Source organism: Desulfobacula sp., assembly GCF_030145145.1.
Lineage (GTDB): Bacteria > Desulfobacterota > Desulfobacteria > Desulfobacterales > Desulfobacteraceae > Desulfobacula.
Window position 1 is genome coordinate 1 of the sequence record NZ_JAQYWD010000023.1, and the last position, 103,002, is coordinate 103,002.

Genomic DNA, 103,002 nt, shown 5'->3' on the forward strand with positions numbered 1-103,002 from the left:
TCATCAACAATGTTACCATCACCCTTCATGGCCAGTGAATAAATGTTGGTGTCTATCAATACCTTTTTCATTCCCAGAGATCCTGGTCGATTTTGCGTTGCCTGGTTATTGAATCATTTATTTTTTTGAACTCATCATCGCTCCATCTACCAAACAGGTTATCCAAATCGTCATATCGGCGTGAAAATTTCTTTTCTTTATTAAATCCAAGACTTATTTTGATAAACTCAAGAATAAGATTATTAACACTCTTGCCTTGCTTTCTTGCAACTATTTTTAATTTTTCAGCTACTTCAGGTTCAACACCTCTAATGGAAACAGTCTTCATAAACGCCCCCCTAAAACAATGTCATTTTATGATTTCATATTAATGCTATCATATGCCATCATATCGATTTTGTCAAAAAAGCCAACAGCTCCGCTTAAAACTTCCTCATGTCGTTAAGTGTTCTTTTGGTGTGGTTCGGGGTTGACCAGGGACTCATTGGATACAGCGAATCCGGCTGCCGCACCATGGCGCCGGGGTCACGGGTAAAACTGTTTATGGAATAGCTCAAATGACCGGGTTTGTCATTGGGTTTAAAGATAGAGAGGGGAAACCGGATATAGACCCCTTTTTGATCGGTACCCCTGTTTTTAGGGGATTGAAAAATATCTGTATCTGTTTTTGTGTACCAAGCACCAATAGTAAAATATTTGAAGGATCGTCTCAGATCTATTTGAAATCCTAAATCTCCAGCCAGGAACCGACCGATGGTCAGTCCTGCTTCAATTCCCTGGGAGGGTAAAATCTGAGAATAAAGATTAAAAAATGCTGTAGAATACCATTTGTCCGGGTCGTCTCTTAATTTAAAATTATTGTCCGGGTCCCTTTTGCGGACAAATTCAGACTCAAATCCTGCCCCCCAGAGTCCATCGTTAAAATACCGGAAGACCTCTGCACCAAATCCTGCATAGGCGGATTCAAATATCCCTGCGGCAAATCTTCCCTGGACAGACAACGGAAGGTTGACTTTCTGCTCCAGGGCCAGCTGGGATATCCTGATGGTTGATTGGGCTTCATAGTCCAGCAGATCGGTCCTAACCGCGTTTTCCTTTTCCAGGGGAACATAATCCAATTCGTCATATTGATTGAACAGGGTCCATTGAAGCTCACCAAGGATATCACCGCCGTACCAGGGTTTGTATCCGGCTTTAGCCCTGAGAAACCCCTTATGTTTGAAAAAGCCTGTTTTATTATTCACAAATGTCTGTATTTTGGGGGTGATGCTATAATTAAACCTGTCATCCGGTTCATACACCATTTTTGACGGGGTAGAGTCTTGTTGAAAATCTTTCCAGTTTTTGCCTTTGTAAAGATTAAGGTCAGAAAATGTGAGCAGTCCGTCTTTGTCAAGAGTGCTGTCCATAAAAGAATTAAAAGCACTTCTTGAAGTTTTAAAACTTTGCAACACGGTGATACCATCTTTTATATTCAGATAAAATTTTTCAATACGAAGGGGTAAGATTTTATCACAGACCATGGCCACATGACCAAAAGATCTTGCATTAGAAAGGTGAAGCGTGTTTTCATACTCAACCCACACAGCATCTGCGGTGCAGGATGCAGAGACATTTCCAAATCCCTGTTCACCCAATTGCTTTGCAATGAGGGCGGCGAGTCTTTCATTATCAGAAGTTTCGGCCTCCCATTTAAGTTTCTCTCCCGGGGTGTAGGGTTTGGTTTTTTCCCATGCCAGCATGCCTTCTGGTTTTAAGGGGAACTCAAAGTCAATACTGCCAGCAAAGGTATCTCCCCTTAAAAAAGCGGCTGTTGCATGGATATGGTCTGTCAGTTTATATTTAATGCCAACATTAATCGGAATAGATGAATCATCCTCTTTGAGGATGTTACCTGCGCTATCCCTGTATCCATAAGTGTTTGCTCTATCAATGCTGGAATATTCAGCTGCCAGGGTAAGTTTAGGGCTAACATACCACTCGATCCCTCCAAAAACACTTGTCGCTCTGAAAGGATCAGATGTCAAAAATGATTCTGCTGAATCAAGACCGCCTGTTCTAAATTCACCAGCAAGGATTCCCTGGCCTAAGCCTATTGTCACATCGACATTACCGAACATTTTTGATGCGACCACATAACGTGATGGAAACAGGCCTGTTCCCAAAGCATCATAAAAGCCTGCTGAAATCTGGGGGAAAAATTCATTCTCTTCGAGTAAAACCACCCGCATCCCTGCACTTCTGTCTTTATTAGCACCATAACTGTAGCCGGGAAAAGCTTGAATGGTATCTACTCGGGTAAACTGCCCATGGAATTCGAACCGGTCAAAAATTCCTATCGCCCCACCATAATAACGCCAGGGGTCTGCAGTACCCATTTTAAGCCGCACTGTCCAGTCGGGTTTAACCCGGGCTGTTGGCATTTGAAAGATGCCGGTATACGACTGCAGCGAACCCAGTGCCTGGGCATTTGATTCCCAGGCCATCACAGTTGTGGAAGAGAGACAAACAGCGAGAGAAACAAAACCGACTATGAGACTTTTGTTACAGCGAAAGGGCAACAGCGACTCCGGCTGTGGTGGCAATCTTAAATATAATATCTGCGATTTCTGATATCATTTTGAGATAGGGGACTCGTTCAAGGTCTTCAGGAACAACAATGGTGTCACCCGGCATCAAAACCGTGCTGCCGAAGCTTGAAAAAAATCCGTTATTCTGGGACATGGAAAGGATTTCACCATTTGCCTTTAACAGATACATGTAATCTTCATCCGCTGTTTTGGCAATCCCGCCGCTTTTTGCCAGGTAAAAATCCAGATCCCGGTTGGGTTCATAAAGAAAAGACCCTGGAGAATAGACACTGCCAACCACGGAAACAAAAGAGGGTTTTGAAGGAATATCAAGGATATCTCCATTCTTTAACCTGAAATCATAGAGACTGTTTTTAAAAGACGCTAAATCTGCCAGTTTAATGGCGATCCGGCCTTCCGCCTTAATGGAGGAGAGCTGCTGTAACAAATTTTTGGCTGTCTCTCCTGTCACTTCTGCGGCAGTTACATCTTCTGCCGATACCGCGGTCTGTGCCATGTTAGAGGAGGCCTTTGTGACGGACAATTGCAATCTTTCGATCATTTGATCAATGCTTTTTTGCTGGATAATCCGGGCTTTTTCTGACGTGTATTTCGCCCCGTAAAAATAGGCATATTCAGAAAAACCACCGGCTCGTTGGATCAAATCAGAAACCTTTTCACCTTCTCTAATGCTGTAGGTTCCAGGATAGGCCACCTCACCTGTGATGGCGACCTTTTCTACCAGGGTCGCATTCTTGATATTGGGAACCAGGATTGAATCCCAGGGCTCTAAAAGGAAGTCACCATCCTGGTCATTGTTCAGCATAATATAGTCTGTCTGGACCCTGTCACCGTCAATGAACTGTCTGGCAATTTCAATTTTTTCTGTTCGCGCACCAAATTTAAGCCCCCCGGCCAGGGCCAGGGCATCTTTCAGGCGAAGTCCGGGCTGATACGTAAACTCGCCTGTTTTCCAGACCGCCCCTTCCAAAGAAAATGTTTCAGCAATACCCAGTTCCAATCTGGACAGTATTTTAATTTTATCAAAGGGCTGAAGTTCAGCATCATACTCCCCTTTGAATACCTCTGCCAGAGGGAATCGAATCGAAGTGGTCCGGGTGGTTTTAGGATCATACCGTTCAATCAGTCCAAACGCCATCATTGCATCGGGTTTTAAAATATCTTCCGGTTTTGGCAGATCCCTGGAAATAAGGATTTCAGATAATGTCATGCCGGAATAATACTTCATTCGTTCAGGAAACCAGACATGCCCTTCAAGGCTGATAAAATAATCTTCGAGCTTGGGAACCCCTATTCTGTCTTCCGACTCCAGCACAAAATCAGCACTGTCTGTCAGATTCAGTTGAATATACTCGGTTTCAAATTTTGTACCGGTTTTGATCTTTCTTTTTATTTCTATGCGATCTGTCCTTGCATCGGTCATTAAACCACCGGCCAGGGCCAGGGCATCTTTTAACTTCAGCCCAGATTTATACTCATATTCCCCCGGTTTCCATACCGCGCCGGTGATGGCAAAATTTTCACGGATACCAATGGCAGCTCGTGAAAGAATTTTTATCCTGTCAAAGGGATGAAGCGCTTCGTCATATTCCCCTGTAAAGACTTTTGACAGGGGAAATTGCCGGGGGGTCACCCGTGTTGTTTCCAGATCATATCGATAAATTAAGGCAAACGCCATGACGGCATCCGGCATTAACAGCTTTGGTGCCGTAAGAACATCTGAAAGCTTCATCCCGTCTTTAAATTGGAAAATATCCGGTATCCAGACATGGCCTTCTAAATTGACCACATTGGGCAGCTGTGATAATGAAAATGTGAGTTCCAGCAGATCTCCATTTTGAATGGCAATTTTTTTCCACTCATTGATCGATTTGCTGTTGATATCGTTTACGACAAAACTTTGATTGTTTTCAAACCGGCGCAAATAGATGCGCGAGCCAAAGGCCTGGGGTAAAACATTGCCGGCCAGGCGCACAAGGTCTTGAACATTTTTTTCGCTGGTTATTTCAAAGATCCCTTCATTGTTCACCGCCCCGGCAACGGCAGCCGTTTTTCCGATACCGGGCACAAAAATGACATCTTTATTTTGAAGAATTTCATCTGCCCCCCTGTTGCCCTTCAGGAGCAGATCATAAACATCCAACACCTTTATTACTTTTTTGGCCCTGTTCAATTTGATCTGTCGTAAAGTTCCGGATTTCTTCACCCCACCGGCAGCCAGCAGACCGTTAAAAATGGTTGAAAAAGACGGAACGATGTGCAATCCCGGATTTTCTACAGCCCCCACCACATAAATTTCAAGGCTTCTCAATTTCGTCAGCGTAACACTGACATTGATCCCCTGTATATATTTCTGGGCTTCTCGTCGAATGATGGATTCGACATCCCCATATTTCACCCCTGCCAGTTGGACAATGCCGATTTTGGGAACATTTATCGTGCCTTCCCTATCCACTGTGACCGAGTATTCTGCATCACTGCCGCTGCCCCACAATCGGATAAACAGTTGATCTCCTGTTCCGAGAAGATATGCCGGATCCGGCACAGCCAGGCTTGACGGCTGCATTGTGGCAGACCTGAAAATATCATAACCAAATTGATTTAAATGACCACTGAGGGTGGATGAATAGCCTTTCCGATACTGCTGTTCAATAATGGAAACATTGCCTGAAACTATATCTTTCGAGCCGTTCAGATCGGGTTTATCCTCGTTTGTTTTTTCCGTTCCTGATGCATCGGTTGTTTCCGTGTCACTGCCCAGTTTGTTAGCAATATTCTCAGCATCCGATGGGGCATTTTTTTTCTGTGATGGCTCCTGGACAGACGTGGCGTTTTTCAGCTGCTCCATGTCCTCGGGGGACAAATTTTCAATAATACCGGGCGGCAGATTTTTCATATCTTGTGCAGTTACGGTCTGGCCTTGATATTCCATTGCCAGGCAAGTCGTAACAACGGTGAACATACCCAAAAACAGAATGATCCATATTTTTTTAATCATAAGCGTACCATTTAAAACAAAAGGATTGATTAGGAAGGAAAAATCCACAAAAACCAGTATCAGCGAGATACGATTTTTGTGGATTTATTTAATTTTGGAATTTTGGGAAGTTTTCTTTAATGACCGGTATGACCGGTATGACCGGTATGACCCGCATCATCATTATCATCAGTGATGGTGGAAACAACAACACCAGCAACAACAGCACCGGCAACAACAGCACCGATAGTTGCAGCAGTAGACAACCCCAAACCAGCACCAGCAGCACCAGCAGCGCCACCTGCGCCTGCAGCACCACCTGCAGCACCACCGGCACCTGCACCTGCACCTGCACCTGCATCAGCACCAGCAGCAGCGCCACCAGCAGCAGCATCGGCAGCCATGGCCGATGGCGCACCAATACAGAATACCAACAAACAACTTAACAAAATAACAATCAGCTTTTTCATTGTTTCCTCCCTACATGATTTGATTTTTCTATGTATATGTATATGTATATGCAAAATATTTTTTAATATTTATGAAAGTATTAACTGTTAGACTTACATAGCAGTCTCTTGGATAAAAATCCATATTTTTTTATTTTTTTATGTCAAAAAATCGCCAATGGATAAATTTTAAAAATAGCTCCGCCCTTTCAACTACATTGATCATGTAACTTAACTTACTGTTATGATTGATATTTTATTTAATTTTGCAAATAAGCGTTACTTCATATTCGTTTATGGTTGCGCCTTCCCTGGAACACTTCAAGGATATCTCTATTCCAGTAAGATCTTATATTCAAAAAACCCGTGGGGGTCAAGAGAAAATGATTTTCTAAAAAAAGTTTAAATTATGTGCTTACCCGCCACCATTTATGGTATATCACAGCAAATGAAACGTTTGAAAATATGGAAAAAATACAAAAATAATGAACAAAAATATTTATAAACCGATTGTCTTAACCACGCTGGCAATAACAGGATTGGCGCTGATATATTTAATGGTTACATCCAGAACCCCACCGGATACTAAGACAGAAACACCTGCCCATCAAAACAAAAAAACCTATCGGTATGCAAAACCGTCCCAGCGCATTCGAGGGTTTCAATACGATGGGTACGAAGCGTCTCACCATTTATTATCCATCCGCAGCAGCCAGGTTACGATTCGCAGAAAAAAAATGGGGTTTGTACGATTTGCCCTGATCAAAGAAGCCCTGTTTGAGGAGGGACACATTAAACTTTACATGCCTGTTGACCCCCAAACGGCCATTAATCCCGATACGGATGGGATAGCTGACCCAGCCGGTCTTCAGCGAGCACTGGGGTTGATGACATCAAAAGACAGCAAACTGTTATCCAATTTTAAAAATGTTTCTTCGATCCTGATCCGTCCGGTGATCATTGAGATGTATAACGATAACCGCCTGGCCACCTCGATCTCCGGAGGATCCTGCGCCATCAGTTTAACCCGGCGCAACATTATTTTTACCGGATCTGTCATTGTTATTTCCGGGAACCGCAAATTGATGCTTGACAGGCTGGCGTTAAACCCGGAAAATACCCTGCTGACGGGGACCGATTATGTTCTTTATACCCCAAAAGGGAAAACCGCAGGCAAGCAGATCACAACGGATTTGAGCCTGCAAAAGGGGTTTGAGTAATGCCTGTTTATGAGTACAAAGCCTTAAACCGGAAGGGAAAACATATTGCCGGCTTAATTGATGCCGACTCCACCAAAACCGCCACCTTGAAATTGCGGCGGACAAAAATATTTCCCATCTCCATGACCGAGGTCACCACCCGGTCCGGAAATCCTAAAAAAACCCTTTCATTTGCTTTCTCATCCATCCGGACCTCAGAAATTTCCATGATGACCCGGCAGCTGGCCACCCTTATTGCAGCGGGTTTTCCCCTGACTACCGCTCTGCACACCCTGCTGCCCCAGACCAAAAAGGAATCATTTAAACGCATCTTGTCTCAAATCAAAGATTCCATTGAGGAAGGCAGCAGTTTTGCCGGTGCCCTGGCACAATACCCCGGCATTTTTACCGCCGTTTATATCAACATGGTCCGGGCCGGGGAAGCCTCGGGTACCTTGGAGATTGTTTTAGACCGGCTGGCGGATATTTATGAAAAACAACATCGATTGAACCGGAAAATCAAATCTGCCATGGCTTACCCCCTGTTGATGACCCTTGTGGGAACCGGCGTTCTTTTCTTTCTGTTAACGGTTATTGTCCCCAATATCACCTCCATCTTCGAAGAAATGAACCAGTCGCTTCCCATGACGACCCAACTGCTCATCAATACCAGCCACTCGTTAAAACAATGGTGGTGGTTGATTCTGGGGGTCATTGGCGGGGTGATTTTTTCCTACCGTATGATCATCAAAAACCCCGTGGTTCAAACGGCTGTGGATCAATTCATTTTAAAACTGCCCCTGCTTGGCGAACTGGTTCGAAAGATATCAGTGGCCAGACTGACCCGAACCCTGGGGTCGTTGCTGGAAAACGGGGTGTCGTTGCTGGATGCCCTTGACATTGTACAGAATGTGACAGGCAACACCATCATTGCAAATGCCATCATGGAGGCAAAAAAAGAGGTGGAGCGGGGCCGGGAGTTGGGGGATGTCTTGAGCCAAAACCCGAATTTTCCTTATCTGGCAGTGCAGATGATAAAAGTCGGAGAACAGACCGGCAATCTTGAATCCATGTTGAAAAAGACCGCCCAGGTATATGATGATGAGATCGAAACCACAATTATCGGCATGACCTCCCTGCTCGAACCGGTGATTATCCTGGTAATGGCGGTTGTCGTGGGGTTTATTGTGCTGTCCATCTGTCTGCCCATTTTTGAAATGAACCAGTTGGTAAAATAAATGAAAAAACCGGTGGGCATTTTTTTAGCCAGTCTGGCCGGTTGTGAACTCCTGGCCTTTTCGTTTGTTTATCACTCCAACCTGGACCTGTATCAGACCCTGACCGATTTAGCCCAGGCCGGACACCGGGTGGTGCCCACAGGATCAGTGCGGTCATCCCTGGCACAGGTGATGCCTGCGGTCTACGGCAGCCTGTTTGTTTTATTCACTGCCGGTATCCTTATCTCGTTGATCCTTACCGGTTTGGCCATGATGAGGAAAAAATCAGATGTTAAACCGTCGGGAACGGGCTTCATCTATTTTCTCCCCTTCCTGACGGCATTACTGGTGTCAGGGCTGCTCCTGGTCACCCTTACCGACCGCTCCATCTTCCTGCGAACAAGGGATTACCTGCTGCTGTCCAACACGCCGGGCACGGCCCTGAACACGTTTTATTATACCTATACCCCCTATGCGTCCCAGGCCATCAATCCGCCGGTTAAACGACCGGTAAAGTCCTGCTGGATTGATCCTGAAATTCCCCATCAAAACCGTCTGGCTTCACAATTGTCCCGGTTTGGCTGGTTCACCACGCTTAAAAAAAACCACACAGCGTTTCGCATTGAACCGGCGCAAGACCATACCCTGATCTTTTGGCGTCACCAGAAAAAAATCTTGTCAGTATCTGTTGATGATTTCCATCAAGATCCGGGCCAGTATCTAAAACAATATTCTCAGCAAACCGATGCTGCTCTGTTTGTTCGATTTCTCTGTGCAGCCGGTCTTTTTACGGGATTGCCCCTGTTTTTTTTTCTGGTGCTGTTCTGGTTTTTTTCCCGGGTCTGCTGCAGATTTATATCAAAAAAACCGGCCATGTGGATATCCGGCAGTATGGTGGCCGGGGTCACCTTGATCATTCTTTTGTATTTAGCCCCGGGTAAAGTGCCCAACGACACAGAAGGCATCCAACAATGGCTTTTGTCCCCCAACACCCGGACAAGGATTGAAGCCCTCCGGGCGATCTATTATCAAAGCCGGGACATCTGGCAGTTCCCGGCGTATGTTAACCACCCGGGCAGTAACAGGTCCCGTGCAGAAAAATACTGGCTGGCCAAAGCGTTTTCAAGATCTGCATCGACAAAAAGCATCCCTCATCTTAAACAGCTGATCCAGGCAGATACCATCAATGTTCAATCTGCTGCCACCAAAGCCTTGTCAACATTCGAATGTGATCGGGCATCTGCAACAATTTTCATGGATTTAATGGATACCAGCCCCCACTGGTATGTACAGCAGGCAGCCTACACTGGGTTAAAAGGATGTCCATGACAACAGATTCTTTAAAGATTCTTAAACTCGCCTGCAGGGCTGTCTTGATCCTGTGTGCTTGTGAGGCAGGCGCTCTTGTACTAAGCCCTTTCCTGCCGCCCCTGGCAGCCCTTGCGATAACACGGTCCACCCAGATCATTGGTTTGCTGTTACTTTTATGGCGCACCCCCGGCGGACTTGCATTTGCCGGACTATCTCAAAAAAAAGGGATCTCAGGACTCAAAGCAGGCATTGTCTGGTCTCTTGGGTTTGCCCTGGCAGCGGGGATCACCGGTTTTCTGCTCAATTTGACCGGCATCAACCCGTTGTCAATGGCCCATTCACCCGTCCCCCCGGACAACCAATGGCTTTTTTTTCTCACTGGTGGATTGATCAGCCCCGTGGCAGAAGAAATTTTTTTCCGGGGGATTTTATATTCTGTTTTAAGACGGCTGGGGGTGGCAGTGGCCGTTGTTCTATCCACCCTGGTGTTTGCCTTTGTTCACGGTCCCCAGGGGGGACTGCCCGTGTTTCAATTGGTGGGGGGCCTGGTGTTTGCCCTCTCGTTTGAGGTTTCCAAAAGTCTTGTCACCCCCATGGTCATCCATGTCCTGGGAAATCTGGCCCTGTTTTCCATGGCTTTGATCCCATCCCTTTAATCCCCATCCCAGAACAACGCCTCTTCAATTCCGATCCGGCCATCCCCATTGGCATCATCTGTACGGTCAAAGGCGGGTGTATCACCAAGGCAGGTAATGATTTTTAACGCCAACAGTTTATCTTCAAGGCTCACCTGTCCATCATTATTGATATCCCCGGCAGCGAACAGATGTATTTGTGTCAAATCAATTCCCATGAGGTCGGCAACCTGTTCAATGTCGGCATCGGCCTGGGGAGCGGTTACCTTTATGACATATGCATCGTGGCTTCCCTGGGTATACGAGTAAGAACTGTACCCTGACCGCAGGGAGGCGGAGAGGGTATACCGGCCAAAGGGAAAAGAATGTTCAATGGCCGGAGACAAAGGGGTATCCGGGCCATCGGTATCGGGAATGACAATAGTGCCCTGGCTGTCCCGGACACTGATATAAAATGCCTGGTTGCTGTATCCCCGATCCCCGGTGATGGCACAATCGCCTTCAAGTATGGCGGTATGGGTATTGATATCTTCCTGATTTTCAAACAATCCCTTTATGGTCTGCGCTCGGCCAAAGGTCACATCCTGATCCGCCACCATGACCCGGAAATCGGCTGTAACTGATTTACCACCGGCCTGGGCCGTGATCCGGACCGTTGCAGCTTTATTTTGGCTGCCCGGAACCGGCTGGATTGTCAGGATATCATTGGTGATATCAGTGGTAATCGTTTCGGTATTACTTAAAATGGTGGAAAAAGTGACGGCATCGCCATTCTCATCCCTTGCGTCCAGGCGTATCAAATGAGGGGTGGGTTCATCGGCCGGGAGAAAAATATCCTTGAAAACCGTGTTGAGCTGGGGTGCAATATCCGTGGAAGGAGGCTGTGGGGTGACACAATCCGGGCCGGAACAGGGTTTGATATTGTATATCATCTCCAGGTCGGGTTGAAAAATATAGGACGAGGTGGTTACGGCTTGATCCAGAAAATAATAGTCATCATCCAACCCGCCCCACCCCATGTTCACATGGAATTTTCGGCCGGTGGGATCAGATGCATACCCGTCCACCACCACCATATGGCCGGGAAAGGACAGCAGGACAGGCAATTCTGCATCAATCTGGCCTTTCAGTGTGGCAAAAAAGGTTTCCCCATTGGTGTTGTCCATGGAAGACAAAGCATTGGCATATCCAAAAAACCGGACAAAGTCGTCCTTGTGCAGATAAGCGCTGGAGTAGGTCAGGCCGAATGTCGTGTGGTTGACAATGGCCAGGTCTCTTATGAGGATGGCCACCTCATCCTGCAGGTGGTCGGCCATGGCCATGCCCGAGTCATCGGGCATGTTCGCCCAGTAATAAGGGTGCTGTAAAACAGCTGATAAGGATTCATTGTTCCATGCATAGGTTGTGGCACCGGCACCTTGATCCGGATATCCATGGTATTTCATCACCTGGGCCACTGCAATGTTCACACAGCCTGCCAGGACAGACTGGCCATCAATTTTCGGCAAAAACTTGTTATACGGATACCCCTGGTTCCAGGTGGTGGTCAACAAATGGGTGTCCGGCGCATAGGACAGGGTCCTGCGATCTGCAGGATCGGTATTCAACAAAAACGCCCAGGCAGTTTCGGCCCTGGTTTTTTCCGGAAGGCCCAGGCTCGTGCGTTGAGTGGATTGGGTTTCGGTTTCCAGGCGCGCGTAAAGCTCTAATTCCTGTTCAAGAAATTGCCTGTAGGCAACTGGAAGGGAGGTATACGCATTCTTAAGGGAATAAGCCTTTACCGGAGAAAATGACGGGGAGGAAGAGATCAACAGGTATCCCCCATCATTCAGGTCCATTACCCAGCCTGCGAGAACAGCGGATTGTGACGAGTCCAAACGGTTGCTGTTCAGGGCAGATGTTGCAACAATGGTTTTTGCGCTGCCCAGAAACCCCAGTAAGTTCTTAGCCGCAAGCGTTGCCTGGTCTTGACTGGTGAGTGCCAGGGCGGTTGAAAAAACACCCGCCATCCAGTAAAAAACCAGTCCCAGAAAACACTGCCGTGATCTTAAAACAATTGACATGCCGCTCCTTGGATAAAATTGTCCTTATTTGTATTGAACCAGTGTCTGTATCGGAAGAAATAATAACAGCGGCTTTCCGCTGAGGGAGATAAATCCGTATAGTTCATAATATTCTCTGGTATGATTATCCTTCACGTCGACAAAGAGCCCTATTATTCCAACATTTTCTGAAATAAGAATGACTTTTTCAACAACACTGCCGATCAAATGATTTCCATATCCTTTGTGCTGTTGATTTTTTGAAACAGCAAGTCTTGCCAATGTTAACCCAGGGACTTGATCCGGATATTTTTTAGCGATAGTCGGCGGCAAGTAATCCGTTTCAACTTCACAGATTGACAGGGTGTAAAACCCAAGAATTCCTTTCGGGATTTTATCATTAATTAATACAAAGGTGCGGGACATACCTTTGGAAATGTGCTGCCGGGCTGTCTTTTGCAAAAAAGTGTTCAAGGGGGTGTTTCCACAATCAAACTGTTTTCTGTTATGCGATTTATCCAAAAGTTCGATCTTCAGCATTTCAGATCCTGTTTGTATTGTTTCATTGTTTGAGCCAGTTTTGGATTAACCTTTGGCGGATTCTCAATCAATTCAAACAGGTGTTCCGCAGATTGTTGACGTAACCTGATTTTATTATCCTGTTCAATAATGGCCTGGGCTTTTTCAAGGGCTGCCTGTACCAGAAATTGATTTAATGTCGATCCCGCGATTTCCGATGCCTCGATTAATGTATTATAAACGCTTGGTGATATCCGCGCTGAGACACGAGCGGTTTTAGTTTTAGTTTCATTTTTCATTTTCTAATCCTCTACTGATCATTTGTATTTGACTCAACTTTCGGTCTTCAGCTTTAATGGACGGGGTCAGGCTTTTTTTATTGTGCTTTTTATCATTATTTCATGACTATACGGGTAAAAAGTGCCATAAAGAAAGCCTGACCCCAGGCAGAAATGGCCAACCCCGAAAGTTGAGTATTTGATAGTCCATTTCACACCTGTATTGCACATTATATGTGTTTGGCGCCATTTTGGCAACAAAGACTTTGTTTGCATGGTATCAACCAGGTTTTAAATTGCAAAAATGATCCGAATCATTACAGCTGCTATAAGAAAGCCTGACTCCATGTAAAATAAAAAAGGGGCGGCATGGTCATCCATGCCGCCCCCCGGGTTTTAAAATAGAGTCTTTCCTATTTGTTTAGTTTGTGTGTTGTTTCCGGTTCACTGCAATCAACATACCGGCTGCAAGTATGGCCATCATGGAAATCCATGCCATCATATGGTGACCGGTTCCAGTGGACGTCAGCGAGCCGATGAAACAATTGTCGGAATCACCACCTGTACCCAAGACAGCAGACGCGTTTCCAATCCCCACAATATTGGCAGACCAGTCACAGATTTTTGCTTTGACCGAACTGTTAACACCGTTGTAATTGATTTCCTGGATATCAGCCCTTGGCACTTCCGTCCACTTGGCCAAACCATCGTTATAATACCACACGGCTTTTCCACCCTTGTCGATGGCAATGGCATCGTCCAGGGAACAAGGAACCTCAATGACGGCACATCCCTCGTCGGTCATTCCGATAAGGTCCCATTTGATGCCGGATGTGATGGGACTGGCACTATCTGTTACAACCGTAAGGGCTGATGCATCAGACGCTGCTATGCCGGTGACTTTCCCTGCCCCGGATGACGGTAAAATTTTCAGTTCCAGCGTTTTGGTGCCAACGGTAACCGTCTTTGTGCCGCCGGATACCGGAATTTCATCCGCCGCTAACGCTGTGCCCATGGTCACCGACACGGTCGTGTACGGAAAACTGTCGGCCGTTATGGCGGTGGCGCCATACAGGGTCGCGGTGGATGCGGTGATGGTATAATCTCCAGGTGCCGGGGCTGTGGCAAAGTCAAATTTAAAATCACCATTTGCCGCGGAATCAATCGGTCCTTTTGCCAGTCCTGATTCGTCAAACAACGACACGGAAGACACGACACCATTGGTCACATTCCCCGAGATGGAGGTCGCAGATTTAGACAATTGAATCTGGCTGGACCCGTCTGAGGCAAGGTCATCAGATGTAAAGTCTTCGGTGACGTATGTGTCTTTTTCAGCCTTAAAGACGATTTTTGTATTTTCAATGACCGCCTGGGAAAAAGAGAAGACCCCGTCAGCCCCTGTGGTATCGGTCAATCCTTTGAATCCGGCAGGGCTGGTAATGGTCACAATGGCATTATTTAATGCAAACCCGTCAGTATCTGTAACAATGCCTGCAAACGTGGTTTGCGTCACCGGGACAATGGTGATATCCACCATGGGCGGATCCGTCAGGTCCTGAACCTCAAACTCCAGGCTGTAGTCTTTATCGCCCGTATCTGCGGTCACCGTGTAATCACTGGGATCAAAGGCATAAATGGCGGTATTTGATGCATTAAACAGCGCCGTAACCGGTGTGTAGGTTTCTGCATCATCCAGGCTGTCAACGGTCACGGTATAGGGAACCGCATTGGCGGCACCGGTGATGGTGAACGCGAACGGTGCTGCATCAGACATGATGGATATCTTTGTGTCATCCGGTTCAATCACCAGCGGCACATAAATCTTGAAAGATTCGGCGTTTGTGCTGATGCTGTCTGTCACCGTTATCGTATAGTCACCGGCAAAATTACCGGTTGACGGTGCGGTAAATGTATAGGTCGACAATGCCCCGTCAACGACACTGGCCCCTGCCGGGTTGATATATGTCCAGGTATACGTGCCGTCACCACCGGTGACTGCAAATTCTGCCGACGCATCCCCCGGATCAACTGTCACGGTATCGGTGGGCAGATCAGTGATGGCCACATCATCATGGGCAGCAATCGTTGCCGTTGAGGTTTTTGTGCCTTCGGTTACGGTGATGGTGGCATCCCCGGCCGCGGCCACGGTAAATACCGCCACGCTGTCATTGGTGCCACTGGGTGTTCCCAGGGACCCCACACCCGCATCTCCGCCGACTGCCCAGGTAACGGTTCCCTGGGCGCCTTCAACCGTTAAGGTGATTGTATCACCAATACGGGCATTGGACGCTGCAGGGGATACAGAAAAGTTCACTATGTTCAATGTCACTGGGGCGGATGTAAGCGTTCCATCCCCTGCAATAACAGACACCGTTGTTGGCGCAGGCACCGTCCCGGCTTTTGTTGTAAAATCAGCCGCAGCTTTTCCGGCAGCGATTGCTTTTGTCATCGTTGTCCAGGCGGCATATGCCACGCCGGCACCGCTGACCGTATAGTCTATATTGCCGGCAGCCGCAGTCACGACATTATCATATGTATCCACAATGGTGGCGGTCAGGGTTGATGTTCCCTTTCCATCACTGGCCACCGTGTTTTTGCTGGCAGTAAGATCGATCTTGGTTGCGGCGGCAGCAATAACGGTACCATCAACTGTACCGGTGACACTACCTGTGGTTGCCGTAATCTTATGGGCACCAGCGGTTGTTAATGTAACATTCAATTTTTTCACGCCGGCATCACCAGGACCAAATGCAACGGGTACCGGCAGGACGGCATTCGGATCTGTCGCCGTGATGGTCACTTCACCGTCATGCGTAAGCATTGTACTACCGTCTGCATCTTTGGCCGTTATGGTTATGCCATTCACGGCACCTGCAGCAGGATCAAACGCATCAAACACGACCGTATAGCTGTCTAAGGGGCCGGTGGCGGTAATCGTGGCGGTTGCATCAATCCCCCCTTCACTGGCCTTGATGGTGGCTGTTCCGGATTTTGCCACGGTAAAGACAACATCCGTATCATTGGTTCCGGTGGGTGTTCCCAGGCTGCCAACGTCTCCGCCGGCAGTGATGGACCAGGTAACAGGTCCCTGTGCACCCACAACCGTCAGGTTAACGGTATCACCAATGCCTGCGTCTGTGGCTGCTGGAGATATGGAAAAATTCACAATATTCAATGTCACTGGGGCGGATGTAAGCGTTCCATCGCCTGCAACAACAGACACCGTTGTTGGCGCAGGAACCGTCCCGGCTTTTGTTGTAAAATCAGCCGCAGCTTTTCCGGCAGCTATTGCTTTTGTCATCGTGGTCCAGGCGGCATATGCCACGCCGGCACCGCTGACCGTATAGTCTATATTGCCGGCAGCCGCAGTCACGATATTATCATATGGATCCAGAAGGGTGGCGGTCAGGGTTGATGTTCCCTTTCCATCACTGGCCACCGTGTCTTTGCTGGCCGATAGATCGATCTTGCTTGCGGCGGCAGCAACCACGGTACCATTAACCGTACCGGTTACACTGCCTGTAGTTGCCGTAATGGTGTGAGCACCGGCAGTTTCCAGGGTAACCGCCACCGTTTTCACACCATTCTCACCAGCGGTAAATGCAGATGCTGCAGGTAATGTGGCTGAACTGTCTGTGGCGGTTATGGTAACCGTTCCATCGTGATTTGTGATTATATTTCCACCGACATCTTTCGCCGTAACCGTAATATTATTGCTTGCACCCGCAGTAGAATCAAATGCGGTAAATGCCACATCATAGCTGGCCAGCGGTCCGGTTGTAGCAGTTGCCGTAAACACGGCATTGGGAAATCCTGCCAGGGACACGGTCATGGTTTGCGCCCCCACGGCAGGTCCAAGGGTCCATGTGGCCGTTGCCTTACCATTTGCATCTGTGGCGGAAAAAGCGGTAATCGTTCCATCGCCCACAGCGGTCGGTGTTTGGCCAACAACTGCATCCCCCAGATCATCAACAACCGTCACTTCCAGATCTTTTGCCAGCACAGTGCTGTAAACCTGGGATTGTGCATCACCATCTGTTTTTGTCATGTTGCGCTGGCTGGCGGTCAGCGTAAACAAAGGAATCGCCTGAAAAGGTCCGGCATCCAGTGTGGCTGTTGCATCACCGAATTCAAAGGACTGGGTACCGGCGGTACCGGATGTCACCTCTATTTTTATAGTATCTCCATCTGCCCATTGAGCAGTGAAGTTACCCATATTGATGTTGACGACACCCACACCCTCGGCATAGGCAATTTCACCAATATCAGCACCACTGTACGTCGCCACCTGGCCACTGTTATCAGTGACCTTGATAACCGTATCTGCTGCGGATGGAAAAGTCACTGTGTCTGATTTAACAATTGGCCATAACACTGTTTTGGCTGAATTCAATGCAAATGCAGTTCCCATTGCAAAATACAAGGATAGCAACAATATGAGCACTACCTGTATTTTCAACTGTTTAACGTTCATTCATCAATCTCCTTTTTCAAAAATAAATATAAAATAATATCACCTAGGGTGTATAAGTTCCGTTGCCTGATAATTGAACGAAATAGCCTTGTGCACCAATATCCAGACTAAAATCAAACAAACCCGTTCCATTAAACACAACATACGCCGTCCCGTATCTTTGATTGACCGCATCCCAACCAAATATCTGTGAAATGTCAAGGCCCGTATCCGTATTAAGTTCTGAATCAAAATCGGCTGCCATTACCAGGGTATTCAATTTGCTGTAGGGTGCAGATAATAGATTGAGACCAGTGGCCACGGAGATGGAAACATACTCACTACCTTGAATATTTAATGTGCCGGCACCATCGGTTTGAACAAAATAAGACGCGCCTTCAACCAGTTGGAAATCAAACAATCCTGTCCCGTTGAAAACAACAAATGCTGTCTGATACCGCTGGTTTGCAGCGTCCCACCCAAAAATCTGGGATACAGACACACCTGGGTTTGCGCTCTCAATGGCCCCTCTCAAATCAGATGCCATGCTCAGCCCGGTTCCACTCAAAGAAAACGGAACAAGATTCAATCCGGCTTTGTATGAATGTGTTATCGTATATCCTAATTGTTCAACGGTGATGATGCCACTGTAAATGGGAGAAGCTCCGGCGGTTTCCGCTTTGACCTTAATCGTCCCGTCGGATACACCGGTGACAACAGCCGTATATGCGCCGGCTTCAACCGTAGCAGCCGCTGAAGGGGTAGTACCATCTGCTGCATCCACAATGGTCCAGGTGTAGGATTCAGCACCGGCACCGGCGATTTCAAAGGGTCGGGTATTGCCAATTCCCAGCGTCAGGTCCTCTGGCGGGTCCATGAATTTACCGGCGATAACCGTAAAGGTCACACTGGCGGCATCGGAAATATTACCGGCGGCATCTTCAAACCAGGCATACAGGGTCTTGGACCCCGTCCCTGCCAAGGGATAGGTGAGTGTTTTTGTAGATGGATCTGTAAAATCATAGGCGGTTGCCGTGTTAAACGACCCAGACGTATTGACAAAAACGGCAGTGATATCGGACCAGTCCCCGGTTACCGCAATGGTGACCGGGCTGACAGATGTGGTGTCGGCCGTCTGGCCGTCAACCGTTTCATCAAGGGAGATGGTTGCACTGGGGGGAACATTGTCAAAGGTATAGGGCCCGGCAATGGTATCCTCACTCAAGGCGATCCCGGGAGCAGCCGGCAAGGTACTGTAAACGGTCTTCACATGAAGATACCAGGCAAGCCCGTCACTGGTGCCGAACTGGGCATCTGCATCGGTTGAGATCACAATTTTAGCGGTATGGGGAACACTGGTATCCCCTGCCCCCAGGTCATTGTCACTCAGGGCAAGCTTGGAATTGTTCCAGGTATACACATACCGTAACAGATCATATCCGGTTGTATCTGCCGTTGTAGGCGTAATGACGGCATCAAGATTACCCTCCGGGATCAGTTGCGGGGTTTCACCCGTGCTGGCATCGTCTATGGTGATAGACGGTTCGAATTGAGCGTACAATACACCGGGCATTAACATCAACACCAGTGTAAAAACAACAACTAGGTTTGAAATATTTTTTTTAATCATAATGATTTTCCTGAATGTGTTTCATTAATATTAATATCAAATTGAAAAACAAATCATAGTTTCAGTTGAATTACCTGCTTTTATGTGTGGTTTGACTGCGGTAACCCGTACCGCAGTCAAACGACTTGATTAATTTTTGGTTAATGTAATGTCCACATTCGCTGTTGTAGTGTTAACCGTCGTGGCATCCGCATATACGCCGGATGCAGCACCGGAAACATAGTATTGCAACGGGAATGTTCCCATAAGATCCTGGGCAAACACTTTATAATCCACACCAGAGGTGATCTTAATGGTGTAGTTAAACGTTTTGCTGTCCCCGGAATCCGCGGCCTTTACCTCATGCACCAGATCTGTTGCCGGATCATATGCACCGGCAATAACGATGGCCGTGGCATCGGCTTGAGACAGGGTGATGGTTCCTGTAATGGTGGCAATGGTCGACACCGTCACTGCGTAATCGGTCTTGTCCGCAGTGATGGAAATGGGGCCTTCCAGAATTTCAGGTTTCCCGTCTCCCGGCAGCACCAGGAGGGAATAGTCTGTGCCGTCGGTAACATGGGTGAAGGTAAACGTACCGGTGGCAGAGGTCTGAACCACTTTCTGATACTTGGTGTTGCTGCTGAACAGCAGGGCATATGCACCGACCACCGGCGTGCCCGTGACATCTTCTTTGACCGTACCGCTGAATGTCCAGGCAGTGACCGGAATCGTCAACAGCATGTCATGGGGCAATGTTGAACCTGCAAGGCCGGTGGTCACCACTTCCGCCACGTAGGGCGCATAAAGGGTTCCTTTTGCGACCTTTATGATATGATCACTGCTGGGTTTAAGCCCCCTGAACTGGTATTTGCCCAGTTTATCGGTCTTTACGGATTTCACGTATCCATCACCGGCAAGGGTCACGGTGGCTCCTGCCACAATGCCATTGGCATCAGACACCTCACCGTCGATGATGGCACCCTTTGTCATCTGTATTGTGGTGGCAGTCAGATCCGCCAGCACGGTTTCTTCCTGGGATTTCGGAAAATAATCCTTGTGGGAGGCGATCAAGGTATACACCCCTGACGGGATATCTACCAAGGTATACGCCCCTGAAGCATTCGTGTAGCTGGCAGATCGTAATTTGCCGCCATTGGTTTTCACAATATCCACCCGGGCGCTGGCAACCGGTGTATCGACCACATCTGCATCCATGACAAATCCGGTGATCTCATAATTCTGGTCCACGATGAAATCTGCCGCCGCAGTCGTGTCTTTGGCCAGTACCACGTTTTTCACAAACTGTCGTGCATACGGTGGTGGCGGCAGGAGTCCGACATTGTAAGTTCCCGGGGTCATTTTTTCAAACAGATAGGCACCGTCACTGCCCGTCCGGGTCACAAACGGCAGCGGGACATTGGCGGTTGTGTAGAGGCTCACCAGATAATGGCCAAGGGGTATCCCCCCTTTATCCAGGGAACGATTCAGTGTCACATGTCCTGACACTTTGGCCGTATCCAGAACGGGAATGGCCACCGGAATATCGATATCCGTGACACTTGCACCGGACACATCAACCCGGGTGGCGGATGCGCGCACGCTGACTGCGACTGGGCCTGCATCCCCCGTACTGTAATAATAAGTTTTGTTCTGATGTTTAAAGAAAACATAATAGTCATCAGACTTGGCCACGGGTATTTTAAATTTGCCGTCAGCATCCGTCACTGCAGAACCGAATTTATAATTGGTAAAATTAAAGTTATTGGCACTGACGGTCACACCGTTCACGGGCGTATCATCCACTGTCACAGTACCGGAAATCGTCACCAGGTCACCGCAGTTAAAGGTAAAATCCTTACCGCCCGTATCCTGATCAGCCGTGACACTCACCGTTGTTGCACTGTCATAGTCTTCTGTACTGTCATAATAGACCGGTCCGACACCATCTCCCACCATGGACAGGATATAATCCGTTCCGGGCAGCAGGTTGGTCACGGTATAGGCATCGGCTCCAGCAGCCCCGGTCACCATGACGGACTTCTGCAGTTTGGTTGTTTCTGAACGAACAAACACTTCAACAACCTGATCAGGACAAAGAGCATCAATTACGCCGGATACACTTCCCAGAGCAAGCGTCCAGTTGTATGTCGCACCCTGCCCAGTGATATCAAAGGCTTCATTTCCGTAAACAGCCCATATGGTATAGGTGTTCACAGTTGGCAGCGGCGGGGTTACATAATTGCCGTTTGCATCCACAGAAGCGGTTCCGATGACGGTGCTGCCGTCCCTGATTTCAATTCTCAGGCCGGAGGGATTCCCGTTATTAATGGTCACTGTGCCGGATTTTGCTGCATATTTGGCAAGGGTTATGGGATCAACTGTTTTGTTTGCACCGGCCACAGCAAATTCCGTGGTAACAAAGCGTTTCTGGTATCCGGGTGTTGTGGACATCACTTCAACTTTATAGGTTCCATTCGGTGCCTTGGCAAATTTATAGCTGCCTTCCGTCACCACCTGGGTTGCCACTTTGAACTCGCCAGTGGTCATGACCTGGATGAGATTGACAACCGCACCGTTTGCAGGCGCTGGCGGCGTGCTGCCCTCGTAGCCAACCGTCCCTGTCACATCATACCCACCGGTAACTGAAATCTGGCCGGGCACAAAGTCAACCGCATAGGTTTGTGCCGCAGTGGGCTCTGCAGCCGGATCAAGACCCGCTGCCACAGCCAGTTCGGTATATTCGGTATAGCCGGCATTGGCAGCCGTATCCGGCCCGATAATGGTTTTTTGAATCCCGATGCCATAGGTACCGCTCCCGATACCGGGTTTGACTTTAAATTTTGCTTTAAAAGCGACAAACGGATCACTGAAAAAATTAGCCGCTGCGGCAGCGACCATGACGATCCCATCAGCGGGCTTGTTATTGAATTGATAATACAGTGTATTGGCAATGGTTTCCGCTGTCGGCGGGTTATCCGGATCATAGGTTGAACCGTCATCAATGTCCATGCCGCCTTTTTCCAGTCCTTCAAAGGTAAAGACAGCCGGGTTATAATTCAGTGTAAACACCAGGCCGTTCACATCACTGCCACCTGCCAGGGTGATATCCAATGTGGCCGTTCTGGCAGCATCGTCTCCTGTATTGCTGACACTGGCATTGCTGCTGAGACTCAAGGTCTTGCCTGGCAGCAGTGCCGCATGACTGAAACTCATGGTCATCAGCAATATTAAACAGATGATAAAAATTTGATTTAACTTCTTCATTTAAAATTCCTCAATCTTGTTGTTGTTTATCCAGGGTTGCTTTGCTCTGGTTAAAATGTTCCACTCGATGCAGGTTTTCCAATAGGTTGATATGATGTTTCTGCAGCGCGTCAAATGCTTGATATTTATCGAGCAAAGCCATAGACAGGACATTATTTTTCGTTTCATCCGGTTCATTGTTGAGTTGTTGTTTGAGCACCTGGATCGCTTCCCAGGCATCGGTCTCTTTTTGTTCAAATTCAAGTGCGGTTGGCACAAGCGAATCATACTCAACGGTGCGAACATATTCCCCGGGATTCAGGATGTCGGTGCTGTCCTTTTCATATCTTGTTTCCCTTTTTACAGCCGCCTCAGTCTCAGGAACACTGCTCTCAATGACCACATTCATGGGACCGGAAAAATTACCCTTGGGGTAGATTTTAACCGCGGTCACCCGGGTGATGCCCTGTTCCTCGTGATAGACCATGGCCACGCTGAACCCTTTCAAAATCCGGTTTAATGCTCTTTCCAGCGGAAGGTTGTTTACGTGGGCGCTGACATTTCCCGGGTCAAATCCCTGGGCGATAAAAATAACCACCTGGGTTGCTTTTGCAATCTCTTCCAGCAGGGGAATGAGCGGTTCATTTTCGGCAAAAAGGGTCAGCCGGTCATTTGAGAAGGCAATCCTGCCGGCTGCACTGCACATCAGCGCGCCTGAAAAAAGGATGCCAGCAACGATCAGAGCAGAAAAAACGGCTCTGAACTGAATTCGAAATAAAAGGGTCATATAGATATAACTCATCCAACTATAAAAATAATGTCGTTCTAATCGTAAAAATTACACGAATGTTGATGGGACAAACACATGTTCAGGAGGGGGGAGATCCGGTGGGAATGGATCGATTTTATAAACGTTTTTTTTATTGAACATCAGAACAAAAAAATCCGGATAGGCACTGAACATCAGCCGCATTCCGGGTACGGGAAAATCCGGAACGATTTCCGTTAAACTCACAGCTGATTTTTTATGGGTTTCATGGCGTTTTAATTGACCGGTGGCAATCTTCAATTCCTTGAAAATGGATTGCATGGACCGGTCCAGGTCTTTTGGGGATGATACCTGAAACACGTGTTTCTTGACCATGATGGCGGAAACAATCAGCCGTGTCAGGTCCGAGCGACCATTCATGGACAGATACCATGTACCGGTCACCGGCAGGTAGGCAACACTAAAACAGACCAGCATTGCTGCGGCGATCATGTGTTTTTTATTCAATATCAATGATTCTGCCATCCCGATATTCTTTGTTCAGTCAATGGATCATGAATATCCTTATATTTAGCATGCGGCCCTGTTTTAATGCAATGGAAAAAACAGGGCCGCACATTTTTTGTCCAGACAAATTCCTTATTTCTGGGTGTTATGCAAAATCGGTATCGCATCTTCCAGGTTCAATTGTTTATCCTTGTTGACATCTGCTTCCATGGACAAAATAGCAGGGGTGCCCCCCGAGATCACGCCCAGGACCTTTAAGGCATCTTCCAGGTCGAGCACGGGGGGACCTGCCATGGTCGTAAAATGGTTCTGTCGGGCAAAAAACAATTCATTGACTGAAACATTGTCAAGATCTGTTGTGCGGGGATCCGTACCATAGGCATAAATTCGGTACCCGTAAATTTCACCGGGTTTAAGGATGTTGACAGGAACAATATAACTGCTGGCATCCAGGATACCGGATTGATGGATTATCTGATTCCAGTGCTGATAGATTCTCACCCGATAAAAATAGGGTCCCCCTGCAGGGTCGGTCCAGTCTATCACCGGTCTGTCCGAAGAGACTACAGCACCATTGGCCGGAATCATATACGAGACAAGGGGAACCGGTTGTTTGACAAGGGTATCGGTTGCCGTGGCCGTATTGCCGTCCTCATCCTCAACCGTAAAGGTATACAGGCCTTCCGGTACATCCCCATAGGCCCCATATCTCAGTTCATTCCAGTACTCTGCGGTATGGTCGTCGCCGGGGGAGTCATAATTGAGCTGCAGGGTGCCAATAATGCCTGGGCCCTGCACAGTCACGGATTTGATATTACCCGGCACCCCATCCGCGTCCGTCACCTTTACGGAAAATTGAATCCAATGGGAGGGGTCCCCTGTAACCGGGTGCTGAAGATAGGTGACAGCAGCGCCAAAATGATCCGTGTCAATCCCGGGCTGATGTGACCCTGAAGTTACAGCGGGTTCTGTCTTGAAATTAACGGCCCGATAACCGCTCCAGGGAGAAGAGGATCCATTATCGGTATTTTGATCCCAGAACCGGTCCCGGGTGGTGACACGAAACCCGTAGAGCTCGCCCTTTTTAAGGAATCCTGGTGCCAGGGAATACTGGCTTTGGGTGGTCACAAAATACAGAATACCGTCATGGTGTTTATTATAAATCTCCAGACGGTAAAAGGCAGGGTCTGTTTCATCCGCTGCCGTGACATCTGCCCAGTCAAACTCGGCACCAGTACCATTTACCACAACACTTAGCGAGGATTCGGCCGGGTAACCCATGGGGTTCACGGTCAAATCTTCTGTTGTGGAATTTTGATTTCCGTCTTTATCCACCACCACAAAGGTATACGTTCCGTTTTGCGGTGCTACATGGGCATCGTTTGAATAAATGGCACAGATGTCTGATTCATTGTATTCATAATACAGGTCTGTTTGCGTTGTTCCATCCGAATGTGTGACCTTGACACTTTGGATATTGCCCGGCGCACCCTGGGCATCATATACCCGGATCCAGAAACTGGTCAGGGTGCCAATGTAATCGTTAGACCAGGTAGCAACCCCGTTAGTCTCAGCTTCAATATACGGTTTATCTGTCCTGGTGGTGGTGGTAAACTTGGGATAGTTATTTGAGGCATCCCTGGGGGGAAACGCTATATTTTCATCTGTATCAAACCCTCGATGACCATCCCGGGCTTCCAACCGGTACTGGTAGATTGTTCCTGGATTCAACACACCTGGCGGCACTGTGTAAGTGGTCACATTGTTCACATTCCCTTTCCATATGGTGCTGGTCCTGTTTTCATCATATATCCGGACCCGATATTTATCAGCCCCAGACACGGCATTCCAGGTAAAAGTCGGTGTGGTGCCGCTAACAACGCAGGTCAGCCCAATCTCCTGGGGTGGGGTAATATTGGTCCCTTCCAACATATCAGTGACCGATCCTTCACTCCCATCCGGATCAACGGCAAAAAACCTGACCCCGGCAAAATTTGACGGCAGCATGCCGGAATCTATCCATCCGGTATAATACCCCAGGGTGCCATTTTCAGGATAATCAAAGCTCAAATCAAGCTGGTCCTCACCGATCAGGGTGCCGTTCTCGTCCACAGGTCTTGCCACTACATGGTGAGAACTGCCATTATATGCCACCCCGTCATGGTCAATGACCTTGACCGACATATCAATACCCGGTGTCGATCCGACATGGGACCATTTTACAGCCCCCCACCCGTCAAGATCCACTGCCGGAACCGCATCATGGGTTAAGGCAGCGTCCATGGTAAAGGGTACCCATTGCGTATGGGACCGGTTGTCCACCTGTATCCAGTCCGAGTGGTCCACGGCCCGGATGCGGTATTGATATTGTTTGCCGGGTTGCAGTTCAGGAAGGGCACAGGCGGTCAGGTCATAGTTTCGTCCTGTCTGGAAGAAAAACTCAGTGTCCATGCCATTTACCTCAAGGCGATAGGCAATACGGGTTCCCGATGCACTGACCGGATCCCAGGTGACAATCGGGGTTTTTGAACCGGTATTGATTTTGACGCTGTTGACATCCACAATGGGGATGGTGATCAAATCTTTTTGGGTATCACTTTTAACTCCGATGGAGCCGTCTTTGCCGGTGACCGTGAACGTATACTCGCCAATCAGGGGAGAGCCCTGTTCTTCTCCCCAAAATTCATTATACGTAGGATCATATTGCAGGATGCCGTCAGGATATACCTGCCGGACCGTTCCGTTGGGATCGGTAAGGGTGATGGTGTCGATATCCCAGGGAACATTTCCGGTAAATCCACTGTCAATCCCCACCGAATAGAACGTCCGCATAGTGGCGTTCCCCGAGTGAACGCTTTTCAGTTCTACATAATTGATGGGTAAATCGGCGACCAGCTCCAGATCGACATTGAGACCGGAGACATTGCCGGTGACCGGGAAGTTTATTTTTCCGCGATAATCACCGGAATTCAGTATGCCGTTGCCATCAATATCCAAAAATGCATAAAGATACAGATCTGCTGAGGAATACGGGACATCTGCCAGGGTAAAGCCGGTGGTGTTCTCAACATAGGCGCCCAGATCGGCCTCGTCACCACTGGACAAAAAGTCATTGTCGGACAGATAAAGGTAGATCTTCTCTCCTGCATACCCACCGGGAACGGCTATAGTTCCCGAAACCGTGTAAACCGGTGCAAGTTTGGTGTTGTTCTCCACCCAGTCGCCGTCATTTATATCTGATGACCAGGTGCCATAGGTGATCCAGCTGCCGCCAAAGGTCTCCAGGGCTTCACCAAGGAGCGCCAGCGGCACTTTCCATTCAAGATAAGACCCTTCCGCAGAAATAAAATTGTCATCCAGGATCCCAAGATGCTGGTAATTCCCATCCCCATCCGTCTGGCTGACATAGACATTCCATTGGTCAGGTCCCGGATTATAAAAGGCATTGAAGCGCAGGGTATTTCTACCCCAGTCCTCCTGGTCTTTCCTGAATTCAAACTGGTAATTCACTGGGGAAATTCCCTGGGGTAACTGGGTAATCGGGCTGGCTGACAATTCCATTGCCACATACAAATGCTGACCCTCTGTATCCGTTGCCAGATAGGTGTTGACAATATTCATTCCCTGAACCTCAGCCCAGCCCGGGAAAAAATCATCCGTTGGATCTGTATTGACCAGAAATTCTGCCGGCCAGGCTGATGGTAGACCCTCAATCACAGTCGTGGAGGCTTTTGGAATCGTGAACACCCTGTACGGCGGATCAAGCTCCAGCTCTTCTGTCACTTTTACGTTGGTGACATAGTCCGGAAAAAGACCATTAAACACCGGTGTGGGAAAGGTGCCGGACAGGGGTTCGCCGAACGTATCAAACTGGGGCAGAAAATTTCGGATATCCAGCGGGGATTTACCGGTATTTCCGAATACGGCATTTAAATCAAACCTGTCCGTATCGAACCTATAGTGAGACATTCTCTCGGCGGTAAATGTGCCGCCTGCTGTTTGAACATATCCTGTTCCGTCATCGTCCAGGAGCGCATAGCTGCCGCTGATGCTCAGGCCGTCAGGGGCCAGGGTACCTGTCAATTCTATGCGTTTGTTTCCCCAATAGCGTAATATCATATTGACATTCGTGCCGGTAATTTTCCAATAGGGAACCCATCCCCGGATGTCAAACCCATCAATGGAAGCCCAGAAATCAGATTCATCCCGGCCCATGGACCCATTCCCGAACAGATCGCCCTCCAGAAGTACCCGAAGGGTATCCCCACTGTTATCACCGCTATTGAAAGTGACGTCCCAGGTTTCATTAAAATCCTGGGCCGTGACCGGTCGATTGCCCGCCAGAGAATCCAGCAGTTCGGCAAAAATAGTTAACACATTCTCAAATTCCTGCTCATCCCCTTCAGATTCAAGGGCAAACAGGTCATTGTCCTGATTTTCATGGTTGTCCAGTTCCTGTTTCAACGACAGGTAAGCGTCATTCAGGCTTACGGATGAGGCTTGAAGCGCTGTTTTTGCAGTGGCCAGAAGGGCTGCCCCGTTGTCGGCAAGATGTAAAAAGCCAGGGTATTTTTCAAGCAGTTCTGTCATCATATCCGGGTGAAGGTCCATCATGCCTGCGTTGGCAAGGGCCATAAGTTCCCGGATATCCGCGGCATTTAAGTCATAGGCGGTGACAATCAACACCGCCGTTTTTACGGCATTGAGGATTGCTTTGGCAAGCAGGACATCTGTGTAATCCACTTCCGTGGCCATCAGTTCATCCGTTTCCTGTGCTGTCAACACGACATTGATCGTGGCATCAACCGCATCAAGGTCTGCCAGGGCCAGATCAATAACCCCCACCAGCCCCTGGCTCAGGACCGTTCTCACATGATCCCCGTTGGGCATGGTTTCCGGCGGGTTATAGTCACCGGCCAGCTCCGGTGCCTCACCAAAGGGTGAATCGTCATCAAGGAATGTATCCAGTTGAATCGGTATTCCCATGGCCTGAACCAGGTCTGCGATTGTTGAAAAGCTGTTATCCTCACTTGTTGTCAGGACAAAGGAAGCCAATCGGGTAACCCCCCGAAACACATGCGCCACTGGATCGGAGCCATCGGCATCCACCGCGGCTTCAAATTTCTCATCCGCATTAAGAATGCCCTGGTAAGTCGGGTTCCCGTCGTTAAACAACAGCTGTCTTCCCTGTTCCACAAGGGCTTCTGATTGTGGAGAAGCCAATGCCAACGCCGGTAAAAGAGCCATAAAAAAGATGATCAATGAACACTTAACTTTACGATACATTCCCCCTCCTAATTCACAATTTCATATGTGCCAGACAAAGCCTGACCCCATCCATTAAAACAAAAGATTCAAACTTGAGCTAAAAACACGCATGCCGTATTTAATACAGCAAATTTCATACCATAACCAAGGACAATGAGCAAACAAAGAAAAGAGGATATTTTGTTGATTTGCCTTTCCCAATCAATCTCATTTATCCGACAATTTTTGTTTGGCGTTTGACAAAAAGGGGCCGACTGCATTGCCAGTCATGGTTTAACGATGGCGCTGTATCCGGAGAAACATCTCTTTACGCTGTCATTCTGGATCTTTCCTGATTTTTATGGTTTTAAAAATCATATTTAAACATGAGGGCCACCCCATTGTTCACAAAACCGGGCTGGAATGACACGGCATCATGGTTGACACGATAGTCCTGTTTTAATCGATCAATAAACCCCTTTTTCTGCCCTTTATTGAATTTATGCGCACTGGCCACTGATCCATAAACATTCCCCGCATAAAACCCGGCTTCAACAAAAGAGATGACCCCCCCTAAAAATTCATTATCATTTTCAAATGATTGATAGGCCGCAAACATGAGGGATGTGTTTAACAGGAAGGACACCAGGGCATCCCGATATCTTTCACAATAAAAAAACCCGCCCCCGGGAATGAGAGACAATCCCCCGGCCACGGCCGGACGTTTCTGCTTTAATTGGTCAATGGTGTTCAGCGATGTCATCGTGTCGGCCATCCGGTATTTTTTTTCGCCTTCCGGACTGATCATGGAAAAATATTTTTTTGCTTCCCGGACCGGATATACGGCATAATCGCTTCGGGATTTCAAGTCATCCGCATTGTCCAGGAGCAACCATCCGATGATAAAACAGGCCCTGTCACGGACCTCACCATTACGGGACAGTGTGATTAAATTTCTGAGAACCGATACGGCCAGGCCGGGGTTGTCCATGGCCATGTGTACTTCACTGAGTTTGAACATGGCATCGGTTGCCAATCCAGCATCAGAAAAACGGGCCGCCATTCGTTGGAGATGCCGCCGGGCATCTTCAAGCTGGCCGGCATAAAAGAAAGCAACCCCCGTGTTATACCGGGCCATGGCCACTCGTTCATGACGGGGGAACAAGTGAACGAACCGGATATACTCATGGGCGGCAGCAGAAAACTCTTTTTCTTCAAACAAGGTCTGGGCCAGTTGATATTGCCGCTGGGCATCCACGATCACCACGTCTGCTGGAAACCCGTTCACCGGAACGACCAACAGCAGTCCAAGAAGTATCCCCCCCAACGCCCGGTTCATTTGTCTGACCACCAGAAATCATTGTTTTCAACGGGATCAAATGTATATTTTTTCCCCTTTATCCAGACCTGGGAAGCGGTTTTTACTTCATCCCTGCCACACCGGACCCATCGGTCAAGCCCCATTATCCAGCCGATCAACAGACCATGTTTTTGGATGCAGCGGTTGGCATATGTTGAACAGGACGGCGCCATGGGGCATCTGTGGCCGTCCACCGGCGAGATATAGTCCTGATACAACCGAATAAGGCCCGGAAAAGGTGCGGATACGTCTGTTTCCCCGGCACGGACCGGTGATGCAAAGATCAGCCCGACAACAAGAACGGTCCAAACAACAGAAAACCGGTTACACCTGGGTAACACGTAACACCTCCTCAATGGTTGTGGTGCCTTGAAATATTTTTTCAATGCCATCTTGGCGCAGGGTTGTCATCTTCTGCTCAACTGCAAGGTCCCTCATTTCGGTTGAATCAGAGGACTGTAAAATAAGGGCTTTATGACGGTGGTCCAGAACAAGGATCTCAAATATCGGCATCCGTCCCTTATACCCGGTATAAAAACACTTGCTGCACCCCTTTGCCTGGAAAATCTGCCGTTGCTCCCCGGCATCCGCCGCAAGGCCGATGCTTTTCAGGGCCAGGGCATCCGGTATATAACGCGCCTTGCAGTCATTGCACAACACCCGTATCAACCGCTGGGCAATCACGGCCCGCACAGCCGAGGTAATCAGAAACGGTTCTATCCCCATATCCACCAGACGGGTAATGGCGCTGGCCGCGTCATTGGTATGGAGGGTTGACAATACCAGGTGGCCGGTGAGGGCCGACTGTACGGCAATGGAAGCGGTCTCATGGTCCCGGATCTCTCCGATGAGGATAACATCCGGGTCCTGCCTGACAATGGATCTGAGGCTTTTGGCAAAGGTCAGGCCTATTTTGGGATTTACCTGGATCTGGTTGATCCCTTCCAGTTTATATTCAACCGGATCTTCCACGGTAATGATATTAATATCCGGTTGGTTGATTTCCGACAGCATGGCATACAGCGTGGTTGTTTTTCCGCTGCCGGTGGGACCGGTCATCAGGATAATCCCATTGGGCAGCGAGGAAAGCTGGCGGATCAGCCCCAGCCGGCCAGGGTCAATCCCAAACTCCGACAGGGTCAGCAGGGAACTGGATTTGTCCAGCAGCCGCATGACAATCCGTTCACCAAGGGTGGTGGGAATGGTTGAAATCCTGATATCAACATTTTTATTGCCGATACGCACTTCAATGCGGCTGTCCTGGGGGAGCCGTTTTTCAGCAATATCCATATCGGCCATGACTTTAATCCGGGTCACCAGGGAGGCCTGGATCCATTTGGGCGGTTCCAGCAAATCGTAAAGGATGCCGTCAACCCTGTACCGGACCTTTAAACTGTCCTGGCCGGGTTCAATGTGGATATCACTTGCTTTTGCTTTTACTGACTGGGAAATCATGTGATTCACCAGTTTGATGATGGGAGCGTCACTGGTATCATCAAGGAGATCCGAGGTCTGTTGGATCTCACTCATGATACCGTCATCATCTTCCATATCATCCACTATTTTCTGGGCACTGTCACTCTTCTGATCATAAAAATTATTAATGGTGGACAAAATCTCGCCCCGGGTGGACAGCACCAGTTGATATTTTTTAATTTTCAGCAGGATCACTAGATCATCCACCGCCTGCAGGGCGCTGGGGTCATTGACCGCAATGACAGATGTCGGAACCGCCAATGTGCTGTCTTGTTCTTTTTTGACCAGGGGAACCATGTAATAATTTTTTAAAAAATGGATGGGGATGAGGTTGGTAAAGTCAGAACGGATATCCGTAACTGCCAGGTGCGCCTGGAAAGGAATGCCATACAACGCTTCAAACGCCTTGAGAATTAATTTTTCCGTGACAATCTTTTTGCGTATCAGCGCATCCTTCAGGGACTCCCCCTGCTTTTCGGCAGACTCCCGGGCTGCTGTCACCATATCTGCTGATATGCCGAACCGATTTTGCAGGATGCTGGAAAGCGTTTCGATTTTCATGTCCCCTTCCTGCTGCTATTTTTTTTCACGGTCTTTGTATAATTTAATGGTGTGCTCCTTGATGTCTAAAATCTCGCTGTGTTTTCGCTGATAAATTTTGTCTGCCTCGGCGGGATTTTCAATAATATGGGGGGTCAAAAAGATATACAGGTTTGTCTTCACCCCGCTCCGGCTGGTGGATTTAAAAAGGTTTCCCATCAAGGGGATATCCCCCAGACAGGGCACCTGGTAATCCGTTGAATTTAAGTCTTCCCCGATCAATCCACCAATGACCACGGTGGCGGCATCTTTGACCACCACCGTGGTTTCGGCCGTCCGTTTCAAGGTGGTGGGCGTGTTTTCTCCGGTGGATGACACTTTTTCAACCTTTTGATAAATATTCAAGCGGACAAACCGCCCCTGGCTGATCTGGGGGGTTATTTTCAGGGTCACCCCCACATCTTTGTATTCAAAATTTTCATAGTTCTGGTCACCGGTGCCACTGGTTGTTTTATACGGGATATTCTCCCCCACCGTTATTTCGGCTTCCTCATTATCCGTGGTCATGATCTGGGGGGTGGCAATAATCTGTACTTTTTCATTCTTTTTCATGGCCCGGATGGCCGCTCCCAGATTTGGAAATGTAATCCCGCCGATGGTGATGGCTTCGGCCATGATGCCCATGGCAAACCCGCCGGGAAGACTCAGCGAACCCGTACCGGAGTCAAGCGTCGGCAGAACGGCAGCATCCGAGGTAAATCCCCCATAGGCACCGGCAGGTTGTCCATCAATGGTACCGGCAGAGGTTGCCGCCGTCCATTCAACCCCCAGTGAGAAGTCCTCGGTATCCCGGACTTCCATGACCAAGGCTTCAATATACACCATGGGCCGGGGGATATCGAGTTTTTTGATAACGGTTTCCAAAACCTGGTAATCATCCTTTTCAGCCATGATAATCAGGCTGTTGGTGGCTTTATCCGCCGTGATTTTCACTTTATCAGACACCACCGGGGCAATTTGTTTGCCTTTTTCCGTTGTGGTAACTTTGCCGGACAAAGACTGGATAACCGTTGCCAGCTCTTCTGCCTTGGCATTTTCAAGATAATAGACCCGGATTTTTGCATCGCTTTTCGGCACCTGCTGATCCATAATGGCGACCAGGTCTTTGACCTTGGCCGTATCAAACTCGTTGGCCAGGAGAATAATGGTATTGGTCCTCTCATCTGCCACAAACTTTGTCAACTCATCCTGGGATATATTTTTCCCTTTTGCCAGTCTTGCCTGGAACAGCGTACTCAGGGTTTTCACAAGCTTAACCGCATCTGCATATTCCACGGGTATGACCGATATCTGGCGGCCGACATCCTTTACATCAATGGCGGTAATGATTTTAATCAATCGGTTGATGTTTGAATACACATCCGTGATAATCAGGGTATTGGTCGGCGTGTAGGACAACACCACACTGCCCTTGGACACAAGGGGTAAAAACAGTTTTTTAATTTCATTGGTATCGGCATATGTCAGCGGAATCAATTGGGTCACAATTTTATCCTCCGACACCCCGGGACCCATTTTGAGCCTGGTTTCCACATTTTTTGAATTGGCCAGGGGGCCGGGAATAATTTTGGATATTTCTCCGGCCCTTACCGCCGTAAACCCATGAACTTCAAGCACCGATTCAAACACTTTATAGGCTTCTTCTATGGTAATCTTGCCCGGAGAAATAATATTCACATTCCCTTTGACCCGGCTGTCAATAATAAAATTTTCATTGGTCAATTCACTGATAAATTTTATAAACACCCGTATATCCACATCATTAAAATCAATGGACACATATTTCTGCTGAACGATGTCTGGTTTGTTCTCTTCAGCAGAGATTGAACTTAAATGAATCAATATCCAGCAGATCGCCAAAATGACAACCAAGGGTGTGTTCTTCGTGTGTACCGTTTTCATAATCCCGCATACCTTACTCAATTGAATATCTTATTTTTCCTGCCAGACCATTGCGTTTTATATCAACATCCGTGGCAACACTTCCCTCTAATTGCTTGAATCCAGTATAAAACGTGGTAACATCATTGATAGATTTCATGGCTTCCCCGTTGACCCCTGCCACAATATCGCCATTTCTCAATCCCAGTTTTTCATAAAAAACCGAATTTTTTCGGATACCGGTTATCCGAAAGCCATCCATTTTACCTTTATAAAAATGGGGCCGGACCCTGACCTGTCGCCTCAAATTTTTTAAATCATCATTCAATGTATTGATATCAGCCCATTTTAGCTTGACCTCATCAACGAATCCGTCTGCACTGGCCTGGGCCGGGACTGAGGCGATCTGACCCAGCCTTTTTTTATCAGTTTTTTTGTCGGCGGTATCTTTTTTCATGAGCAGGGTTTCTTCTTTGCCATCCACCAGCAGGATAACCCGTTCTCTGAATATCGCCTTTATCACAGCCCGATCAACCGTATCCCCTATTGCATAGAGCATCTCATTTTTTTCACCCGTTTTCTTGATAACGGCAAATGGCTCTGATGCAGTACCGGTGATGGTCCCTTTCAGGTCAAGTTTCAAAGCGGTCAGCTGCATTTTCGGGGCCGGCGGGGGGACCGGTTTGACAGCGGATTTCTTTTCAGGTGCGTCGTTTGTTTCTGTTTCAAACAAATCCCGCCGGGCAATGCCCTGATAATAGGCTTTGTCCTGATAACTTTTCTTTTCAACCGGTTGTTGCTGCAGATAGGATGCCTTGGCATATTCATTGGTTTCAAATCCTGCTGTGAAATACGCATAAAGGCCGGAAATAAAAAAATCAATGATAAAAAAAATCAAGATCAAGTGCAGGACAGTAAACACGTTCTTCATTTTTCCCCCGGGTCCATGGCAATTGTCGGTTGTTCAATCGTTCCGCCAATCCGCAGGTGAAGGATGGCGTTATCCACATCTGTTTTAGATACGTCAACCGGCACGGAATCCCCGGCATCCATAAAAAACAAGGGGTGCAGCACGACCCTGGCGGTAAGGTTTAACCGGCTGTTTTGAAATATCTCAGCCACACGGATGTCACCGGATGAATGCAGATCCAGTTGCCGGCCTGTGACACTGAAGTCATCTATCCGGATGGTTTGATCCCGGGGCATGGAAAATTTCAGGGTACCGGAAGAGAAAGAATAGGTTTCAATGGAGAACAGCGGGTCCTGAAATTGTAACACGATATTTGAAACGATCATATCACCCTCATTTTTCAGGAGCTTACGGTGTTTAAAGCCTGTGGTCAGGGTGCCGTTCAATATCCCTGACAATGTGCTGTCTGACAAGAATTTACCCAGAGGAATTTTGTTTAATTTCAGATCTTTCAGCTCGGCTTTAACGCTTGCATCCCGGGGAGTTTCCCGTGATACGTGCATCACACCGGACAGGATACCATCAAAGACACGGGTTTTAAACGACCCTGTCACGGGGGTACCGAAAAGAGAGGTCACATCAACCGCAGACGTGAGCCGGTTCAGGGTGACAACGGGCGAACCGGCATAATACACGTTAACCTCATCTGCCGTTATGCCGGGGGGAAAGGACGGGTGAACCGTATCAATTTCCAGGGTGACATTCGACTGCAGCTGGGACAGCGTTTGCTCAAGATATCTGGCTGCCGTCTCACCGGGGAAACGGACATACAGGGAGAAAAGAATGCAGGCGGCAATAAACAGGGTATACCCCAAAAATTTAAGTTTCATTCAACATGCTTCTCTTTTCAGGTTTTTACGGTCTCTACATGCAGCACGGCACTGATGGATCGTTTGTTCGTCCCATCCATGGAGATCGCAAGCCGTTTGACAAAAACCACATTTTCAGACGTCTCCACAAGATAGAGGTAGGACATTAACTGGGACAATTTTATCCCCTTTAACTTCATTTCAACCAGGGATAATTCTATCTTTGACACCTTATCCAAAGTGGACGATGGTTTCATATAATCAATGTTCCCGTTAACACCTGCTTGAACCGCAAGCTTTTCAAGGAATGCAAACAAGGTAAAGGTCTTTTCTCTCTGGGAATAAATGATTTTTAAATTTTCATTCTTGTTTAATATACTCTCATATTCTGACTTTAAGCGGGTCACTTGTTCGAGCACCGCGGTCTTTGCTGTCAGTTGTCGCTCATACACGTGTTTTTTTTCTAAAAACGGGGATATGCCAAACTGATACAGGACAACGACAAGGATGAGACCGCCCGCAAAAAAAACAGCATACGTTTCCCTCCTGTTCATTCTTAAAGCCAAATTATACTATTCTCCTCACATTCAAATTTACAGGACAATTTTCAAATTAAACGTCACGCGTTTGTCCTTTTTATCCATTGAAGCCGAATGTATATCAACTTCTTTAAAAAGTGCAATATTTTTAAAATGATTTTTCATTTTATCAATGGTGTTAAATTGTGCCGCACTCCCGGTCACGATCAAATTATTCTCGGCCCGGACAAATCTTGAAAAAACAATATCAAGGGATGGGGGTAATGAGTTACTGATCTCATTTAACACATCAATACACAGCGGATAGCCATCAAACACCGCCAGATTTTTCTTTTCAGTTAATGCCGCCACTTTCAGCTGCATTTGATGCACCGGATCCACAATGGTCGTCACATCCGGAAAACAGGATTTAAAGACGCGAACAATCCGGGTGTCCAATTGTTCTATTTGTCTTTCCATCCGGTTCATCTGTACCATGGGGTTAAGGGTCCATGCCAGGAAAAGAAAAAAAGACAAGACCGCTGACACGAGTATGCTGGATTTATTTTCCTGATAAAATAAGGCAAGGTCTGATACCTGCCGGCTGAAATTAAATGTTTCAACACCCTTTATCTCATTAACGCCCATGGCAATGGCATTCCAAATGACATCGGGAGGGTCCTCGGAAACGGATTCAGGTATTGGCAGGCGCTGCGCCCCTATTAACATATCAAACACACGCACCGGCATTGCCAGTTCTTTTTCCGTCTCAGCCACCAGCGTCGGCAGAAAAGAAACCGTTCCGGATAGGACAATCTCTTTTAGTTCCAAAGGATTGGTGAACATTTCATTGACGGATAAGACCGTATGAATCAAATTTTTTGTTATTGACGGGACCGGATGATCCGCATCAAATGACACGGTCCTGGTAAAAACAAGCTCACCCCATCTCACCGCATAAACGGATGCCAGTAATGGCTCCACATGGGCAAAAAGACAAAAAGCATCCGGGTCTGCGGTCCCGGCATAAACGAGAGCGGACCCATAACCGCTCCCCGCTGTAATCACATCCGGATGAACACCGCACTCGGAAAAAATCGTCTTGAATTGTTCCAGATGACCGGTCTGTATGCTGGCAACCCCTGCCATGGTGGTTTCAAACGCGTCTTTTGAGTTTTTCGGCAGCAGACAAAAATCGGATATCACGTCTTCAACCGGCCAGGGAAGATACCGTTCCAGCTCAAGAGAAAGAATCTGACTGATTTTTTTTCTATTTTTAAATGGCAGATCCAGGGTCCTGAAAAAAAAACAAGACAAAGGAAGGCTGATAACACATCGATCATACCCCTGCCCCAGTTTCTCCAGCAGCGGGATGAGGGTCTTTTTCACTGCCTGAAAAGGGACGTCCGCTTCAGCCATTTCAACCATCGGGCTGCAAGCAGTTTCAACAATACGGATCCCCTTAAGCCCCTGGCTTAATATAGCCGATGAAATCTGATCCTGCTGAATATCAATTGTTAATACGCTAGTGCTCATATGCTTTTCCACAAAAGAGGCAAAAGAAAACAAGACAAATTTATATCCTCTCACGTGCTTTTATGCAAGCGATTCATTGCCCTGAAAAAATATCAAAAAAAAGTTGACTTTTATCGGCTACTCCTATCTTAATTACCTCAAGTTCTGGCGTTGACCATTTGACAGGAGGTTCATAATGACCCGTTTTATGCTATTTTTCCTGATGGTGCTTATCACTGCATATCCCGGCCAGGGGGTCTGCATGGCCCGGCAGGTGGTGGTTTACACCTCTGTTGACCAGGTTTTCAGTGAACCGATCCTGAAGGCCTTTGAAAAGAAAACCGGGATAACGGTCCGTTCCCTTTATGATGTGGAAGCCGCCAAAACCGTTGGCCTGGTCAATCGTCTGATGGCAGAAAAAAAACGGCCCAAGGCGGATGTCTTCTGGAATTCCGAAGTCACCCGGACCCTCCGGCTTAAGGAAGAAGGGGTGCTGACCCCCTATCAATCCCCCCAATGGCAGTCTTTCCCGGCACCGTTTAAAGACAGTGATTACTACTGGACAGGCTTCAGCGCCCGGGCCAGGGTGCTCATCTGGCACACGGGACTGCTCAAGGAGAGTGATTTACCCGAATCCATTTTTGAACTGACCCAACCGAAATGGCAAAAAAAGGTCGCCCTGGCCTACCCCCTTTTCGGTACGACCTCTATGCATGTGGCAGCCCTGTATTCGATCATCGGCCCGGAAAAAACAGAGGCGTATTTAAAAGGGCTGGCAGCAAATCAGGTGATTGTCGTCAATGGGAATTCCGTCACCCGTGACCTGGTGGTGGAAGGCAAAATCCCGATAGGGTTTACCGATACGGATGACGTCAATGTGGCCATCCTGAAGGGGGCGCCGGTCCGGATGTATTTTCCGGATAAAAAGGGTGTTGGTACGCTGCTCATCCCCAATACCGTTGCATTGATAAAGAACGGACCCAATCCGGAAACCGGAAAACAGCTCATCGACTACCTTCTGTCCCGGGAAACCGAGAGCCGGCTGGCCTTTAGCCAAGCCGCCCAGATGCCGGTGCGCACCGGGGTGAAAAAACCGGAAAATATGGTGGATTTTTCCCAGATACGGGCCATGGCAGTGGATTATCACAAAGCAGCCCAATATCTTGAAAGGGCTTCCAGATTCTGCCAGGAACTATTTGTCCGATAGATGGGAAAGACACCCCACCATCCGGTGAATACCAGACACCTCCTGTTGATCATCCTGCCCTTTGTCCTGTTCATCCTGTCACCCCTCTTGTTTCTACTGACAACAAGCGTTGTGGATGATACCGGGCAGTTGACCCTTGAGCATTTGAAGATACTGGCGGTCACGTCACGGCAACTGGGATTGATAAAAAACAGCCTGCTGCTGGCCGGTTCGACCAGCCTGGCCACTGTACTGATCGGGGTTCCCCTGGCCTTTTTCATCCATCGGACAGATATCTGGTGTAAGAAATGTCTCGCGGCTGTCTGCCTGGTCCCCCTGCTGCTCCCGCCTTATATCCAGGCCCTTTTGTGGACAGGTGTCTCTGTTCCCTACATACACACCCTGGCCGGGGGGGTCTTCATTTTTACCCTGTCCTTTTTCCCCTTTGTCACGATCATCACCGGGTCCGGACTTCAGGCCACCGAGGGTTTGGTCGAAGAAGCCGCCCTGATGGCCCGGGGGCGACTGGCAACCATCTGGAACGTCACCCTTCCCCTGGTCGCCCCCCATATCACGGCCGGTGCCATCATTGTATTTGTTTTCACGATTATCAATTTTGAAGTCCCGGACATCCTGAGGATAACGGTCTATCCAGTGGAAATATTCATCCACTTCAGCGCCTATTATGATGAAAAAACCGCCACCCTGCTGTCCCTCCCCCTGATAGGGCTGACCATGGCCCTGATCTGGTGGCAGATGATGGTTATGCGCAACAAGTCTTATATTGCCCTGGGTTTCTCCCGTACCGGTCAACCGATTTTTTCCCTGGGACGGTTGCGCATGCCTTGTTTTATCGGCCTGTTGAGTATGGTCACCCTCTGTGTTATCCTCCCCCTGGGGGTGCTGATCAAGGGAGCCGGCGGCATGGAAACCTATATCAAGGCGTTTCAAAGCAGCCGGGATCACATTTACTACAGTGTGGCGGTGGCCGGCGCAAGTGCCTTGATCATGACGGGATTTTCATTTATCGTCTCCTATTATCTGGTGAGAACCCGGGGATGGATCAGCACTGGGCTGGACTACCTGATCCAGTTATCCCTGGGGATTCCTTCCATTGTATTGGGAATCGGCATGATCCATGTATGGAACCGGGAATGGACTGATTCTGTCTATACATCCACGTGGATATTGATTTTTGCCTTTGTATCCGGATACAGCCCGTTTGTGGTCAAGGTTGTCTCGGCAAAGATCAGCCAGATTCATCCGGAATGGGAAGAAGTCGCTATTATGGGAACCGGCAGCCGCATCCGGACCCTCTTGGGGATTGTGCTGCCCCTGGCCACACCCGGACTGATGGCGGGGTTTTTCATCGGGTTTATCCTTTCCCTGTTTAACCTGGGAACAGCCCTGCTGGTGGTGCCGCCGGGCAAAGGGACATTGCCCATCAGCATCTACAATTTCATGCATTACGGGGCCATGGAAACCGTCTACGCCCAGAGCCTCATACTGATTGCCATCGCCGTTACCTGCGGGGGTATTCTTTACCTGGTATACCGGCTTGGATTTGGAGGAAAAATAAGGACATGATCGACATTACCCATCTATCCGTCATGACCGGTCATCAAACCGTGTTACAGGACATTACCCTGTCGGTGGAAAAAGGATCAGTGCTGGGCCTGTTAGGCCCTTCAGGGGCCGGAAAAACCACTCTGCTCAGAACGATTGCCGGACTGAACAGGCCCTGTTCCGGTGACATACGGCTATCCGGGCAGACCGTCACGAGTCCGCACCGACTGGTGCCGCCGCATCAGCGCAAAACAGCCATGGTTTTTCAATCCCTGGCTCTCTGGCCCCACATGACGGCCAGAAAACACCTGGAATTTGTTACGGGAAACCATCTGTTCAGCCATAAAACCAAGAGAAATGACCATATCCAGTCTCTTCTGGATATGATGCATCTGAACGGGTATCAAGACCGGTATCCGGCTGAACTGTCCGGCGGTGAACAGCAGCGCCTGGCCATTGCCCGGGCCCTGGCATCCCGTCCGGCATATTTATTAATGGACGAGCCGTTCAGCAGTCTGGATGATATATTAAAGCGTGAACTCCTGGACCTGACCCGGTCACTCAAACAAACCAGCGGCATGACCATTCTCTATGTGACCCATGATATTCAAGAAACCTTGTATCTTGCCGATAAAATTATCATCATGAAAAAGGGAAAAATTGTGCATCGAATCGACAACACAGCCGGGTTAACCAAAGAGACTCTCCTCAAACACCTGGGGGAACCGTCATGAAAAAAGCCCTGTTTGCCATGATGTTTCTTTTGGTTTACCCTGTGGGAAATGTCCGTCCGGAGACATACGTCACATGGGACGGATTAGAAGCGGATAAGCTGGCGTCCATCTGGCTCATACAACGGTTCATATCGCCGGATGCGAAAATACGCCTCTACCCGAAAGGACAGACCCCGGGTACCGGCATCCAGTTCGACACCCCCTATTCCCCGATCAGACGAAGATTCAACCAGTCCACATTTGAATCCCTTCTGGCACATTACCACCTGTCCGATCCGAAGCTCCACAGCATTGCCAGGCTGATCCATGATATTGAAATCAATGTATGGGAAAAAAAGGTATTCCAAAAAACCCGGGAAATGGAATTTTTTTTTATGGATCTCCTGAGCAGTTCCCTGGAGGACAAAACGATCATACAGAAGGCGGGTGACTATTTTGACCGGTTGTATCAGGCAGTGCCGGATACGATGATACAGCAACCGAAGACGAAATGATGACAAGGGTTTGCTCATCGGAATCCCAACAAATCCGGATGAAAAAACAGCCGGATGAACAGGATCGCCGAAAAACTTGACAACCGACTAGAACTATCTTTATACTACAAAAATTATAGCAATCTCGATGGATAAAAACCGGGGGGAAAGTATGATGGATATGCGCTGGAATAAATTTTTAGCTAACCTGACGGCTATTGTAGTAGCCATTCTGTTACTTCCCATGGCAGCATATGGACTGCCGGGAGACTTGAATGGTTCAGGACGGGTGGACGGATTTGACCTGATTCTGTTCGGACGGGCAAATGGGTCCGTTGCCACGGATACCGCCTGGAATCCGGATGCAGACATGAACCAGGACAGGACCGTGGACCATAAGGACCTGGATATCCTGTCCGCCCATTTCGGGAAAAACGGCATCTCCTTTGGCCTTTGGGTGGGCGCTGAATACGACACGGAACGGGTATTCAAACTGTCAGCCACCGGAAACCGCCTGCAGCACATCGACGGGTTTAATGATCCGGTTTCCATTGCCGGCGATATCCAAGATAACACGGTTTGGGTGGCTGATTCAGCGGATGATCAGGTGACAAAGCTGTCCGGGTTTGATGGCACACAACTCCTTTCTGTAAGCGGTATGGATCCGTATTCAATTGCCACAGATCCCCGGGATGGTTCGGTCTGGATAGCGGATTATGCCAACAACCGGGTGGTCAAATTGCTGCCCTCGGTGACAGACGGCTATGCCGTGGGAACCGATACCGGGAGCCATATCGTGATCAGTGGATTCAGCAGTCCCCGGTGGGTGTCCGTCAATTCAGACCGCGGCGAGGTCTGGGTGGCAGATACAGGACATCATACAGTGGTCCGGTTATCCCCGGACGTCCCGGATGGGTATGACATCCAAACGGATATTGGCCATCATTCCACCAAAACCGGTTTCAATTCTCCCTATTGCGTGTCGGTGAACAGCGCGGATGGCACCGCATGGGTTGCGGATTATGGCAACAACCAGGTGGTAAAATTGTCTGCCACGGCCACGACGGAAATCGTTCGGGTCAGCGGGTTCAATCAGCCCCGATCCCTGGATACCAGTACCACAGACGGTTCTGTCTGGGTAGCCGATTATAACAATGACCAGGTGGTCCGGCTTTCAGCGGACGGGTCTCTGATTTGCCGGGTGGGCGGATTTATTGATCCCTATGCCGTGGGGGTCAATCCCCTGGACGGATCCGCCTGGGTGGCGGATTACAGCAACAACCAGATTGTCAATCTTACTCCCAACGGAACGGAACGGATGCGGATCAGTGGGATCACCCGGCCCATGACCATCTCTGTTATTTCAGATGAGGTATCAAGCAACCGGTATCCCGGGGCAACAACAGCCCTCAATGTAACAACCGCTGCCGCCGGAGAGGCCATCACCTTCACCGGAACGGGAAAGGACCCCGACGGTTCAATTACACGGTATGAATGGGATTTTGACGGGGACGGCAACACAGACTTCAGCTCATCCACAACGGGTGTGACAACCCATACCTACACGGCCGAAGGAATTTATAATCCTGTATTCAGGGTGACAGACAATGACTGGCTCACGGCAACGGATTATTCCCAGATTGTCCGGATCGGGGCACTAAAGGCGGTTGCCCAATCCGATGTTACCGTGGGGAATGCCCCTTTGGAAGTGAGTTTTACCGGCCAATTTATTGATCCTGTTGATGGGTTTGTGGACAGTTTTCAATGGGATTTTGACGGCGATAATATCTATGATTATTTTTCAGAAACCACTCCTGATACCACCTACACCTACATTGAACCCGGCCATTATGTTGCAACGCTTAAGGTGACGGACGGTTCCTATACAGCAACAGATCAGATCGCAATTAACGTGGACGTCTCTTTGCCGGTGGCCACAGTCAGCGCATCACCACAAGCAGGTGTCTCTCCTTTGATGGTTACTTTTTCCGGCTCGGGAACAGACCCGGACGGTGTTGTTATGTTGTATGAATGGGATTTTGAAGATGACGGCATCTATGACTGGTTTTCCATATCCAGCCCTGACACCTCTTTTGTTTACGGCAGTGACGGATCCTACACGGCCCGGCTCAGGGTAACGGATAATGATGGCCTCACGGGTACGACCACGGCTTCCATTGACGTTGGAACCGCAGTGGTTTCCCTGACAGGGGTTGCCAATGCAGACAAAACATCCGGACGGGCACCATTTACCGTGAATTTCAACGCAATGGGCAGTTCCACAGAAAATATCACCACATATGAATGGCATTTCGGGGACTGTTCCTTATTTTCAGACAGCATGGACAGTGTATCCGACAAGTGGCAGGCCGATAGCCCCTGGGGACTTGTCACCTCTGATTTTCACAGTAAAGATACCGCCTGGACCGACAGTCCGGGGGGGGCATATGCCGAGAATGCAGACCAGTCGTTAACAACCATTGCCTTGGATCTATCCGCCGTATCCACGGCAGCCCTGAGTTTCTGGCACCGGTATGAGACCGAGCGATATTATGATTACTGCAGGGTTGAAATCTCCGTTGATGGGGGAAATAACTGGAACCAGCTCACCTATTTTTATGGTACCCAGGCCCAGTGGACCGAAGTGACCACCGATATCAGTTCGTATCTGCCCAACCCTGATGTCCGGATCCGGTTCCGGCTGACATCCAATGGCAGCACAAATTATGATGGCTGGTATATTGATGATGTCAGGATATGTTCTGCAGAGGTTGACTGGAAGGAAACTGATGATGGCGCCATCAGCCATACCTATCTTCAATCCGGTCAGTTTACGGCCACACTCCGGGTAACCGATAATGATGACAATCAAACAACAGATACGGTAAATATCAGCATTGACCCGGCCACTTTTCCGGAGGCCACCGCAGATGTCACCCCTAAAACAGGTGAAACCCCTCTAAGCGTTGCCTTTACAGCAACCGCATCAGACGCGGACGGGACCATTGAAACCTTTCACTGGAACTTTGGGGAGGAATATGTCTGGGTAGCAGATTATTCGAATGATCAGGTGGTGCGGGTCTGCCAGGATGGCGCCTGCGAAATGGCCAGGGTCGACGGGTTTAATAATCCGTATTCAATATCGATTAATCCGCTTGATGGAACGGTCTGGATTGCAGACTATTACCATCATGAGGTGGTCAGGCTCTCTGCCGACGGGCACACAGAACTGGTTCGGGTTGGCGGATTCTATTATCCGAGATGCGTATCGGTTAATCCGTCTGACGGAACCGTCTGGGTGGCCGATTCTTCCCACAACCAGGTGGTTAAGCTATCCCCGGACGGAACAGAACTGTCCCGGACAGGCGGATTTTCCACTCCCTATGGCGTATCGGTCAACCCCACTGATGGCAGCGTCTGGGTAGCGGATTATGGCAATCATCAGGTGGTTCAGCTGGCCCCGGACGGGACCGGACTGGTTAGAATCAGCGGGTTTTCCTCCCCCATCTCTTTGGATGTCAATCGTGCAGACGGAACGGTCTGGGTAGCCAATACCGGGAGCGATACCGTGACGCGTCTGAACGCCGGGATTAGGGATGGGTACCATATTGGCCAGGATACGGGAAGCCATCTGGTAATTGAAGGGTTCAGCGACCCTTACAGCATTGCGGTAAATCCAACGGACAATACGGCTTGGGTGGCAGATTATTACCATAACCAGGTGGTCAAACTGGCCTCGGACGGGTCGGAAGTGCTGCGGCTGAACGGATTTTCTTATCCCACCGGTGTGGCAGTGAATGCCGGCAACGGTATGGTTTGGGTAGCAGATTACAGTCACAATCAGATCGTCAAACTATCCCCGGCGGGTAAAGAACTGGCCAGGTTAGACGGATTCAGCCTCCCCAGAGCTGTTGCTGTCAGGGATACCGGGTCTCAAAACACCTACACCTCTTCCACCAGTGGTAATACCACTCACACCTATACCATGCCGGGTATCTATCATACGGTATTTACGGCAACAGATAATGATGACCATGCGATCAGCCGATCCATGGACATTTCTGTTTTCAGTTCCCCGGACGTGGTGGCAGGCTCAAATATCATCAGCGGTCCTGCCCCGCTTGAGGTGTTTTTGACAGCCATGGTAACGGAATTGAGCGGAACCATCACCCAGTATGAATGGGATTTTGATGGAGACGGCACCTATGATGCCATTTCAGACATCAGTCCCAACGCCCTTCATGTTTTCCAGACAGCAGGAACCTATACGGCAACCGTTCGGGTAAGCACGGACCTTGGGCATAGCAATACCGATTCTGTCACGATTACGGTCACCCAAACCCCTCCCCAGGCATATGCATCTGCCGTGCCTGCACAGGGAAATGCCCCCCTTGCCGTGACATTTAACGGATCCGGAATGGATCCGGACGGCACCATTGCCACATATGAATGGGATTTCGACAATGACGGCACATTTGACTTCACGTCAACAGACACGGGAGAGACCACCCACACCTACACCACGGCAAACACTTATACGGCAGCCCTGCGGGTGACCGACAATGATGGATTGACCGCTATCCACCAGGTAACGGTCCGGGTAAAGGCGGCTACAGATCCTTCAGCACTTATCTATAGCCCCGACAGCCAAGGATTTTCACCCCATGGGGCCCGATTTTATGTCCATGGCATGGATCCGGACGGCACCATTGCCACCTATGAAATCGATTTTGATGGAGACGGTACGTTTGAGACCATTTCACCGACTGCCTTCGGTGATACCATGGAAAACGGCGCCGCTTACTGGACGCCGGGCGGGTCATGGGCCAGGGTGGCAACCCAGGCACATTCTTTGTCCTATTGCTGGACAGACAGCCCGGATGGAGAGTATCCGGACAGCACAGATACGTCCCTGACCTCTTCCACCATAGACCTTTCATCCGCCACTGCGCCACGACTGATTTTCTGGCATAAATACAATTTTAAATATGGCGATTATGGCCAGGTTGAAATCTCCGGTAATGATGGTGCAACATGGAGTCAACTCAAATCTTTTTCAAATGCAACCCTGACCCAATGGACACAGGAGGAACTGGACCTGTCCGCCTATGCCGGAAATGCCACGGTTAAACTGCGGTTCCGGTTGACCAGCAATACCGCCGATACAGCGGATGGCTGGTATATTGACGATGTATGGGCCGGGGATTTTATTGACCATACCTATACGGCCCATGGGGATTACACCGTGGCCCTTCGCGTGACGGATGATGCGGGAAATGCCACTGTCACAACCCAGACCGTATCCATTGTGGCCGGTGAAAATACAACCAATGTCTGGGTCGCGGATTATGCCAACAACCGGGTAGTCAAACTTTCAGACATGGGAGATATTCTGGCCACCGTGAATGGATTTAACCGCCCCCGGGTGGTTGAAGCAAATCCTATGACCGGAAATGTCTGGGTGTCTGATACGACCAATGACCGGGTGGTGAAATTATCAAAGGATGTGCCGGACGGATACAATGTGGCAGTGTCCTATGCCGCCGATGGCACTGCCAACAGCAACCGGGGAGTCCTATATGGAAATACAAGCGTTTCCGAAACCGGGCAGTTGAACAAGGGTTTTTATTTTGACGGCAGCGGTGATTATGTACAGATCCCGGATGCCCCGATTTACCGGATGGCCTCGTGGACCCTTGAAGCATGGATCCAGCCGGATAACCTGAGCGGCAACCGGACCATTATCGGAAAAGTCAGCCAGGGCAAGGATTTTGCTCTGATGATGACCGGCGACAAAATCAGTGTACTGGCATATGACGGGGGCAGGCAGTTCCTGGCAACAACAGACCCGGTGACCATGGGACAATGGTATCATGTGGCCGCCAGCTATGATGGAACCGCCGGGATGCTTCGACTCTATGTGGATGGGGCGTTTATTGCAGAAAAAGCCGTAACACCGGACACCTCAAATACAGATCCCCTGATGATCGGCAGATCAAATTGCTGCAGCGAATATTTTTTCGGAACCATTGATGATGTCCGGGTCTGGAATGTGGCCCGGACACAAGCCCAGATTTCAGCGGGTCGTCAAAGTGAACTCACCGGCAGTGAAACCGGTCTTGTGGGGTATTGGAAACTGGATACCATTGAGTTGCCCCATCATCAAATCGTTACCGGGTTTAATGATCCCTGGGGACTGTCCGTAAATACGGCTGACAACAGCGTCTGGGTGGCGGATCGAACCCATCACCAGGTGGTCAAACTGGATTCAAACGGAACCGAAATAAAGCGAATCAATGGATTTTACAACCCGTCCGATATTGTGGTGAATTCAGGGGACGGTACGGTTTGGGTATCTGATACGTCTAACGACAGAATCGTAAAACTTTTGTCGGATGTGCCCAATGGATTTGTGGCCTCTGCGTCGGGGATTACGCCGGACAGCACCTCAAACCAGAATATGGGGATGCTCATAGGAGATATTTCTCCGGATACCGGAACCCTTTCCGGCAGCCTGTGGTTTGACGGCAGCAGTGATTATGTCGTGATCCCACCCGATTCCGCCCTGGATGTCCAGAATTTTACCCTGGAAGCATGGGTGAAAGGCAGTTATGTAACGGACAGATGCCTGTTCATGCGGGGGAATGCATCCGGAGGGAATGAACTCTATTTCGGTTTTGAAAATGCCACAACCCTCCAGGCCATACTGGATAATGGTAATTCCGTATACTACAGCGGTGACATTGATTTTACAGACGGAGAATGGCACCACGTGGCCCTGGTGTATGACACCACCCAACTGCTATGCTTTGTGGATGGGGCCGCTTATGGCGATCCTGCGGCAATGGCCGTCACCCTGGATTTTGGCAACAGCCAGGCCCTTATCGGGGCTGATTTTGACGGATTTAACAGTTATCCGGGCAATTACTACAAAGGCCATATCGATGATGTCCGTCTATGGAATGTGGCCCGCACCCCGGCACAGATTATGGCCGGCAAAGATGCCGAGATCAGCAGCAGTTCCCCGGGACTTGCGGGATACTGGATGTTGAATTCAGTGTCGGATTCCTATTCTCAAATCATCACCGGCTTTAATGACCCCTATGGTCTATCCCTTGATCTGTCAGACAATGGGGTCTGGGTGGCAGACTACTACAACAACCAGGTGGTGAAACTGGCGGCCGACGGATCTGAACTGTATCGAAAAAGCGGTTATAACCGTCCTTACAGCCTGTCTTTGAATCCCAGTGACCAGATGGTATGGGTGGCTGATCATGAAAACGACCGCGTGGTGAAACTGCGGCCCGATGGGGTAGAAACCGCCTGGGTCCAAGGACTTGACAACCCCCATGACGTGGCCGTAAATTCAGACGATGCCACGGTATGGGTGGCTGACTATCTCCACGATCAAGTGGTCAAACTAGCCCCTGACGGAACAGAACTCCTGCGGATTGGTGGATTTAATGATCCGCTGTCCGTTTCCCTGGACACGGCTAAACGGAACCAGGTTCAACCCCCCATGGCAATGATAACTGCAACCCCCACAAGCGGGTCTGTTCCCCTGGCGGTGACCTTTACCGGAAGCGGCAGTGATAACGGCAGTATTGCCCAGTATGCGTGGGACTTTGACGGGGACGGCATCTATGACGACACCTCTGCCACCACCGGCAATACGACCCATACGTATACCCTGCCGAACAATTACACTCCCATGTTCCGGGTGACCGATAATACCGGTCTGATGACCTATGCAACCCCCGGCAGCATTTATGCCGGCCCGGTGACGGTTTTTCCATCTGCCGCTCCCCAATCCGGGGAAGCCCCTTTGACGGTAACCCTGGGAGGTCATGTCCGGGGTCTTGCCGAAGATATCAGCATTACAACCTATGAATGGGATTACGATGGCGACGGCGTGTTTGATTACAGCAGCCAGGCAACTGCCGGCAGCAGTTATACCTATTCTCCCGGCGGCACCTACACTGCCATCCTCAGGGTGACGGACACGCTGGGAAACCAGGCCTATGCCAGCATACCCATACAGGTAGCACAGCAGGCCCCCACCGTCTCCAATTTAGCCACCCCCACGACGGGGAAAGCGCCCCTCAGCGTATCCCTCAACGGCAGTGGCAGCGACCAGGACGGGTCCCTGATCCGGTATGAATGGGATTATGATGGAGATGGCACCTATGACTGGTTTTCAACCGCCACTGGCGTCACATATTTTACCTATAAAACAGCAGGAACCTACGATGCGGTTATCCGGGTGACCGATAATGATGGCTTAACCGCCACAGCCACCCGAACCATAACGGTGGAGGAAACTCAAAATCCACCCATGGCAACTGCATCCGCCTCTATTTCCAAAGGATCTGTCCCATTGACGGTAACACTTACCGGTACCGGCATAGATGTTGACGGGCAAATTCAATTGTATGAATGGGATTTTGAGGGGGATGGCACCTATGATTACAGTTCCGCCGATACCGGGAATACGTCTCATACCTATGCGCTTCCCGGTCCTTTCCATCCCCTGTTCCGGGTGACGGATGCCGACGGCCTGACAGCCACGGCAGACCTGTTAATTACAGCCCAGGAAGCCGGTGCTCCCATTGCCATGGCCAATGCCACCCCGAAAACCGGTGCCACCCCATTAACCGTCAACTTTGATGCCATTGGGTCATCTGATCCGGACGGGAACATCGTTCGGTATGACTGGTCATTTGGCAGTGATGTGGCCTGGGTGGCAGATTATTATAATCACACGGTACACCGGTTGAATGGATATCAGACACAAACCCTTGTGGAAGGATTTAACAACCCCTACCGGTTGTCCATGAACCCGGATGGCACCGTATGGCTCAGCGATCACAGCAATAATCAGATCGTTAAACTCAGTGCGAATGGAAAGGAAGAACTCTCCAGGACCGATGGATTTAACCGGCCCTATGGCGTGTCAACTGACCCGGCAGACGGAAGTGTCTGGGTAGCCGATTACTACAACAACCAGGTGGTTAAACTGGATACCAACGGCACTGAAACCCTTCGGATTGATGGGTTTTATTATCCCACTTCTGTGGCGGTATCTTTGGATGACAGCAGTGTCTGGGTGTCCGATTATTATCATAATCAGGTGGTCAAACTGGATTCGGATGGCAACCAATTGGCCCGGATAGATGGGTTTAACCGGCCTTTCTGGGTATCGGTAAATCAGGAGGATGGATCTGCCTGGATCGCAGACCGGTATAACAACCGAGTGGTAAAACTGGCCGCCGATACACCGTCCGGCTACAACACATCCGTACAATCCGTTACCCCGGAGGCTCGGTCCGGTTTATCTGCCATGCTGTTCGGGAATACGGTCGCCGATACGGGTAACCTTTCCGGTGCAATGACCATGGATGGCAGCGGTGACTATGTACTGATACCGGAAAATGCGTTCCCGGATATGGACAGCTTTACCGTTGAAGCATGGGTCAAATCCACCTCCGTCAATGGTCGTACCATTTTCATGAGAGGCAATGGATCGGGTGAAAATGAACTGTATTTTGGTTTTTATAACAATTCAACCATTGAAGCCATTGTGGATAATGGGTCCACGAAACAATTCAGCGGTTCCCTTAATTTTGCCGATGGGAACTGGCATCATGTGGCCCTCACTTATGATGCAGCAAATGAGACCTTGAGCTGCTATGCAGACGGGGTATCCTATGGTTCACCCGCCGTGTCGGTTCCAGCCGATATAAAATTTGAAGGTTCCCACGCCCTTATCGGGGCTGACTTTGACAGCTTTAACGGCTCCCTGGGAAATTATTTTATCGGTCAGATTGATGACGTACGGGTTTGGAATAAACCCCGCACGATGATTGAACTGGCAGATCATAAAGAGAGTGAACTCACTGGTTCAGAAGTCGGACTGGTGGGCTACTGGAAGTTAAATAGTGTTCAAGACACCCCGTATCATCAACTGCTCACCGGATTTTATGAACCCGTTCACATTGCCATCAGTCCTATGGATGGCAGTGCCTGGGTATGTGATTACAATAATGATCAAATGGTCAGGATATCTTCAGACTGCACCCGTGAGATCGTTCGGGTTGACGGGTTCAACCAGCCCCATGAGGCAGTGGTCAGTGCTGCTGACGGCACGGTATGGGTGGCGGATTACTACAATAATCAACTCGTTGTCATCACCGATACGGGAAAAGAACTCCGCCGCATCAGCGGATTTAACCGACCCACATCGGTTGTGCTCGCACCGCGGTCTGGAAATCTGGTCAGCCTGACAGCAGATCAGATGGTTCCCTATGTTTATCCGCAAATCGGTGAGTATATGGCCTCACTGACCGTTACGGACAATGATGGCAACACTGATACAGATACGGTTATCATTAATGCAGGCACCTATCCTGAAGCCATTGCCATTGCCTATCCCACCTCCGGAACAGCCCCTTTAACGGTGCGCTTTGCCGCAAACGGGAACAGTCCCAGTGGGACCATAGAATATTTTAGATGGGATTTTGACGGGAACGGGTCAACGGACTGGGAAACCCGGATCAGTGAGAATAAAGAATATACCTTCAACCAGCCGGGAATCTATCCGGCAACCCTTACGGTTACAGACAATAGAGGGTTTAGCGATATCAAACAGGTCACCATTACGGTTCAGATATCGGATGATGCCCCGGTGGTTTCAGTCCTTGCAGATCCAACAGAGGGGAATGCGCCATTAGACGTTACCCTCACCGGGCTTGCAAAAGATTCTGATGGCACCATTGTCAACCATGAATGGGATTTTGACGGGGACGGCACCTATGATTATACCTCGACGATCTCCGGCATCACTTCCCACCAATACACCGATACAGGGGTGTATACGGCCACACTGAGAGTGACGGACAATGACGGCAACCAGGGAACAGGGACATCCCGGATTGAAGTCAAAGCCGAGGGTGCGCCCACGGCAAAAGCCGAAGCATCTGTCACCCATGGCGCTGCAGCACTGGGCGTTCAATTCACCGGCACGGGTTCCCCGGGGGATACCATTGTAACCTACGAATGGGATTTTGACGGAGACGGCACCTATGACGTCAGTTCCACTGATACGGGGAATGCCGGATATGTTTACACCCTTCCCGGATCATTCACTGCCGTTCTCCGAGTGACGAATGATGCCGGTCTGACAGATACAGCGTCGGTGAATATTCTTGTCACCGCCGGGATCACGGCTTACCTGGGTCAGGAGAGTTTCGATCCCTCGGTGGGTGAAACCATTGATATCAACTCGGTTCTCACTGCCACAGCAACGGTAACGGTTCTGGTAACCGATCGGACAGGAAACACGATCAAAACATTGGTAAAAGATGCGTCCCGGGCACCGGGATACTATTCCGACACCTGGGATGGTAAGAATGAGGCCGGTCAGGTCCTGGCATCCGGCGCCTATCTGTACGTAATAGAATATGAAACCGGCGGTCAGACCTACCGATATGATCTGACCAATACCATCAGCCCGGATATTGCCAAGATAACCCCAACCTATCCGACCACGTTTAATCCCCTGAATGCCGAGACCAATTTTTTCCGGTATGAACTGGAGACCAAATCCGAGGTGACCGTGTATATTTCTCCGTTCAGAGGCGGGGCCATGGATCGTATCAAAACCCTTGTGCTGAGACAGCCGCAAAAGGCGGGTAATTATGTATTAACATGGGATGGAACCGATGATTCCGGTAATCTGGTAGCATCAGAAAGCTACGTGCTGGCGGTTTTCAGATGGTATCTGCCTGAAAATGCCATTATCATCAATAACCGGCCGATGATATCAGATCCCCTGGTCAATCCGGCCTATTTTAATCCGGATGCCCTTCCCTACAGTGATGAGAATCAAACCATCATGTCTTATACCCTTTCAAAGCAGGCAGACGTCTCCTTAACCATCTATGACGGGTTGAACTATATTGTCAAACAGATAACAACGAAAGATGTGTCAGCCGGCCCGGGCAATATCATTACATGGGATGGTAAAAACACCCAGGGGAAAAATGTGACTCCCGGGGTGTATCGTACTAAATTGATTGCAACAGATGCGAACGGTAACAAGTCTTATGATGCCAATGCGCTGTTAATTATTTTTTATTAAAAGGAGCGTAAAAATGCAACTTATCCGGAACATCCTATTCAAGAGAAAAACGGTTTTACCCGTTGTCTTAATTTTGCTGGCATTGATGTATTGTTTCAAACCCGGCCATGCGTTAGCGTTTGACAAGGATTGGGATGCCGGTCACACCACCACCGATGTCGAAGATCCTGATCCCACAGACCTGCCGGACGATGATACCGGCGGAGATGGGGATGATGATGACGGGGATGATGAAGATGACGGGGATGACGGGGATGACGACGAGGATGATGATGAAGACCCCGAAGAACCGGATGAGGATGAAGACGAGGATGACGAGGAAGATAAGGATGATGATTGTAAAGAGGATTGTAATAATGAATGCAAGCCGGATGCCAAAAAATCTCCGGTCTATGTCAAGTCCGGCAACCTTGAACTGAAATATACCGATTTCGAAATTGCCGGGATCGGTCCTGCGTTAGGGGTTGTGCGGTCTTACAACAGCCATGACAAGTACAACGGGCCCTTTGGCCATGGATGGGCCTTTAACCTGATCGTGCGCCTCATCCGGGTGTCGGATCACAATAATGATTATATTATTATCCGCAAGCCTTCGGGCAAACGGCTTAAGTTCATTAAAACTATGGATGGCACCTATTTCCCGACAGCCGCAAGCGTAACAGACACCCTTGTTGAAAATCAGGACGGGTCGTTTACATTAAATTGTAAAACCTGTTCCAGAACCTATCTCAGGCCAACCTATCATTTCAATATCCAGGGCAACCTGGCGTATATGTCGGATAATCAGGATAACCGGATCAATTTCACCTATGACACATCGGGCAGACTGATCTCTGCGTCCAGCAGCGTCACCAAGCGGAGCCTGACCATTGCCTATGGCGAAAATGATAAAATTTCCCAGATTACCAATTCCCTGGGCCGATCATGGCGGTATGCCTATGATGCACAGGATAATCTGATAACGGTTACCGATCCACTCAACTATTCCCTGAATTATGAATACAGCCCCAAGCACAAGCTGCTGTCGGTCACGGATAAAAACGGCAATCAAAGTCCGGTGATTACCTATGATGAAAAATCCCGGGTAAAGACCTATGGCCGGGGCAAGGAGATTTATACCTACGCATATTTTTCAGGGTACACCACCAAAACAGATCCCCTGGGGAATGTGTTCACGTTTTATTATGATCAGAACGGAAACGTCATTAAAACCATCCTCCCGGACGGATCTGAGGTTCTGGCCTATATTGATGCAAATGTTCACCCCACCAAACGGGTGGATGCCAATGGCAATGAATGGCAGTATACCTACAATGAATCCGGCCAGATCCTCACAGAGACCGATCCTTTAGGACATACCACCACCTATACCTATGATCCGGAATTCCAGAAAATAAAAACAAAGACAGACCCCCGGGGGGCCAAATGGACCTATACCTACGATACGGACGGGAATCTGATCAAAGTGGTTGATCCCCTCCTGTGTGAAACCCTTTTTACCCGTAACGCCAGGGGGCAGGTACTCACAAAAACCGATGGGGCGGGCAATACATTTACCTATGCCTATGACGCGGCCGGCAATTTAATCCAGGTCACAGATCCCCTGGGGAATGTGGAAACCTCAAGTTATGACGGCCTGGGCCGACTGATAAGCGAAACCGATGCCCGGGGGAATACACGGACCTATACCTACGATATCCTGGGCAGATTAACCGATGCCAAAGACCCGGCCGGAAACCACCGGTACCTCACCTATGATGGAAACGGCAATAAAACCAGTGTAACGGATGAAAACGGAAATACCACCACCTATGGATATGACATCTCCAACCGGATGATCACAAAAACCGACGCCCTGGGAAACCTGACATCCTATGTCTATGACGTGGCAGGCCACCTGAATTTTGTGACAGATGCCCGGGGCAATACAACAGGCAAAACCCGTGATAAGCGGTATAACATCACGTCTGAAACAGATCAGGACGGCAATGTCACCACCTACACCTATGATGCCTCCGGGAATCGGCTCACCAAAACCGATGCCCGGGGCAATACCTGGACCTATACCTATGATGCCATGGATCGCCTGCTGACGGAAACAGATCCCCTTGATAGCATTACTGCATATGAATATGATGAAACCGGAAACAAGGTAAAGATCATTGACCCGGAAGGCAAAATCACCTATTTCACCTATAACCTGGTGGGAAGCCTGACCCGGTCCCTGGTTAAAATCGGCGACACCCTGCCCGAACCGGATGCCGATGATATTGTCACCACCTATACCTACGACTGCCTGGGAAGAAAACTAGCCGAAACCAATGCGTTAGGCCAGACCACGACCTGGACATATGATTTCGCAGGACATATCCTCACGGAAACCAATAGCCTGGGGGAGGTAAAGGCCTATACCTATGACGCAAACGGCAACAAGCTGACCTATACCACCATATCCGGAAACGTCCTCGCCTTCACCTATGACACATTAAACCGGATGATCACGGCCGGTGATACAACCGGGCTGTTCGAGTCCTATACGTATGACGGGGTTGGCAACAAAATAAAAACCCTGAAAGCCAATGGGGATGTCACGTCAACCACGTTTACCGCCTTCAACAAGCCCGCTAAAATCACGGATGCCCTGGGCAATGAGGCCCGCTATACCTATGATAAAAACTACAACCTCATCCGGGTGGAAGACCGCTTGGGAAAGGTAACCGTCAATACCTATGACAAGCTGAACCGACTGAACAAGGTAACGGATGCCCTGGGCAACATGTCTCTTTTAGCCTTTGACAAAGTTGGAAACATGGTGAAGATGACCGATGCAAAGGGCAATGAAACCGTTTATGCCTATGATACGGCAAACCGCATGGTGTCGGTAACATATGCGGATGGTACATCCAAAGCCGTTGCCTATAGTGCCGCGGGGAAAATTATCCAAAAGACCGATCAGAATGGTACCGTCATCACCTATGGCAGAGACGACCTGTACCGAATCACCCAGAGAGGGTATCCGGATACGTCATCCAACACCTATACCTATGACAAACTGGGCCGGATGAAAACAGCCACCAATGCATATGGCACCGTCTCTTTTACCTATGATGCTGCCGGACGTATTACCGTCATTGACCAGAACGGCACCCAGGTCACCTATGTCCATGACGTTTCCAAGCGAACCCGGACCCTTAATTATCCATCGGGCAAACAATTTGTTGAAACCTATACCCTGAGAGATAAAATTCATAAAATTGACAATGCCGTTAATTCAACCAATGTGGTGACCTATACCTATGATGCCTTGAGCAGATCGTTAACCAAGACCCTTGGCAATGGGGTGGTAACAGGCTACACCTACAGCAAAAACAGCCGGATCACGGGAATATCCTATACCGACGATAATGGGGTGAATCTCCTGGGGTTTCAATACACCTATGACAAAAACGGAAATCGATTGAGCAGCCGGAATACGGCCCATTCAGATCGATCCGAACAATATGACTATGATGATATTCAGAGACTGACAAGCTTCAAGCAGGGCCAGGCAGACGCATCCAACCTGATACCAGCGCCGCAGTTTACATCTGAATATGAACTGGATCCCCTTGGTAACTTTCTCACGGTGACCCGGGACGGTACCGCACAATCCCGTTCGGTCAATGCCATGAACCAGTATACCAGCGTCAAAAGTGTACCCCTTGTGTACGATGCCAACGGGAACCTCGTTGATGATGGCCAGAAAATCTATCAATATGATTATGAAAACCAGCTGATAAAGATTACCCGCAAATCAGATTCAACCGTTATTGCCGCTTTCACCATTGATGCCTTAAACAGACGGGTAAAAAAATCAGCCGGCGGAACCACAACCGAGTATATCTATGATGACAGCCGGATCATTGAAGAGCAGGTCAATAAGGCGACGATTGCCACGTATGTCTATGGCAACAAGCTGGATGAAGTCCTCCTGATGAACCGGGGGGGGACGGATGCCTATTTCCTCACCGATGTCATCGGTTCTGTCATGGCACTGACAGACAATGGCGGCAGTGTGACGGAAACCTACCAGTATGATGCCTATGGTCAGGTCACCTTTTTCAACGCCGGGGGGACTCAGGTCTTTGCCTCGGCCCGGGAGAACCCCTATCTTTTTACCGGCAGACGATATGATGCCGGGGCCCAGATCTATTATTACCGTGCCCGGTGTTATCACCCTGCCCTGGGACGGTTCCTGAATCCGGATCCCAAAGGCTTTATTGATGGCATGAATCTGTACGAATATGCCATGTCCAACCCCCTCCGGTATGTCGATCCCAGGGGAACCGCTGTAAAAACCTGTGATTCCCATTCCTTTTCCTATGATGTGGACAACGTTAAAAAAATACTGCCAAAATTTCTGTCAAAATACATGAGCAGCGGCAGTGTCAGCGTTGCCTACCAGAAATGCAGGGAATGCTGCGGTGAAGGCACAAAAAATGGCGGGGAATATGCGGTCAGCAAGGAGTTAAGTGTTTCCGTCGGCTGGAGCGGGGATACCGGATACATTAATACGCCCTGGGGGATCTCCTGGGATATCGACTGGTATGCGTTTCAATCAAAGGGATTCCTGGGGCTTGTGGCAAAGGTTTCCTGGGGAATTTCCGGAAGTCTTGCCGGCGGATATGACGGGTGTGAAGAAAAGCGCTATGGTAAAGGATGTATCAAGGGGTCCATCACCCTGGAAGCCCTTTATGGTGTTGCGGATGAAAACAAAGAGTCTTCCTTGATCAAGGCGTATATATCCGGCGGCGTAACCGGATATGTCGACCTCTGCCTCAAAATTCAAAGTATGAAGTCCTCCTTGTTTACGTTAGAAGCCAGCGCTGGACTTTCCGGTGCGATTAAGGGTACGGTGGGGGTATGGAAATTCACCTATGAACGAACCTTCTATGAAGTGACGGGGTATGTCGGCCCATGGGTAATCTTTTCGCTATAAAAATGAAAGGGACAAGGGCAACACATGAATAAAAATGATCCCCCTAGAAAATTGACCCGGCTGTTTATGGGCATTGGCTTAATTTTCGGTATCATCGTCGTCAGCATTTTTTTTCAAACCCTGACATTATGGAAAATCAGCCAGACCTGGCCTGTGACCACCGGTATTGTCACCCGAACGGCCTCAAAAGGATGGTGGGATGAAGAAAGGGAGCGCCGTTACTATCTGGAATATGAGTATACCGTGGGAGAAAAGACCTATACCAATGTCCAGTTTCATTTTAAAGAAAGAAGCATAAAAAAATATAAGTACCTGATCAGGAAGTATAAAAAGGGAGATCCCATACCGGTATGGGTTAATCCGGAGTCTCCCGACCAGGCGGTCATTAACACAGCCTACCCGAGAGATGGGTTTGCTCTCCTTGTTGTGTTGACCGGTTTTCTAATGATGATGGGAACCATGATCCTCAAAGAAACCCGATGGCAGCGCCAGACACAGGCGTTAACCGCTGCCCTGCCCAAGGATTATCAAGGGGATCAACCATTGCCGGCATCCGGCATCCTCACCGACAGCGGCGGGGTTGTCCGTCTCAATACAGGTATGTCAATTTTCTGGAGTTTCGGGATCCCGTTTGTCTGTTTCTCCTTCTTGAGTCTTTTGTTCATGATGATCTTTCTAAATGAATTAAATCCCGGGTGGTCATTATTGGATTACTCAAGCATCATGGCCGGATCCTGGGGGGCAAGCCTGGTGGGTGGGTTTTTGATAAAAATCGGTTTCAGGAAAACACTTGAGATCAATGCCGATCAAAAAATGATAACGGAAACATCGGCCACTTTTTTCAAACAAACGTCAAGGAAGTATGCGTTTTCAGATATCCAGGAACTGCTATTGGAAAGGGAGACATGGCGCAAGACCAATACCCTTAAAAACTGGATACTTTATTTACACACCCAATCACGGCAATCCATTTTTGTTTCTTTTCGGCACAGGGACATCCAGCCTTCAGATGAGGCGTATCTGGGCTGTGTCAAACAACGGTTGGAAACCCTTATTTTCGGAGCCCACCCATGAACCGCATGGCTCGCTTGATATCCGTCATTCTCATGGGCTGCCTGTTTTTACCCCAGCACATACCAGCGGCAGAACCGTCTCTGTCCGGAAACATCCTTTTCTCATCAAACCATTCCGGCAACTGGGACCTGTGGACGGTTCGCCCGGATGGAAAGAAACTTGTACAGGTCACCCATACAGATGGAGATGACCTGTTTCCCAGCGTGTCTCCGGACGGAAAAAAAATTCTCTATGCAGATGGCAGACGGAATCTCTGGACCATGCGAGGGGACGGGACGGATCGGGCGATGATACCACTTCCGCCCGGGATTTATGCCCATCCCACCTGGCGCCGGGATGGAAAAAAAATCGCATTTGTTAAATATACGGTACTCCCGTCAGACAAAGGGGAGTTGTGGCAAATTGAACGGCACACAGGGGGATGGAAAGAACCGGAACGGCTCTGCGCCTATCCGCCCATGAGAAGTTATCCGTCTTATTCACCGGATGGCCTGGAACTGGCCTATGCCGAGTTCAGGCGGGACAAGATCCTGGGCGTGGTGGAGGAAGTCGGTATCATGGACCTGAAAACGGGGGGCTTTCGGCTGATGACTGCGGACCTGGCCGACACCTACCACCCGGTCTGGTCTCCAAAAGGAGATCAGATTGCCTATGTATCCAATAAGGCGGGGAATTATGATATATGGATCTTGAATTTAAAAGACAAAACCCACCATTCATTAACCCGGGACCCGTCCTTTGACGGGGATCCTGTATGGTCTCCCACCGGACAGGAAATCGCATTTGTTTCTGCAAGATCCGGAAACAGGGAAATATGGGTGATATCGTTGATCGGTGACCGGCTCCGGCAGATTACCGACATGAAAAAAACAAGTAGCAATCCGTTCTGGGTAAAATAACCCGTATCCGGATAAAAGGGGGAGGATAATGAACGTTAGAAACTGGTTGATAAAAAAAACCCGGCCAATGCCGTTTATTCCGGCATTCCTGGCCCTGTTCCTTTGGCTGAATGCGGCAGGCAGTATGGCTTCAGGGCTGGCCATTCAAAATGTACAGGTGGATCCGGGCACGCTCAGGCCCGGAGAGTCGGTTGGCCTATCCTTTTATCTTAACACAGCAGCAAGGGTGACGATCCGGGTATACACCCCTGACTATAATGTCATCCGGCATCTGATCACTGACCAGACCAGACCCGCCGGTATCAACACGGTTTCCTGGGACGGACGCGACGATTCAGGCCAAATGGTCCCCAATGAGGCCTACCTTTTTGGGATTGCAGCCAGTGGTGCAGATGGCACCCGGGTGGTCTACGACCCGACAGCCCATTCCGGCGGGGAGATCAGTGACGTCCGGATTCAGAACATTGACGGTACAGCCGGCAAATACAACATCTCCTATACGGTCCCGCATCCATCCCGCATCAGTCTCCAGGCCGGCGTCCATAATGGCCCGCTGCTGAAAACCCTCATCGACTGGCAGCCCATGCCGGCAGGCGAATATGATTACCCATGGGATGGCATGGATGAGACCGGTCAGATACAGGTAATGGCGGAATCCGGAACTCACCTGTATCTCGAAGGATTTCTCCTTCCGGAAAACGGGGTCATTGTCCAGGGAAGCGATCCAGATTATCTTGAATACCAAAAACGTCTTCCCGAACCTGAAAGGGAGGATATCCTCTCCCATCAGACCACGCGGCGATCCACCATGGCCCGGATTAACGAGGGGGTGTCTGCCCAGTATTTAGTCGAGCGGTCCAGGAATGTTGCCCCGGTGTTTACCGTATACCTTGAAGGCGATACCACCACAGGGCTTGGGGAAAAGCCCGTAACGACCGTTTCCGGTGACACCCGCCTGAAGGTTGTGGTGGCGCCGGAGAGTATGGCTGCTTTCAATGAATCCCGGTATGAAATCATCATTTTTGTTGACAACAATCGCTTTGACGAAGAAGAACATGCCCATACGCCATATACCTATACCCTTGACACCCGAAAGCTGTCAAACGGGGAACACCTGATAACGATCAATCAGGCTTGCCTGACCGGTCAGGTGGGAGCATATTCGTTCAAAATAAACGTGAATAATTAAGCAAGAGGGGACAAAGAGATGAGAGGATTAAAATCAGCCATAACCGATAACAGCCTGTTTCGCAGGGTGATATGGCATGCACGGCTTATGCTGTTTCTGATACTGGTTTATCCCATATCTTTGTATGCAGCAGCCGATATCCGGATAGAGGCCGCATCTATCCAGTATGTGGGGGGCGAATTCCGTGTGGATATCATGATTGAAGGGGTAAGTGACCTTTATGGCATGGCCTTTGACCTGGTGTATGATCCAACCTCCCTTGAAGTAATGGATGCGGAACCGACAAAGGACGGAATTCAACCGAAAGTCACGGAAGGAACGCTGCTCAACAGCAATGGAACGGATACCACGCTGCTCAAGGCATCACTGGAGGATAATCTTCCGGGTAACCTGGTCATCGGCCTCACCCGGTCCGGAGATGTGAGCGGGGTTGCCTCCCCGGCGGAGACCGTGTTTTTGTCTGTTTATTTTCGACCGAAAAAAATCGGGACCGACCAACTGGCCCTTCGCAACACGGGCGTAATCGGGGCTCAGAATCAGGATATTCTTGTCAGTTCATGGGGTGTACTTGATGTGACAATTCAAGACCAGAACTGGATCGGAGATGTCAATCACACCTTTTCCATTGATCTGGCAGATGTGATTCTGGTGTTGAAAGCGCTCTCCCAAAATACGGATGCACCTGTTTACCGTGATGCCGATGTGAACAAGGATGGAAAAATCGGGCTTGAAGAGGCTGCCAATGCATTGCAGCACCCCTCTGAATAAACCGCTGAAATGGGGAATGGTTGTTTTTTTCATTTATGGTCAATAATCTTTTTTATCTGGTCTCTGTTCTGAACATTGGGGTTCTGTTCCAGGGCTTTTTTGAAATGAAGAACACTCTGTTTTTTTTTATTTAAATACTGGTAATACAAAATTGCCAGGTTCAATTGGGCATTGGGCCAGGCAGGATTTATGGCCACTGTTCTTTCAAGTATCCGGGCGGCTTGTTCGTATTGTTTCAAATACACCTGGCAAAGACCCATATTATACAGGATCATGGCATTGTCAGGTTCTGTTACAGCCGCCGTTTGAAAAGATGCCACGGCTTTGTCATATTGTTTTTGACCCATGTAAATCCCGGCTATATTCATGTGGGCTTTTGAAAAATCCGGTTTTATGTCAAGGACTTTTTGATAATACCCCATTGCGGTGTCATGCTGGTTCAGGCCGCTGTAGGCGACCCCAAGATTTAAAAGCGCATTCATGTGGTAGGGATATGCTTTTATAACGGTTTGCAGGGCATCAATCCCCTTTTGATAATCTCCTGTTTCAATATATCCCCTGGCAGCGTAAGATAAAATTTTTTTTCTGTTCGGGTTTAACGCATATGCGGCGTTTGCAGCGGCAATAACGGATGTCCACTCTCGTCTTGTTTCAAAGGTCTTTGCCTGCAGATAATTTCGGTCACACGTGATATCCCGATCATAATATCTTACCGAATACCACAGCAGGGGGACACATAAAACAATCAGCACGGCAAGCCCTTTTTCAGGCACCTTTATTCCAGGATATCCTGTCGGTTGTGACACACACAAAACAATGGCAAAATAGATCATGACGATCAAAGGCGGAATGGGCATCTCAAAAGGAAAGCTAAAACATGAATTAACAAGGATTCCTGCAACCGATACCCCCACCCCCATTACGGCAAAAAAGACGGAATCCGTTCGGGTGCACAGTGTTTTTGCGGTCAATTTAAAAAATGACAAAAAAACAAAGACGACCACAAGTCCCCCGATGAGTCCGGTTTCAGAAAAAAATTGAAGAAAATCATTATGAACATTGGACAATTGATGGGTTTCACTGAATTGTTCCTCTTTAACGGCTGTGGCATGGAATAATGGATAATATATTTTATGGTTGCCCAGTCCAACCCCTGTCACCGGCTTTTTTTTGATCATTTCCAAGGTATTTTTCCATATGGCAAGCCTTACCGACCCTGAATCTTTGTCCGTGTTCCGGAAGTCTTTTGTGTTTGACGGCAACGCCTCGGATGGCGGGATGACGGGCAAATTCGGTCGATGATCAAACACCGAAACCACCCGGTTGAACAGTGAAGGAAACTGCCACTTGACACCATCCGGTCCGATATTGACACATAAAAGAATCAGAAAAATTCCGACCAGGGTAGCAATGGTTTTATCCTTATCCCAGAATCGTGCGGTTTTATTGTTCAAAAACAGCAGCGTTAGCCCGGCAAAGATCAGGATGATTTCAAAAAAAACAGCCACCCATGCCGCCCGGGTTTGGGTATAGACCAAAAAAACCATCATGATGCCGGAACTTATGGCGGCAAACCAGACGTCTGTTTTCTGCTTTGCCCAGCACAACAATGACATTCCCAGGGGTAAGGTTAAAACAATAAACTGGGCAGCCATATTTTTATTGGCAAAGGTTGCCGACGGTGGTGCGGACTGGGGGATGATGTCAATGCCAAAAAGATACTGACCAATGCCAATAATGGCAGTGAGCAGCCCCGCGGCATAGATGGCGGCCAGCATCTTGAAAACGCGATGATCAGATGACAGGACCTGCTGGGACAGAAAAAAAACCCCGATGCAGGCGGCCCAGTTGACCCATTGATTAAAGGCCTCATAATGATTGTGGGCATATACAGATGAAACAAATGTCCATCCGATAAAACAGAATACCGCAATATTTAAGGGGTGTTGTTTCACTTCCAGGGGGTGTTTAAAAACCGCACGGGTTAAAAAAACCACCAAACCGAATAAGATGGAAAAGGTCTGAACAAGGGCAGATTGGGGAAGTCTCACATAATTATAAAGGCCTTTGAGATAAACAAACGGACAAAGGAAAACAAAGAGGACCAGCAGAAAAAAAACAAGGGTTTCCACGTTTGACTGCGGTGATGGTTTTTTAGTATGGTGTATCATTTTTATATCCCGAGGTTTTCAATAATTTAATTATCTGATACAAGCTATGAATTAAACTTGCAAGGTTTGATTTCCAGCGATAAAATAATTTCTAACTTACAGGACAGATCAATAGATGACAAAAAACCGGATACACAAAAGGGAACACAGAGGAACAAAGAAATGATAAAAAAAACAATAACCGATATCAGGGGATTTTCCTTGATCGAGTTAATGGTTGTAATTGTTATCCTTGGCATTCTTGCCGGAATGATCATGCCCAAACTGATGGGAAGAACCGATGATGCAAAGATCGTAAAAGCAGAGGTTGATATCGCCGCCCTGACGACAGCATTGCAACTTTACAAACTGGACAATGGTGACTATCCCACAACCGAGCAGGGACTCAAAGCCCTTATTGAGCCACCGGAAAAAGAAGGGGGCACGGGTAACTGGAAAAAAGGAGGCTACCTTGAAAAACGGACCCTGCCCAAAGATCCCTGGGGGAGAGAATTTATTTATCTGAGCCCTGGTATTAACGGAGAATTTGATATCATCTCCTATGGTGCGGATGGTGTGCCGGGTGGAGAAGACAAAAACAAAGACATTAAAAGCTGGGAAATTGAGTAGCCGATCCGCCGATGCCGGTTTCACGCTCATGGAACTGATTGTGGTTCTATTTCTCCTGAGTATCATGCTGACATTTGCCATGCCTGAATTCAGCGGGAACATCATTCGGGATGATACAGAGACCACCTTAAACTGGATTATTTTCAATGTCAGCAAATTAAAAAAGGAGGCCCGGCATCAGGGAAAAGATATGTTTATGTGTATCTCTACGGACACAAACACCATCAGCATAAAGGGAACGCCATCTGATCCGGACATATCAGACACGGATATCCGTTCTGAATTTACGTTACCGGAAGATGTCCGCCTTGACGGGGTAGAATTCAACAGCCCCGGACAGGAAGCCGATACAGATGGTTGCATTCAATTTTATAAAAAGGGATATTCAGATCACGCAATTATCCATCTTTCAGACAATGATGGGCGAACGTTTTCCTGCTTAATCCAGCCGTTTCTTCACAAAGTCACCCTTCATGAAGACGATATCCGATTTGAATAACCCGGATCAAAAAGGGTTCACCCTTCTTGAAATCATGGTGGCGATTGCCATTATCGCCATTGCATTCACAAGTGTGTTAAAACTGCATACCCGGACCGTGGCCATGAACATTGCCTCAAACTTCTATGCAAAAGCACCGCTTCTTGTCCAGAAAATCATCTCAGAATGGGAAACCGGCAGAACAACGGATGACTTTATCCCGACGTCCCTGGGCGATTCTCTGGAGGAATTCCCGGGGTTCACCGTTGACATCACCCATGAAACGCTCGCGTCCGATGCCTTTTCTTCTGAAACCCAGGGTGACAATGACCGGGTCCTTGTTGAAATTGTGTGCACAATTCTTTACCACCAGGGAGAGTATCAGTACACCACTAAAACCTTAAGATTCATTTCCCCATGACAAGGCCCTATGGACATAAGGGATTCACCCTGGTGGAGGTCCTGGTGGCCATCACCATCTTTGCGATAGCCGTTTCAACGCTGTTTGCTTCATTTAATATGGTCATTTCCAATATTGATCCCATTAACGCCGGCCTGGATGATTACGAAATGGCCCAAAATGCCATGGACAGAATACAAAAGGATCTCATGTCCCTTTGCCTGACCCATGATCCGGCATACACACCACCTGAAATGGAAGGGTCTGATGAACCGGACCGATTCAGGTTTGTATCGAAAACTGTTTCCCTTAACGGAAATACGTATACCCAGCTCAGGTTTGCATCCTTTGAACATATCGGGTTTAAACGGGGTCAAAAAAGCAGGATTGGCATTATTCACTATTATGTGGAACCATCTGAAAATGAAACCATGGTTCTGAAACGCGCTGATATTGGATCTGTTTTTTTTGAGGAGACCCGGGAAAATAAAACCCGGAATGATCCACTGCTATGTGAACGGGTAAACGCCTTTGAGCTGACGTTTATCGATCAGGAGGGGAAATCCCATGAAGAATGGGATTCTGACGACGCGAATGTTGATTTTGCCACCCCGTATGCCATACAGATACGGCTGGTGATTAAAAATCGAGAGCGATCAAATAATTTTGCCACCACCATTGTACTGCCGTCACACAGAGAAAAAAATGAATCATAACTGCCTGGGGAGCATACTTGGAAATGACCGAGGCGTGGCATTGCTGATAACGCTTTCCATTATTGCGATTCTGCTTACGGTTTCACTGGAACTGAACCGCCGGGTGAGAATCGGCATCCTTGCAGCAGAAACCGGTAAAACCGACTACCAGTTGATGGAAATAGCCACATCCGGTCTCAATGTCGCCATGGCACTGCTTGTAAAAGATGCAGAGCAGAATCAAATTGATACGGTCCAGGAGGAATGGTCAGATCCTGAGGCCCTGGACAAGATCATTGCATCCCTTGGCTTTGATGCGGGCAATATGACCGTAAAAATCACAGATGAAATGGGTAAAATCCAGGTAAATGCCTTGATCAATGAATATCCCGGCCATGAGGTCAATCCGGATCAACGGCAGATCTGGGAAAACCTTTTGTCTTTTTTTATCAGTAGTGACAAGTCTGAAGACCAAAGAGACCCCCAGGAGATCATAAACTGCCTCATTGATTGGTTAGATGATAAAGATGGAGAGACGATCACGGGAATTTCCGGTGCTGAATCCCCCTACTATAACGCTTTAAAAATACCTTACAAATGTGCCAACAGGCAATTTTTTGATTTAAATGAATTGTTGTTTGTCAAAGGCATATCAGATACATTGTTGGTAACAGCAGACAATTTTGATACCCTGTTCGCCGACGTTGAAAATCAGGAAAACCAGAACAAAGAATTACAGTTGAAAGATATATTTACCGTTTTTGGTGCCGAGAAAAACACGTCCGGGGCCGAAAAAAAATATCGATTTTCCGGAAAAATCAATATGAATACCGCCCCTGTCCAGGTGATTGCAGCGCTGCTTCCGTTTGGCAAGCAGGATCTTGCCGAAAGTATCAGCGACTATCGTCGCATGAAACCGGATGGAGACAGCGGGTTTACCAATGACCTGTCCATTAAAGACTGGTACGCGGGGATTGCGGGGTTAACAAAAAAAGAGACCGCAGCCCTGGCGAAACGCATCACCTACTCGAGTGATCTTTTTTCCATGGAATCCCATGCCCGTTTAAATGGAAGGTCCCTTGTTTTAACCCGGGTTGTCAAAAGGCAACAAGACAAAACCGGCAAATGGTTTTGCAAAACCCTCAGACAGCAAATAGAATAATCCTGCTTTTTTGTATATGAAACAGACCGTTCACATATTGATTTTAATAGCCGCAATCCTTTGTCCGGCACCCCGGGGATATGCATCACCCTGCCCGGATATGAACATTCAGGTAAAGGATCATCGCATTTCCATAAACATCAAAGAACAACCCCTGAACTGCGTTCTGGATCAACTCAGCCGGCAGACCGGTATCCGGATTAAACTTTGGCAGGACATTAAAAAGCCATTGACACTGAACCTGACCCAACTCCCCATGACAGATTTTTTTCACACCCTGGGGGAGGGGAACGCACTTGTTTATACCTATTTGCCTGAAAAAAAAGAATATCGACTCATTGGGGTCAATATGGCAGCATCTGCACCGGGGACATCACTTGAAAACCCACAACAAAAGAACAGCACGCCGATTCAACCCCATATAAAAACCAGTGTCAGGCCCGGAGAACTGTTGATCCGATTCAAAGCCCATGTTTCCGAAAATCAGATAAACCGGCTGCATCACTTTCTGGGTTCCAAAATACTAAAGCAGGTTCCCCCTCTGCACTTGTACCGGGTCCGGATTGATTCTCACCTCAGCATGGACACGGCTATCCAGATGTATATGGCCACAGGTCTTGTCCGGACAGCAGAACACCATGCTGTCCGAACCCTTCATCAACAGATCCCCAACGATCCAAAATTTTCACAACAATGGGGATTAACCGCCATAAAAGCCCCGGATGCATGGGACATCAGCCAGGGCAGTGAAGACATCATTATTGCGGTCATCGATACGGGTGTTGACTTTCTCCATCCGGACCTTCAAAAAAATATCTGGATTAATCAAACAGAGGCCACGGGTCAGGAGGGTGTGGACGACGACAATAACGGATATACAGATGATATTTACGGATGGGATTTTGCCGACAATGATCATACTCCCTTTGACGCGGATGGCCATGGGACACACATTGCCGGCATCATTGGCGCTGTTACAGATAATGCAACCGGCATTGCCGGGGTCTGTCCCCGGGTTAAAATCATGGTGCTCAAAGTCCAGGGGGATGACAGCGATGACATGGATACCACGGACATTATTGAAGCCGTTGACTATGCCAGACACCAGGGGGCACATATCATTAACTGCAGTTTTGGGGGAACGCTTTTTCAGACCGAAGAACTCATCGCCTTTGAAAGATTTCAGAATGAAAACAATGGACTGGTGATCTGCTCGGCCGGAAATGATGCCATAAACATTGATATCAACCCCCTCTACCCGGCCTGTTATGACTTGCCCGGCATCCTCTCGGTTGCCGCAAGTGAACAAAAATTACCGGGTCAATATGTCCTTGCCGAATTTTCCAATTTTGGTGCTGCCAACGCGGATGTGATGGCACCGGGAAAGGATATTCTTTCCACATTACCCGAAACCGTTATCACGCAAGCCTATCTAACCATGGGAACGCCCCTGACATCCTTTCCGGCACAAGGGCTTACCTTTGCCGCAACAACAGATGATGATGGGATTACCCGATCCCTGGTTGACTGCGGATATGGCTATCCCGATGAAATCCCCGGGATCATTAACAATGCCATCGCCCTTATTAAAAGAGGCAACAGGGACGGTATCCCTTTTTACTTTTATCAAAAAATAGCCCATGTCCAACAGCAAGGTGCTGTGGGGGCAGTTATCTATAACAATGCGCCCGGAGCGTTTGCTGGAACCCTTGTGACACCCCAAGACTGGATCCCAGCCATTTCTGTGTCCCAGGAAACGGGAATTCTCCTGAAATCTTCTCTCCCCGCGCCTGTCACCCTTGTCAACCGGGTGGACGACAGCACAGACCCCTATGGTCAAAAAAGCGGCACCTCCATGGCAACCGGTTTTGTCAGCGGTGCAGCCGGTCTTTTGAGCGCCAGGATGTTAAAAGAGCCGTTCGCACGCCTAAAGGCGCTTCTGCTCAACCGGGTGGATATCATTGATGCAACAGACGGTACCCTTCTGTCAAAAGGCCAGATCAATATATTAAAGGCCCTGGCTGAACTCCCCCTGCCCGGCGATGTCGACAACGACCTGAAACAAACCCCTGAAGACACCCTGGTGGGGTTAAAAATTTTATCCGGCACTTCATCTGACGCTGTTTCCCAGGACATTCCCCATTGGGATGCAAACAATGACGGCAGGCTGGACTTTTCTGAACCCATCCATGTCCTGCAAAAAAAGACCGACTGATTCACCCTTGTAACCCATTACAAAATGCGGGCTTGATCGTCGTTTCGACCAATACCTAGGAGGGGTCAGGCCCCAAATGCCCTTCGTCAACCCGGGCTTTTCCGGGAATGCTTCACCCACCGAAACACTTGTGAGTCGATCATTAGCTTGTAAAAATAACCGTCACTTCAGCCCGCCGTTCAAAGGATTTTTGTTTTGACATTTCTTCTGCGGCAAATCGATACTCACCTGCAGACTCTATTTTAAATATGGCGGGTTTTAATCCGGAACGGACAAGCTGGTGAACAATATTTGCCGCCCGTGTTGCGCCAAGTTCAAAATTAGACGGATATGTTTTGCTTTTAATGGGAACCGTATCTGCATATCCACTTACAATGACGTTTACATCATAGGGTTTTAAAAAGACGGCCAGGTTGTTTAAAAACAATTTATATTCCTTGGCAACCGTGGCACTGCCGCTGGAAAAGAGAATCGGCAATGTTGTTTCCATTCTGAGACAGGGCCCTGTTTCCACAACTTCCAACCAGTCACCCAGGCCTGAACCCTTTATTGCCGCTTGAAGTTCTGATTTCGTCACCTGATTATCCGTATCCGATTTTTTTTCCCCGTCCGCATCTGTTGATCGTTTCATCGGAGCCGGTATTTTCGGTACAATTGTTTTTACCGTCGCGCCTTTGTGTTGGATTTTCCGTTCCAGGACAGTATCCTCTATCCTCTGATCCTTGTCGCTGGAACCTTTTTCAGAATAATATTGAACCAGGTATTCAAGCCTGTTTTTGGTTTTCTGCAGTATTTCTATCTTTTTTTCTTTTTTTGTAACGGCTTGTTTGAGCGCAGATGACCCGGTTCGCCCGGAGTCCTGGATTTGATTTATTTTCAGCACCAACCAGTCCAGATCGATTTCCAGGGCCTTTATCTGATGGGCGATGTCTTGAAGGTCCTTTTTGTGAGTCTCAACTTTTTGACGTAACTCTCCGGTTGAATAAAAATTTCCATCAAATAATTTTTCTTCCTGAAACCCTTCTCCCCACATCAAAGCCGGTATGAACAGGAAAAAAATAAAGACCGGCACGCTTATTTTGAACGTGTTCTTCATCAAAAGAACGTCCATGAGACCCCCTCCAGCAAATAGATCAGTTACGGCTGATCCATCGAATTTTGTTGTGCTGTTTATCTTTCAGAAGATCCACTTGCCAATGACTTCCCTGAAGAAGACGTCATATTGCCCCCAATACCGACCGGCCACCACACCATGCCATCCTTATCAAAATTAATTCTTAACCGTAATCTTGCATGGGTGATCCCATGGTCACCCGGATAGATTTCCATGATTTCAGTGCCCCTGAGCCATGACTGGGTGTGAACCTGAATGGTATCATAATTGATTGTTCCCCGCCCGGCTCTCATGAATGCATCCACATAAACACCACGAACTTTTTCCACGAGCTGCCGATACCCATCGGCAACAGCCGCTCTTTCAGCCATTAAAACAGCTTCGCCTTTTGACAGTGCATTTTCAGGTTCAAGCCCTTTGCCAACGACCATAAATGAAACCACTTTTTGATCCTCCACCTCACCGCTGGGAGGCCCCAATACGTTTCCCGGGCCACCGGCTTTAGAAGACAGGTTAACGCCGCTGCATCCGGAAAAAACCACTCCCAGGGCCAATACTCCGCATACTATCATACTTAATTTTTTCATTTTTCCTTCCCCATGTTGCAGACGATACACAACCATTAATTCGGTATCAAACACCATTTAACATTGATCCCTGACAAATTTTTATGATACTGATAGGCATCGTCAGGAGTTGCTGTTAACTTTAATCTAAAGTGATCACTTACAAAAATTATGCCTGAAACTCACACCCCCCTGTTGCCCTTTACCATCCTTTTGGCCCAACTCATCCTGTTCATCCCACCTATCGCTACGCTACATGCCGATGAAGGCATCACAACATACTATATTCGATATGATGTTAAGTCATCAAAAAACAAAATCATAGATGATAATTTATTGATGGTTCCGGCAAAAAATGATTTCAGAGCGGAAAAATTTTCTCATTTTTCCACAGCAGGCGTCATATCTGCCGCCCGTGGAGAATCAAAGGCAGTCATTGAAAAACAAATCAGAGAAAATGCATTAAAGACCGTTTTGGTCAACCAGGGGCTTAAATCCGTAAAAACAAAAGACCATGACACGGTGATCAGCTATGAAGGGCTCATTATGACCCCTTTAAATATCCTGAAAAATACTTATGATGAAGGGAACAACCAATATGTATATGACGTTCAGATTGAGTTCAGTCCCATTGCCTTTCCTGACAATTGGAAAACGCTCAATGGATACCATAACATCAAACAGGTGTTTGATGAATTTTTCCAATGGTTTAAATAATGAACGGGTACATCAACTTATCGCACCGATACTTGAGGATGCCATCAAATGAATAAAACCCAGTTAAAAAAAATAAAAGAAACCGTTTTAAAACAAGAAAACCTGGTTTTTGATCAATTGAATAAAAGCCAGAAAGCAGACATTTTTAAATTTAATGACACCTATAAACAATTTCTCGATCAGTCCAAAACCGAGAGGGAAGCTGCCCGACAAATCATTAAGGCGGCAGAGGCCAAAGGATTTGTGAATATCGATACCCTGCCGGCAAAAAAACCACCGTCAACAAAAAAGGTCTATAAGATTTTTCAAGGACGGTGTGTGGCCCTGGCCGTTTTGGGAAAAGCACCGCTTGTGGCAGGTGCGAATATCATTGCCTCCCATATTGATTCGCCCAGACTTGATTTAAAGCAGAATCCCCTGTATGAAGATTTGAGTATGGGGCTGATGAAAACGCATTATTACGGTGGTATCCGGAAGTATCACTGGCTGGCCCTCCCCCTGGCCCTCCATGGCACCATCATCACCTCCACTGGCAACACCATTGATGTCACTATTGGTGAACACCCTGATGATCCGGTTTTCACTGTGACCGATCTGCTGCCGCATCTGGCCGGAAAAATTCAGGCAAGCAAAAAATTATCCGAAGCATTTGAGGGGGAAAAATTAAATCTTATTGCCGGCAGCCTGCCGTTGGGCAATGATCGAGAAAAAAACCGGTTTAAACTGGGGGTGCTAAACCTTTTATTTGAAACATACGGAATCGCTGAAGAAGATTTTGTCAGTGCGGAAATTGAAGCGGTTCCAGCGGAAAAGGCAAGGGATGTCGGATTTGACCGATCCATGGTCGGATCCTATGGACAGGATGACAGGGTATGTGCCTATACCAGTCTTGAAGCCATACTGGATTTGACCTCTCCGGATAAAACAGCCATTGCCCTGTTCTTTGACAAAGAAGAGATCGGTAGTGAGGGAAGCAGCGGAGCAAAATCAAGCTTTCTTGAAGACCTGGTGTCTGATCTGCTGTTTATCAGTGGCCAAAAGACAGACAACCGCTCTCTGAGAAAAACCTTGATCCACTCCTCCTGTCTCTCGGCTGATGTGAATGCCGCCATGGACCCTGATTTCAAAGAAGTTCACGAGGCGTTGAATGCCGCAAAACTAGGATTTGGAATCTGTATGACAAAATTTACCGGTGTGGCAGGAAAATCCGGATCAAGTGATGCCAGCGCAGAGTTTGTGGGTAAAATCAGGCGCATCTTCAATAAAAATAAAATCGTCTGGCAAACCGGAGAACTGGGAAAAATTGACCAGGGCGGCGGCGGTACAGTGGCAAAATTCCTTGCCAAATACGGTATGAATGTACTTGACTGCGGGCCTGCGATTCTTTCCATGCATTCACCGTTTGAAGTATCCAGCAAGGCGGATGTATACATGACATACCTGGGGTATAAAGCCTTTTATGAGGATAGTGAGTAACCCAAAAATACGGCTGCGGGTTATCGTTATCTTGATCCTGTTCAGTGCCGGACGATTCATCTCGATCTGCAGTGCAGACGAACAAGTCGGCACCGGCATTGTTTTAGCGGATGATCAGGGGAAAATAGTGTATGGCCAAAACAGGGAAAAACCGTTTATACCCGCCTCTATTTTAAAACTCCTGACCAGTTTGGCTGCCATTGAAATCCTTGGACAAGACTATCATTTTACAACGCTCTATTCGTTTGATCAAGCGTCTAAAAACCTTTATATCAAAGGCCTTGGAGACCCCTTATTTGTTTCCGAAGTGATTGAGACGCTGTGCCGGGAAATCGTTTTAAAAACAGGCCCCACCCAGATTCATCATATCCTTCTTGATTCGACCTATTTTTCCGGACACATCCGGATTCCGGGTAACGGCTCCTCTTTAAACCCCTATGATGCCAGTGTTGGGGCTTTATGTGCGAATTTCAACACCCTTGCATTTAAATGGCAATCAAAAGAGGGCAGGTTCATCAGCGATGAACCGCAGACGCCATTGCTGCCTGTCTTTCATGACGACATTCAAAAAACCGGCCTCAAGCAGGGCAGAATCGTTCTTTCACAGCAGCAAAGTCTTTTGTATCCCGGGCTTTTGATCAAACATGGTCTTGAAAAACACCATATCAGCATCACCGGATCTGTTTTGCAGGGAACACTTGATATTCAAAAACAGGGGGTACACACGTTTGTATCCCCCTTTGATCTTAAAGCGGTTGTTCAAAAACTGTTAAAATTCTCCAATAATTTTATGGCCAATCAGTTGTTGCTAACCATTGGGGCTGTAACATATGGACCACCGGCCACACTTGAAAAAGGCATTAAAGCCATCCAGATTTTTTCTGAGCAGCAGTTAAACCTCCCTCTTCTGACCCTTTCGGAAGGATCAGGCCTCTCCAGAAAAACCTTGATATCTCCGGACCAGATGCTGAAAGTGCTGATGGGCTTTATGCCATTTTATGCAGTATTGAATAACAAGGGGAATGATTTTTTTAAAACCGGTACACTTACGGACGTCAGAACCCGTGCCGGTTATATCCTGGGTCAGGATAACAGGCTTTATCCCTATGTCATCATGATGAACGGGAAAACCATCGATTACACATTTATTCGAAAAAGCCTTCTCAATCGGGTGTCCCAAATAACAACCCAGTAAAGATGGCTTAAACACAGCAATTTTCATTATGTCTATAACTAAGGAGAATTGCTGGCTTAGGCAACAGACCCTTTTTCAATATATGCGTAGGCGCTATGGTTGTGGATGGACTCAAAATTTTCTGCACTGACGGAAAACCAGGTAATATTGTCATCCTCCATCAGGGCTTGGGCCACGTCTCTGGCAATATCTTCCACAAATTTGGGATTCTCATAGGCCTTTTCCGTGACAAATTTTTCATCTTCTCTTTTGAGTACTGAAAAAATATCACAAGATGCAGAATTCTCAACAAGTCTGACAATATCTTCGATCCAGATCAATCCTTTAAACCGGGTACTGACCAGTACTTCTCCCCGTTGATTATGAGCGCCGTAGTCACTGATTTCCTTTGAACACGGACATACGGATGTCACCGGAACTGCAACGGTGAGCACAATATCCGTATTGATTTTTCCATTTGAAGACCCGATGATGGAACACGTATAATCCATAAGGCCTTTTGAAGCGGTTTGAGGCGATTGTTTCTCAATAAAATAGGGAAATGTAATCTCAAGATGGGAAGATTGGGCGCCGAGAATCTTTTTCATATCCTCAAGGATATTGGTAATAGATGCCAGCGACACTTTTGTTCTGATCTGATGTAAAATTTCAACAAACCGGCTCATGTGGGTCCCCTTGCACTGGTGGGGCAGATCCACATACATACTGATCTGGGCGACAGTAGATTGCAGCCCTTTGGTTTTATCCAAAACGTTAACCGGGTATTTCAATCCTTTTATCCCGACCTTATCAATGGGGATATTCCTGTAATCAGGTTGATTTTGAATGTCTATCATGTTTCACTTCTAAAAGATAATCAACAGCAACATTGTGCATTGACCTGAATAGATTCCCTTTTATATGTTTATTATGTTTATACAGTGTTTCCAGCAACCCTCTTATTTCACTGCGTTTTGTCTTGTTTGCACTGGGGCAGTTATTCTTAAACTCCGGCAAATCATTCAATTGACCAAATCGTACAATATCTTTTTTCTCAACATATGACAAGGGTCTTATGATATCAAGGTCTCCGTTAAAGAAAGATTGCATAGGCTTCATTGTGCCGATCTTACCGGCATAACACATGTTAATGAACAGCGTTTCAATGATATCATCTTTATTATGACCCAGAGCAATCTTTTTGCAGTGGGTTTCCTGTGCAATTTCAAAAAGCCTTTTCCGCCGCAACCGGGAACACAGAAAGCAGGGGTTTTCCCTGTTTTCAGAGGAATGGGCAAGGACCCCGTAATCTTTATAATCAATTTTCAGACCACCATATGCCATCTCGACATAGTGTTTCAACTCTTTTGCAAAGGACCCTTCAAATCCAGCATCAATATACACGGGTAGAATATCAAATGCTATCGGTGCTTTTTTTTGGAGACCCGATAGTATATTTAACATCACCTGACTATCCATACCCCCGGATAATCCCACAAGAATCCGGTCATTTTCATGGATCATGCCCCATTCATGGATGGCTTTTCCCACGGCATGATACACTCTTTTTTTCAGTCCGGTTTTCACCCCTCGCATACCTTAATCGGTATCGGGTTCTTTCTTCTTTTTTGCAACAATCCGGTTCGCAGCAATCTCCCTTAAAACAGTCACAACATCACCGTTCTTGGAGGATTTTACCAACAGATCTGCGCCTTCCCTGATCTGTCTGACCCTTTTTGCAGCCAGGTGAACAAGTTCGAATCTATTGTCCACATTTTTCAAACAATCTTCAATGGTAACTCTTGCCAAAATGTATCCCTCCAATATCTTTAAAGAATATCCAGTATTTCATATAGTCTTTTGCCGCCGGGAGCCTGAACAATTGCTTCATCTCCGGGTTTTTTCCCTATCAGGGCACTGGCCAATGGGGATGACACGGAAATTTTCCCCAATTTAATATCTGCCTCATCAGGACCGACAATCATGTATTCCACTCGCTCTTCCGAATCCACATTTTCAACAAGGACGCGGCATGCAAACCGCACGGCATCCTTGGGGACGGTTTCCGGATCAATTATTTTCGCAGTGCCAAGCTTATAGCCGATTTCACCGATTCTGCCCTCCAGAAAAGACTGTCTTTCTTTGGCTGCGTGATATTCAGCATTCTCAGACAGGTCTCCATGGGCTCTGGCCACTTCTATTGATTTAATATTTTCAGGCCTTTCGATGGTTTTCAGTCTTTCAAGTTCTTTTTTTAAGGCTTCATAGCCCTGTTTTGTGATCGGTAGTTGCTCCAACTTTCAATTTACTCCATATGATGATTATTAAATTAAATCCGTTTATCGATCCGGGCCGGTTTTTCAGTTTCCGACGTGTAATGCCATACCACCGACAAAATCGGTCCTGACACAACATATGCTGAAAAAACAACAAACAGGAGGATATAAGGTTCAGTGGCAATGGCAACAAAAACTAAAACAAGCATGACCAGCTTGTTAAATGTCATGGTTTTAAAAAAAGATACTTTCTTTAAACTTTTATACTTGAATGAACTCACCATGCAGAATGAAAGCCAGAACATCAGTACCAGAAATATCAAATTATAGGGTTCAGGACTTATTTCCAGCCGGGAAAAAAAAAGGACCACTGAAACAGTCATTGCCGCTGCAGCCGGGATGGGCAATCCCTCAAAATCACTGCTGGATGAGGTGCTGATATTGAATCTGGCAAGCCTTAACGCACCACAAATGGTAAACAGGAATGCCGCTGACCAACCCGGTCTGCCCATCGTATCAAGCCCCCATAGAAACATCAGCAGGGCCGGTGCCAGTCCAAAAGTCATCAGATCAGCCAAAGAATCATATTCAATACCGAATTTACTGGTGGTATGCGTTGCCCGGGCAATTTTCCCGTCCAACACATCAAACACAGCACCAATCAATATGACAATGGCAGCATCAACAAATCTTAACTGAACCGATGCGGTAATTGAATAGTATCCACAAAATAAATTCATGGATGTAAATAAATTAGGGAGAATATAGATACTTTTTTTAAAATCCTGCTTGTGCATACCGCCTCTTTCCCTTATTTCAGGTATCCGATGATTGTAGACCCCGCAGCTGTTTTCTGCCCCATACGGACCGTAATGTCCATATCAGGCGGCAGGTACAAATCAAGACGGGAACCGAACTGTATCATCCCATACCGATCACCCTTTTTAAGGGTTTCCCCCTCTTTGGCACAATTAACAATCCGCCGGGCAATAAGGCCGGCTATCTGGACCACTGCAAAATTCACATCATCCGGTGTCTTAATAATCAGGGCATTTCTCTCATTGTGAACAGATGCCTTGTCAAAAGAGGCATTCATAAACTTTCCAGGATGATATACAACTTTTTGTACCACCCCATCAAACGGCACCCGATTGACATGAACGTTAAACACATTCATAAAGATACTGACCTTGATACAGGGATCGGACAAATAATCACATGTGGCAAGGTTTTCTATACAGATAACCTTGCCGTCAGCCGGAGAGACAAGGCTATGCTTATCTTGAGGAGGATGCCGTTCAGGATCTCTGAAAAACCAGCAGACAAACAGTGTTACTGCCAGGGAAATCCAGGCAAATATCCCCCACCCCAAATAAAAAAGCATCCCCGTAATGAGGATGGTTATCATAACAAACTTCAAACCGGGTTGTGCAACGGGTAAAACCGATTGCGCCGGCCATTTTGAATTATTCATAATTTAACTTTCTATAACACTAACCTTTTAAGGATACCAGACAATCTATCCCCATGTCAATATCCTTGTTTTTCATCCAGCAGGTCTAATTATAAAATCCAACCGTCTCCGGACAATGGGTCAGGATGGCTGTTTTTCAGCAAATTGTAATTGGGCATCTGACTGCCGGATATAACTCGGGACAAGACAATTTTCAGCGGAATTTAAAAAATCTGCTTTTGAAACCCAGGATCGGATCAATGCTGCGGCACTCACCGAATCTAGAAAATTATGCGCAATGACGGGATGGTCCGCCGTTTTTTCAATGACATCCTGATATGCTTTTGATCCCGAACCGGCAAACACAGTAGCCCCTTTTGTCATCCCAATCGCCGCTTCGGGACTGAGAACCCTTTCCTTGCTTTTTGACACCAACCTGCCACCATCGAAACAATAAACCGCACAATACACTTCATTTCTTCTGGCATCCATCATGGCACAAACCGGAAGGCAGGCGTGACTAAACCGAAAGGCAATACCATCAAGGCTTGAAACACCGGCTGCAGGTTTTGTCATGGCATAGCCCAATCCTTTGATCACACTGATCCCGATTCGAAGCCCGGTAAAACTGCCCGGACCCCTGGCAGCAATAAATGCATCAATTTGCCCCAGTTCCATCCCTGCCCGATTTTCAAGCATATGCTCAATCATTTTTATCAATCGTTTGGAATGCGTCACGGGTGCCTGCCAGAACTCTTCACAAACAAGAATAGTTTTATCAACGATTGCCAGGCTGCACCCCTGCTCTGCAGTGCTCAGACAAAGAAATTTCAACGATCGGCCTTTTTTGGATCTGATTTTTTTTCAAGGGCAATTTCAAGGACTTCTTGAATATCCCTCACGCAGGTAAACTTCATTTTCTTTTTAATCACCTTTGGCATATCATATAGATCGTACTTGTTTTTCTCAGGAATGATAATATGCTCAATCCCTGCCCTTAAAGCGCCAAGGGCTTTTTCTTTTAATCCGCCAATGGGCAACACCCTTCCTCTCAAGGAAATCTCACCTGTCATGCCGACTTTATTATTTACTTTACGCCCGGTAAACGCTGAAATCAATGCGGTTGCCATGGCAATGCCCGCTGAAGGGCCATCCTTTGGAATAGCGCCGGCCGGTACGTGAATATGAATATCGTTGTTATCAATATCATCTTTGAGAATATCCAATCTAGTGGCATTGGCTTTTGTATAGGTAAGGGCTGCCCTGGCGGATTCCTGCATTACATCACCGATCTGACCTGTGACCAACAGCTCGCCTTTCCCCTGATAAAGTGAGACTTCAATATACAGCTGTTCTCCCCCCACTTCAGTCCATGCAAGACCTGTTGCCAACCCCACCTGGCTTTCTTCCTGATCCAGCTCAGAAAGATATTTGGGCGGTCCCAGATATTTTGTAAGATTTTGTCGGGTGATTAAAAATTTTCCTTTTTTGCCCTCTGCAATTTTCCGTGCAATTTTTCTGCAAATGGCATCCAGTTTCCTTTCCAAACCCCTTACCCCGGCTTCCAGGGTATAGTCGGCAATAATCGACTCTATCGCGCCGGAACTAATATGGATGGACCGTCTGATCAGCCCGTTATCTTTGAGTTTTCTCAGCAACAGATGTTGTTGGGCAATCACTTTTTTCTCTTGCCGGGTATACCCGGGAATTCTGATCACCTCCATTCTGTCCAACAGGGCTGACGGAATGGTGTCAGACATATTGGCGGTTAAAATAAACAACACATTGGACAGATCAAACGGCATGTTCAGATAATGGTCTGAAAATTCAAAATTCTGTTCAGGATCAAGCGCCTCTAATAAGGCAGATGATGGATCTCCCCTGAAATCATTTCCCAGTTTGTCAATTTCATCCAACATGAATACGGGATTATTTGTACCGCATTGCCTTAATCCCTGCAAAATTCTTCCGGGCATGGAACCAATATAGGTTCTTCGGTGACCTCTGATTTCAGCTTCATCCCGGATGCCCCCCAAAGACAATCGATGAAACTTTCGCTTCATTGCCTTGGCAATAGCCTTCCCAAGAGATGTCTTCCCAACACCCGGAGGTCCCACAAAACAAATGATCTGTCCTTTTTTTTGGGGATTTAATTTTCGAACACTTAAATACTCGAGAATTCTTTCTTTGACTTTATCCAGACCAAAGTGATTTGTATTCAGCACCTCTTCTGATTTTGCGATATCAAGGAAATCTTTTGTTGACTTCCGCCATGGTAAATCAACAATGCAGTCAAGATAGGTCCTTACAACGGAAGCTTCAGAAGAATCCGAATGCATCTGTTCAAGACGCTTGAGCTGTTTTTCTGCCTCTCGTTCACAGTCTTGGGGCATTTTACACTTTTTGATTTTTGCTTTAAAGTCCTCTATCTCAGCAAGTTTGTCATCACTCTCCCCAAGCTCTCTGTGAATCGCCTTCACCTGTTCTCTAAGATAATAATCCCTTTGATTTTTAGAAATCTCATCCTTGACATCAATTTGAATTTTAGCTTGAACGGTTGACAGGTCCAGCTCTCTTGCCAAAAGATCGTTCACTTTTTTTAATCGTTCGGTTGCCTGGGTAATTTCAAGTAAACTCTGGGCATCCTCAACCTTTAAATTTAAATTGGAAGCAACAAGATCAGCCAGTTTACCCGGAGACTCAATATGGGACAACAAATCCCCCACATCCCCGGAGAGCTCTCCTTTCAACGCCAGTAATTTCTCACTGGCCTCTTTAACATTCCGCATCAATGCTTCATCTTCGATATTCAGGGCCACAGGATCGGTATCGGTTAACAGCTCAATATGAACTTTAAAAAAAGATCTCTTCTTAACATAGTCCAGTATTTTTGCTTTGGCTATGCCTTGAACCAGCGCCTTAATCCGGCCATCCGGCAGCTTGATCATTTTTTGAATTCTGCCCACCGTACCCACAGTATATACATCTTCAGCTGTGGGTTTTTCCAGTTCAGAATCTTTCTGGGCGGCCAAAAACATATAACGATCATATTCCACACTTTCTTCAACTGCTTTTATGGATTTCTTACGTCCCACAAATAATGGCAGCAACATATCGGTAAACACAACAACATCTCTCACCGGCATCATGGGAAGAATTGTCGGAATATCTTCCAGGTTGCTCTCTTTTTCTATAATTTCAATTAGATCATCGATATCTGCTTCAGCCATCTTTACTCCTTTATTCCTATAAGAACACTGAATGGAAAATTTTTTTTTAATTATATTCACATTCAGTGATTGACATTCACTTTTTACACCTTCATATTTGAAACTTTAAAATAAAGCATATTTTAATGTTTACAATAAGCGGTTAAAAATATTTTTAACCCCTGACAAAAATAACACGCAAATCCAAAAAAGCGGGGCAAATAATGACAGCATACTCTTTTTATTCCGGACTGATTGTTTTTATCTTTGGCACTTGTATTGGCAGTTTTTTAAATGTCTGCATTTACCGGATACCCGAAAACCGATCCATCGTCACTCCGGGTTCATTCTGCCCCAATTGTAAAAACAGCCTTCCCTTTTATTGCAATATTCCCATCTTCAGCTACTTGTTTTTGATGGGCCGATGCAAATTCTGCCACACCCCGATTTCCATTCGTTATCCATTTGTAGAAGCGCTGACCGGGCTATTTTCCTTACTGCTGTTTCTTAAGTTTGGTCTCACCCCTGCCATGATCTATTGGTTTGCATTTATCAGTGTTTTGATTACCATTTCCTTTATTGACCTGGATCATCAGATTATCCCAGACAACATCTCTCTTCCCGGAATCCTTATCTTTGCGTCATCTTTTTATTTTTTGCCTGAAATGACACTAAAAAACGTTCTGTTGGGCATCCTGACGGGAGGGGGTAGTTTATATGCCATTGCGCTTGTTTATTATTTAGTGAAGAAACAAGAGGGTATGGGCGGCGGGGATATCAAACTTCTGGCCATGATTGGAGCAGCAACCGGCATTAAAGGTGTTGCTTTTACTATTTTTACAGGCTCATTATTTGGCACCATCTCGGGACTGTTGATCATGCTGTCCACTAGAACGGCAGACACCCGATTAAGAATCCCTTTTGGGCCGTTTCTATCGTTGGGCGCGATTCTCTATATTTTCTTCGGAGAACGCCTCATCCAATGGTATATGACCTGTTTTGTGCCTTGATACATCCTCTGTCCGGGCTACCATGGCCTCACCCCTTCAGATAGCAGACCTCTATCACCACCTTCCCCTTTGTCGTCCTGAAGGGAATCACAAGAACCTGCTGAGCCCCCTCTATATGCGCTATCAAGACATCCCGGCCCATTTGGGTCTCCACAAACCGGACGGTTACCTTTTTATTCATTTCAGCCATCTTTGTCATCACATGGCCGGCGACCATATTACTGATTTCACCCACCGCATCAATGATATCTTCGTTGATGCGGGTCATTGTCTCGCCAAACATGGCTGAAACAATCCCAAGTATGCTTTTTGCTGAAAAGCTGATGGCGGCCGAGCCGGAAAGATCGCCGGATATTTGCAAAAGTCCTGAAATATCTCCCAGTGCTTTTCGATCTTTTTTCAAAAACAACGGTTCCGGTTTTGATTTTACCAATGCCGTTGTCTCAAGAATATGTAAAGTCCCCTCAATGAAGGGATTCACAAGAGCTGCCTCCATATTTACCTCCTATTTTTATTGATTTTAGGAATTTTATTTCTGCCTGGCAACAAATTTAGTCCAAAATATGAATAAATACTTGACACGCACTTCTCAACGACGTAACTTACCCAGAAAAGCTGATTCAATCTAACTTTAGAAAAATGTTTTAATGACGTATTTTGGTCCTTAGAAATTTCTAAAACCTAAAAAAAGGAGTGATTAACATGAACAAAGGCGATTTAATCAACAAGGTTTCAGAAGTACTTAGCAGTAAGAAAGAAGCTCAGGCTGCCGTTGACTGCACGATCAAAGCAATTACAGATGCGCTTTCTAGTAACGATTCTGTCACGTTGGTTGGCTTTGGGACATTCAAAACCGCTGAAAGAAAAGCCAGAAAAGGAAGAAATCCACAGACTGGCAAAGAAATTGATATCCCCGCTAGAAACGTCCCAAAATTTGTTCCCGGAAAAGCATTAAAAGATGCTGTAAAATAAATCGATTTCATTCAGGCAGTATATCATCACTTCAATACTGCCTGAATAATAATCATACCATTTCAAAAGACATCGTCATTACATCTGGTTTAACGATTTATTCCGTCTGAGGGGACATAATTGATTGGTTTTCTATGTATGTTTTTAGCCAGTTAAGCGTGTTTATTTGATCCTGATTCGGATTTATAATTGACCGTTCCAGTTCTTCTAACTCTTGCAACCCGCGTTGGCAATTAAATTTTACATCATTTTTATACCCGATAATCTGATCTTCTTTCAGAGAAGATCTTAGCCGGTTTAAAAACAGAGGATCTTCAGTCTCTTTTGTCTGATCGGCGTTACACTCAAAATTTCTTGCCAGAATACGCTGGGCAAGAATCCGTATCCTTGGGGATGTCATCTGGGTTAAGAGGTCTTGCTTTTGACCGTCCCGGGTCTTGTGAAATAGATTAATCTGCTTTTTCTCCCCGGCGGAAAAAAAACCCTCCTGATACAGGGCTGCATCCGGGTCTATATTGGGCACAAACGGGTATTTGTAGGCACGGTGATACTGTATAACGCCAAAAAATTTTTCCCAGTGACGACAAATTTTCTCGATGTTGTCATTGGCAGATTGCCGTGAGGTTTCAGGCAGTTTATGCCAGAATCTTTCCAGGGGCGGCAATACAATCAATGCATCCCCGGGCCGCTTTCTTATCACAAAGGTCTCTTTTACATCCACATCCCGACCCAGAATATCGTCAGAATCAATTCGTAACCACAAGGTCTGGTTTTTATATGGCAACGAATGCCCCAGAAGGACAACCGGTGCCATGAAATTTACTTGTGACCCAAAAGAAGTAGACATCATCAAACCCACTTTAAATCCCTGGGATTGGATATGAAATCCATTTTCAATACGGTTTATTCTGACGTCATCCCGGGTTTTATTAAAAAAATCAAGACAGTAATTCCAGATATCCGTTTGCTGAGCCAATTTTTTGCTGAGCCCAAGCACCGCTTCAACATCATTCATGGCTTCATGTGCCCTGCCGGATGTTACAAACTGATTTTCCCTGGTGATCAAATCAAGCTTCAAACTTGGTTTACCATCAACGTGAGGCCAGGTTAACCCCGTGGGATGAAAGACCCTGAAAACAACAGCGATGGGTAGAATATCCATCCGGCAGCAACCATTGCCGTATTGGTGCAGATAGGGGTCTAAAAGGTTGCGATAAAACAGAAACCGTAAAAACACATCGTCAAACCCAAGTGAATTATACCCCAGACTTATGGTACCCGGCGTATTTACCAGGGCATGAATATGGCGTGCCGCTGCATACTCACTGACCCCAAGCGCTAATTCTTCATAGGTTAATCCATGGGTCAAAAAAGCGCCTGGCGATGGCACGATATCTTTACGCAACTGAATGGTGATCGTTTGCCTGTTGATTTCGTTGAAGTCAAGGTCCGTTCGGATGCAGGCAAAGGTTAAAACCTGATCAAATGCAGGGTTTAAACCGCTGGTTTCAATATCATAAAACAGATAGGTTTTCATCTTTTATTCCCAACACAAAAAGGGACAAAAAAAATTTGTCCCTGATGAACTTGTGTAAGACGGATAAATTGTATAAAAAAAGACTATCTTTTCGAAAACTGAAAGCTTGCTCTTGCGCCTTTTTTACCGTATTTTTTACGCTCTTTGCTTCTGGAATCCCTGGTAAGAAATCCCGCACTTTTCAAAACCCCTCTAAGATCAGGATCTGAAAGTTCAAGCGCTTTGGAGACACCCAGGCGAATGGCACCGGCTTGCCCGGATTTTCCGCCTCCCATGACCGTAACCTTAATGTCAAAAGCATCGCTTTTTTCAGTAAGTTCCAAAGGAGATAAAAGCAAATCTCTTGTTACATTCAATTCAAAGTATTCGTTCAGACCTTTATTATTGATAATAATCTTACCATTACCAGGCGTTAACCAGACCTTGGCCACAGAATCTTTTCTTTTCCCCGTCGCGTAAAATACGTTTCCACTTTCCATTGATAATTATCGCGTCCTTTATTCCTTAAATTTCGACAACTTCAGGTTTTTGAGCAGCATGCGGATGCTGATCCCCTGTATAAACAAATAATTTTTTGCCAAGTTTTCTACCGAGTCGATTTTTAGGAAGCATCCCTTTAACAGCACGCCTTATCAACTCTTCCGGCCTTTTCTCCATCAATTCTTTTGCTGTGGTGGATTTAATACCGCCCACATACCCTGAATGACGATAATATTTTTTTTGTTCCAGCTTATTTCCGGTCATAAGGATTTTGTCAGCATTGATGACAATAATCCAGTCACCGGTATCCACATGGGGCGTAAAAAGGGGATTATGTTTCCCACGGATTCTGTATGCCACCTGGGATGCAAGCCTGCCAAGAATTTTATCCTTTGCGTCAACAATGCACCAATTTTCTTTGTTGTCTGATCTTTTTGCACTATATGTATATTTTTTCAATTTCCTCAACGCTCCTCTTCATAAACACAATCAGGTGAAACTACATAATTTTTATACCCATGTCAAGCTAAATTTACAATTCTATTTGTTTTTCCGTTTGCAATTTACGATTGCCAGACCCTTTTGCCTCTTTCCCGGTGGATAGTTTGCTTGAGGTCTTGCACGTCACTTCAGCATTTAATATACCGCCGTTTTCAACAATAAGGTCTTTGCACTCTACTTTGCCGGCGCAGGTCCCCGTGGCCAGTATAATCAACTCCTTAGATGCGATAACGTCCCCTTGAAAATTTCCGCCAATGGTCATACTCGATACGGTTGTCGCACTGGACGTTACCTGGCCGTCCTCGGCAATAATCACTGTGTTCCCTTCAATCGTACCAAACACCTGACCTTTGATGATCAATTTCCCGCTGCTGAATATTGCCCCTTCAATCTTCAATTCTTTATCAATAATTGAAAGGTTTTCATTCTTTTTCTTTCCCACTTCATATCTCCCTTTATATGAATACCCAGAACTCTTTTCTAGCGTGTCATTGTTTGGCACACCACCATACATCACCGCGGTTACTTTATCCCGCTCAGCTTGTTTCATCTGCGGTCCTTATTCAGCGCCGGTAATATTGATCAATTTATCGCATATCAAATCACCCTGGTTATTAAAAATAAAAATAGATGCCTGTTTAAAACCCTCGGGGTCCACTTTATGTTTAACCCTGAATTCAACCGGTTTAAAATGAGAAATCGAAAAGTACTGCCCTTTTTTGTAGTCTGAAGGCATCCCATTTTTAACGATTGCCGAAGGGATGACAAGCCACTGATCTTCAAGTCCAGTCTCGGGTTTTAACAGGGCAAATATTCTTCCTGAAACCTCTCCACGCGTTTTGGATACATTCCGGATGTCAAATCGAACCAGCACATGGCCAGTTGTGCCATCACTTGTTACGGTGAATTTCTCTATGGAAATTATTTTTTGACGTGTCTTAGCGGCTTCAATCGTTGCAGATGCGCCAGGCGGTTGCCCCTCCAGTCCTGATGGTAACCGGCCTTTTTGCTGTTCAACCGTTGAGGGTGAATTCGGTTGCCCCCCATCTTCAAACACCACCGGGGAAGGCATATTGTGTTTCTTTAAAACCAATGGGAGGGGGGGGGGAATCGGTTCGACAACGGCCTCCGGGTCTTTTCCGGAAATCACAAGCCTTGCCATCAGCACTTCTTTTTCCCGGATCAGCGCATCCACATTTCTTTCAGCCGCAACAAGTCTATTTCTAAGCTGATTGCCGCCCCGGGATTCCTTTGTATAAAGAGAATAAAACACGACCGCGGCCACACAACACCCCATAGTGGCAACAGACAACATCCATACAAGAACTTTTAAATAGTCCCCGGAGTTCATCTCTCCGAAATCATCAATCACTATAATTCTTGTCTTTCGTTCCTTCTTATAGGGTTTGGGTTTGGATCGTGCTATTTCTCTTTCCAACTCCCTTGATATATCATCCATAATCCGCCTTGATTAACCCTTCTTCACCATTTGGTTTCCTGGACCGCCAATCACTGAGTGTGCACGTTTAAAAAAACCTCTGCCCTGGCAATGGACCGGACATTACCGTGACGTCTCAAGGGGAAACACGTGCGCTTCTGCCATTGGTTCTTTTTTCCCCCTAAGTCGAATGAGCGTTCGTGCCGCGGCAATCAGAGGTGTTTTAGCCGATTCAAATTTTTTTGAAACGGTTTGAAACATCTCACCGATAATTTTATACTGATCGTTTTGGTTTTCCAGAAATAATTTTTTTTCCCCTATCCATAGGGTGTTGTTTTTATGCGTTAAAAAATAATCAAAGACAACAACGAAAACCCGGTTGTGATAATAAATCCCGGTTGTGTCCATTTTTACCCTCAGATGGGGAACCGGTTTGTTTGCCTGCTTTCTTATGCTGAGCCACTGGTCCCACCAGTGGATATCCGGCAGGTCTTCAGGGGAATAAAAGGATACATAGTCATGATGACTTCCGTTTTCAGTGGCAGCCGTCCACTGGGTCAATATGCGTCCAATGTCCTGGGCCTGTTTGATCCGGGCCGGGCTTTCCACCCGCTTTATTTCCTGAACAATAATCACCGGCGTTTTATCAAGGCTTACATAGCCTGAAAGCTTTAGGATATCAGAATTTTCCAGGGCAATGCATCCATTCGAATCCCTGGGTTTGAGGGGTTTATTTGTACCATGTATCCAGATTGCCGAACCACTTTTCCCTGCTCTTTTATCTAGAAAATTGGGATAATCGGTGGGAAATGCTTTTTTTCCATATATTGGGGACAAGTATTTATCTTCATATTCATTTTTCAAAAAATAAATACCCTCGGGTGTTCGCTTGTCCCCGGCCTTTAATTTATCCCCATATGCCTCGCCGGTTGAGCAGGGGGCCTGAAACAGAACAAACAATGCATTGGTCTTACCCCCATAAACAAAAAGGGTTTGGCTCTTTTTCTCCACCAAAATAACCGGTTCATTTTCAGGCAATTGAATAATGGTAGAAGGAAATGGCTGCCCAGCACAAAAAGCAATCGGTGCCATCGTAAAAAAAAGGATCCCTGCAAAGAATATAACCAAAATATTACACGTATTGAACCGTATAGTTTGTTTCATATCCATTAACAACACTGTCTCAGTCTAGGGGTTAAGTTTAAGATGGCGATGGGCGGTTTCCGATGTTTTTCTACCACTGGATGTTCGAAGGACAAAACCGATTTTCAAAAGAAAGGGCTCCACCACATCCACAAGTGTGTCGGTTTCTTCCTGCAGTGTTGCAGAGATGGCTTCAATCCCCACAGGCCCCCCCTTATAAAAGGTAACGATTGTTTTCAGATAATTCCGGTCAAGGGATGTCAACCCCAGTGAATCAATCCCCTCAAGTTCAAGTGCCGCCCTTACACTGGCTTTGGTCACCTTTCCATCCAATTTCACCTGGGAATAATCCCTGACTCTTTTTAACAGCCTATTGGCAATCCTCGGGGTCCCCCTGGACCTTTCAGCGAGTTCAAGGGCCCCATCATTGGAGATGAGAGTATTCAAAAGCACAGCAGACCGCAGAATAATCACAACCAGTTGTTCCTTTGAATAAAAATCCAAGGTACGGAAAATACCAAACCGATCCCTTAACGGAGAGGATAAAAGCCCCACTCGGGTAGTTGCACCAATCAGGACAAATTGTTTCAGACGGTATCGATGGCTTCTGGCATGAATGCCCTTGTCAAATATAAAATCCACGGCATAATCTTCCATGGCAGGGTATAAAAACTCTTCAACCACCTTTGGGATTCGATGAATTTCGTCTATGAAAAGAATATCCCCTTCACCCAGGTTGGTCAATATTCCGATGAGGTCTCCCCCTTTCTCCAAAGTGGGACCAGACGTGATGGTTAGCTCTTTTTCCATTTCATAGGCAATAATATGGGAAATGGTTGTTTTGCCCAAACCGGGGGGTCCATGCAGCAAAATGTGTTCTAACGGCTCATTCCTCATTTTAGCTGCCTGTATGGCGATTTTCAATGTTTCTACGGCATCCTTCTGTCCCACGTATTCTTTAAAACTGGTGGGTCTTAACGATACGATATCAGAGGATAAATCATAGGAAGTACTGTTGGACGTAACAATTCCCTTTTTCTCAGAAGAATAGGAAATAATATCATCAGTCATGTTTTATCTATTCTCTCCCAAATATCTCATCAAATAGTTCTTCGGGTGTTGAAATCGATCCATTCCTTTCAAACGCTTCCCTGACCATTCTTTTGGCAGATGCAGAAGAATGCCCCAACTGTTCAACAAGAACATCTTCAACCTGCTGACCGATATCCGGTATCTCAGCCACCGAAGAATCGGTATCACTCGCCTTTGCTTCGCCTGCAAGGCTCACAAACTTTTCAACTTTTCCATGAAGGGTGGCGATAATTTTTTCAGCCGTTCGTTTACCGATCCCACTTAACCCCGTCAAAAATGAGACATCTTTCTTTTCAATGGCCCTTGCAATCTCATTGGCCGGCCGTGTCATCGCTTTCACCGCTTTCATGGGGCCAATGGCATCCACGGTAATAAATGTTTGGAAGAATGCTTTGTCCCCAGGGGTTTCAAAGCCAATAAGAACGGGTTTGGGTTGTCTCTCTGTCTGATGATAATACACATATAAAGCGATGGGGTTTTCTTTGGAATCCTGAGACCTCAGTTTTTCAACCATTTGAGGATTCAACAACACCTCATATCCGATATGACCCGCAAGCAGCAAAATACCATCGGATTCAAACTGCAGAATGGTCCCTTCAAGATACCCGATCATCACATCCTTTTATATCTGTAATATCCTGCCAAAGCCAGCCCCAGCGCATCGGACGCATGAAAGGGCCGAATCGGTTCAGCATGTGCCAATATGTTTCGAACAGCCCGTTCCACTTGATATTTGTCTGCACTCCCATTTCCTGACACAATTTTTTTAACTTCCCTCACAGAAATTTCTTCCACATCAAGCCCTGCTTTAAAGGCGGCCACAAGCAGAACACCAGACACTTTACCCAGCATAATACCAGATCCAGGGTATTTTTCCAAAGAGTAGATATCTTCTATCACAACATGATCAGGTTGTTGCTGACAAAGAAAGTCTAGGATTTTAGAATAAATCGTGTGAAGTCTGAAATGAATCGGGTCTTTTGCCTCAGTGGATATGCTGCCAAAAGAATACCCAAGAATTTTTTGGCTGTTCCCCTCTATAACACCAATACCGGTGCCAGCCAGCCCCGGGTCAATACCGACTACTTTTACCATAAAATTTGGATAGAATTAATTTAAAGTTTTTAATTTCTTTTGGGCAAATTTCGCTTCATTTGAGTTGGGATGTTTTTTTATCAGCTCTTTCAGGATAAGCCTTGCATTGGCTTTTTCACCCAGTTCTGCAAACGCATATCCTTGTTTCAGCCTTGCTGCGGCCAACTTATTGCTGTTGGGATACAGTTCTAAAACTTTCTGGTACTCCAGAATCGCCTTTTCAAACCATTTTTCAAAATAATAACTGTCGGCAATCCAGAATCTGGCGTTGTCCGCATTATCAGACTGGGGATATTTATTGATAAAATTCTCAAACTGAATGCGGGCATTTTCCTTATCCCCATCATCAAATAGTTTCTTTGCAAACGCATATAATTTCTGTTCAGAATTGTTTCCGGAGGCTTCATCAGATGCCGATTTTTTCTCCATTTCCCCGGGGATGGACGGTTCAAACCCCATATATTTTTCAAGCTGGGTCAACCGTCCATCATTTTTTGAAATCGCCTGATCAAATCTATCAAATTGATTCTCAATTAATTCACTATCTTTAGGACTGTATTCTGAAACGCCGTGATTCATTTCTTCTATCTGCCCCTGGAGCTTCTGAAAATCTGATCTCAGGGTCTGAATCGTATATTTCATTTCCGCATATTCTTCCTGGCTAATACTGTGGCTTGTGTTTAATCTTGTTTCAATATTCTCAAGATCTGCCTTAACCTTCAAAAGATTTTGTTCATTTTGAACAGCAGCTTTCGTTTGCCGGGTCATTTTACGAGCAGTTTCCATTTCAAGGGCTGCCACCCTGTTTTCCAGGGACATAAAACTCTCGGACTCCACACAACCGGTGCAGAAGAATAAAATGATCACAATATATAAAAAATATTTTACGTTCATAACCAAACTCCAACAATCACAAGATAGAACATGGGAACAGATGGTACATCTGCCCCCCATAATTTTCTATTGTTCCAATTGATTAATCAATGACAAAATGTGCCCGTCTGTTTGCTCGATAAGCGGCCTCTGTTTTGCCCCAATCTAACGGTTTTTCTTCACCATAACTGATGGTGTTCAACCGGGAAACAGACACACCCAAATCTACCAGATAGGCTTTTGCCACAGTGGCACGACGGTCACCCAGTGCAAGGTTATATTCGGTTGTACCGCGTTCATCACAATGTCCTTCAATGGTTACAAATATGGATGGATTTGCTTTTAACCATGCTGCCTTCTCTTTTAACAGCATTTTTGCCATGGAACTTAATTGTGAGCTGTCAAACTCAAAATGAATATCCTGGTTCTCAAACCGTTTTTTTGCAGCCATGGTTTTGGCTTCCGTCAATGCCCGCTCGCTGGTCATTTGATCCTCAAGGTTTTGCTGTGCAATACGCGCCGCATCAGCCTTTGCTTTCGCCATTGCCTCGGCTGCTTCTGCTTTAGCCTTTGCATCTGCTTCCAACTTGGCTTGGTCCTCTATGGTTGTTGCATCAGACACAATCGTTTTTTTTGCACATGAGACAGTAAAAAAAAGCCCTGCAACAAGAATTGCCATTACCAGATTAATCCACACGCTGTTTTTCATTACTTTATCTCCTTTTTATTCAATTAATGAAATCACCAAACTCAATTGTCTGAACCCATCGAAACTGACCATGCCGGTTGCGTCTGTCGGCCTTTCAAGCTCAACAGTTTCCTCTGATCTGATCCGGATGCGTTCATGACGAAGAGTTTGGGCGACCCACCGTCCCGGGTGGATGAAAATGCCAGCAGGCTTCCATCCGAAGACCAGGACGGATCTTCGTTATCCCCCGCATTCATGGTCAATTGAACCGGTAGTCCTTTGTCTATATTCACTATAAAAATATCAATCCTGTTATCTTCAATGCCGACGTAGGCTATGTTCCTACCATCCGGTGACCAGGCAGGAGAGGTATTATTTGCCCCCTTAAAGGTAAGCCGCTGCACACTCCCGGATTCCATATCCTTTATATGGATCTGGGGAGTGCCGGTCCTTTTTGAGGTAAAGGCTATTTTTCGGCCATCCGGTGAAAATTTGGGTGACACATCAATTCCCCAGCTGTTTGTTATTCTTTTAATAATTTCTCCCTTCAGGGTCAACAAATAAATTTCCTGATCGCCTGAAAAACTTAATGCTGCCGCTAATTTCAACTGGCCGGGCATCCAGTTCGGCGAAATATTCATTCCTTTATAATCGATAATGGCGCCTCTATTTTCTTTAAGGTTTTTGATGAATATTTCCGGCTTCCCCCGGGCATAGGAAACATAGGCCAGCCAATTGCCATCAGAAGACCAGGACGGGGAAAGAGAAATACTTTTATGGGCAGTAATCTGCTTGACGTTTTGTCCGTCAAAATCACAGGTAAATATTTCTTTTTTCCCATCTACGGTTGAAACAAAAACAATTTTACTATTAAACACGCCCCATTTACCGGTAAGGGCATGGGATATTTCGGCACAGAACAAATGGATCATTCGCCTTATTTGGGATCGGTTTCCACTATATACTTTACCCACCAGTAGTTTTGTATTAAAGGTATCAAAAAGTCTTAATTTAAAACTCACGCGTCCCTGGGCTTCAATAATTTCTCCTGTAATCAGCAGTTCAGCCCCAATGCCGGTCCAATCACGAAAATTGATCTGCCCCAGCTGAATCCCCGAATCCGCTGGGTTTGAAAGGAATGAAACAGGGTTCATTGTTTTAAGATAACCTGTAAAATCGAGTGCTTCAATTAAAATTCGCTGGGCTGTTTTCCCATCCTTTACTTCAACGGCATGTCCGTGAGATGCCTTAAATTCTGTCACGGCAACAGGGGTTTTCTTTAAAAACGGATTACTGATATTGATATAATCATAATCCTTAGCAAATACAGGGGGTATTTGACATAAAAAAACCCCCAGAAAACCATATAGTATATATCCTATCATTTTATTCATCATATTATGGATACAATACCGTTTATTCATGGCAATTGAAACCATTTTTATTTCAATCCCTTGGGTGTAAAAATTACAACAACATCGTAGGAGCGCATCCCAGCCGGTAATGGTGGTAATGGATTTGCTTTATTAATTGCCTTTTTCGCAGATTCATCAAGATACCGATTCCCTGATTTAGTGTCATACATAATATCCCTAATTTCTCCATTTTTTAATACCTTGATAAGGATTCTGACTTCAAGATTCTGATCCATTCGGGCCAGGGTCTCATTAAACACCCAGTTTTGCTCAATTTTTGAACCTAGAACCATTTTATAAAGATCCATGGGTTTGACTCCCTTTTCCCCATATCCCCCGGGGGCTCCCTCCCCTTTCCCGGGCGTTTTTTTCCCTTGTTCCTTTACTGTTTTCTGCAGCCGGGTCAAGGCCTGGCTAATTTTATCCCGGGCTTGATCTGAAACTTGTTTTTTTAATTTCTCCCTTGCTGCTTCCAATACCGTTGCAGGATCAATTTCTTGTTTGACTCGTTTCTTTTCAACAGGCTGTTTTACTTTTTTCTTATCTAATTCTTTCTTTTTTTTCTTTTGCAGCGCAATCAAGTCTTTCAGGTTTTTAGGTTTTGTCTTTAAACTGATATCCGGTTTAAGGGTCGGAACTTCCCTTTTCTCATGTACGATGGGGGATGTTTTAATTGAAATTTCCTCTTCTTTCAGGGGGGCTTCGTTTAATGGCGCTTCATTTTTAGGGGTTTCTTCCGTGGCCGGTTCCGGTGAAAAAGTGACCAAATCAATCTGAATAACCGGCAGCAGGGGGGCAGGTCGCTTAAAATCCTGAAAAAAAACAACCCCGATGAAAAACAAGATATGAACAACCACGGAAAGGGAAAAAAAAACGATGCTGATTTTTTTACTGTGATCGCTGTCCACGAGAAGATAAGCGCTTCTATTTTTAACCGTGTTGGGAGAACTCATACCTGTCAATCAGGACGCGTCTTCATTTTCCGGAAGAGTGATCATTCCAAGGCTTTCAACGCCGGCCTTTTTAATCTTTGACATCACATTGACAACAACACCATAAGGCACCCGTTTATCGGCCTTGAGATACACATTTTTCTGATCAAAGTTTTCCAGTATGGCCGCCAGCTTCTGCGTCATGAATTCAACACTGACCACCTGCTCATTAATAAACACATTTAAATCATCATCAATGGAAATCACCAGGCGTTCTTCACTGCCCTTTAAGGCTTTTGAGGTGGCCTTGGGCAAATCCACATCAACACCCTGAACCATCATGGGGGCCGTGACCATAAAAATAATCAACAACACCAGCATTACATCCACAAACGGGGTGACATTAATCTCGGACATAAAGGGTCCATTACCGGAGCCAAATTGCATCATACCTCCATTTGCTTTTGAATATCACGTTCCATTATATTTAAAAGATCTGAAGAAAAACTCTGCAGTTCAGAATCCAGGACCCGTATTCTGTCTGTGAAATAATTATAGGCAATGACAGATGGGATGGCCACGGCCAGCCCTGCTGCTGTGGCAATTAATGCCTCGGAAATACCGGGGGCAACCACTGCAAGACTTGCCGACCCGCTTAACCCGATTTCATGAAACGTATCCATAATACCCCAGACGGTTCCAAAAAGGCCGATAAACGGGGCGGTATTCCCGGCCGTCGCCAGGAACGGCACCAATTGAACCATTCGTCTGTCTTCAACACTGATGGATCGGTTTAATGTTCGTTTGATACTGCCGATAATTTGAAAATAGGTACTGTCCGTTGGTTTTCTCGACTCTTTTTTCTTATCTTTACTGTCAGATCTTGCCATTTCCATATATGCCGTGATAAAAATTCTGGCCACCGGACTTGATTTCAATGCTTTGGCTTTTGAAAATGCATCCACAAGATTCCGACACTGCCAGAAGATGTCTGTAAAATCTGCAGATGCTTTGAAGGCCTTTTGGATATATCTGAATTTAATAAATATAATTGCCCATGATGTTATTGAAAAGAACAGCAGCAGCAGCATGATAAACTTAACAACCGGCCCTGCATCGTTCAACATGTAAAACAACCCAATGGTTTCCGTGGTCATAACCCCTCTCTTACAAATCACCTTCCCAATCTGGTGAAAAAATAAATAAATTTTATAAAACTAAGTATATGAGCCGGCATTTCATGTCAAGTTCTTATTGAAAGCGCCCTCTGGCATTCCAGGGGATCTTGCCCGTATCGGCTGACAAAAGATAAAGCCCCTGCACAATTCATGTGCAGGGGCTTTATCTTATTCATATGATGCGTATGGGGTTAAACAGGCATTACATCATTCCGCCCATTCCGCCCATTCCGCCCATTCCGCCACCGGGCATTCCGCCTGGCATTCCACCACCAGCGCCACCTTCTTCTGGTTTATCGGCGATCATGGCTTCTGTGGTCAGCATAATAGATGCCACACTGGCGGCATTCTGCAGGGCAAACCGAACCACTTTCTTCGGATCCATAACCCCGGCTGCAATCAGGTCTTCATAAACGTCTGTCCGCGCATTATACCCAAATGCACCGGCCCCCTCTTTAACTTTATTGATGACAACAGAGCCTTCAACACCGGCATTGTCAGCAATTTTGCGAAGCGGTTCTTCAATGGCTCTGGCAATGACAGCAACCCCGAGTTTTTCTTCGCCTTCAAGTTCAAGTTCCTCAAGGGCTTTGATGCACCTGACAAGGGCAACACCACCACCAGGAACGATACCTTCTTCAACCGCTGCACGGGTTGCATTAAGGGCATCTTCTACTCTGGCTTTCTTTTCTTTCATCTCAGTTTCAGTGGCAGCCCCCACATTAATAACCGCTACACCACCAACGAGTTTGGCCAGTCTTTCCTGAAGTTTTTCTTTATCATAGTCAGAAGAGGTTTCTTCAACCTGGGCACGGAGCATTTTCACGCGGCCTTCCAGGGCTTCTCTGGTACCTGCGCCATCAACGATCGTGGTGTTGTCTTTATCAATGGTAATGGATTTTGCCTGACCCAGATCCTGCAAGGTGACATTTTCAAGCTTGATCCCGATATCTTCGGAAACAACCTGTCCGCCGGTTAAAACGGCAATATCTTCCAGCATGGCTTTTCTTCTGTCGCCAAAACCGGGCGCTTTAACTGCAGCCACATTCAAGGTGCCGCGAAGCTTATTGACAACCAGGGTTGCAAGGGCTTCGCCATCAACGTCTTCGGCAACGATAAGAAGGGGTTTGCTGGATTTAGCCGTCTCTTCAAGAATCGGAAGAAGATCTTTCATGGAGGAAATCTTTTTTTCGCAAATTAAAACAAACGGATTTTCAAGAGAAACTTCCATTTTTTCTGCATTTGTTACGAAATAAGGAGACAGATAACCGCGATCAAACTGCATACCCTCAACAACATCCAGAGTGGTATCCATTGATTTGGCTTCTTCTACAGTAATAACACCCTCTTTACCAACTTTATCCATGGCTTCTGCAATGATGTTACCAATGGTTTCATCGTTGTTGGCAGAAATGGTTCCCACCTGGGCGATATCATTCTGATCCTTGGTCGGTTTTGCCATTGATTCAAGACACTCAACCACTTTGGTAACGGCTTTGTCGATGCCTCTTTTAATCCCCATGGGATTGTTTCCAGCCACAACCAGTTTCTGGCCGTTTTCGTAGATAGCCCTGGCAAGAACGGTTGCAGTGGTGGTACCGTCACCGGCCATATCAGATGTTTTGCTGGCCACTTCCTTTACCATCTGAGCGCCCATGTTTTCAAATTTATCTTCAAGTTCAATTTCTTTTGCAACAGTTACGCCGTCTTTGGTGACATTCGGAGAGCCCCAGGATTTTTCAATAACAACGTTTCTGCCTTTGGGTCCAAGGGTCACGACAACCGCATCAGCAAGGGCCTGAACACCCTTAAGCATTGCTTCACGGGCCTTTGCATCATATTTAATTTCTTTTGCCATCTTCAATAATCTCCATTTCTATCGTTAAGTTATTCAATTACTCCAAGAACATCATCCTGACGCAGGATAAGATAGTCAATGCCATCAATTTTCACTTCAGTTCCACCATATTTACTGAAAAGAACACGATCCCCAACCTTTACATCCATGGGAAGAAGTTTTCCATCTTCCCCCATGCGACCGTTACCCATGGCAACAATCTTGCCTTCGGCCGGTTTTTCTTTTGCTGTATCAGGGATAATAATGCCGCCTTTGGTTTTTGCATCCTCTTCGACACGCTCAACCAGGATTCTGTCACTAAGTGGTCTCAAACTCATAATCAATTTCTCCTTTACATGGTACTTGTTGTTTTATTGTCGTTGGTTTATTGGATTCAACTTCAATCTTTTGAAGTCGTTTTTGTATCTTTGGTTTTTGTATCTTTGGTTTTTGTGTCTTTGGTTTTTGTATCTTTGGATTTTGTATCAGGCGTTGCAATTGTTTTTGTATCTGTTTTTGTGTCTATACCGGTTTTAGCACCACCATAGTCGGTGACGTACCAGCCGGATCCTTTAAGATGGAATGTGCTTTGTGAAATCAGCTTCTTTAGATTACCCTTACAATGAGAGCAGATCTTGAGAGGTGGCTCAGAAATTTTTTGAAGTGCTTCTTCTATTTGTCCGCATTCAGTACATTGATATTCATAAACTGGCATTTTACTTCTCCATTTTTCTTTGGTCGTCTTGAAAAATCATTCATAAAATAATTAGTCTTTCATCCTTGTCAAGCAGGGTCATCCAATTTTTTTCCATGGACTTCAGATCCGGGAACCAGAAGCCAATCTTTATAAAATTCAAATACTTGTTTTAAACCCGGAACCGACATTGACTTTAAAATATAATGGGTTAGCCCATGCACTTTTCGCTCTTCACCCAATGTCACATCCGCTTCATTTTTATTTTCATACCGGTGTTTGAATTTTGAAAACCGGACAACATGGACCAGTTCATGGGTTAATACATACAAAAGAAACGGTTCCAACAACAGGTGCTTTTTTTCAACATTTGAAAGAATTGCCCCGTCCTGAAGACAGATGGTATAAAGGCTGAAAGAAGAAGACCCTAGAGGCATATCTTTTTTACGGCCTTCATATTTAATGACCTGGGCAAAAGGACCGTTCACATGCTCATGGGCAGCCAGATCTTTGGCGGTCTTGATATCATACCTGTTTTTCAACCACTGGCCGGAGGACATTTTAAAATGGTTATTCACCAGTTCTTCGGATACCTTTACGGCTTCATCCACCTTTAAAAGCGCTTCTCTATTAAAATACCGTAACGTTTGCATTCACCGCCTTTTTATACCCGAATAAAAAATTGGACATTTAACAAAATATTATGCTATAGTAACTATTTAGCGAATTTGAAATAAAATAATAATACAGACTTTAGATGAAGGAGGTGATTTTTTTGAGCAGTGTGATTAAAAAAAGAAAAAAGAAAATGAGGAAACATAAACACAGAAAACTCCTTGCCAAGACCAGACACCAGAGAAAGAAATAATAGGTATACCATATTTCGAGTATTGAGTTGCAGCCCATTCAACTCAATACTCGACTTCCTCTTATTCCATTTACTTGTCTATCCCTTTAAAATATTTCATAAAATCAGAATCTGTTGAAAGAACCAGTGTACTGTCTTTTTTCATGGTTTCTTTATAGACTTCCAATGTCTTTAAAAACCCATAAAATTCCGGGTCTGCATTATAGGCATCCGCATAAATCCGGGTGGCTGTTGCATCCGCATCTCCCTTGATCTTCTGGGCATCTTTATAGGCTTGCGATTTAATCACCTGAAGTTCTTTCTCTTTTTCACCCCTGATATTACTGGCTTCTCCCTGACCTTCTGCCCGGTATTTCTCGGCAATTTGATTTCTTTCTGCAATCATCCGGTTATAGACCGCCTGCCGGACATTTTCGATATAATTAATTCGTTTGATTTTCACATCCACAAGTTCAATCCCGAACTGTGTGAGCTTTTCGCTGGCCTGCTTTACGATGAGTCTGGTAATCTCATCCCGACCCAGATCAATTTTATATTGAACCCGCTTTCTGTTTTCATCCACTATAGATTCAAATGTATCCATGGGTCGGTCCGTATTTCGAACGCTTTCCACCAAAGGATAGGAGGTCACAAGATTCCTCACGGCAGGATCAATAATATCATCCAGACGTTCAAGCGCTGCAAATTCATTATTAACGGTCTGGAAGTATTTTATGGGATCGACAATCTTCCACCGGGCAAACGTATCCACCCCGATATAGGTCTTGTCTTTTGTGGGTACCTGACCGGGAACACCATCCCAGGTCAACAGGTTCTTTGGGAAAAAATTGGCTTTTTGAAAAAACGGCAGTTTGAATTTTAGTCCCGGTTCATTCACCGGCTGGCCCACCACACGACCAAACTGGGTGATCAACACCTGCTCTGTTTCATCAACGACATAAGCAGAACTATATACCAATACAATGCCGACAGCGATGACTATCAAAAACAACGTTCTTATAATGCTATTCATATTTTACTCACTTTTTTTTAGGAATCGGTTTTGAAGCGCAGCAGAGGAAGATCCCTCACCCATATTTAAAAAGGGCAATAGGTTTTTCTGGTCAGAATCAATGATATACTTTGCCCCAAGATTGGGGAAAATTTCCAGCATGGCTTCCAGATACAACCGCTTTTTTGTGACATCTTTGGCTTTTACATAGGCCAGGTAGACGGCTGTAAACTTGGTTGCATCCCCCTGGGAGCGGTTAATCCGGTCAATGGCATACCCTTCTGCATCTTTTATCACTCGTTTGGCTTCACCCCGGGCCAGGGGCACGGCTTTATTATATTCTTCCCTTGCCTTATAAATGGTTTGTTCTTTTTCCTGGATCGCCTGGTTCACTTCATTGAAGGAAGATTGGACAGGTTCGGGAACATTGGTTTTTTTCATTTCAATGGTCACAATACTGATGCCGGACTCGGCCGTATCCATTTCTTTCTGAAGCACTTCTTTGGCAGCATCAGCAATCTCTTCCCGCTTACTAATGACCTCATTGATACTTCGGTCCCCCACAACCGTTCGCATGGTGGCCTCTGACATATCCCTTAAAATGGCAATAACATCCTTGACCTTAAACAGATAATCCCGGGGATTGGAAATCCTGTATTGCACAATCCAGGGAACCACGGCCACATTCAGATCCCCTGTTAACATCAGGGGGGTCTCCTGGGACGTACTTTCACTTGCAAACCTGTAATTACTGGACCCCTTGACGGTTTGGAAACCGAATTCTTCCTTAAAAATTCTTTTCACCTTTACTTTGGTGACACGTTCAATGCCTGCCGGTAACTTGAAGTTCAACCCCGGCTGTGCAATCCTGGTATATTTCCCAAACCGCTGAATAACACCAACCTCGTCCTGTTCAATTTGAAAAAAGGTGGATGATCCAAAAAATAGCCCCAAAAGAATCACCCCAACAAGAAAGATTCCCGGAAGCTTGAAATTTTTAAACCGGTTCAGAAGCTCGTCCATCTGGGGAGGCCGTGGCATACTTGGACCGCCGCCTTCTTTCTTGTGCGCGAATTTCTGCTGGTTTTCCCTTAGTTTTTCCCAATCCCAATTCATAAATTGTATCCTGTTAGTTAAATTTTTGTAAATCCATAATATGAAAGAAAAATATGACCATATTTATATTTATCAACCCCAAAAGGCAATATTTATTTGACATCAATCCATGATAACGGCTTTAATCAGATGGGTGTCAGAAATAATCAGGGCAATCGCATGTAACTTTTTATGAATATCCCATACCCGTTCAGACCAGATTACCTTTCCTTCGCTGGATGGGCTATGTTGACAGGCTCTATG

Annotated in this window: 80 protein-coding genes; 26 read left to right on the top strand and 54 right to left on the bottom strand. The window is 46.9% G+C overall.

Features of this window, described 5'->3' with window-relative positions:
* Positions 1 to 67: 67 nt before the first annotated feature.
* The 4 genes from Q1Q15_RS14000 to Q1Q15_RS14015 form a co-directional block, all read right to left on the bottom strand.
* Entirely contained in the window at positions 68 to 328 is a 261-nt protein-coding gene (locus tag Q1Q15_RS14000; protein ID WP_300461035.1) for an antitoxin VapB family protein, read from the bottom strand.
* Between the two features lie 94 nt (positions 329 to 422).
* Positions 423 to 2,561 carry a YjbH domain-containing protein gene (locus tag Q1Q15_RS14005; protein WP_300461037.1) on the bottom strand — a complete coding sequence of 713 codons (2,139 nt, stop codon included), beginning with the start codon at positions 2,559 to 2,561 and terminating at the stop codon, positions 423 to 425.
* A complete protein-coding gene (locus tag Q1Q15_RS14010) occupies positions 2,545 to 5,589 on the bottom strand; it encodes an SLBB domain-containing protein (RefSeq protein ID WP_300461040.1) in 3,045 nt (1,014 codons plus the stop codon). Before Q1Q15_RS14010 ends, Q1Q15_RS14005 begins: the two co-directional genes overlap by 17 nt.
* A 116-nt stretch (positions 5,590 to 5,705) precedes the next feature.
* A complete protein-coding gene (locus tag Q1Q15_RS14015; protein ID WP_300461044.1) occupies positions 5,706 to 6,038 on the bottom strand; it encodes a hypothetical protein in 333 nt (110 codons plus the stop codon).
* A 464-nt stretch (positions 6,039 to 6,502) separates the two neighbouring features.
* Between Q1Q15_RS14015 and Q1Q15_RS14020 the strand changes: the two genes are divergently transcribed.
* The 4 genes from Q1Q15_RS14020 to Q1Q15_RS14035 are packed head-to-tail and all read left to right on the top strand — an operon-like array spanning position 6,503 to position 10,400.
* Entirely contained in the window at positions 6,503 to 7,237 is a 735-nt protein-coding gene (locus Q1Q15_RS14020; RefSeq protein ID WP_300461046.1) for a hypothetical protein, read from the top strand.
* On the top strand, positions 7,237 to 8,454 hold the full coding sequence (gene gspF / locus Q1Q15_RS14025) for a type II secretion system inner membrane protein GspF (RefSeq protein ID WP_300461049.1): 1,218 nt from the start codon (positions 7,237 to 7,239) through the stop codon (positions 8,452 to 8,454). Before Q1Q15_RS14020 ends, gspF begins: the two co-directional genes overlap by 1 nt.
* Positions 8,455 to 9,762: a HEAT repeat domain-containing protein gene (locus tag Q1Q15_RS14030; protein ID WP_300461052.1), complete on the top strand. Its 1,308-nt coding sequence runs from the start codon at positions 8,455 to 8,457 to the stop codon at positions 9,760 to 9,762.
* A complete protein-coding gene (locus Q1Q15_RS14035; protein ID WP_300461055.1) occupies positions 9,759 to 10,400 on the top strand; it encodes a type II CAAX endopeptidase family protein in 642 nt (213 codons plus the stop codon). The genes Q1Q15_RS14030 and Q1Q15_RS14035 overlap by 4 nt, the downstream gene beginning before the upstream one ends.
* Here Q1Q15_RS14035 and Q1Q15_RS14040 read toward each other — a convergent pair.
* From Q1Q15_RS14040 to Q1Q15_RS14120, 17 genes are all read right to left on the bottom strand, one after another.
* On the bottom strand, positions 10,397 to 12,442 hold the full coding sequence (locus Q1Q15_RS14040; RefSeq protein ID WP_300461058.1) for a C10 family peptidase: 2,046 nt from the start codon (positions 12,440 to 12,442) through the stop codon (positions 10,397 to 10,399). The two genes, Q1Q15_RS14035 and Q1Q15_RS14040, sit on opposite strands and share 4 nt — an antisense overlap.
* A 24-nt stretch (positions 12,443 to 12,466) precedes the next feature.
* The gene (locus tag Q1Q15_RS14045) at positions 12,467 to 12,961 is read right to left on the bottom strand and encodes a GNAT family N-acetyltransferase (protein WP_300461061.1); all 495 of its coding nucleotides are present in this window, start codon (positions 12,959 to 12,961) and stop codon (positions 12,467 to 12,469) included.
* Positions 12,955 to 13,239, bottom strand: a complete 285-nt coding sequence (locus Q1Q15_RS14050) for a DUF1778 domain-containing protein (protein WP_300461064.1) — start codon at positions 13,237 to 13,239, stop codon at positions 12,955 to 12,957. The genes Q1Q15_RS14045 and Q1Q15_RS14050 overlap by 7 nt, the downstream gene beginning before the upstream one ends.
* A gap of 400 nt (positions 13,240 to 13,639) precedes the next feature.
* Positions 13,640 to 17,692 (bottom strand): hypothetical protein, encoded by a 4,053-nt coding sequence (locus tag Q1Q15_RS14055; protein ID WP_300461067.1) that lies wholly within the window; start codon positions 17,690 to 17,692, stop codon positions 13,640 to 13,642.
* 43 nt (positions 17,693 to 17,735) lie between these two features.
* Positions 17,736 to 19,301, bottom strand: a complete 1,566-nt coding sequence (locus Q1Q15_RS14060; protein WP_300461069.1) for a hypothetical protein — start codon at positions 19,299 to 19,301, stop codon at positions 17,736 to 17,738.
* 129 nt (positions 19,302 to 19,430) lie between these two features.
* The gene (locus Q1Q15_RS14065; RefSeq protein WP_300461072.1) at positions 19,431 to 22,547 is read right to left on the bottom strand and encodes a carboxypeptidase regulatory-like domain-containing protein; all 3,117 of its coding nucleotides are present in this window, start codon (positions 22,545 to 22,547) and stop codon (positions 19,431 to 19,433) included.
* 10 nt (positions 22,548 to 22,557) lie between these two features.
* Positions 22,558 to 23,313 carry a hypothetical protein gene (locus tag Q1Q15_RS14070; RefSeq protein ID WP_300461074.1) on the bottom strand — a complete coding sequence of 252 codons (756 nt, stop codon included), beginning with the start codon at positions 23,311 to 23,313 and terminating at the stop codon, positions 22,558 to 22,560.
* Positions 23,314 to 23,364: 51 nt separating this feature from the next.
* A complete protein-coding gene (locus Q1Q15_RS14075; RefSeq protein ID WP_300461076.1) occupies positions 23,365 to 23,820 on the bottom strand; it encodes a hypothetical protein in 456 nt (151 codons plus the stop codon).
* 114 nt (positions 23,821 to 23,934) lie between these two features.
* Positions 23,935 to 29,088 (bottom strand): hypothetical protein, encoded by a 5,154-nt coding sequence (locus Q1Q15_RS14080; protein ID WP_300461079.1) that lies wholly within the window; start codon positions 29,086 to 29,088, stop codon positions 23,935 to 23,937.
* Between the two features lie 328 nt (positions 29,089 to 29,416).
* Positions 29,417 to 30,388: a tetratricopeptide repeat protein gene (locus Q1Q15_RS14085; protein WP_300461081.1), complete on the bottom strand. Its 972-nt coding sequence runs from the start codon at positions 30,386 to 30,388 to the stop codon at positions 29,417 to 29,419.
* Positions 30,385 to 30,750: a membrane protein insertion efficiency factor YidD gene (gene yidD / locus Q1Q15_RS14090; protein WP_300461084.1), complete on the bottom strand. Its 366-nt coding sequence runs from the start codon at positions 30,748 to 30,750 to the stop codon at positions 30,385 to 30,387. The genes Q1Q15_RS14085 and yidD overlap by 4 nt, the downstream gene beginning before the upstream one ends.
* Positions 30,734 to 32,446 carry a type II secretion system ATPase GspE gene (gene gspE / locus Q1Q15_RS14095; RefSeq protein ID WP_300461086.1) on the bottom strand — a complete coding sequence of 571 codons (1,713 nt, stop codon included), beginning with the start codon at positions 32,444 to 32,446 and terminating at the stop codon, positions 30,734 to 30,736. Before gspE ends, yidD begins: the two co-directional genes overlap by 17 nt.
* 15 nt (positions 32,447 to 32,461) lie before the next feature.
* Positions 32,462 to 34,387 (bottom strand): type II secretion system secretin GspD, encoded by a 1,926-nt coding sequence (gene gspD, locus Q1Q15_RS14100; protein ID WP_300461089.1) that lies wholly within the window; start codon positions 34,385 to 34,387, stop codon positions 32,462 to 32,464.
* A gap of 13 nt (positions 34,388 to 34,400) precedes the next feature.
* Entirely contained in the window at positions 34,401 to 35,297 is an 897-nt protein-coding gene (locus tag Q1Q15_RS14105; RefSeq protein ID WP_300461091.1) for a type II secretion system protein N, read from the bottom strand.
* On the bottom strand, positions 35,294 to 36,166 hold the full coding sequence (gspN, locus tag Q1Q15_RS14110; RefSeq protein WP_300461094.1) for a type II secretion system protein GspN: 873 nt from the start codon (positions 36,164 to 36,166) through the stop codon (positions 35,294 to 35,296). The genes Q1Q15_RS14105 and gspN overlap by 4 nt, the downstream gene beginning before the upstream one ends.
* Positions 36,167 to 36,183: 17 nt before the next feature.
* Entirely contained in the window at positions 36,184 to 36,711 is a 528-nt protein-coding gene (locus Q1Q15_RS14115; protein WP_300461096.1) for a hypothetical protein, read from the bottom strand.
* Between the two features lie 27 nt (positions 36,712 to 36,738).
* Positions 36,739 to 38,199, bottom strand: coding sequence for a GspL/Epsl periplasmic domain-containing protein (locus tag Q1Q15_RS14120; RefSeq protein WP_300461098.1), 1,461 nt, complete (start codon positions 38,197 to 38,199; stop codon positions 36,739 to 36,741).
* 175 nt (positions 38,200 to 38,374) lie between these two features.
* On the opposite strand from Q1Q15_RS14120, the gene Q1Q15_RS14125 reads away from it, so the two are divergent.
* The 10 genes from Q1Q15_RS14125 to Q1Q15_RS14170 all read left to right on the top strand — a co-directional run bounded on the left by Q1Q15_RS14125 (position 38,375) and on the right by Q1Q15_RS14170 (position 63,184).
* A complete protein-coding gene (locus tag Q1Q15_RS14125; RefSeq protein ID WP_300461101.1) occupies positions 38,375 to 39,385 on the top strand; it encodes an extracellular solute-binding protein in 1,011 nt (336 codons plus the stop codon).
* Complete coding sequence (locus Q1Q15_RS14130) at positions 39,386 to 40,951, top strand: iron ABC transporter permease (RefSeq protein WP_300461104.1); 1,566 nt, start codon at positions 39,386 to 39,388, stop codon at positions 40,949 to 40,951. It abuts the gene before it with no gap.
* Positions 40,948 to 41,664, top strand: coding sequence for an ATP-binding cassette domain-containing protein (locus Q1Q15_RS14135; RefSeq protein ID WP_300461106.1), 717 nt, complete (start codon positions 40,948 to 40,950; stop codon positions 41,662 to 41,664). The genes Q1Q15_RS14130 and Q1Q15_RS14135 overlap by 4 nt, the downstream gene beginning before the upstream one ends.
* Entirely contained in the window at positions 41,661 to 42,158 is a 498-nt protein-coding gene (locus Q1Q15_RS14140) for a chromate resistance protein ChrB domain-containing protein (RefSeq protein WP_300461108.1), read from the top strand. The genes Q1Q15_RS14135 and Q1Q15_RS14140 overlap by 4 nt, the downstream gene beginning before the upstream one ends.
* A gap of 127 nt (positions 42,159 to 42,285) precedes the next feature.
* Positions 42,286 to 54,276, top strand: coding sequence for a PKD domain-containing protein (locus Q1Q15_RS14145; RefSeq protein WP_300461110.1), 11,991 nt, complete (start codon positions 42,286 to 42,288; stop codon positions 54,274 to 54,276).
* Between the two features lie 13 nt (positions 54,277 to 54,289).
* Positions 54,290 to 59,254, top strand: coding sequence for an RHS repeat-associated core domain-containing protein (locus tag Q1Q15_RS14150; RefSeq protein ID WP_300461113.1), 4,965 nt, complete (start codon positions 54,290 to 54,292; stop codon positions 59,252 to 59,254).
* A 24-nt stretch (positions 59,255 to 59,278) separates the two neighbouring features.
* Entirely contained in the window at positions 59,279 to 60,328 is a 1,050-nt protein-coding gene (locus Q1Q15_RS14155; protein WP_300461115.1) for a DUF3592 domain-containing protein, read from the top strand.
* Complete coding sequence (locus tag Q1Q15_RS14160) at positions 60,325 to 61,227, top strand: DPP IV N-terminal domain-containing protein (RefSeq protein ID WP_300461117.1); 903 nt, start codon at positions 60,325 to 60,327, stop codon at positions 61,225 to 61,227. Before Q1Q15_RS14155 ends, Q1Q15_RS14160 begins: the two co-directional genes overlap by 4 nt.
* Before the next feature lie 28 nt (positions 61,228 to 61,255).
* A complete protein-coding gene (locus Q1Q15_RS14165) occupies positions 61,256 to 62,416 on the top strand; it encodes a FlgD immunoglobulin-like domain containing protein (protein ID WP_300461120.1) in 1,161 nt (386 codons plus the stop codon).
* Positions 62,417 to 62,434: 18 nt separating this feature from the next.
* Positions 62,435 to 63,184: a cohesin domain-containing protein gene (locus tag Q1Q15_RS14170; RefSeq protein ID WP_300461122.1), complete on the top strand. Its 750-nt coding sequence runs from the start codon at positions 62,435 to 62,437 to the stop codon at positions 63,182 to 63,184.
* Positions 63,185 to 63,213: 29 nt separating this feature from the next.
* Here the strand turns inward: Q1Q15_RS14170 and Q1Q15_RS14175 are convergent, their stop codons facing one another.
* A complete protein-coding gene (locus Q1Q15_RS14175; RefSeq protein WP_300461124.1) occupies positions 63,214 to 65,355 on the bottom strand; it encodes an O-antigen ligase family protein in 2,142 nt (713 codons plus the stop codon).
* Between the two features lie 162 nt (positions 65,356 to 65,517).
* Between Q1Q15_RS14175 and gspG the strand changes: the two genes are divergently transcribed.
* The 6 genes from gspG to Q1Q15_RS14205 are packed head-to-tail and all read left to right on the top strand — an operon-like array spanning position 65,518 to position 70,914.
* On the top strand, positions 65,518 to 65,964 hold the full coding sequence (gene gspG / locus Q1Q15_RS14180) for a type II secretion system major pseudopilin GspG (RefSeq protein WP_300461126.1): 447 nt from the start codon (positions 65,518 to 65,520) through the stop codon (positions 65,962 to 65,964).
* Positions 65,957 to 66,463: a prepilin-type N-terminal cleavage/methylation domain-containing protein gene (locus Q1Q15_RS14185; RefSeq protein ID WP_300461129.1), complete on the top strand. Its 507-nt coding sequence runs from the start codon at positions 65,957 to 65,959 to the stop codon at positions 66,461 to 66,463. Before gspG ends, Q1Q15_RS14185 begins: the two co-directional genes overlap by 8 nt.
* Positions 66,438 to 66,863, top strand: a complete 426-nt coding sequence (locus tag Q1Q15_RS14190; protein ID WP_300461132.1) for a prepilin-type N-terminal cleavage/methylation domain-containing protein — start codon at positions 66,438 to 66,440, stop codon at positions 66,861 to 66,863. Before Q1Q15_RS14185 ends, Q1Q15_RS14190 begins: the two co-directional genes overlap by 26 nt.
* Positions 66,860 to 67,558 (top strand): prepilin-type N-terminal cleavage/methylation domain-containing protein, encoded by a 699-nt coding sequence (locus Q1Q15_RS14195; RefSeq protein WP_300461134.1) that lies wholly within the window; start codon positions 66,860 to 66,862, stop codon positions 67,556 to 67,558. Before Q1Q15_RS14190 ends, Q1Q15_RS14195 begins: the two co-directional genes overlap by 4 nt.
* Positions 67,548 to 68,699, top strand: a complete 1,152-nt coding sequence (locus Q1Q15_RS14200; RefSeq protein WP_300461137.1) for a type II secretion system protein GspK — start codon at positions 67,548 to 67,550, stop codon at positions 68,697 to 68,699. Before Q1Q15_RS14195 ends, Q1Q15_RS14200 begins: the two co-directional genes overlap by 11 nt.
* A gap of 16 nt (positions 68,700 to 68,715) precedes the next feature.
* Positions 68,716 to 70,914, top strand: coding sequence for a S8 family serine peptidase (locus Q1Q15_RS14205; protein WP_300461139.1), 2,199 nt, complete (start codon positions 68,716 to 68,718; stop codon positions 70,912 to 70,914).
* Positions 70,915 to 71,056: 142 nt separating this feature from the next.
* On the opposite strand, the gene Q1Q15_RS14210 is transcribed toward Q1Q15_RS14205, so the two are convergent.
* Both Q1Q15_RS14210 and Q1Q15_RS14215 read right to left on the bottom strand, forming a co-directional pair.
* Complete coding sequence (locus Q1Q15_RS14210) at positions 71,057 to 72,025, bottom strand: OmpA family protein (RefSeq protein ID WP_300461142.1); 969 nt, start codon at positions 72,023 to 72,025, stop codon at positions 71,057 to 71,059.
* A 59-nt stretch (positions 72,026 to 72,084) separates the two neighbouring features.
* Positions 72,085 to 72,615: a hypothetical protein gene (locus Q1Q15_RS14215; protein ID WP_300461144.1), complete on the bottom strand. Its 531-nt coding sequence runs from the start codon at positions 72,613 to 72,615 to the stop codon at positions 72,085 to 72,087.
* A 150-nt stretch (positions 72,616 to 72,765) separates the two neighbouring features.
* Between Q1Q15_RS14215 and Q1Q15_RS14220 the strand changes: the two genes are divergently transcribed.
* From Q1Q15_RS14220 to Q1Q15_RS14230, 3 genes are read left to right on the top strand one after another with little or no spacing between them, the layout of a single operon-like run.
* Positions 72,766 to 73,311 carry a hypothetical protein gene (locus Q1Q15_RS14220; RefSeq protein ID WP_300461146.1) on the top strand — a complete coding sequence of 182 codons (546 nt, stop codon included), beginning with the start codon at positions 72,766 to 72,768 and terminating at the stop codon, positions 73,309 to 73,311.
* A gap of 48 nt (positions 73,312 to 73,359) precedes the next feature.
* A complete protein-coding gene (locus tag Q1Q15_RS14225; RefSeq protein WP_300461148.1) occupies positions 73,360 to 74,787 on the top strand; it encodes an aminopeptidase in 1,428 nt (475 codons plus the stop codon).
* A complete protein-coding gene (locus tag Q1Q15_RS14230) occupies positions 74,780 to 75,982 on the top strand; it encodes a D-alanyl-D-alanine carboxypeptidase (RefSeq protein WP_300461150.1) in 1,203 nt (400 codons plus the stop codon). The genes Q1Q15_RS14225 and Q1Q15_RS14230 overlap by 8 nt, the downstream gene beginning before the upstream one ends.
* Before the next feature lie 56 nt (positions 75,983 to 76,038).
* On the opposite strand, the gene folE2 is transcribed toward Q1Q15_RS14230, so the two are convergent.
* From folE2 to lon, 8 genes are all read right to left on the bottom strand, one after another.
* Positions 76,039 to 76,818, bottom strand: coding sequence for a GTP cyclohydrolase FolE2 (folE2, locus tag Q1Q15_RS14235; RefSeq protein WP_300461151.1), 780 nt, complete (start codon positions 76,816 to 76,818; stop codon positions 76,039 to 76,041).
* A complete protein-coding gene (locus tag Q1Q15_RS14240; protein ID WP_300461153.1) occupies positions 76,793 to 77,548 on the bottom strand; it encodes an ATP-binding protein in 756 nt (251 codons plus the stop codon). Before Q1Q15_RS14240 ends, folE2 begins: the two co-directional genes overlap by 26 nt.
* Positions 77,549 to 77,560: 12 nt before the next feature.
* Complete coding sequence (rpoZ, locus tag Q1Q15_RS14245; RefSeq protein WP_300461156.1) at positions 77,561 to 77,770, bottom strand: DNA-directed RNA polymerase subunit omega; 210 nt, start codon at positions 77,768 to 77,770, stop codon at positions 77,561 to 77,563.
* Positions 77,771 to 77,790: 20 nt separating this feature from the next.
* The gene (greA, locus tag Q1Q15_RS14250; RefSeq protein ID WP_300461158.1) at positions 77,791 to 78,258 is read right to left on the bottom strand and encodes a transcription elongation factor GreA; all 468 of its coding nucleotides are present in this window, start codon (positions 78,256 to 78,258) and stop codon (positions 77,791 to 77,793) included.
* A gap of 32 nt (positions 78,259 to 78,290) precedes the next feature.
* Positions 78,291 to 79,034 carry a CDP-diacylglycerol--serine O-phosphatidyltransferase gene (pssA, locus tag Q1Q15_RS14255; protein WP_300461161.1) on the bottom strand — a complete coding sequence of 248 codons (744 nt, stop codon included), beginning with the start codon at positions 79,032 to 79,034 and terminating at the stop codon, positions 78,291 to 78,293.
* 14 nt (positions 79,035 to 79,048) lie between these two features.
* Entirely contained in the window at positions 79,049 to 79,711 is a 663-nt protein-coding gene (locus Q1Q15_RS14260) for a phosphatidylserine decarboxylase family protein (protein WP_300461164.1), read from the bottom strand.
* A 120-nt stretch (positions 79,712 to 79,831) separates the two neighbouring features.
* On the bottom strand, positions 79,832 to 80,524 hold the full coding sequence (gene tsaB / locus Q1Q15_RS14265) for a tRNA (adenosine(37)-N6)-threonylcarbamoyltransferase complex dimerization subunit type 1 TsaB (RefSeq protein WP_300461167.1): 693 nt from the start codon (positions 80,522 to 80,524) through the stop codon (positions 79,832 to 79,834).
* The gene (gene lon, locus Q1Q15_RS14270; RefSeq protein WP_300461170.1) at positions 80,521 to 82,920 is read right to left on the bottom strand and encodes an endopeptidase La; all 2,400 of its coding nucleotides are present in this window, start codon (positions 82,918 to 82,920) and stop codon (positions 80,521 to 80,523) included. Before lon ends, tsaB begins: the two co-directional genes overlap by 4 nt.
* A 203-nt stretch (positions 82,921 to 83,123) precedes the next feature.
* On the opposite strand from lon, the gene Q1Q15_RS14275 reads away from it, so the two are divergent.
* Positions 83,124 to 83,909 (top strand): prepilin peptidase, encoded by a 786-nt coding sequence (locus Q1Q15_RS14275; protein WP_300461172.1) that lies wholly within the window; start codon positions 83,124 to 83,126, stop codon positions 83,907 to 83,909.
* A 28-nt stretch (positions 83,910 to 83,937) separates the two neighbouring features.
* Here the strand turns inward: Q1Q15_RS14275 and Q1Q15_RS14280 are convergent, their stop codons facing one another.
* Positions 83,938 to 84,405: a chemotaxis protein CheX gene (locus Q1Q15_RS14280; RefSeq protein ID WP_300461174.1), complete on the bottom strand. Its 468-nt coding sequence runs from the start codon at positions 84,403 to 84,405 to the stop codon at positions 83,938 to 83,940.
* Between the two features lie 206 nt (positions 84,406 to 84,611).
* Here Q1Q15_RS14280 and Q1Q15_RS14285 point away from each other — a divergent pair, with 206 nt between their 5' ends.
* Positions 84,612 to 84,881 carry an HU family DNA-binding protein gene (locus tag Q1Q15_RS14285; protein ID WP_300461177.1) on the top strand — a complete coding sequence of 90 codons (270 nt, stop codon included), beginning with the start codon at positions 84,612 to 84,614 and terminating at the stop codon, positions 84,879 to 84,881.
* Between the two features lie 97 nt (positions 84,882 to 84,978).
* On the opposite strand, the gene Q1Q15_RS14290 is transcribed toward Q1Q15_RS14285, so the two are convergent.
* The 19 genes from Q1Q15_RS14290 to Q1Q15_RS14380 form a co-directional block, all read right to left on the bottom strand.
* Positions 84,979 to 86,418: an exodeoxyribonuclease I gene (locus Q1Q15_RS14290; RefSeq protein WP_300461180.1), complete on the bottom strand. Its 1,440-nt coding sequence runs from the start codon at positions 86,416 to 86,418 to the stop codon at positions 84,979 to 84,981.
* Positions 86,419 to 86,501: 83 nt separating this feature from the next.
* Entirely contained in the window at positions 86,502 to 86,897 is a 396-nt protein-coding gene (rpsI, locus tag Q1Q15_RS14295) for a 30S ribosomal protein S9 (protein ID WP_300461182.1), read from the bottom strand.
* 25 nt (positions 86,898 to 86,922) lie between these two features.
* On the bottom strand, positions 86,923 to 87,357 hold the full coding sequence (rplM, locus tag Q1Q15_RS14300) for a 50S ribosomal protein L13 (protein ID WP_300461185.1): 435 nt from the start codon (positions 87,355 to 87,357) through the stop codon (positions 86,923 to 86,925).
* Positions 87,358 to 87,430: 73 nt separating this feature from the next.
* Positions 87,431 to 87,949: a polymer-forming cytoskeletal protein gene (locus tag Q1Q15_RS14305; RefSeq protein WP_300461188.1), complete on the bottom strand. Its 519-nt coding sequence runs from the start codon at positions 87,947 to 87,949 to the stop codon at positions 87,431 to 87,433.
* A gap of 9 nt (positions 87,950 to 87,958) precedes the next feature.
* A complete protein-coding gene (locus Q1Q15_RS14310; RefSeq protein ID WP_300461191.1) occupies positions 87,959 to 88,858 on the bottom strand; it encodes a hypothetical protein in 900 nt (299 codons plus the stop codon).
* Positions 88,859 to 88,960: 102 nt separating this feature from the next.
* Positions 88,961 to 89,929 carry a L,D-transpeptidase family protein gene (locus Q1Q15_RS14315; protein ID WP_300461194.1) on the bottom strand — a complete coding sequence of 323 codons (969 nt, stop codon included), beginning with the start codon at positions 89,927 to 89,929 and terminating at the stop codon, positions 88,961 to 88,963.
* A gap of 96 nt (positions 89,930 to 90,025) precedes the next feature.
* Complete coding sequence (gene ruvB / locus Q1Q15_RS14320; protein ID WP_300461197.1) at positions 90,026 to 91,051, bottom strand: Holliday junction branch migration DNA helicase RuvB; 1,026 nt, start codon at positions 91,049 to 91,051, stop codon at positions 90,026 to 90,028.
* Positions 91,052 to 91,058: 7 nt separating this feature from the next.
* The gene (gene ruvA, locus Q1Q15_RS14325) at positions 91,059 to 91,685 is read right to left on the bottom strand and encodes a Holliday junction branch migration protein RuvA (protein ID WP_300461200.1); all 627 of its coding nucleotides are present in this window, start codon (positions 91,683 to 91,685) and stop codon (positions 91,059 to 91,061) included.
* Positions 91,685 to 92,167, bottom strand: a complete 483-nt coding sequence (locus tag Q1Q15_RS14330) for a crossover junction endodeoxyribonuclease RuvC (RefSeq protein ID WP_300461203.1) — start codon at positions 92,165 to 92,167, stop codon at positions 91,685 to 91,687. Before Q1Q15_RS14330 ends, ruvA begins: the two co-directional genes overlap by 1 nt.
* 15 nt (positions 92,168 to 92,182) lie before the next feature.
* Entirely contained in the window at positions 92,183 to 93,061 is an 879-nt protein-coding gene (ybgF, locus tag Q1Q15_RS14335; RefSeq protein ID WP_300461206.1) for a tol-pal system protein YbgF, read from the bottom strand.
* Positions 93,062 to 93,143: 82 nt separating this feature from the next.
* Complete coding sequence (gene pal, locus Q1Q15_RS14340; protein ID WP_300461208.1) at positions 93,144 to 93,749, bottom strand: peptidoglycan-associated lipoprotein Pal; 606 nt, start codon at positions 93,747 to 93,749, stop codon at positions 93,144 to 93,146.
* 41 nt (positions 93,750 to 93,790) lie between these two features.
* Entirely contained in the window at positions 93,791 to 95,113 is a 1,323-nt protein-coding gene (gene tolB, locus Q1Q15_RS14345) for a Tol-Pal system beta propeller repeat protein TolB (RefSeq protein ID WP_300461210.1), read from the bottom strand.
* 56 nt (positions 95,114 to 95,169) lie between these two features.
* Positions 95,170 to 96,096, bottom strand: a complete 927-nt coding sequence (locus tag Q1Q15_RS14350; RefSeq protein ID WP_300461213.1) for a TonB family protein — start codon at positions 96,094 to 96,096, stop codon at positions 95,170 to 95,172.
* A 9-nt stretch (positions 96,097 to 96,105) separates the two neighbouring features.
* A complete protein-coding gene (tolR, locus tag Q1Q15_RS14355; RefSeq protein WP_300461238.1) occupies positions 96,106 to 96,522 on the bottom strand; it encodes a protein TolR in 417 nt (138 codons plus the stop codon).
* Complete coding sequence (gene tolQ, locus Q1Q15_RS14360; protein ID WP_300461215.1) at positions 96,522 to 97,232, bottom strand: protein TolQ; 711 nt, start codon at positions 97,230 to 97,232, stop codon at positions 96,522 to 96,524. The genes tolR and tolQ overlap by 1 nt, the downstream gene beginning before the upstream one ends.
* A gap of 223 nt (positions 97,233 to 97,455) precedes the next feature.
* Positions 97,456 to 99,111, bottom strand: a complete 1,656-nt coding sequence (gene groL, locus Q1Q15_RS14365; RefSeq protein ID WP_300461218.1) for a chaperonin GroEL — start codon at positions 99,109 to 99,111, stop codon at positions 97,456 to 97,458.
* A 29-nt stretch (positions 99,112 to 99,140) separates the two neighbouring features.
* Positions 99,141 to 99,428: a co-chaperone GroES gene (gene groES, locus Q1Q15_RS14370; RefSeq protein ID WP_300461221.1), complete on the bottom strand. Its 288-nt coding sequence runs from the start codon at positions 99,426 to 99,428 to the stop codon at positions 99,141 to 99,143.
* 62 nt (positions 99,429 to 99,490) lie between these two features.
* The gene (locus Q1Q15_RS14375) at positions 99,491 to 99,805 is read right to left on the bottom strand and encodes a zinc ribbon domain-containing protein (protein ID WP_300461223.1); all 315 of its coding nucleotides are present in this window, start codon (positions 99,803 to 99,805) and stop codon (positions 99,491 to 99,493) included.
* A 68-nt stretch (positions 99,806 to 99,873) separates the two neighbouring features.
* Positions 99,874 to 100,437, bottom strand: coding sequence for a hypothetical protein (locus Q1Q15_RS14380; protein ID WP_300461226.1), 564 nt, complete (start codon positions 100,435 to 100,437; stop codon positions 99,874 to 99,876).
* Positions 100,438 to 100,559: 122 nt separating this feature from the next.
* Here Q1Q15_RS14380 and Q1Q15_RS14385 point away from each other — a divergent pair, with 122 nt between their 5' ends.
* Positions 100,560 to 100,652: an AURKAIP1/COX24 domain-containing protein gene (locus Q1Q15_RS14385; RefSeq protein WP_300461229.1), complete on the top strand. Its 93-nt coding sequence runs from the start codon at positions 100,560 to 100,562 to the stop codon at positions 100,650 to 100,652.
* 70 nt (positions 100,653 to 100,722) lie between these two features.
* Here the strand turns inward: Q1Q15_RS14385 and hflC are convergent, their stop codons facing one another.
* Together hflC and hflK are read right to left on the bottom strand one after the other, a co-directional pair.
* Positions 100,723 to 101,664, bottom strand: a complete 942-nt coding sequence (hflC, locus tag Q1Q15_RS14390) for a protease modulator HflC (protein ID WP_300461232.1) — start codon at positions 101,662 to 101,664, stop codon at positions 100,723 to 100,725.
* Positions 101,665 to 101,667: 3 nt separating this feature from the next.
* Positions 101,668 to 102,759, bottom strand: coding sequence for an FtsH protease activity modulator HflK (hflK, locus tag Q1Q15_RS14395; RefSeq protein WP_300461235.1), 1,092 nt, complete (start codon positions 102,757 to 102,759; stop codon positions 101,668 to 101,670).
* Positions 102,760 to 103,002: the final 243 nt, after the last annotated feature.

Coding starts and splice junctions, on each gene's coding strand:
- Q1Q15_RS14105 (WP_300461091.1), bottom strand. CDS start 35,297: ATGAAGAACGTGTTTACTGTCCTGCACTTGATCTTGATTTTTTTTATC.
- Q1Q15_RS14125 (WP_300461101.1), top strand. CDS start 38,375: ATGACCCGTTTTATGCTATTTTTCCTGATGGTGCTTATCACTGCATAT.
- gspD (WP_300461089.1), bottom strand. CDS start 34,387: ATGAAAACGGTACACACGAAGAACACACCCTTGGTTGTCATTTTGGCG.
- ruvB (WP_300461197.1), bottom strand. CDS start 91,051: ATGACTGATGATATTATTTCCTATTCTTCTGAGAAAAAGGGAATTGTT.
- lon (WP_300461170.1), bottom strand. CDS start 82,920: ATGGCTGAAGCAGATATCGATGATCTAATTGAAATTATAGAAAAAGAG.
- Q1Q15_RS14020 (WP_300461046.1), top strand. CDS start 6,503: ATGAACAAAAATATTTATAAACCGATTGTCTTAACCACGCTGGCAATA.
- groES (WP_300461221.1), bottom strand. CDS start 99,428: ATGAGTTTGAGACCACTTAGTGACAGAATCCTGGTTGAGCGTGTCGAA.
- Q1Q15_RS14080 (WP_300461079.1), bottom strand. CDS start 29,088: ATGTATCGTAAAGTTAAGTGTTCATTGATCATCTTTTTTATGGCTCTT.
- Q1Q15_RS14150 (WP_300461113.1), top strand. CDS start 54,290: ATGCAACTTATCCGGAACATCCTATTCAAGAGAAAAACGGTTTTACCC.
- Q1Q15_RS14165 (WP_300461120.1), top strand. CDS start 61,256: ATGAACGTTAGAAACTGGTTGATAAAAAAAACCCGGCCAATGCCGTTT.
- ybgF (WP_300461206.1), bottom strand. CDS start 93,061: ATGAACGTAAAATATTTTTTATATATTGTGATCATTTTATTCTTCTGC.
- Q1Q15_RS14075 (WP_300461076.1), bottom strand. CDS start 23,820: ATGGCAGAATCATTGATATTGAATAAAAAACACATGATCGCCGCAGCA.
- Q1Q15_RS14195 (WP_300461134.1), top strand. CDS start 66,860: ATGACAAGGCCCTATGGACATAAGGGATTCACCCTGGTGGAGGTCCTG.
- gspG (WP_300461126.1), top strand. CDS start 65,518: ATGATAAAAAAAACAATAACCGATATCAGGGGATTTTCCTTGATCGAG.
- Q1Q15_RS14305 (WP_300461188.1), bottom strand. CDS start 87,949: ATGAAACAAGCTGAGCGGGATAAAGTAACCGCGGTGATGTATGGTGGT.
- hflK (WP_300461235.1), bottom strand. CDS start 102,759: ATGAATTGGGATTGGGAAAAACTAAGGGAAAACCAGCAGAAATTCGCG.
- folE2 (WP_300461151.1), bottom strand. CDS start 76,818: ATGATAGACATTCAAAATCAACCTGATTACAGGAATATCCCCATTGAT.
- Q1Q15_RS14040 (WP_300461058.1), bottom strand. CDS start 12,442: ATGTCAATTGTTTTAAGATCACGGCAGTGTTTTCTGGGACTGGTTTTT.
- Q1Q15_RS14060 (WP_300461069.1), bottom strand. CDS start 19,301: ATGATTAAAAAAAATATTTCAAACCTAGTTGTTGTTTTTACACTGGTG.
- Q1Q15_RS14035 (WP_300461055.1), top strand. CDS start 9,759: ATGACAACAGATTCTTTAAAGATTCTTAAACTCGCCTGCAGGGCTGTC.
- Q1Q15_RS14225 (WP_300461148.1), top strand. CDS start 73,360: ATGAATAAAACCCAGTTAAAAAAAATAAAAGAAACCGTTTTAAAACAA.
- Q1Q15_RS14010 (WP_300461040.1), bottom strand. CDS start 5,589: ATGATTAAAAAAATATGGATCATTCTGTTTTTGGGTATGTTCACCGTT.
- Q1Q15_RS14000 (WP_300461035.1), bottom strand. CDS start 328: ATGAAGACTGTTTCCATTAGAGGTGTTGAACCTGAAGTAGCTGAAAAA.
- tolQ (WP_300461215.1), bottom strand. CDS start 97,232: ATGACCACGGAAACCATTGGGTTGTTTTACATGTTGAACGATGCAGGG.
- Q1Q15_RS14130 (WP_300461104.1), top strand. CDS start 39,386: ATGGGAAAGACACCCCACCATCCGGTGAATACCAGACACCTCCTGTTG.
- Q1Q15_RS14170 (WP_300461122.1), top strand. CDS start 62,435: ATGAGAGGATTAAAATCAGCCATAACCGATAACAGCCTGTTTCGCAGG.
- hflC (WP_300461232.1), bottom strand. CDS start 101,664: ATGAATAGCATTATAAGAACGTTGTTTTTGATAGTCATCGCTGTCGGC.
- Q1Q15_RS14290 (WP_300461180.1), bottom strand. CDS start 86,418: ATGAAAACCTATCTGTTTTATGATATTGAAACCAGCGGTTTAAACCCT.
- Q1Q15_RS14200 (WP_300461137.1), top strand. CDS start 67,548: ATGAATCATAACTGCCTGGGGAGCATACTTGGAAATGACCGAGGCGTG.
- Q1Q15_RS14205 (WP_300461139.1), top strand. CDS start 68,716: ATGAAACAGACCGTTCACATATTGATTTTAATAGCCGCAATCCTTTGT.
- Q1Q15_RS14315 (WP_300461194.1), bottom strand. CDS start 89,929: ATGGCACCGATTGCTTTTTGTGCTGGGCAGCCATTTCCTTCTACCATT.
- Q1Q15_RS14275 (WP_300461172.1), top strand. CDS start 83,124: ATGACAGCATACTCTTTTTATTCCGGACTGATTGTTTTTATCTTTGGC.
- Q1Q15_RS14085 (WP_300461081.1), bottom strand. CDS start 30,388: ATGAACCGGGCGTTGGGGGGGATACTTCTTGGACTGCTGTTGGTCGTT.
- Q1Q15_RS14310 (WP_300461191.1), bottom strand. CDS start 88,858: ATGGATGATATATCAAGGGAGTTGGAAAGAGAAATAGCACGATCCAAA.
- Q1Q15_RS14380 (WP_300461226.1), bottom strand. CDS start 100,437: ATGCAAACGTTACGGTATTTTAATAGAGAAGCGCTTTTAAAGGTGGAT.
- Q1Q15_RS14210 (WP_300461142.1), bottom strand. CDS start 72,025: ATGGACGTTCTTTTGATGAAGAACACGTTCAAAATAAGCGTGCCGGTC.
- ruvA (WP_300461200.1), bottom strand. CDS start 91,685: ATGATCGGGTATCTTGAAGGGACCATTCTGCAGTTTGAATCCGATGGT.
- rpsI (WP_300461182.1), bottom strand. CDS start 86,897: ATGGAAAGTGGAAACGTATTTTACGCGACGGGGAAAAGAAAAGATTCT.
- tolR (WP_300461238.1), bottom strand. CDS start 96,522: ATGCAATTTGGCTCCGGTAATGGACCCTTTATGTCCGAGATTAATGTC.
- Q1Q15_RS14260 (WP_300461164.1), bottom strand. CDS start 79,711: ATGAATAATTCAAAATGGCCGGCGCAATCGGTTTTACCCGTTGCACAA.
- Q1Q15_RS14350 (WP_300461213.1), bottom strand. CDS start 96,096: ATGAGTTCTCCCAACACGGTTAAAAATAGAAGCGCTTATCTTCTCGTG.
- Q1Q15_RS14140 (WP_300461108.1), top strand. CDS start 41,661: ATGAAAAAAGCCCTGTTTGCCATGATGTTTCTTTTGGTTTACCCTGTG.
- Q1Q15_RS14190 (WP_300461132.1), top strand. CDS start 66,438: ATGAAGACGATATCCGATTTGAATAACCCGGATCAAAAAGGGTTCACC.
- gspE (WP_300461086.1), bottom strand. CDS start 32,446: ATGAAAATCGAAACGCTTTCCAGCATCCTGCAAAATCGGTTCGGCATA.
- Q1Q15_RS14330 (WP_300461203.1), bottom strand. CDS start 92,167: ATGGTAAAAGTAGTCGGTATTGACCCGGGGCTGGCTGGCACCGGTATT.
- Q1Q15_RS14070 (WP_300461074.1), bottom strand. CDS start 23,313: ATGACCCTTTTATTTCGAATTCAGTTCAGAGCCGTTTTTTCTGCTCTG.
- Q1Q15_RS14160 (WP_300461117.1), top strand. CDS start 60,325: ATGAACCGCATGGCTCGCTTGATATCCGTCATTCTCATGGGCTGCCTG.
- Q1Q15_RS14050 (WP_300461064.1), bottom strand. CDS start 13,239: ATGAAAAATGAAACTAAAACTAAAACCGCTCGTGTCTCAGCGCGGATA.
- Q1Q15_RS14030 (WP_300461052.1), top strand. CDS start 8,455: ATGAAAAAACCGGTGGGCATTTTTTTAGCCAGTCTGGCCGGTTGTGAA.
- groL (WP_300461218.1), bottom strand. CDS start 99,111: ATGGCAAAAGAAATTAAATATGATGCAAAGGCCCGTGAAGCAATGCTT.
- Q1Q15_RS14120 (WP_300461098.1), bottom strand. CDS start 38,199: ATGAGCACTAGCGTATTAACAATTGATATTCAGCAGGATCAGATTTCA.
- Q1Q15_RS14045 (WP_300461061.1), bottom strand. CDS start 12,961: ATGCTGAAGATCGAACTTTTGGATAAATCGCATAACAGAAAACAGTTT.
- Q1Q15_RS14135 (WP_300461106.1), top strand. CDS start 40,948: ATGATCGACATTACCCATCTATCCGTCATGACCGGTCATCAAACCGTG.
- Q1Q15_RS14065 (WP_300461072.1), bottom strand. CDS start 22,547: ATGAAGAAGTTAAATCAAATTTTTATCATCTGTTTAATATTGCTGATG.
- Q1Q15_RS14145 (WP_300461110.1), top strand. CDS start 42,286: ATGGATAAAAACCGGGGGGAAAGTATGATGGATATGCGCTGGAATAAA.
- Q1Q15_RS14375 (WP_300461223.1), bottom strand. CDS start 99,805: ATGCCAGTTTATGAATATCAATGTACTGAATGCGGACAAATAGAAGAA.
- pssA (WP_300461161.1), bottom strand. CDS start 79,034: ATGCACAAGCAGGATTTTAAAAAAAGTATCTATATTCTCCCTAATTTA.
- pal (WP_300461208.1), bottom strand. CDS start 93,749: ATGAAAAACAGCGTGTGGATTAATCTGGTAATGGCAATTCTTGTTGCA.
- gspF (WP_300461049.1), top strand. CDS start 7,237: ATGCCTGTTTATGAGTACAAAGCCTTAAACCGGAAGGGAAAACATATT.
- Q1Q15_RS14015 (WP_300461044.1), bottom strand. CDS start 6,038: ATGAAAAAGCTGATTGTTATTTTGTTAAGTTGTTTGTTGGTATTCTGT.
- gspN (WP_300461094.1), bottom strand. CDS start 36,166: ATGAAACTTAAATTTTTGGGGTATACCCTGTTTATTGCCGCCTGCATT.
- Q1Q15_RS14285 (WP_300461177.1), top strand. CDS start 84,612: ATGAACAAAGGCGATTTAATCAACAAGGTTTCAGAAGTACTTAGCAGT.
- Q1Q15_RS14215 (WP_300461144.1), bottom strand. CDS start 72,615: ATGAAAAAATTAAGTATGATAGTATGCGGAGTATTGGCCCTGGGAGTG.
- Q1Q15_RS14175 (WP_300461124.1), bottom strand. CDS start 65,355: ATGATACACCATACTAAAAAACCATCACCGCAGTCAAACGTGGAAACC.
- tolB (WP_300461210.1), bottom strand. CDS start 95,113: ATGATAGGATATATACTATATGGTTTTCTGGGGGTTTTTTTATGTCAA.
- Q1Q15_RS14155 (WP_300461115.1), top strand. CDS start 59,279: ATGAATAAAAATGATCCCCCTAGAAAATTGACCCGGCTGTTTATGGGC.
- Q1Q15_RS14220 (WP_300461146.1), top strand. CDS start 72,766: ATGCCTGAAACTCACACCCCCCTGTTGCCCTTTACCATCCTTTTGGCC.
- Q1Q15_RS14280 (WP_300461174.1), bottom strand. CDS start 84,405: ATGGAGGCAGCTCTTGTGAATCCCTTCATTGAGGGGACTTTACATATT.
- Q1Q15_RS14055 (WP_300461067.1), bottom strand. CDS start 17,692: ATGAACGTTAAACAGTTGAAAATACAGGTAGTGCTCATATTGTTGCTA.